Consider the following 115343-nt stretch of genomic DNA (forward strand, 5'->3'; position numbering starts at 1 on the left):
GCTGCGTAATCAAAATCTCCCAAGTTTAGTTATACGGATTTGACAGCAGGGGTCATACAACTTCATGGTATGACGGCCCTTCGAAGCCTCGAAACATATTCATGAATGAATTCCCTCCCATATCCCTTATTTCTTTTGCAATTAAATCTGCATATTTTGAATGATTAGGGGAATTCTCTTTATAGACTGCATCTACTACTAGATCACAAGAAAATTTCTTACTGAGATATTCAACTAATGGATCGAGATCTTCGTTAGATGCTTTATCCAAAACAGTATTAAGGTTACTGTCATAAATATCAGTATTTTTCATAATTAGGTTCCAAGTCTACATAGACCTTCATAAAGTATGCTCAGAGCAGTTAAGCAGCGATTAAAATATATTTAGTTAAAAGTTACGTTTTAAGAACTATACATTAAAAAGATAACGACTATAACTGCTATTAAACAAAGGCAGTTTAAAGTAATTAAAATTTTATTTGATAAGGATATTTTATCCAGTTTATTCTGTGTAATGTCATAATTACTATTTGACTTAACAAGTGCTTCATCCGTGGTAGACTTTAGGTTAAAGGTTAGTTGTTCATATTTAGCTTCAATAGTCTTGTTAATTGAAGTGGTTTTTTCATCTATTATTTGACTGTTTTTATCTATTTGATGTAGTAAAGAGTCGTATTTACTATAAACCAATTTATTGATAATAGAAATTTCTTCTGACAACTTACTAAAATTATGACTATTTTTTTCAGAAAATAATTTTTCTAAATTAGAGGAGTGTTCTAGTAATATTTCTTTCTCTCTCTGGAAAACCTCTATAAATTTCTGATATGTATCATCAGTAAACTGACGGTTATCCTCTATATTACTCAATAAAGTATTAAGATTATTGTTTAGTAACTGGCTAACATCAGAAATCGCCTGCATTGTTTCTTCAGCTAAATTCTTATGGCTCAGATCTGAAGACTGTAGTAAGCTAGTTAATAGTTCATCACTCTTAATTAATTCTTGATTATATTTTTTTAGGGTTTCAGCAATATTATTAGTATTTTCATTATTACTGGCTTTTAATGATGACTTTAAGTCTGATAAATTATTTTTTGTATCAACACTATACTCGTCGATAGATTTTAACAAGTCCTGAGACTTATTATCAATTTTTTTTATCCTTTTTGCTACATCTTCTAACTCAATATCATTTTTGATAAAATCTTCAAGTCTACATATTTCCCCACTTAATTTACTACTATTTTTTGAGATCTCTTGTTTAGTATAGTTTATTTGAAGTTCGATGTCGTAAAGCATTTCCTCTTTTTGGTTAGAGTTTTTTTCTTCTATCATCTTGCCAAATATATCTTCTACTAATATATCAAAAGACTCTTCGTAATCAATTTTTTCCTTCATTTTTTCCCTCTACAACTTTAAAGTCAATATTTAATTGTCTAATTAACATTATCCAATATAGTTTTCTCATATTATCTGATTCTTCTTTAGCGAGATTTGAAAAATCAGATATGGCTAGTTTAAATTCATTCTGGACAAACCCAGAGAAGTTATTACTATTTTCTATTTCTAAATCACGGTCAGAGTTAAACCTGATTAAGCTTTCTTCTAAGTTCGACTTTTCTTTGTATAAAAGGTATCTTTTTTTGACTAAATCTCTTTCTCTATTTCTTAGCTTTAAAATAATATTTTCAGATTTTTTTATTTTTTTCTTACTTTCTAATTCTATATATCCTAGATACTTCAAATAAGAATTTTTTAGCGAATAGTTTATAACTACTAACTGTTTATCTATAATAGATTTTATTTTATTTAAATCACTATTATAATTTTCTTGAAAGAAATAGATTTCAAAGGCATAGTTGTTTAGATGAGCTTGCATATCATCTATATCACTTAAGTGAGGAAAATCACTCAAATTAATACTACCTATACTTTCTTGTTTTATTAATTCCCACTCATCCTGGATATTTGAAATATTCTTTCGTAAATAGTCATCTAGCATATTAGTATTTTTTTGTTTAGGCTCTTTTATGATTTTCTCTAAATTTTCGAGTCTTACATGCGAAAGTTTGTTTTTACAGTCATTATAGAAATTACTGATATATACTATGTGGTTATTTAAATCTTCTTTCTCGCCATTAATAGATATTTGATGCTTATTGATATTAATATTACTATCTTTTATTTCATTATCGATATCTTTGATCTCTTTTTCTATCCTAGACAGATCAATATTAGTTTCTTGGTTTTTTTCTGATTTAAAATTCTTAGAAATCTTACCGATTTGATATCCGTGACAAAGCCTGATAATAGGATTGCTAGCAGAGTAGATAACATCGTTTAGCTCATCAAAGAAATCCTTTCTAATACTTTTTAGAGGTTGGAGCTTTTCACTAGGGTCTGTTGCAAGCTTATACCAACTATCTCCCACCTCTAATGCGTAGAGTTGGCTTTTTACATCCCACTTCCAGTCATTATCTAAAGTATATATTTGCTCTTGAATATGAGTGCGAATATCGTCTTTATTTATAGAACCTTCTTGCTCATGAAGTTGGTTACAGAGCCTTAGACTTGAGTCGTCTGAATAAAACTTAGTAAAGACAATCTTAAATCTTTGTGGGTTAACCCTCCATTTTTGCAACTCATCTAATTCTAAGTTTTCAGGCTGTACTACCAAACCTATGTTATCGATAGTAGTGACTAATAGCACCAAATCAGCTTTTTCAATCTTATCTTTAATCGCCTTAGTAACAAATTCGCGCTCATTATTGTTTTCTGCTTTAACTCCTGGTAAATCACGAATGACAATATCTTTATATCGATCACTTTTTTTACTCAAATATTCTTCAGGAATACTGATGTCAATTTCTTCGATATTATATTGACCTCCCATAACTTCCATATCGGAACGAATTTTTGCTAGAACCTTTTTAGCTTGGTTGTTATTTAAATTTATCTTATCGTTGCTACTTTCGCTAACATCATGTATATGCCAGTAGTTGTCATTAGACGCGCGATAGCGAACTACTGTTGCTGTAGCAGATCTTCCATAGTCTCTATCTGCTCTAAGAACATTCTGAACCGTACTATAGTGTTCTGGAAGTACGCCTATTAGCTCAAGGATTAAAGATGTTTTGCCTACTTGTGAAGCGCCATAAACAGCAACAAATATTTGATCTTTGATTTCACGTGTTGAATATAGGTCGTTGTCAAACTTTAGCATAAACTTTGAATGAGCAGATTTAGCCCACTCAAATCTATGTTGATAAACTTCAGGCCATGTTAAGTTGTTCATTGTTCAATACTCTCCGTACGTCTTTACGAGCATTTTTTAAATATTTGAGTGCAACCATCAGATGATGTTGAGTATCAGTTGAACCTATACCATACATTTGCTCTAAATTTGAACGTAAATACTGTGATATTTTTTGCATATGCTCATCATACTCACTAATTACCATCGCATCGTTTTTGCGTCCTAAATCTTGTGCATATGCCTCAATAAATGTTTTGTTTGATTTATCTGTTAGATTAACGGAGTTAGACATTTGATATGCAGTGAATGCTACAGCACCAACTGCAACCGCTAAACCTGCTACTCTAGTAGCTAGTAACGCAGCTGTTTGTAATCCATCATTGCTGTTCGATGGATTATCTGAAAAATCAATCTGCCCATCAAGTTTACCATCCATCATGTCCAAGCCTGTTAGTGACCCAACTATGCCCATAACTGTCTTGACACCTTCAGCCGTTGTATCAGTATCTCTAACGACATTTGCCATCAATCCTTGTAGATCTGTTGTGTCAAGGTTGCTATTTTCGATCTTGTTTTTTAAAGCAATGGTATCTCCATCTGAATGTAAATAAGCAATTTGGACAATGCGAGAATACTCCATTGCTACAGCAGGCAGTACCTCAATGGCTTTTTCAATTATTTCGTTATGGTTTTTCTTGCTGCTACCACTTTCAGATAACTCTTCTTTTCTTAATAATATTCTAAGTCCTGCATTAACTGACTCATGATAGTCTGCTGGAGAGTCTTCGTAATTGTCCATTTTTGTATCTGAATAACCTAATAAGTTGTTAGGTGTATGATTACTTAGCTTTAAGTTTAACTGATTTTGAGCAGTTTCATTAATAGCCGCTAAGTTCGAAGTCATAACGGCTGTAGGAGTAAAATTACCTTTAACTCTTTCTTTACGTTTATCATCAATTTTTGAGCCATTAAGTGTGAAGCGCTGAAAGCCTATTTTAGTATTATTTATAAGACCTAATTCTTCATTATCATATTGTTTTTGGGCCTGCTCGATTGCTTCTTTTACCAATTTAGTAGTTTTTTTACTAAGCTCCTTTGATAAGTCTTGCTTGTATTTATTAGCAGAGTTATCAAACTTCTTTATAAGCTTATCTACTAAGCTGTTTTGATTACTATCTCTAACCTCAGCATTTAGGGCTAATCCTTCAAGATCGTTTATGACTTCTGATAAATCATTATCAATGACCTCTAGCAAAGTATGAATTTTATTATTTTCTACAGCAGAGTTTTTATCTAATAGAGGTATTACAGCTTTTTCGAAATTATCTTTCCAGTTATTCAGATCTGTTCCTGTAAAAATGACTTTATCCTCTGAAACTTTAAAGACTTCTTTTGCTCGTTTAGTGAGCTGGCTTATCTTTTCTTCATTATCACGATAGTTTTCTGAACGAGAAATAGCAATAACGGGCTGACGCGATTTTAAGCTTTCTGCTAAGTCATCAGTAATATCAGTTTGCACATGTGCCAGTCTTTCTTCACTAGTTACAAGGATAACGCCTAGAGCATGAGTCATGACATAGCGCATAAGCTGCTGCCAAGCGTAGTTTTTATGTGTTTCCACCTCATACCCTGGTAGTAACACCCAACCAAATGGAATGTCGAATACTACAGGTACAAATAATTTGACGTAAACGACACGTTCATCATCTTTACCATCGCATTCCCATTGAGTAATAATCTTTTTAAACTCTTCTTTGGCACACTCAATCTCAGACTCTTCTTTTGTCTTTGTGTTAAAAACAGTCTTACTAGCCGTTATTTCTGTAATGCCTTGCTTTTCATAAACAAATACAGGAACTTGCTCCCCCCGACCACTATTAGAAGTAAGCCAATCATCAGCATTGTAGATGGTGCTTAGCAAAGTGGTTTTTCCTGCTCCTTGTGTACCTCCAATGGCTACGAAGTATTCGTTAGCTAATAGACGACTCAAGCGAATTTTTCGATAAGTTTCAACAATTTTTTTCAAAGTTTCTTTACTGCAACTATCAAGATCACAAGCAATGTTCATTACCTGTCTTAAGTTGCTTTCTAATAATTTTAAATATTCAGCATTCATTTTTTACTCTCCATCTTATAGTTCAAAAAATTGTTCTTACTCATTGAATGAATATACGTTTAAGCCTAAGAACAATAAAAATTTCAATTATATGTATTTAATTATGTATGTAAGTAATTCCTTAATACTCTTGTCATCTGCTCCTGAACTTCACTCGGACTAATGATACGGATATGTGGTATCCAATATTGGACGATAGGGACAACTTCTCTTGGGTGTATATCTTTGCATATCAGAAGTAAGTCTCCATTATCAAGCTTTCGTACCAGCTCCTGATTGGGTAGTAGGTCACGACGCTCAAAATATCCAGCAACTTTCGCATCGATTTGTAAGACAATTTCGCTGATTTGATTACTAAAAAACAAGCTGTCCGTACCAATGATTTTCTCTTTGATATCTTCAGAGTATACAAAGGTCTTATTATTGACTTGCAGGTTAGATATTTGGGTAAAGCAAAATGTCCGCGTTTGTCCATGGCAACAGCCAACTACATACCAAATACCGTTTTTATTGAGTAGGTGATAAGGTTCTAAATGATGGTGTTTGCTGCTACTGTTACTAACATTTCCACCGATTTTACAGTAATCGAATTCAATATATTGGCAGTCGGTAATGGCTTGATTGATGGCTTTAAATTCATTAGTACGCGCGCTAATGTCTTCATAAGCAAAACCTTTAACGAATATGCTTTGATTGAGTTGTTCTTGAAAGAATTGGCGGTCAATTTTTGGTAGGAGATCTTGGACGCTGGCAAAGTTAGCGAAGCGTTTAATATCAGTAATATCTAAATATCCAACTTTTTTTGCATTGAGACAATAAAACTGTGGACCTGCTTCACTAAAATCTAAGACAGTTAGACGATCTTGAAAGTCCCTTTTTAGGGTACGAATAGATACCTTATAGGTATCTGCTAGCTCAAAAATATCTAACCGTTCACCGTTGTTGAGTCTAACGATAATATCAGATAAGCGGTATGCAAGACGTTCATGCTTTTTTAATCCCATTACTTTTACTCGGTTCAAACTGTATAAAAAATTATAATAATATTACATGAACCATACAGAAATGTAATTATGCACTTTTATCTAGATTTCTCAACCAATATTTAATGCTCTTATGTCAATGTTTATCTAAGTTATTGATGTTTATGTTATTAACATGGCAAAGCTAATTCAAAGAAGTAACACAATATTAAAGTTGCCAATCATGATAATCCCTTTCATAAAAAACAATAGGAGCATGAATACGCGGTACCAGTACAAACCTAGAGCTCACATTAATTTGTTTAGCAATAGTACGTTGTCCACAATGTCGCAAAAACTGGTATAAACCTGTTGTGTCCTCAATAATTACATTGCTATTCAGATTAATGCGTTGGCCGGAATTAAATTCAAACCAAATAGGAATGTTTTGAGGCAGTTGCCGTGTTATAGAGAGATCGCTTAATAGTCTCTTGCCTCTACACTTTTCCCTAAGAACTTTTCTAGGTAGATCATTGCTAACACTCATAAATACAGGTCAAGTATTAGTGTAGCGTAGAGGTATGACAGGTTGTGTCAAGAATACGAAATTGGAAAATAATTTTGGAGGGTGTTTGGGAGTATCGATTCGTAAAGGAATGAATGAATAAAAATGCAGCTATATCCAGTCTAATGGATTATGCTGCGGCTTCTTAGATTATAGTAACAACATAGATATGAGTGGGGGCGAATAGACAAAACGACCAGTGTAATTAGAATAACTAAGCCCATTTATTGGGCATTTATATATTATGAATGCCCAATAATTACACTATAGTAGTGACCAAAATATATATTTTATCCTTATTGAGATATATTAAAGTACGCTAAACGTCCTACTAAAAAATCATCTATAGCTCTTTTGGTATAAAGCTTTGTAGGTTAATGTTACTTAATACCATTTAATGAAAAATGGTGTGTCTAGCCTGTCACGCCGGGGGTCGCGGGTTCGAGTCCCGTCCGCTGCGCCATATTTAGTAAAAAGCTAAAACGAATTTAAACTCAGGTTTAAGCAAGTTTCGCCTCAAGTATTAGTTTACTTGAGGTTTTTTTGTATCTATTAATTCTGCCTTACCTCTATTCACTTGCCTCTCATATCATTTGTCGTAAACCACCCTACCAGCTCTTTTCACTACTCTGAATCGTAATAATTGTTGCTAGCGGTTTAGCCTACCAGCTACTTCAACACATCTTCTTGTTTACAAAAATAATAAAGCTGACTATTTAGTCAGTTAATTTAATAAAATCATAAACTTAGCTAATATCAAATACTTAGAAGGCTTGATAGACCATTATTTTGAGCCAGCTTATGGTTGTCACTCATTATAAAACATGCTTAACTGTTTCAAAGTGTTAAGAATTATTGCGAATAATATAGCCAACAGAGCATTTGTATACTTTTGACAATACTTATATTGATAGCATTTATCTTCATTACTTTAGATTGCTACCGAAACCTGACCGCGCTTTATCCTTAGCAGTATTGACCCGTTTTGACAGGAAGTTAAAACGCGCTTCTGTCATATACCCAGCCTGCTAGGATGACCCACTCTATATAAAGGAATATTACTGTGCGTTATCACTTATTTGCAAACCTGCCACTGGCTAGCCAATTATGTAGAACCAATATTCAGAAAAAACTGTTTTTTAGTAGCTCATTAACCACCGCTTTAGCCGCGATCGTTGCCTTGGGTACGATGAGCAGCAGCCATGCAAAGGTGCTTTTCACCGATACCAGTCTTTCGGTACTGTATGGTAATGAATATGAGCTGGTAAAAGACGGAGAATTGACGACCATCACTCTGGAGCACGCATCTACCCATAGCTGGGGCGGCGTATTTTTCTTCGTCGATCGTCATCAAGGCGCAAATGATATTGAAAACAATAGATTTAAAGAAACCTATGGTGAGTTTGCGCCCAAGCTTAAGCTCACAACTTTCGATGATAGCTTTATCAAACAGCTCAATCTAGCGGGGCAATATGAGTTTGGCTCGAACAGCAAAGGCTTTAGCCAAGACAACTATATGATAGGACTAGGGGCAGATTTGAATGTTCCTATTTCAGGTATGAAGTATGCCTCTGCTTCCCTATATCATGTCTTCAATGATAATACTGATGATGACCAGCAAATCACCTTAACTTACGGTTGGGAGAAAAACAATTTTGTGGTCGATGGTTATGTAGACTACTCTTTTAACAACGATGACTTAAAAAACCAACTACATATCAATCCGCAAATAAAATACAACTTACAACCACTATTAGGCATTGATAATCGCTTAGAAGTCGGTATGGAATATAGCTATTGGAAGAATAAGTATGGCAGTGATACAACTCAAAATGTGCCTAGCGCTCTAGTGAAGCTTCATTTTTAACCGTCTAATTGGTTTGACGAATAGTTCTAAAACAGCTCTCAACTCTTTCTCAATAAAATAAATAGTTTGTTAATAAAACAAATAGTCCTCATGCAAAATTGACAGCTTGCATGAGGATTTTCATTTTATATTTGATAAATTAACCCTTAGAATTCCACTGATTTTCAAGCTGGATACGCATTCATACGTTTTATAAGGCTGTTACGACGTATAATTACTGGCTATTTATAGCCGCTAAACAATCATTTTTAATTGACTTTATCAATGGCTATGTTTCAAAATTATTCAGTATTTTTTTATTATAAAAGGGACAAAATATGGAATATAACCACATACCCAGACAATCATTGGGCTTCTTCCCCACTCCCTTGATAGCGCTCAGCAGATTGAGTAAAGTGCTTGATGGCCCTACTATTTTTATGAAATGAGATGACAACACGGGACTGGCATTGGGTGGCAATAAAACCCGTAAGCTTGAATTTATCATAGGTGATGCCCTTGCTCAAGGTGCTGATTGCGTGATTACGGCAGGTGCCGCACAATCAAACCATTGTCGCCAAACTGCTGCCGCGGCGACAAGCTTGGGACTTGAATGCCATTTAGTATTGGGTGGAGAAGAACCCGAACAAATAAGTGGCAATCTTTTATTAGACAAAATTTTTGGATCGCATATTCACTGGGCAGGCGCCAATCGCAAAGGAGAAGACATTCCTAAAATCGTTGAGCAATTAACAAAACAAGGCAAAAAACCATATGTCATACCCTATGGCGGCTCCAATGAGCTGGGTGCTTTAGCGTTTGTAGAAGCTTTTAAAGAGTTAGAATCGCAACGTGAAAGCATGGACCTATCATTTACTCATATCGTTTTTGCTTCTAGCTCTGGGGCAACACAAGCCGGTTTGATGCTTGGCAAAAAAATACTCAACTCGCCCGCCCAAATCGTAGGTATCAATATCGATAAAGGTGAAACAGACAAAGTGCCTTTTGATCAGTATAGCGTCGCGCTTGCCAATAGCACCGCTGCCCTTATCGGTGCCGATTATCAGTTTTCAGAAACCGATTTAATACTCAACTCTGATTATGTGGGCGAAGGCTATGGCGTGGTTGGTACATTAGAAAATGAAGCTATTGCGATGACAGCTCAAACAGAAGGCATACTTTTAGATCCTGTCTATACGGGTCGTGCGATGGGCGGACTCATAGATATGATTCGGTCTGGCAAAATCAAGAAAACCGATCGTGTCTTATTTTGGCATACGGGCGGTGCACCAGCTTTATTTGCCTACTCAAGTGACTTAGATATGATGAAAAGAAATGGATAAATAAATTTTGACGCATTAACTCAAGCTATAGGTATTAACTGCCATCTTATGAGCGTTGATTCAGCCGGCTCACACTAGCAATCAGCGCCACCATAACCACTCCCATAATGATGAGAATCCCAGACATCATGTGCGCTGCCTCGTAATTTAGCGCCTCTACTTGCTCGTATATCGCAATCGAGACCACTTTAGTCTCATCGGATATACTACCCCCTATCATCAAAACCACGCCAAACTCACCAATAGTATGGGCAAAACTTATTAAGCTGCCGAGCACAATACCGACACGCGCTTGTGGCAGAGCGACTCTGAGAAACCGTTTGAAACGGCTTGGCTCCAATAAATGTGCCACTTCCATCACGCTTTGTGGAATACGTAAAAATTGGGCGTAGACAGGCTGAATATAAAAAGGCAATGAGTAAATAATCGAACCAATGACAAGACCTTCAAAGGTAAATATCAAGGGGCTGATATGATGTTCGCTAAGCCATTTACCAATACCGACACTAGGGCTTAACAGTAATAAAAGATAAAAGCCAATGACGGTAGGCGGCAAAACCAATGGCATGGCAATGATGCCCATAAGCAAGACTTTAAGACGTGCCACAACTTGCCTACGGCTAGGCTTAGCGAGCCAATAAGCCACAGGCGTTGCAAACAGTAATAAACAAATGGTAGTGACACCAGCAAGCTTAATACTTACCCAAAACGGACTAAGCATATCGGACATAAGAGACTGGTCTATCATAATGTCACTGCTCGTTGCCATTCGTTATGAGGATAAAGGATTTATTGTATCTAATATTAAAAGATTGAACAGACAAATATAATGTCAGCTCTTATAGATAGCGCGTTGATAAACAAACAGTGTAGCCTTTATCAGTCACAGTATCAGTCTTCTTGTGTCCATATTATTTATTAAAACCTGATAAGATTAAAGTCTGTTGAAAAACAATCATAGCGTAAAATAAAAAAGCACCTTATTAGGGTACTTTTTTATTTTATTCACTAAGCTCATCGTATTTGATATTACCATCAAAAATGATGGTTAAAAAATTTCTTTTAACACGCTAATATTAGAATTAATACGAGTCAAAAAAAGTTCTATCAACCTGCTTCACCACGAAGCTAACGATGACGCACTACGCTGAGTAATAAAGCCGTCTGGAGTCTGACCATTGTCTGCTTGCCAGCGCTGGAACGCCAATCGAGTATTGGTACCAACGATACCGTCAGCGCCTTTGGTGTCATAGCCTGAGTTGGTCAAACGCTGCTGTAAATTTCGTACTTGAGCTGTGGATAATGGACGTTCATAACGCGGCCATGATTTCTGTAACCCGCCTTGTCCTGCAAGCGCTTTACCCAATAAGCTGACACCTAGCGCATAGCTCGATGAGTTATTATAAACCTTGATCACATCAAAGTTTGGACTGAGTAGCAGTACAGGACCATCCTTGCCAGCTGGTAGCCACAGCTCCATTTCAGTATTGGCATCCAAATAAACATCAGCTATCGTATCAACACCCATCGCTGCCCATCTCGCGGCAGGCTGCTTACTACCAACCATGGAATAATCGAATGAGGCAGGAATGGTCGCTTCGTAAAATGGCGCTAGACCTCTAACCCAACCTGAGTTGCTCAAATAATTAGCGGTGGACGCCAGTGCATCGCCCGTTGCCCACGGATTACGGTGACCATTACCATCACCATCCACTCCGTGCTTCAGCCAAGTATCAGGGATAAACTGCGTCTGTCCCATGCCGCCTGCCCAAGAACCATCGAGCTGCGACCAAGACACATCACCGCGCTGCAATAGCGTCGCTAATGACAACAACTGAGTTTCGGCAAACTCTTGGCGACGACCATCATAAGCCAGACTCGCAAGCGAGCTTGGTATGCTGCTATTACCCGTCACCACGCCGTATGACGACTCCATGCCCCAAATGGCAGCGATTATTTCTGCATTGACACCGTACTGCGATTCTAATTGCGATAAAAATGCCCGTTGCTCGGCGAACTTACGCTTACCAGTACTCACACGCCCATCAGATACGGCAGAATCGACATATTCCCATGGCATCTTAGAAAACTCTGGCTGTCCTGAGTCGAGCGAGATGACTTGCTGATTTAAATAAGCGGTATCAAGTAAACGGCGCACCGTCGCTGCATCATGGCCTGATGAAATCGCCCGCATAGAAAAATCCGACTTCCAATCAGAAAAACTGTTATAGCTTGGCTTTGCCACTGGCTGCGGCTTGATGACAGGCTTCGGTGCTGGCTTCACTTGAATGGTTTGAGTTTGGGTAATCTGAACGTTGCCTTGACGCACAGGCTTGCTAGGTTTTTGCATTGCCTGTTGGCTGGTACACCCAACCATCACTAACGCAGGAAACAGAGCAAGATATTGTTTTTTTAACATCATAAAATTCTCAAGTATGAATAAGTAAAGCGACTCAAATAAACCGATTTAGTTAAGGTGGCTTTATTCAAACACTCTGAAATTCAAGCGCTCTGAATAAAGCCACTAAACTTGCCAAATCAGTCAAAACTTGGCATCACGTTTAACGCCCTAGTACCGCACGTGGATCAATAGGATTGCCATTTAAGCGCACTTGGAACTCTAAGCCGACCTGATTGGTTTGGCCACTGTTACCCATGTTTGCAATGCGCTGACCGCGCTGTACAGCATCGCCTTCTTTGACCAGTAGCTGACTATTATGCGCATAAGCGGTGATGTAATTATCACTATGACGAATCATAATAAGATTGCCATACTCTGGCAAACCATCGCCCGAGTACAGTACCGTGCCAGATTGGCTAGCAAGTACTGGATCACCTATATTACCAGCAAACCACATACCCATCGTGCCCGCTGCCGCATCAAAGTTACGGGTCACTTGATTGCGACTTGGATATTCATAGCCTGACGTTGCGTTAGCCGTCACTTCGTATACAGGGTTTTGTGAGCTATTATTAGGCACGCTCGTTACAGGTGGTCTGTACGTTGGCTGTGTCGTTGTAGGCGCGTTATAACGATTGTTATCGGCTGGCGTACCTTGCCACAGCTTAAGCCATTGACCACTATAAATCGTATACTTGCTGTCCAAACCATTGAGCGAACCGATTTGACGGTAACTGAGACGATAGCGCTCAGCAATCTGGCTGACCGTATCGCCACGCTGTACGCGATGGTAGTTAGGAACGCCTTGTGCATTGGTAATAATCTTCGGTCCCGCTTGGTTGGCTGATTGGTAAGTAGGCTTGGTTGCACAGCCCACCATCGTTAACGTTGCTGCTGTTAAAGTACCTATCAATGCCACTGTTGCAAAGCGCGATCCAGCAATAAGCTTCTTCATACAAGATTTCCTATTCTTTATGTTACTCACAAACTCCTTGTGTTACTCACAAGCATTTTGCTAACTTTTATACCGTTTAGTATTTAGTATTTGGCAAATACCATTATCAATCATTCGATAGTAAACCATTTTTTAAGGCGTGTCCTCATTTTGAAAATGGTGATAAAAATGAGATAAATGGCAGCCAAATAACAAAAATAGCGCAGATAATATCAGGATATTGACCAGCTGTTTGACGCATTTTGGCAGCGTAAATTTATAGCATTAACGCCGACAGCGTTTTAAGCGTGTCTGCTGGCGTATGATGCAGGCGCACTGGCGATAGACTAATATAACCCGCCGCTACCGCTTGATCATCCGTCAGATCTGTTGTGGAGGACTGCAAACCTTCAGTTTCTAATGGCAACTCATGTGGGCATTTACGTAGCGACAACCAATAAGCATCACGCCCACGTGGATCGACCACATGATGTACAGGACGCGCAATCTGACGGTGCCCTAACGCCGTTATTTTCCGACCTTTGATCTCATCAGCACTATCCACATCAGGAATATTAACGTTTAATACATGATAGGGCAAATTTTTGCAAGCATCTAATATCGGTGTTTCTATCAATAATTTAACAATTTCAGCTGCCGCCATTTGATAATGACTGGTCTGCTCTTGCCCTTCTCCATTGACGCCGCCGCCCACTAGGGAGGTCGCAATGGCAGGTATTCCAAAGAGCTGTGCGGTTAATGCAGCACCAAAGGTACCCGAAAATAAAACGTCTTGACCAAGATTGGCGCCAGAATTGATACCAGTAATCACACAATCAAAACGCGTATCAGGATATAACTCATGTAATGCCAAATGTACACAGTCCGCGGGCGAACCATTTACCGCTATAAAACCAGAATCCAATTGATGAATATATAATGGCATCGATAGGCTCAAAGCACTCGCGCAGCCACTTTGCTCACTATTTGGCGCAACCACTACCACCTCTGCAATAGCAGACAGGGCTTGATATAATGCCAATAAACCTGGTGCATAAACCCCATCATCATTACTAATTAAAAATTTCATTCTCACTCAATATACTCATTAATGACCGCCTGTCCACTTATGAACTTTAGCCGCATAAAATTGCTATAATCAGACCCGAAAATGGTGGTTAGATTGTGTGATTATACTGTTGATGCTGACATCTACATTGACTTTTTCTGCATAAATAGTATTTATACACAGCATTTAGCGAGCGTCAAATGGTAGCTGAACTTACTATCAAAGTTAAAAAGCCATACCGCGATCAAATAAAATAATACTGTGTTTATATCGCAGCATGGATATGAAAAAATTGATAATTGATATAGCAAAACGCGGATGCCACCATAATTTTGGGCGATTATACCCTAATAATACGCTGACACGAACCCAGTCTTTGCGCAGAATCTATCCAATTTATAATTTTATCACGATGATATCTGCATCAATAACAGCAAAAAACTTGGCTTGACGTTACAATAGGCAACACCTTACAACAATACAAACTTATATTTTTATGCTGACGTAACTTATGCGTCTATGCTGCTGATATGTTGCTCAAAAAGAGCTTTGGCTCACAAGATATCTACACATAAATCAATATTTTATGTGACTTTTGTTTTTTTACCCATTAACATATCACCATTAATTAAAGATAAGCGAGTGTAATACTGCATGAAAAATCAATCGATATTATCTATAGCTTCTGTGATAGCAAAGACGGCGTCCAAAATTAGTCTTGCAGGACTGGTAACGTCTGTTGCCATGTTGTCTCAAGCATCCTTTGCGGCGAATAATTCTGCTACAACCATACCTCTAGATATGTCTGGCATCAATGTTACTAAACATGAAATTGCGGTCATGCAAGTGCTATCAGAGATATGTCCACCGATGCTCAATGGCAAACAAAAACAGCGCTTTTATAAATCTTATAACGTGCAGCTTCACGAGTTGATGCCGTCTTTAGAAGATCCAAAAGCTGCGATTCAATATCTATCCACTCAGCAAGATTATCGCCAGATATTACAAGGCATTCGTAGCTGGACAATGGGCTTCTCTAAACAAGACAACAAAGCTTTATGCGAAGATTTGGCGAATGCTGAATACCAGTAGTGGAATATCATAATTAAGCTCAACAATTACAACATTATAATTGACTTACTTATCATACATCCTATCGTCTTCCCTACAATAGCTATGCCCCAGCATTGATTCTAAATTGATAAAGTCAGCTATAATTAATGACAATAAATCATGGCATTATCTGTCTTGGAACGCTGATTATGGGCTATTTAGCGACACCTTATAAGCTTGTTCATCAGGCTTATAAGTAACAAAAAAGCTTACGTTAATTCTGTTTATACCAACAGGATGACCGTAAGCTTTTTTATGACAGTCGAATTATTTCTATTCGAGACACTGTGGCGTTCCTAGTCTGAGCAAACGTTTACTTCTTACCACTCTTTCTTTTTAATCGGGTCTTTTTTTACATTTATCGATTCCCCATCGGTTGGCATTTTGCTAAGATAAGGCGTTAATTTTATGTCTGTCGCTCAGCCATCACCACTCTTATTAATACATTGTTTTTAAACAGAATGTTTAAGACAGGCTACTTAAAATGATGCTTAAGATTTAGTGCAAGGTATAAGCGGTAGATACATTTGGTTTCATGATGCGGTGTAACGATATATGACAGTAAAGCGTGTAAAAAATCAGCTGGTGCAGCTGGTAGTCGGTGTGAGTATCTCTATGAGTGCAGTGATGGCAAACGCAGCCATCCAGCCGCCTGAGATGGATAATACCGCCTATGTATTGATGGATTATAATACTGGTGAGATTTTGGCACAAAAGAACGCCAATGAGTCGCTACCGCCAGCGTCTTTGACAAAAATGATGACCAGCTACATTATTGAGCAGCGCTTAGCATCAGGCGACCTCAAAGAAGATGACCAAGTCATAATGAGTCCAAATGCTTGGTGTCGTGGTAGTAACAGCCAGTCTTGCATGTATGTGCCGGTAAATAAATCTGCGAGCGTTATCGACATGCTACGCGGTATTATTATCCAATCAGGTAACGATGCCTCAAAAGCTATGGCTGAGCATATCGCTGGTAGCGAAGCCTCATTTGCTATCTTGATGAATGAGCAAGCAGAAAAACTTGGTATGAAAAATACTCATTTCGTCAACTCTACTGGTATGCCTGACGAAGGGCATGAGGCATCAGCACTAGATTTGGCCAAATTGTCACGTGCTATTATCAAGAATAGCGGCGACTATTATGGTATTTATGCAGAAAAAGAGTTCACCTATAACGGTATTACTCAAGGTAACCGTAATGCTCTGCTTGCAACTGACCCTACCGTTGATGGTTTGAAAACTGGTCACACTGATGCCGCAGGCTATTGCTTAGCGGCTTCAAGCAATCGTGATGGCATGCGCTTGATTTCTGTGATTATGGGAACAGAGAGCCAGCAAGCACGTGCCGATCAATCACGTGAGCTGCTCAACTGGGGCTTTGGCCACTTCACTACTGTCACCAAAGCACCTGCCGGACAATTCGTCAGCAAAGTTCCGGTCTGGTTCGGTGAAGCTGATGAAGTCGAGCTAATCACTGCGGATAATTTGCAAATTCTAACCAGCAAAACGCAAAAAAATAAAATCACGACTGTGGTAGATATTCCTGAGAGCCTAGAAGCACCCATCAAAAAAGGTCAAGAAATTGGCAAAATGATGGCCGTTATTGATGGTAAAGCGGTGGCTTCAGTGCCTATTATAGCGACCAGTGATATCGAGCAGTCAGGCTTTATGAGCCGCACTTGGCAGCGTGTCGTACGTTGGGCACAAAATCTGTTTTAGAGAATATTAGTAGAAGCTATTTCTCAAGAACATTACTGACAAAAAAGACGCCTCAAAACTGGGCGTCTTTTTTATGTCCTCATTCACCGCACAGATTTTATTATTGCTATTAAGTAGTGTCATCATCAAACTATGATAAACACTGATTTACTAGACTCAGCAAGCTTGCCCTCATTCATCATATTTTTCAAATTAAAAGCAAGCACCCTTGTCGAAAATACGATGTTCGAAACTATTTACAGTAAATGAGTAAATGAAAGGCAACGGATTACATTAAACGAGGTTAGTACGGTAAGCGTGACAAATATTTTGACCTTATTACGTCCATACCAACCAGCGCTTAAGCAAGTCGCTTAATGCTTTATCTTTATAAGTGGCGCTATAACAGTAATCGACACCAGCTGTTTTCAAACCATGCTCAAAGCTATCTAACTGCTTCGCTCGATGTGGTGGATACCAATATACCAATAAAGCCCGATGTTCACTTTCAAATTGACGAATACGCTTGGCTAACGACTCAGCTTTACTTGGAAAAATATCTTCCGCAAACATCACCATATTCACCTGTCTTACATTCATCTCCTCTATAACCAGTGTTTCATGCTGACGATAAATGACAGTCGCACCTAAACGCTCTAGCTCCTTCGCTAAAAACCCAACTTCATGATAATAATAGTAAATAATAGTCAGTCCAGCCAACAAATGCTGCTGCCGAGACTGCTGTTTATTGGTCATCGATATGGTCAGCATGAATTGGGTGCCTGACCCTAACGTGCTATCTACTTCTATAGTAGCGCCCATCAGCTGAGCCATTTGCTTGACGACTGGCAAACCAACACCTGAGCCTTCATATTGACGAGTTTGTGATGAATCCACTTGGAAAAACGGATTAAAAATATCATCGATATGAGTGCTATCGATACCAATACCTGTATCTTTAACACTAATTTGCCAGCGATTGCTTTTATCAAAATGGGTCAATTGCGACGTAATAGTCACCTGCCCCACTGGAGTAAACTTAATCGCATTGCTCAGTAATATCGATAATATTTGTTTTATTTTTTCCGCATCCCCTTCCAGACCATAGTCTATATGATGAATACGGCTAATCAACTCTAGCCTTTTTTGCCGAGCAATAGGCTCATATTCTGCCAACAGATCAGCGATTAACTGCAATGGATTGAACGCAATACAATTAATACTCATCTGACCTTTCTGTATTTGATTCAATTGAATAATATGATCAAGCGACGACACCAATTTATCACTACCGTCACTGATAATTTCAACCGCATCTTTTTGTTCTCTATTGAGGGTATCGTAATCTAACAGCTGTAAACCGCCTACGATAGCATTTAGCGAAGTTTTCAGCTCATGGGTGATCATGCTTTGAAAGTTATGCAGCTGCACATCGAGGGATACGTCTTTGTTGTGTAATTGCTGCTCAAAAATAGCAAGCGCCTCATAATCTTGTTGGACTTTCTGTAAACGATCAAACAATACAGCCAAAGTTTGCTTGATTTGCACCAGTTCCTGAAATTCAAAAAGCTGTGGAATCACTGGTAACTGCTCAAGCTCTGGGTTTTTTACAACGATGTGACAGACTTCTTTCAAAGCTTCAATATCTCTGATTGGCCATTTGAGTTTGCGCAGAATGTACAATACCCAAAGTACCGTCAATATCGTGGTGATAAGCCATAGCAATATATTGCTTCGAAACCAATGTGAACGCAGGGTGTTCACATCTAAAGTGAGATTAATATATCCAACTAACGCGCTATTTTTATTGGCCTCACTAGACGCTGACGATTCTTGCTCACCATTTGATAAAGTCGTGGACGATTGCTGACTGCTGTTTAACGTATCTAGCGCGCTATCATCACCGATATCGTCACTGGTAACGGGATAATTGAAGCTGACAGTATCTGCAAATAAGGCATTCTTCCAATCATCTCTGGATTGATTAACTTCATCAATAGGTTTGGGTGTTGAGTAAAATAAAATACTTCTAATGCTGGGTTCACTTTCTAACAAGAATCTCACTTGCTCAGCCACGATATCAGCACCATCGGCTGTCGATGCACTGGTGGTCAACATGGTAGCCAATTGCTGGATATGCTGACGCTTCTCTTTATAGTGGTATAACAAACCATAAACGATAGACATCAAGAAACCTGCCAACACAGCCAAAATAATGGCTTGTACGACAGAACGCCAAATAAGCGTAGAGATGTTTTGAGAGGGACGGTTGTTCATATTACTTAACTGAGTTAAGAAAACTTTTGATTATAGTACAGGTATTTTGTAGGAGTAGTGAGGGAAATATCACATGTTAATAAAACTTAACAACGTATTAATATATCATGATGACCGATATAATCATCATGATATAGCACATTACGGAGAAGCATGAATAATAGAATAAAACAGTTTTTATTTACTACAACAATATAAAGACCATCATCATTTTGCTAAATTAACGCTTTTTATCTTTATTGGTGAATTTCTGCTTATCTTTGGTAGTAAATTTCTGTGCCCGATTACGCTCGCGTTGGCGCAACTGTTGCGTCTTCGCTTTGGTTGGTGTATCGCTCTTGTTGGCATATGGGTTGTCATTTTGTTTAAGAACAACGTTGAGCGGTGTGCCTTCGAGCTTAAATACTTGACGGAATTGGTTCTCCAGATAGCGCTGATAGCTCTTAGGTAGCGCACTGGTTTGGTTACCATGAATGACAATGACAGGCGGATTGTGACCACCGATGTGAGCGAAGCGCAGTTTAATACGGCGACCAGCAACCGTTGGTGGTGGATTGGCTGTCACCGCATCTTGCAGAATCTGAGTCAAACGATTGGTTGATACTTCAAACATCGAAGATTTATAAGCACGCAAGATAGACGGGTATAGATTACCCACACCCGTACCATGTAGTGCTGAGATTAGATGCACTTTTACATAAGGGATAAAGTTAAAGCGGCGATCCATCTCAATCTTGATATAATTTTTCTGATCAGCAGTCAGACCATCCCACTTATTAATCGCAACAACTAAAGCACGACCCGCATCAAGCGCATAGCCAATCATATGCAAGTCTTGATCAACGATACCTTCATGCGCATCAATAACAATAACAGTTACGTTAGAATCCTCGATTGCTTGCAGGGTTTTAATGACCGAGAACTTCTCTACTTTTTCATCAATTCTGCCGCGGCGGCGTACACCAGCAGTATCGATTAAGACGTAGTCCTTACCCTCACGTGTATAAGGAATATAAATACTGTCACGTGTGGTACCGGGCATATCAAAAACCACTACTCGGTCTTCACCCAATAGACGATTGACTAGCGTCGATTTACCAACGTTTGGACGACCTATGATCGCTAGCTTCAAACCTTTTGGCTCTACAACATTCTCTTGCTCAGGCATATCAGCCGTCAATATTTCAAGCAAATTACCGACACCGCGACCATGACTTGCCGCCATCGGATATGGCTCACCCAATCCTAATGCATAAAATTCGGCAGGTGCAGCGTCGTGAGCACCATCGACTTTATTGGCAACCACATAGACTGGTTTGCCAAGGGTGTGTAAAAACTTACCAATCTCAGCATCTGCGCCGATCATACCAGCACGAGCATCCACCACAAATACGATGATGTCCGCTTCATGAATTGCCGTATGCGACTGCTCAGACATATAATCATCAATGTTGCCGCTACCGTCATCCGCCTCACCAATACCACCAGTGTCTACAACGATAAAAGATTTGTCTTCATAGGTCGCATCACCGTACTGACGGTCACGAGTCAGTCCTGACAAATCAGCAACCAATGCCTGCCGACTTTTTGTGAACTGATTAAATAAGGTGGATTTACCGACGTTTGGACGACCAATTAAGGCGACCACAGGCTTGATACTCATGGGTTACTCTCAGTGAAAGGCACAATGGCGGGCAGTACAGTTATTCTTATAACCAGTGATATAACAGTAGTCGTGAATAAGCTGCTCTTGACCGCAAATTAAAATGAATGATAAAACAATAGCAAAAATAATAGTCAGCTATTTTACAATTAGCAAGTGGTACATAGGATGACTAAATGATAAATAAATAATATATATGGATAACACCTACGGCGCATCGGTCGCATAGAGTACGCGAAAGCCTGTATTTAAACAAGCAATTTACACAAGGCACTAAACGCTGACGAAGCAGCGTTTGTGTTCTCTAAAATTGCAATCCATAAGTTGGCTTAACGATAATATCAAACATACTATCTAAGTAAGCATTAACCGATAAAAAGCTTAGCGAGCTAATTGCCAAATAGCAACCTGTCCTGATGTGCTCTGTGTCATTAAACGGCTGCCTTGTACTTGCAAGCTGCTCAAAGCACCCTTAGTTTGTACACGGCTAACGATTTTACCGCTAGCTGGATCGAATAAGTGTACCATGCCGTCAAAATCACCCACGGCAATATAATTGCCAATCATTACAGGATTGGTTAAATGACGATAAGCCAGCTCTTCACTTTCCCAAAGAACCTCACCATTACTGCGATTATAGGCAACCACTTTGCCCTCTAAGCTGGTACCAATCACTTGCTGGTTATTTACAGCAAGTGACTTTAAGCTGGCAAGCTCGTTGACAAACATGACTTGACGCGAAGCCAAATCAATACCTAATAACTGACCACTATAACTGATGGCAAATAGCTGGTTTTTATCGACGATCGGCGTACCATCGACATCACTCATGCGCTCAACTTCACTACTACCAGTGCCAACGCCAACACGTCTTGACCACTGCGGTAAACCACTATCAGTCGTCACCGCATGTAAACGACCATCAGCAGTCGCCAATAATGCCGTTTTGCTATCTAATAACGTTGGCGCCGCACTACCGCGCACACTGATGGCTGGCACTTGCGTCGCAAACTGCCAGACAGACTGACCTGTCTGTAGTGACAAGCCATGTAAAAAGCCATCGTTTGCTGATAGAATGACACGGTTATTGGTAATTAAAGCGGGTGTCAATACTGATCCTGATAACTGCTTCTGCCAGCGTTTTGCGCCAGTCACACTATCAAATGCCATCACTTGACCGCCGCGTGTGCTAATAATCGCTGTTTGGCTCAAAGCATCTAAAGCAACGCCGCCCGTGATTTGCTCGCCAACGTTGATCGACCATAAACGTTCGCCTGCACTGTTAAAGCCGGTCAAGTCCCCACCGCGCGATGCAGTGACGATTTGTCCATTGACATAACCTACTTGCAAGTCTAATGGATCTTTCTTACTGGCTTTTTTATTGCCAATATCTGTGCTAAAAACCGGTTGCAACACACTGATAGGCTCAGCAATCTGTACCAGCTTGACTGGATCATTGACGACGGGTTTAATACCGCGATTACACCCAATCAATGCAGTGCCCATCACTGCCAATACTGCCACATGCATCACCGTCGATTTGATGGTTTTAACTTTTGATATCTTGCTAGAGCGAATAGATTGAGTCATTATGAGTTCTCACTACAAATAAATTATTATTAATTAGTAAATTGGTTATCAGTAAATGTAAGATCGGCGATTAGTATTCATCAAGCACATTCAATGAGTGCTGGTGGTCTGTCCGATGCTGTTTTACTGCACCACTTAGCTTGTAGAACGGTTATAGATACGCGCTATTGACTAGCAATTATCAGGCATTAGGTAGAACGCAAACGCTATTATTGGTTAACAGCGCTTGTCACTGTACAATTATTGCGCAACCTCGGCAGCAGCATTTTCTTCCACTAAGGGCTGTGCAGGACTACTTGACTCTTGAATCAGACTGACTGGTTCGTCGATAGGCTCAGGTACGATGCCCAGACTCTCCATCTTTAATGCCAATACTGCACGCGTCTCTTGACGGTTGCGTAACAACTCCCAAGCATTATTATAAGACTTGATCGCTGAGTCTTTATTGTCTTGTGCCAAATAAATATCCCCTAACAACTCTTGTTGGCTGGCTTCAAATGAGCTTGGCATATCATTGTTGGCTTCTGCTAATGCAGCATCCGTATCGCCCGCCGCCAGTAACGTTGTCGCATAGCGCAAACGAGTAATTGCCTGTAAACCTGCATCACCTAAGTCAATAGCCAATGCTTTTTTGAGGGTTTCACTTGCCTCGGCAAATTCATTATTATCTACTTGCTGACGCGCTTTAATCATCAGTGCCTGCCAAGCGTAAACCGACTCACCATGCTTGCTAACTAGCGCATCAATATCTTTATTTAGCTGGATGCGACTTTGGGCAAGTGCTGCTTGTGCCTCTGCTTCCAAATCAGGGTTTTGTGAGGCCAAACTGACTTCTTCATTCAACCGCTGAATGTCTGCATAATGATCTGCTGCAACGGTGTCTACGCGCGCATGGTTGTCCTGCCAATATGTCCAACCGAAATAAGCGGCCAGTGCCAACAAAATCGCAGTGACAATATAGCTGCCATACTGCTTTAACGCTTGCATTGAATTGTCTGCATTCGGCGAATTGGGTGTCAGAGCCATATGTGTTTACCTGATAAAAGTGTTATTAAATTGCTAATGCTAAAACCGCAATCGATTACTGACGGATAAAATTTTCTTTACTCGACAGCCAATCTGTCGCAACCGTCTGTTGTTCACCCGTCTGCATGTCTTTAACGCTGAGGGTATTATCATCCAGCTCTTGCTGTGCAATAATAACGGTCAATGCAGCACCTGACTTATCGGCTTTCTTCATTTGCGCTTTTAGGCTCGTCGCACTCGCCATTTTCACCCGAATATCTGGGCGACTATAGCGTAGGCGTTGAGCATAGCCAATACCAGCACTATAAACTTCTGGATGCGCAACCACAAAAACATCACAGGCGGGAACATCAGCAATCGGCGCAACTGCTTCCATTAACAGTAATAAACGCTCAAGCCCCATGGCAAATCCAACAGCAGGCTCAGATTTTACTGGCTTATTGCCATCAGTACCAATGGATTTTAGTTGCCCGATCAAACCATCATAACGACCGCCTGCACAAACGGTCGCTTGGCTACCAAGCTTGTCGGTCACCCACTCAAAAACCGTTTTGTTATAATAATCAAGACCGCGTACTAAGTGTGGATTGATCTCAAAATTAATACCCAGCTCTGTTAAATAGGCTTGTACTTGCTCAAAATGCGCCACGCTTTCTTCACCTAAAAAGTCAGCAAGCTTAGGCGCGTCTACCAATAGAGCTTGGGTACTTGCTTCTTTGCTATCTAAAATACGTAGCGGATTGGTGGTCAAGCGGCGCTTGCTGTCTTCATCCAGCTGATCTTTTTTATCGGTTAAATAAGCAACCAATGCTTCGCGATAAGCATGACGCTCATCAATTTCGCCCAGACTGTTTAGCTCTAAACGCATCTCATCTTTTAGACCCAGCTCTTGCCACATCAAACGGGTCATGGCGATCAGCTCAGCGTCAGCGTCTGGTAAGGCACTACCAAAGCTTTCAACACCTATTTGATGAAACTGACGATAACGACCTTTTTGTGGACGCTCATAGCGAAACATTGGACCGATATACCATAATTTAGGCGTATCACCGCGCAGCAAGTTGTGCTCAATCACAGCACGTACTGCACCTGCTGTACCTTCGGGGCGTAGAGCCAACGGCGTTGGTGGATCAGATTTATCGTTAAAGCTATACATCTCTTTTTCGACAATATCAGTCGCACCGCCAATAGCACGCGCAAACAAATCGGTTTGCTCAACGATTGGCAAGCGAATATGCTCAAAGCCGTATCTGCCCAGTACTTCAGCCAATATCGCTTCTAAATGCAGCCATTTTGCGGACTGATCAGGCAAAATATCATTAAACCCTTTGATAGCTTTAATCATGGTACGGTCGTATCCTTAAAAATTTTAACAAGTGTCTCTTTTATTTTTTGCTCATAATAGTGTTTTATTTTACGCGGATAATCTCATTCTCGCGTTTTTTAGCCAAATCTTCGGCATGTGCGCGTACCATACCTTCTATTTCATCGACCAAATTGTCGGTATCGATAAGATGGCTTTTTTCACCCATACGATATACCAAGGATCTTGGTGCGGCACCAACAATGCCAATATCGGCCTCTTTCGCTTCACCAGGACCATTTACTTTACAGCCGATCACAGACAGATTCATTGGTTCACGAATGTCTTCTAAGCGCGACTCTAAAGCCGTCATAACTCGAATCACATCAAACTCTTGGCGCGAGCAGCTTGGGCACGCAATAAAGTTGACACCATTAGAACGTATATTGAGCGATTTTAAAATATCAAAGCCGATTTTAATTTCTTCTTCAGGCTCTGCCGCCAGTGAGATACGGATGGTATCACCGATGCCATCTAATAATAAACCGCCAAGTGCAATCGCGGATTTAACTGCGCCCGTACGATAAACGCCTGCCTCGGTGACGCCTAAATGCAGCGGATTATCAATTTCGGCAGAAATCAGGCGATACGCATCCAAGGTCAAAAACACATTACTGGCTTTAACCGATACTTTATATTGATCAAAATTTAGACGATCTAATATATCAATATGGCGCATGGCTGATTCAAGCATCGCCTCGCCAGTTGGCTCGGTATATTTGCGCTGAATGTCTTTTTCGAGCGAGCCTGCATTGACACCGATACGAATAGGGATGTTGTAATATTTGGCACAGGCGACCACTTCACGTACTTTGGCATCGCTACCGATGTTACCTGGATTAATACGCAGACAGTCAGCCCCTGCTTCAGCAACTGCTAACGCAATCTTGTGGTCGAAATGCACATCTGCAATCAAAGGCACACTGACCAGCTTACGAATTTCGCCAAAAGCTTTGACCGTATCCATCGTTGGCGTCGACACCCGCATCAAATCCGCACCAGCTTCAACGCAGCGTTCGATTTGAGCGACAGTTGCTGCCACATCGCAAGTATCTGTATTGGTCATACTCTGCACACTAATCGGCGCATCACCACCAATCGCGACATCACCGACATATATTTTTTTGGTAAGGCGACGGTTAATAGGCGCTGACGTTGACATAGACAAACCCTTCAGTTAAAGCGAAAAAACGCAGAAAAAATATACTTATAATAGCTTGGAGATAGCAAATTTTAAAAATAAATCTTGTACAGCAGTCGATAAGACTAGCATTCAAAATTAGCCGCTCAAAAAGTTAAGGCGCTAACTCAAAATTGGCTTGCTTATCCGTTGCATAAGTATTTAGAGCAACCGCTTCTTGGTTAAGCATTATGCTGACATTATCGACATTATCAATTTGTACATTAAACGGCGGCGTACCTGACAGTTTATAATCCCCAGATGTCTGCGAGCCACTCATTAGACTACTACCAGAAGCATCAGTAATACTCACGACGGCGGTATCCGTCAGTTTGACATCTAAAGACGCTGGACTTGCATCGCCGCCCAAGTTTAGAGCAGAGCCAGAGGCACCAACGCCCATCTCATCAGTATTGATTGCCGCACCTTGCGCTTGCTCTATCGCTGAGACGTCTTCGACCGTCGATACTGGCTGCTCGGTATTCTCTTTACTTGCATTACTCACCATGCGAAATAAGAAAATCGCTAAAATAATGACACCAATAACGGCGATGATCAGTAGTGGGTTAAAACGAATACGATTGTGCCTATCACGTTGCAACGTGCCCATTGGACGCAGTGGCGTATCCGTGTTATTCACTGACTTTGCTTTCAGCTCCGTAGGATAAGCGGCATCAAAGCTGGTTGCTATTTTTACAGGATCCAAACCCAAAAACTTAGCATAATTGATGGCAAACCCACGGGCAAAAGCAGCTTGCGGCATCTCCGAAAAATTTTCATTTTCAAGCGCTTGCAAATGACGCTTTAAAATAAATAACTCGGCAGCTACCTCGTCTAAGCTGATTTGCTTATTTTTACGGGCTTGCTGCAACACGGCACCAAATGATCCCTGAGCGTTAGATTGAGTGTTTAATGATGGGGTGGTCATTTCCATGGTGCCTCTGGATTGTTAAGCCAAGTCTTAAGTTGTTTTGCTTCATCACTTAAAGGATAAGCAGATAAAAGCTGCTGTGCCAATTGCTGGCGCGTCGTTATGTTATTTTGTGCAGCGGCCAATTTGATACCTTGTAATAGCAAGCGCGGGCTAATGCCCTGCCCTTGTACCAGTATCAAGGTTTCATCATAAAGCCTTTGAGCCTGTGGAACACGTTGCTGCTCAAGCAATAAGTCGACCAACTCGATATGGGCAATAATACTATTACGATTGCCATCAAGTGCCCGTAAAAATGCTTTAGCAGCCGCACTGCGATCCCCTAGCTGTAAGTAAGTGCGCCCTAGATTCTCTAGCGCACCAATACGACCTTCGTAACCTAATGCTGAACCCGCAATCTCAAACTGCTCTGCCGCCTCACGATAGCGCTTCATTTGTGACAAATAAACGCCATAGTTATTGTGGGCTTGCTCAAAATCTTTATCAAGCGTGATCGCTTTTTTAAAATACTGATCGGCTTTTTCGAGATTGAGTCGACTGCCCTCTTGCTGCAGCAAAACGCCCATCATATCATAGGCTGGCGCGTAACGGCTATCGGCAGCAAAGGCTTTTTCGAGTTGGCGTTGAGCGGTATCAAGCTCATTTTTGCGGATATATTGCGCGGCAAGTGAAGTGCGCACGCGAGCAATTTCTTGTTGATCTAAGTTACGATTGTCATTGGGTCGCGTAGACGTCTGATAAGCCGCGATGTTTGTCAAATCATTGGTCGGCGTGCTTTGACAACCAGTGAGCAGCAACCCTACCAATGCTGTCACTAATACCGTACGCTTCGACATCGCTATTGGGTCAATAGCCACTTGTCCATTCGCTGTACTCAATCGCTTATAAGCCTGAGAAAATATTTTCTGATAATTGAACTGACAAGAATTTCTAGAAGTCATCATAGCCGCCATCATAAAACTGTGATTCAATGCGTTCGATCCTCGATGCATCAGTTTAATAGATTTAGCCCGCATAAGTACAATTTAGTTGTCATTAATTGCTGTGCACATCCAAACTAATCGTTATTGCTACATTTTTATTACCATTGCGACAGATAAAAGACAAATACGATGCTACATCGAAAATGTCTATTCACCATTTATATGACCATCATACTAAACACTTTCACGATCCTTGATGCTTTGCTGCCATGCGGCTGAACGACGCGTTCTATCAGCAACTTGCCCAACCAATTGACCACATGCCGCATCAATATCATCACCGCGTGTTTGACGTATGGTACAAACAAAACCTGCTTCACTTAATATATTACTAAAGGCATGAATTCGATTATTACTCGACTTATCATAATTTGCATGAGGGAACGGGTTAAACGGTATCAGGTTAATCTTACTTGGTAAATCGCCCAATAATGCGACCAATTGCTCAGCATGCTCATTACTATCATTGACACCATCTAGCATCACATATTCAATAGTCACGTGTTTTTTATGGCGCGGATTTACTTCAAAAACGTAATTTCTCGCTGCCGCCATGAGCTGCTCTAATGGATATTTTTTATTGATCGGCACTAATTCATTACGCAGCTCGTCGTTTGGTGCGTGCAATGAAATCGCTAAAGCCACGTCAAGCTCCTGTGCCAACTCGTACATTTTTGGCACCACACCTGAAGTCGACAAAGTAACGCGGCGCTTTGATAAACCATAAGCATGGTCACTGAGCATCAATTCCATCGAGCTGACAACGGGACGATAGTTTAATAACGGCTCGCCCATGCCCATCATGACAACGTTGGTGACATTGTTTTCCCATAAACTATGGTCAACATTTTCTAAACTGTCATTTTCATCGGTCATATAAGAGGCATTTGCCACCCATAACTGTCCAAGAATCTCAGCCGCCGTCAAATCGCGCTCAAAGCCCTGCTTACCCGTACTACAAAAGCTACAGTCGAGCGCACAGCCCACTTGCGAAGAGACACACAAGGTTTTACGACCGTTCAATTTACTATCATCTGCAGGAATCAATACGGTCTCGACCAACGAGCCACCCGTGACTTCAAATACCCATTTACGCGTACCATCATCGCTGTATTGACGATGAATCACTTTTGGCGGAATGACGCAGGCATTGGCTGATAATTTATCACGCAAAGATATACTTAGATTGGTCATTTGCTCAAAATCAGTGACACCCTGCTGATATATCCATTTGATGACTTGCGTCGAGCGAAACGGCTTTTCACCAATACTCTTAAAGTATTCCGCCAGCTGCGCTTGGGTCATACCTAGTAGATTGGTTTTCGCCTGCGCCTCGTCTACTAATTTTATACTCTTAGTAGTCTTAGCAGGTACGTGTTGGACGTCAGTTTGAATAGGGATTTGAGCAGTTGACATAATAAATAACCTTTTTGCATCTACTGGTATGAGCGATACAATTGTTGAGATGGGTGTTGCTAGACGTACTCAATATATGAGTGCATGAGCAATCCGTTATGAGCGCATTTTTTACCAAAAACTGAAAGTAATATGCTGATAAAGGATTGATAACGCTATATAAAACTAATAATGAGGGAGAAAAGTTAAAACTTCAATGCATAGTCAGACTATTATAATAGGTAAAACGGCTTATACCAAAAGATATAAGCCGTTTTACCACACTAATTATTAATCAGCACTATTATTCATAACAGTGGCTGCTAATAAAAACTGCTATTAACGCGTACGTGCACACACTTCATCTTCATTGAAGAAGTAGCTGATTTCACGTGCTGCTGATTCAGCTGAATCTGAACCATGAACCGCGTTTTCGTCGATGCTGCTAGCGAAGTCAGCACGAATAGTGCCTTCAGCGGCGTCTTTTGGGTTAGTAGCGCCCATGATATCACGATGCTTAGCGATTGCATTTTCGCCTTCTAATACAGATACCAATACTGGACCTGAAGTCATAAATGATACTAGATCGTTGTAGAATGGACGCTCAGCGTGCTCAGCGTAAAAACCGCCCGCTTTTTTATCATCAAGTTGCATCATTTTAGCGGCAACAATTTTTAGACCTGATTTTTCAAAGCGATCGTAGATAGCGCCGATGTTGTTGCCAGCTACTGCGTCAGGTTTGATGATAGATAAAGTACGTTCGTTAGCCATGAAAAGCTCCTAATAAATAATGAATTCGATAAAAATGAGATGGTAAATACTTTGTTTTATCTTTGGCCGCAATGTTGACTTAGGCAGATTTAAATAACTCATGGTCTATCAATGCGATAATATGAGCACCAACACAGGATTGCTGCCTATTATAATGATTAGCGCTATAAATGATAGGGTTAATTTATGACCGCACCTTGCATAAAAGTAAATTTATGACCACAGCTTATCTTAAGACAAAGTGAGCATTCATCAATAGCAGATTCTTACCCTACGTATCTCATCGCTAACTATCTTTGTCATTGATGGGCTAGAACCAACTTGGCGAAAACTCTATGTAAGTGTTACCAAAAAAAATCCCTCAGCATATAATGCTAAGGGATTTTGTTAATACGCAGCTATGAAGGTCACTGCTTTCAAGCAATACTAAAAAGCAACTACTCGCCTAAGCGGCTGTCGCGGCAACTGCCAGCGCTACATTCACGCACACGATCATTTAAGAAGTTCACTCGCTCAGTTGTCACCCGAGTCGCACAGCCCATATTGACAAAAAATCCTTCATCATTATTATAACTACATTGGTCATTACGCTCGCGTATCCACGCCAGTTGTCCGCGCTTTAATTTGGATTTTTGCTGGCTATTTAACTGCTTAGCCAATTTTGCATAAGAACTATTCAGCTCTTTATCCGCTTCTAAATATACTTTCGTTAAGCAATACAAATCATCGAAATCATTGTTGGGTTTATCACAGTTTTGCGCGCCCCATGACAGCATAGGAAACATAAAAGCCGCAGACGTTAGCAGCGCTAAAGCTGCTTTGCCTATAGAGTGCTTGATAATAGTCGCTTTCATCACGTTTTCCTTTTTATATATTGATAAATTTACATTCATTTATAACATAATATACCAATTAAACCAGAATAATGTTAGCAATTCTCTCCTTTATACTATTTTTTCTTATCTCAATTTATTCAATGACTAGATATCTTGATTTTTTATCGTTAGAGATTAATAGTGATTAACACTTTTTATCACTTGGCATTAATAATAGTTAGCATAATAAAAAATGATGAGAATTTACTTATAAGACATTACTCACAAGGTAATACTCATAAAAAAATCCCAATGCTCAGCACTGGGATTTTTTATGAACGCTTAAACTAATTAAGTTTTATGATAAGAAACTAAGCATCATACGGGTCGCGCAATACAATCGTCTCTTCGCGGTCTGGACCGGTTGAGATAATATCAACTGGGCAACCAATCAACGCTTCGATACGTTTGATATATTTTTTCGCATTTTCTGGAAGTTCATCATAGTTAGTGATACCAACGGTTGACTCACTCCACCCTTGCATCGTCTCATACTTAGGCGTGACTGACTCATAGAATTCAGCATCGTGTGCACCTGCACATTCAGTCTCAGGCAAGTTATAACCCACACCGATTAGTAACTCTTCAAGACCATCTAATACGTCAAGCTTAGTTAAGCAGATACCTGACATAGAGTTCAGTACCACTGCACGACGTAACGCTTCAGCATCGAACCAACCACAGCGACGCGCACGACCAGTAGTCGCACCAAATTCATGACCGACTTTAGCCAAATGCGCACCAACATCATCAAATAGCTCAGTTGGGAATGGACCACTACCGACACGGGTAGTATAAGCTTTAGTGATACCAAGTACGTAATCTAAGTACAATGGACCGATACCTGTACCAGTCGATACGCCACCAGCGGTTACGCTTGAGCTGGTCACAAACGGATATGTACCATGATCGATATCAAGCAATGTACCTTGCGCGCCTTCAAACATCAGGTTCTTACCAGCCAAACGCAATTGATTAAGGTCTTCGGTCACATCAGTAACCATGCCTTTAATCTCTTCTTTCCACTCTTGGCAAAGCTTAAGTGTCTCATCAAAATCAATCGCTTCAACTTTATAATATTGAGTCAATTGGAAGTTATGATATTCGATTAAGTTGCGGAGTTTTTCTTCTAAATCATCACGGAACAAGTCAGCAAGCTTGATGGCACGGCGGGCTACTTTGTCTTCATAAGCAGGTCCAATACCGCGACCTGTCGTACCGATTTTGCCAGTACCGCGTTTAGCTTCGCGTGCTTGGTCAAGTGCCACATGATACGGCATGATAAGTGGGCAGTTTGGAGAGATACGCAGACGCTCACGTACTGGTACGTTGTTGTCTTCTAGCTCTTTCATCTCTTTTAATAAGGCGTCTGGTGCTAACACCACGCCGTTACCGATGAAGCAGGTAACGCCTTCACGTAAAATACCTGATGGGATTAAATGTAGGATGGTGGTTTTGCCATCGACAACTAACGTGTGACCAGCGTTATGTCCGCCTTGAAAGCGTGCAACTGCTGAAGCTTTTTCGGTTAGTAAATCGACGATTTTACCTTTACCTTCATCGCCCCATTGGCTACCCAAAACTACGACATTCTTACCCATGATCAATCCTTACCTTTATGTATTGAGGTGTGTGCAATAACGGTTTAAAGCCTGTGATAACTTTCGTTATCTTGATTTTAAAGACGTTAAAAAATGGTAATACTACTAATATTAAAAATTAATGCTTAAATATTCTGTAACTGCCAATGATTATCTCTAAAGCTCAAACGATGCGTCATATCAGAGGGACGATCTTCTGCATTTAATGGCATGGTGACGCGATAGCCTTGCTCACGTAAACTCTCAACCTGCTGTAGCAGTATCTGTCTCTGTTCTTGGTTCGCACTGCTCAAGGCTTCATAGTCGACCAATACGATGATTGGTGCCTCAAGCTGCGTGTGTGCAAGCAAACGACTGACATCCATACTAAAACCAGTGGCTTCACGTGGCTGATTGATTGCTAACTGGTTGCCGCTTTGCATACCATCGAAACGACCGCCACGTACCAGAGGTTGCGTCTCACTATTGATATAGCCGTTGAACACAATACCCGTGTGGTAATGATAGCCTGATAATTCCGTCACATCGATACTCACAGGGCATTGCCACTGGTCTTGTAGATGTGTTTTTAAGCGTTGTAATTCATTGATAGCAGTCGCGACTTGCGTGTCCTGCTGTGCAGTCTCTGACAATCTCGCCAATAGATTGGTAATATCATGACCAAAACGTGCCAAAGCATAAAAATCATCACCCATTGACAACAACTGGCAGACACGCTTTAGCTCTGGTAGATTTTTATTGGCATATAAATGCATGAGTTGCTCAGCGTCATTATCAGACAACGCTGCCAACTCAGCCAAGCGTTTGAATATCGCCACATGCCCCAAGTCTATATGCAGCGTCGCACTCATATTTAGCTTATTTATCATGCCAAACAAAACATCTATCAGCTCAATATCTGCAGCAAGCGAGGCACAGCCAAATATTTCAGCACCGAGCTGCAAAGGCGTACGTGAACCAAAAAGCCCTGATGGCAAGGTATGAATCACATCACCTGCATAGCAATAACGTGCAATACCTGTGCCGCCCCAATGCGCATCAATACGCAAAATCTGCGGGGTAATATCCGCACGCAGACCCATCAAGCGACCCGTTAGCTGATCGATAATCTTGAAAGTTTGACGCTTTAAATCTTCTGAGGCGCCACTCAACAATGACTCTGTAAATTCAATCATTGGTGGATTGACCAACTGATAACCATGACCAATAAGCTGCTGAGTCAGCCGATACCTAAGCACTTCTTGCTTACGCGCATCTTCGAACAGCACATCCACCACCCCATCAGGCAGCAACCAGCTATTAGCAACGTCGCTGGCAAAGTTGTTTAAATATGGCATGCTAGTAGAGGTAGCAGTGTTTTCAGCAGGCTGAGCCGCCGCTTCATTAGTCGTATTTAACTGGGCAGGTTTTGCAGAATCAGAACTGACAGACACAATAAATCCTTGTTTGGCGTATCGCTTACCAAAAACGCGGTACTGATGCGGTACTTAAAGGTTATATTTACAATTGCATTGACGCCATGCATTTTTATTTTTAACGCGCAACATCATTGACCCAATTATTTATAAACAAACTAGGTAGCCGCAAAAGGGTGAGTAATAAGTATAATTTAGAATGATAAGACGAGTATCTTTATGCGCTAATAAACGGCGTTAAATAATCAAGGCACTTTATGCTTTAGTTTAGCATAGCAGCCAAGGTTCGCCTAGTGACAATTAGCCACAATTACTATCTAATTACGTCTTATTAGCACTTAATCTATGAAGGTTATCTGTAGACTATATAAGTAATCGTTGACTCAAAAATGGTTACCATCATTTTATATCATAAAGAAAATAATGAGCAAAGTGAGAACAACGCCTTCGATACCGACTCATGGTACACTAAGCCATATTTTTATCTCGGAAGCCTTATGTCATCTGATTACCACCCAAACCCTGCCAACAATCAAGCCAATGTCTTAGGTACGGCACTTGCCAGCTGCTGCTTTGACCCTATTACCGGTTATTACCGCAATGGCTTTTGTCATACTGGTAACCATGACGTCGGTCAACACACCGTATGCGCCAAGATGACCAGCGAGTTTTTGAACTTTTCTGCCAGTCGCGGCAATGATTTGATTACGCCGCTACCTGAGTATGGATTTTCTGGCCTCAAGCCTGGCGATTATTGGTGCATTTGCGCGTTACGCTGGGTTGAAGCTTTGGATTTTGATATTGCCCCGCAAATCAAACTAGAAGCTTGCCACGAAAGCTTATTGAGCTTGGTCGATATTGATACTTTGAAAAGTTACGCCCTTTAATAACGATCATTATTAACAACAATCATTATAAGTTCTGATTGTGACACGTTTTTTACTTTATAAAGGGAGGGTGTATGGAAAACAATAACGACCAGTTGATCAAAAAAACCGCGCGTATTGCACCTAACTCTAATATCAATCGTATTTACGCCGATATGAATGATGAACATCTCTATCTAGACAATGACGACAGCTATATCTATGGCGATGCTGATACCACCACTGAGGACACCATCGAGACCATGACGGTCTACGATCCTGACTCTGAACGCTATGAAGATATTGACTTGTCGAGTGCCGATGAAGTCGTCAATTGCTATGCTTACTCACGTAAGACGGGTGAAAATCTCGATAAAGTGGCGCTAAACGATGTTAGTCGTGCCTTAAATAATAATGGTCAGTTTATTTGGCTTGGTCTCTATGATCCGAGCCTAGAAACCATGGTCAAAGTCAAAGAAGCCTTTGGGCTACATGAGTTGGCAATCGAAGATGCTTTCGCCGATCACCAGCGTGCCAAAGTCGAGAACTATGACAATGACATGGTGTTTGTGGTATTGCGTACCGCTAAGCTTGAGGACAATGTCATTCGCTATGGCACCACCGCGATATTTATGGGCAAAAACTACTTGATTACCATCCGTAATGGTCCATCAAACTCCTATGCGCCTGTCCGTGAGCATTGTCATCGTCGCCCTGAAAAGCTGCGTATGGGACCGATATTTGTACTGCATGCTATTCTCGATTTTATCGTGGATAATTATATGCCGATTACCGATCGTTTAGGTCGCTATTTGCGTGAGCAAGAACGTTACGTGTTTACCTATGAGTTTGATAAAGGTACATTAAAAAACCTTTATGAGCTCAAATCGCAACTCGTACACATGCGGGCGATTATTTTACCGGTACAGGATATCTGTAGTTTTTTTATTAATCATAAAAAAAGCGAGATGGTCTCTGGGTTTTCTCAGGCCGCTAAGCCCTACTTTCGCGACGTCAATGACCATTTGTTACACTCATTAGACGCCATTAATGGTCTGAATGAGATGCTGAGTGTGGTCATGAATACCTATATGGCCATGGTTAATATGGGACAGAACGAGGTGGTGCGTAAGCTTGCTGCTTGGGCAGGTATTTTAGCTGTACCGACGGCCATTGCGGGTATCTATGGGATGAACTTTGATTTCATGCCCGAGCTGCATTGGCAATATTCCTACTTTGTCATCATGCTCATCATTGGATCATTATGTGGCTATTTATATTACAATTTTAAAAGACTTAAATGGTTATAACCAAAATTTATAGTTGATGTTTCATTTGTAGTTAGCGTTCAGCTTTTAAAAACAGCATCCTTGGTGGTGCTGTTTTTCCACTTTATTATTGATAATAATTCTTATTTGTAATACTATTCACATTTATTATTGCTAAACTCTTGCCGCCATTTCTATTATTCCAACGCCATCATATACGATTGACTCAGTCAATAGCACAAACCCTACAACCGTCGGATTTGTATGGGACGGTTTTGTTATTTTACGGCTGGCGTACTGACATATTGTCAATTTGCATCTATCGAGGTTTTTATGCGTTTATCCCGTCTTACTCAAGCTGTCGCGGTCGTTACCGCAGCCTTGATTCTTACTGCTTGTGGCAGTGATTCCGACACAGCCACTGCTATCATAGATGGGACACCGCCACTACTAACCACTGATAGCAACTTTACTGATGGCTATAGCGCGGTTGCCGCGGTATTTGTCTCAGGACAAGTACAAGATAGCAGCGGCGTTAAATCATTGACCTATATGCATAATAACGAATCAGCTCAAGCGCTAACGCTAGATGCTGACGGTTATTTTGATGATCGTATTTTATTAACGCTAGGTAGCAATACCATTGTCTTAGAAGCCACAGACAATGCTGGTAATATCATGCGCTCAACCAAAACCATCTACGTAGGCGATACCATAGCGGCAGGTGGTTCGCATACCGCTGCCCTGCGTGATGGTCAGCTATATGGTTGGGGTCGCAACAACTATGGTCAGACAGGACTCGGTCTGACCACAAAAATCAGCGATATTATGGGACATCCAGACACGCCGATGCTGATGAACAGCGCACCAAAAGATTTGTTATCTATTGGCTTTAATCAAAATCATTCACTCGCTATTGCTCAAAATGGTCAAGTTTATAGTTGGGGCGAAGACAAATACGGGCAGCTGGGTCGCGGTGATGGGGGTCGTAATGACTGTAGCAAGACTGCAGACTGTCGTTTGGATATCAGCGCGATCGAAGGTATCGAAAATGCCGTCATGGTCGCACCCGGCTATAGCCATAACTTGGTATTGACCGAAGAGGGTACGGTTTGGGCCTTTGGTGCCAATGGACACGGTCAACTTGGTAATAATACAAGCACCGATAGCAGCACACCTGTCAAAGTTGACTTTTCAGCAGCCACAGAGGCAGGACATATCGTGCAGGTGGTTGTCAGTGGCAATAGCTCTTATGCCTTAGATGACAAAGGTCAGGTTTGGGGTTGGGGCAGCGATGCTTACGCCAACCTTGGCAAAGGTAAAGTCTGTAACACTACAACCAACTGTATCAACGTCAATGCAACCCCTGTACGTATTCATGTCATTAATGAAACGATTAATAACGCCATTACTGCTAAGACAGATGACGCCACTCAAAAAGCTGACGACCAACCCGCTATAGATGTAGAAAAAGTGACCCAATTGACGGCTGGCAAAGACCATATCTTAGCATTGACCAATAAAGACGCAGTGTATGGTTGGGGGTTAAATGCCACTAGTCAATTGGGCTACAATGGTGAGACATTTAATGGCAGCGAAAAGGCATGGGCAGATGTCATTACCTCACCGACCAAACTGCCTTGGTTTACAGATAAAGAAGTTCGCCGCGTCTATGCCAATGGCAATGCCAGCTATGCGTTACTGGACAATGTCGCCACTAATAATGGCTCATCAACAACGGATGGTATTCTCTATGCATGGGGCATGTTTGGGGAGACAAATGGCGCAGGCAAGACCATTTACAACGACCTAGATGAACCAACCAATAAGCTGCCGAATCTCAAGAATATCGATAATATGGCCATGGGTGCCATGCATCTGATTGCTCATGAAAAATCGTTTGACCAAGATAATAATGCGCTGAAAACTGGTCATTTATTTACGTGGGGCTGGAGTTTTGAAGGCTCACTCGGCAACAAAGACACCACTCATATTTGGATGTATAACAACCCTATCCCAGTTGCTTTACCTAGTCAGCTATAAGTGTTTTAAGTATGACGAAGCGAACAGTGCATAGTTGGTTGAATTTCCTATCATAAAATTCTCAAACAAGCAGCCTCGTTTATGCTGCTTGTTTGAGTCAATACGCCTAACTAATGCTCGGTAGCTTATCGCACAATCCTCAGGATATCCTCAATTAAATCGACAGCCCTCTAAATAGGCTGACGATGAAGATATACTCTAACCCCTTATATTCTAGCCATTTCAGGTCAGTCCATGTTTTTACGATCAAACTCGTCAACCATATCAAATTCTTCACTGTATACATCACTTCCCATCATACGTAACACACTACTCAGTGTAAGTATCGCGCTGCTGCTCACTGCTTGTGGTGGCTCAGATGATTCAAATAATTCCAGTAATGATGGCAATACTAACGCACCCAACCCACCCACTACTCCTGACACTCCAGAAATCGATACCAACTGGCAGCCAGCAGGTGGCAGTGCTACGATTGCCGCCAATGGATCACAGCCTTTTTTGCAAATCATGCCCAATCTACCGAGCAGCGCTTTAGGCGGGGTATCACCTGGACGTGAGTTATTTATCACCGAGTGGACACCAGCAAATGAGGGTCGCGTACTGTTCGATGGTGTAGGGCCACTGTTAAATGCCAATGCCTGTACCCAATGCCATAGCGCTGAAGGTCGCAAACCCATTTATGCAGCCAATGGTCAGCTGAGTGATGCGATTTTATTCCGATTGGGTAATAAGCAAGGCCTGCCACATGCTTATTACGGTGAACAAATGCAGCATCAAAGTATTGCCACAAGTATCAATCCCGAAGGGAGCATGCGCTACGCAGCAATGCCCAGTCAAAATGATAAACCTGCTGGCATACAGTTTAGCTTTACTCCAACTGACCCTAATCAACCCTTAGGAAATACAGCGATTAGCGGACGTATCTCACCGCAGCTGGTCGGCATGGGCTTGCTCGACCTGATTCCTGAAGCGCATATCATTGCGGCAGCTGACCCTGATGATAACAATCAAGACGGTATCAGTGGACGCGTACATTGGGTACAAGATGGCAAACAGCAGCGCATTGGCCGCTTTGGATGGAAAGCCATTAATACCAATCTACGTACCCAAAACGCCAATGCCATGTCGCAAGATATGGGTTTGACCACCTCGGTATTTATGGATCCTAACTGTACGGTAAATCAGCCTATTTGTTGGACAGCAGCGAATGGCGGCTCTCCAGAAGTCTCAGACAGCAGTCTAGACGCCGTGACCGATTTTATGACCGCCCTTGCCGTACCTGAAAGGCGAATAGACGATTTATCAGATTTTAATAAAGGAGCGCAATTGTTTGCGCAAGTCGGCTGTGCTGGCTGTCACACACCCAAGCAAAAAACAGGCAATAGTGATCGCTTCCCGCTCCTATCACAGCAAAACATTTATCCTTATACTGATTTATTACTGCATGATATGGGCGCTGGACTAGATGATAGCGTGAAAGAGAAAAATGCAGAAAGCTTTGAGTGGCGTACACCGCCATTGTGGGGAATTGGCATTGTGGCACGTGATCCAGAAGCGCGGTTTTTGCATGATGGTCGTGCCAGCAGCTTGACTGAAGCGATACTCTGGCATGGTGGTGAAGCAGAAAGTACAAAGACGCGCTTTACACAGTTATCCGCCACGCAAAAACAAACATTAATGACCTTCTTAAAGGGCATTTAACGCTCAAACAATGAAATGTGAGAGTTAAGAAGGCAAAAAAGGGCTACCAGTGGTAACCCTTTTTTATGCTGCTATTTAATAGTTATTCACGGCGATGCTTGGTATGACTATCAGGCGCTTGAGCATTATCAGGTAACAGCGCTTTAATCGTTAAGTTTGCATGCTGTTTATCTAGATTGTCCTCTGGACGGCCAAACGTTTTTGCTGTCCAAGTTAATACTACGATAGAACCGCTCAATAGCATAATGGCCACAGAAATTGTCGCCAGCAGCCATAAATGGAAATAGTCTGAGACCGCCTGTACATCAACCACCAAATGTCGTGATAAAGCAGTAATCGCGATAAATATCAAAAACTGTACCGGCAGACGATGGGTTTTAAAATAAATACCTATCATGGCCAGCAGCTCAAGATAAATAAACAACATCAATATGTCTTTTAAATCCGCTGAGCCTTTTTGAACAATACCAACGAACTCTTTACCGGCGGTCCAAACGACAACCACACTGATTAGAAATAAAATAACGTAATGACAGACATCGACAAACTCTCTACCGATGCCTTGTAGTCGCTCATGAACACCTACGTTTTTTTTAGCCATGTTTAGGTCCTATCAACTGAGATGTGGTTGATTTAGCCTGAGTATATATTACCTCAGGCCCCTTATTTATCGGCAATCAGTATTCGTATGACTCTCTTTTTAGCCGATATTCAAACCGGCAGATTTTTCAGCAGCATCAACCGTTTGGCGAATGAGGGTATTAATGGTCATTGGACCCACGCCGCCCGGTACAGGCGTATAAGCACTGGCGATGTTTTCAACACCTTGCAACTCGATATCACCGACGCCGCCATTATCCGTTGGATGAAAGCCTGCATCGATAACCACAGCGCCCGCTTTGATCCACTCTGCTTTAATCAGTTCAGGCACGCCCACTGCCCCAACCACGATATCCGCACGCTTGATATGCGACTCTAAATCTTGCGTTCTTGAGTGGCAAATCGTTACGGTGCAGTTGGCATTCAATAGCATCATCGCCATTGGTTTACCCAAAATGGCACTGCGACCTACAACTACGGCCTCCTTACCAGCAAGCTCGATATTATGATGCTCTAATAAGTGCATGATGCCTTGCGGGGTACATGAACCATAAGCGCTCTGCTGCATCGCCATACGACCAAAGCCAAGGCAGGTCACACCATCGACGTCTTTTGCCAAGTCAATCTGCTCAAAGCAAGCACGCTCATCAATATGCGCAGGCACTGGATGTTGTAGCAAGATACCATGGACGTCTGGATTGCTATTAAGTTCATCTATTTTCGTCATCAGCTCTTCAGTGGTCGTCGCACTTGGCATCTCAACGCGTATAGAATCCATGCCGACACGTTTACAAGCATTACCTTTCATACGTACATAAGTCGCAGAAGCGGGATCGTCGCCGACCAATATCGTCGCTAAGCTTGGGGTGCGTCCTGTTTTATTCTTGATAGCGTCTACACGCGTACTCAGTTGCTGTTCTATTTGTTTAGCAAGTGCTTTACCGTCCAAAACGGTAGCAGATCCTTGGGCAGTTGACATAGTAACTCCAATAGAGGGTGCGATAAAAAAAGAAAGACAGCGCCCGCAACTATTTGCATGCCTGTCTTATGCTTGATCAATGTATGATTAAGACTGATATTGTACCTGTCTGAGCTAAAAAATCCTAGCGTGAGATAAGACTTGAATACTTATAAATTTCTATCACTCGCCAATCTAGCAATATCATGTCATTGCCAATGCAGCCTTTACCGTTTAATAAGAAAGTCCAATCACAAATAAAAGTTAATAGCCGCAACACCTTATAAATACTCAACACGTCTTAATAAGCGATATTCTCACATTACTGAATCATTGAAGCAAACACGCGATCGATTGCATCTACCGTTTGCGCGATTTCGGCAGTGGTTAAGGTAGGATGAACTAAAAACATTAAGCTGGTCTCTCCCAATTGTTTTGCTATTGGCAGTCTGTTTTCTGGACGCAAGCCTGTATCATCGAATGCTTTTTCTAAATATACCTCTGAGGCAGACCCTGAATAGCAAGGCACGCCTGACGCATTTATTTCTTCAATGATGCGATCACGTGTCCAGCCCTCAGCTAGGTTATGTGGTTGCACATAAACATACAATTTATAATAGGCATGGGTAGAGTTTGGAAACTGAGAGGCCTGATCTAATGTCGGCACCGATAGATAGCCTTTTTCTTCCCATTTAGCACATGACTCTAATATCACTTTAGCATTAGCACTGCGCTTCGCTATCCAGTCACTCATATGTGCCAATTGAATACGCCCAATCACGCCTTGAATCTCGGTCATGCGCCAGTTGGTACCAAAGCTCTCATGTAGCCAATTATAGCCGGGCAGCTGCTCAGTCTCATAGACCGCCGCATAGCTTTTGCCATGGTCTTTATACGCCCACATTTTTCGCCATAGCTGCTCGTCATCGGTGGTGACCATGCCGCCCTCGCCGCCTGTGGTCATGATCTTATCTTGGCAAAAACTCCACGCGCCAATATGACCGATACTGCCAACGCTACGACCTTTGTAGCGTGCACCATGCGCTTGTGCGCAGTCTTCAATGACATATAAATGATGCTGATCTGCCAGTGCCATGATGCCATCCATATCACAGGGCCAACCTGCCAAATGCACACAGACGATGCCTTTGGTTTTGTCCGTCAATACCGCCGCTATCGACTCTGGCGTGATGTTCCCTGTCGCCTCATCAACATCCGCAAAAATGGGCGTCGCGCCTGCATTAACCACTGAGGAGATACTGGCAATAAAAGTGCGCGGCGTCACGATAACTTCATCACCCACACCTATACCAAGTGCCTGCAATGCCGCGTCCAATGCCAAAGTTCCGTTGCCCAATGCAATCGCGTATTTGCTACCCGCCCAGTCAGCGAATTCCTCTTCAAACTGACGGCATTCTTGCCCTGTCCAATAATTGACCTTGTTGGATAACAATACTTGACTGACCGCATCCGCTTCTTGCTGAGTAAAACTAGGCCAAGGTGAAAAAGGAGTATTTAGCATGCGTTCCTCATCAAAGCGTGTTTTTATCGACGCTATTACCTGTGAATTTACTCATGGTCGCTTCACCATCAGCACTAATGCCATCTTTGATAATGACTTTTTTTACTGTTTTAACCAAGATCATAATGTCTAACCATAATGACTGATGATCGACATACCATGTATCGAGCGTAAATTTTTCATGCCAACCAATCGTATTGCGACCATTAACTTGTGCGTATCCCGTAATACCCGGACGTACACGGTGGCGACGCGCTTGCTCATCATTATATAGCGGCAGATATTCCATCAATAATGGTCGCGGCCCCACCAAACTCATATCGCCTTTAATCACATTCCATAGTTCAGGCAGCTCATCGAGACTGCTATTACGCAAGGTCTTACCAAATGCCGTCAAACGCTCATCATCCTCTAAAGGATTACCCTCTGTATCGATAGCATCTTTCATCGAGCGAAACTTAATCATCTCAAACGGCTTTCCGTTTAGACCAGGACGAGTTTGTTTAAATATCACTGGTGATCCTAAGTTTTTTTTGACCTTATAAGCCGTAATAGCATAAACAGGAGATAATATTACCAAGGCCGCCGTGGCCGCCGTAATGTCAAATAGTCGCTTTATCATTTTTCAGCCCGCCTTTTGTCGTTTACGCGGTCATCCCTATTACGTAAATAAAAACTTAAATAACTTTGCCACAATTGCTTGCGTTCAAAATTTGCAATGGCCCAGTCTCTTGCATCAGGATATCTCTTTTCAAATTCCTTACCAGTAGCAGCAGCACTGATCGCTTCGGCGACAGACGACATATCCTTAAAATTGAATTTTCGACCACTGATACCTTCTTTGACACTATCCTTTACACCAACGACATCATAGGCAAAGGTTGGAACGGCGCAACTTGCTGCTTCAATAGCGACACTGCCAAACCCTTCACGATAGCTCAAAAATAAATGTAAATCAGCACACTGAAAAACCTCGTGTACATTTGGATTGGCTGGTATATACACACCTCTATTATCTTTGACAACTTTCTCAACGACTACTTTTCCTACGTCGTCTTCACAGTCTCCTATGAACATAAAGTAGACGTTTTCTGCTCTTAGTTTTTCGGATATATACTCAATATCTTTGAAGCCTTTATCATCACAAACTCGTCCTACCACGCAAATCACAAAGGTATTGTCAGGTATCTTGTACTTCTTTCTTAATGCCTCTTTTTCTAGCTGAGCCATAGGTTGCAGCAAATCAGTATCGATGCCGTTAAATGAGCCATTATCAATGACAGTTGCCTTGCTTTTTTTGAGGATATTTTCTGCTAAGCATACGCTGAGCAAAGACTCAGAAACAAATAAAACCTCGTGAGATAAGCCAAAACTTAATATATCCAGACCCTGAAACACCCTCTTTTTTAAACCTGAAAAATTCTCATAGGCTCTACCCACGCTAAAAGCAATTCGTCTCTTTTGCAATGTAACAGCACTTGCGATACTCCCTAACAACAAGGCTTTAGGCGTTAAATAAACCACCACATCAAAACGATTCGATAGCATATAACGGGTTAAAAGCGCGAGTGACTGAGCATCTTTAAACAAAGAAGGCTTACGCTGAAAATTTAAATTAATCACCTTGCCTATTTTGCGCTCACGTAAAATATCTAGCTGCTGTTTATCGCCACCGCAGATTAAGGTGATCTCAACATCCGCGTGATCTCTAATGTATTCAAGCTGATCACGATATAGCACATTAAATGACACCGCATCTGTCATTAGAAAGCATATCTTTAATGTCATTTCAGCACCTCAATATTTTTTATATATTGTTTTATTAGTGACGTTTTATAAATAATATCATTTAGCACAAATACCATTTACCACTGACTGATGATGATTTCTTAGCGTGTCAGATATTGTTAATTTATTTCTTTTGTTGGCTATCTTTTGTAATAATCCTATCGAATCTAAAAAATTGACTGTTGTCAGTTTTGCTGACAACTTCAAAGAACCTAAATAGCTGTTTCCCTTATATTCACCATACGTTTTAAAACTGTCTTTATATGATCTGGTTATTTTAGATAATGATAAATTTCCTTCTTCTCTATAATAGTATAGTAAATCGGGCAATACCGCTAAATTTAAATCTTGATTTGAGATAGCTCTACACCACAAATCATAATCTTCAGACCTTGGATAATTTTCATTATATTTATTTCTTTCATACCAACTCTTTTTTGCCAAAACAGCAGCATGTACAATAGGATAAGCAGCGGCTATTTCTTTAAATTCTGTATAAATTTGATCGACATGACGACAACCATAAACTTTATTAAAATTATCAATAGACACGACACCTGTAGAAACCAAATCATAATTTGGATTTTTTTCTAAAAAACTTAATTGAATTGCCAGTCTATCTGGATGAATGAGATCATCGGCATCCATGCGCGCTATATAATCATAACTAGCTTCTTCAATAAGCTGATTTAATCGAGCAGGCAGTTTTTTATTTATACCATCAGCAATGACCTTTATTCTATGATCAGACTCTTCAAAACGCTTGGCGATGGCCAATGACGCATCAGTAGAGCCATCGTCGATCAATATAAGCTCCCATAACTCATGCGTTTGAGCCAATATGGATTTGATAGCATCTTCCAAGTACGCTTCAGCATTATAAATGGGAATACCAATAGATATATATGTCTGATTTTTCATTAGAAAACCTCAAATATCGGATTGATAATATACGGACTCAAGTTACTAAATCTCGATGTCGTCAAGACAAAATACATGAGAAAAATAATGATACTCGCTATATATAAATAAATATTATTCATTATTTTTAAAATCATAGGCAGTATCAAAACTAATGTCCATGTAAAATACGCAAGCAGCCTTTGAGGACCTGAAGGACTGGTGCCCAACATCGCTAACGGTATGATAAAAACCACGCCTGACGCATAAAATGTTATTAATTTTTGAAACTCTTTGTCTTTGATTTTATATAGATAACTGACCAAGATAATTAAAATCATGATAGCCGTGTAAAAACCAAGCGTTAAAAATCCGCCTGCTTCATCGGATGCTTTCGCATAACCCTCGTATCTATCGTTAGTAGAAGAAATATAAGCGACCAAAATCCCACTCACTAATAGCGACCCTAAAAATGTTGCCAAAATCTTATATAAGGGCTTTACTCTTAAATTGACGATAAAATAAAATGGAATCATAAATAATGCGGTTACATGAAACAATGAAGCAATTGCACAAATCAGCAGGTATGCAATAAATCGTTTTTCTAACAGATAAGGAATGGCCAAGGTAAAGATCGCCATTGCCAATCCTTGACGCAGTCCATTAAAAGAAAAAGTATAAACGCCTAATGTAATAAATAAAAATACGGAAAACCAATAATTTACGCTGTATTTTTTAATCGCTCTAAGATAGCAATAGACAATAATTAAACTGGTAATAACAAGCAGCCAAAAATAATGAGTGGTCATACGTAACAACGCATACTCTAATAACTGATAACCGAACTCAATGTCTTCGTTGAACCTAAAGTACTCGGCATTCAATTGACTGTTGAAATTTCTCGTATAGTTTCCTGTATCCGTACCGACTCGGTAGCTACGAAGGCCTGCAAACACTGTCAATATAATTAGCGGCAGCCAAAAAGACGTACGATTGAGAGATTTTTTCTCCAGTACGATCCAAAAAATAACAAGGCTAAGAACCAGCAGGTATGGAAGCATTTAACCCTCTATAAAAGTAGATGTCGTCAATCTTATATAAATCGGATATGGTGGCAGGTTTACACCGTCTAGTATCTTTTGTACCGTCCAGTACTTATATAACTATAGCCTTCCTAGCCACCTCGCTTTTTTTCTAATTCCGTCCAAACTACCTTGAAACGACTATAAATAAGAAGCAACCACTCCGTCACATACTCAAGTACTTTTGCATTAGTATTTGCGCGTTGGTAGCAGCACTAAATCCATATAAATTCAGCGCTGCGGTTATGTCTTTTTCATTGGGCTTTGGCTGTTTAGACGCTAATAAGCAATCAACCCAATCCTTGGCTGAGTGAATTGGTAAAAACTGTACTAACCCAAGTCCTAAATCTACTTCAGGCGATACTTGGTCAGAAACCAATGCCTTTAACCCAGCTGTTTGGCTCTCGACCAAGACGACAGGGAAACCCTCATGCAACGAAGGCATGATCATATAGTCGGCGCTGGCCATTAATTCTGTGATATCCGTACGCATCCCCAAAAACTTGACCGTATCTAGGAGTGACTTATCTGCTACTTGTTGCCTGAGCCTCATATCCAATGAACCTTGTCCAACAATGTATAAGGTAAAAGCGATTTGACGTTTTTTTAACTGCTCAGCGACCTCTAAAGAAAACTGATGGTTTTTAACCTCATTTAGACGACCGACTTGGATGATTTTTAGCCCCTCATCGCCAAATTCTTGATCGATATACTGTCTTGATTGGCTAGCGACTGTCATCATCTGCTGTATGTCAACAGCATTGGGCAATAACCACACATCTTTTATGCTGCCAAATAGATATTTTGCCGCTTGTTCACCGCAACTCATTTTATCCGTGGCCAATTTACAATTGGTAATGAACGCCCACTGTTCATATACTTTTTTAACAATATTGGTTTTACCATTACTGGTGCTATGAGAATGTGAAATGCGATGCGGCACGCCAGCACCTTTAGCAGCCAGCAGATGAAAAGCATTGTTTAATAGCATGTGAGCATGAACGATTTGATAGTCAGGGTGTTGTTTAAGGAAGTTTTTAAGCTTCCACATACGCGCTAATGAATGATCCGCTAAAATCGGTATAATCCTACCGCCCAGCGCTATTATTTCAGCATCATAGTCACCGACCTCGTCGGTAAAAGTGATAAAATCAAACTGAATCTGGCTATGATCTATATGACGATATAGATTCATGAGCATGGTCTCTGCCCCAGCCCGATCCATTTTTCCCACGATGTGTAGCACTCTCTGAATAGTCATCTCTTTACCTATTAAGAAGCCATAAAACCAAACGTATTTTTCAAAACTATTCTGAATCTGTTTTCTCTTGACCTTTAACCCTTGCTCTTTTGTCTAGCGCTTGACGAAGCACCTGTAACATAAGCAAGGCAACTTGCGTCGGCATACGTACGATATTACTAATCATCATATTTCTTACGGTCAAATCGCTCTTATAACCCTTTAGTCGTAACGTTTTATCTGCTTTTTTAGCTTGTGCTACTGCAGCTGCTAAATAGTCATTATCTATACGAGTAAGGATACTCCAATGACTTTGTTTAATTTTATTGGCGAGCGTTTTTTTAACCTCATCCGCTTGATAGTCCTCTACTAAACTGATGACTTCTGCGTGGATAACGAAAAGGTCTAATAGTTTTTTATCTGTTGACCCTGTGATCGACGTGCCGCGCTGTCTGTATAGATAAAAATCAATGGGCAGGTGATACTTAATATTAGTAGCTAAGCCAAGATGCCAATGAAAAGGCCAGTCTTCGTAGTACAGACCCACTGGGAACTGTAACGGGGCAGACCACACTGCGCTAGATTTAATAAATTTGAGCCATGCAAAATGCGGTAAGCTAAAATATGAGCCGTCTATTTTGGTTGCCTCAAATGCTAAATTTCTAGCTGGATACTGCGGATCTGTCTCTGTGATGCCATCTTTGAATGGCGTAAAGCCATACGTCACGACCTCTGCATTCGTGGTGAGTGCACAATCCACACACACTGCCACCAATCGAGAGTCTATAATGTCATCAGAATCAACGAACATCATGTATTCGCCTATCGCAGACTTGATACCAGTATTACGTGCCGCAGAAAGACCGCTGTTTTTGTGATGCTGAATGACTTTGATGCGTTCATCTATGAGATGTGACGCAAGTGCATGTTTTGAATCATCAGTGGAGCAATCTTCTACAACGATAATTTCAATATTCTGATAAGTCTGCTGCTTAATGGATGCCAAGCAAGCATCGATATATGACGCAACGTTGTACACCGGTACGATGACACTCACTAATGGCGTTTCGATAGTCTTCATATCGCTACTAGCGCTTTTTTTAGGTCATCATACTCAGCCATATCAACTGGAGACTCATCCATCATACCGTGAGGCAGGGACAGGAGGCTATCGATGAATGTTGCAATATCAGCAATCTCTTCCAATTCTAAAAACACCAGCCTTGGATGACCGCCTAACCAGTCCAACTGCGTCTGTCTTATCTTATGATTGGAGTTCGGGAGTACCAAGCACGGCGTACCCGATAGCAAACATAAAATCATGCCATGCAGACGGTCAGTCACGACCAATTTTGCAGCACGGAATTGACTAAGCTTGTCCGTCAGTAATTTTGTGCAATGTGCCTCATAGAGTTGCGAACCACCAGCATGTGTGTCGGTCTTTTCAATCTGATAGCCAGTATCTGCTAAGGCTTTGTCTATCATGGCGTATTGCTCAGCTGATAATGCGGCTTCTTTGTCATCTCGTAAGCAGCGCAAAATACCTGAAGGCGCTAAGCAATCTGTCGTACCCAGCACTGTTGCATTCGCGCTCATCACAATATCTGGTACGAGACCAATATGCACATTACTGTACTCAGCAAAAAGCTCGAAGAGTTTTTCCGATGTTATCGACTCTCTGGCAAAAACATGTATATCTGGATGCTTGGCGTAAACTTTCACAATACGCTGCAAGGCACGTTTAGATTGAATAGAATCATTCCAATCTAGTGTCTGAGGAAAACAAACGATACGATTGGCAGGAAATGACTTGATGACTAATTGGCGCAGCTCCTCAATATCAGGATACGTGCCACCCATATTACCGCCGCCGATGATAGTGACGATATCCGTCTCTTTGATTTGCTTTTTAATGGAATCGAGCACAAATCTGGTTTGACTGATAGCAACACTAACAACGTCATAATCCGTCAGCACACGTTGCAAATACTGCTTTTGCGCGTGAGAAATAGCAATATCACCAATATTGCCATAGTCAGCGGCAAGAAAAATAAAGCACCGTTTACCAGTTGGTAACGGTAAACCTCTAGCCCCCATATAAGCGGCTAAGTGTTTTTTTAATCTGAGCGGAATGAGCTTTTTTATAGCAGCAATATTCATTTTTAATGCTCCCTTATCCGTTTCTCATTAACAGCTTCTTCACCCACATACGACGCCTTGAGCCAACAGGAAACAATCTATTCAAGTTAGGAGGCGGTTTACGTTTGAGTGCTTTTTCAATGTATGGCAGCCATTCAAGACCTCTACCCGTTTTAATCATCTCATGACGAATTAACTTCCAATCTATGCTGACAGCCCTGCCCTTTAGAGCCATTGATTTAAAAAGTGATGAGTCCATGGGCTCGCTAAAACATTGAGGGTTATCTATACCTGCAACCAAAAAATTGAGACGCGTCCTAACACATTTCTCACAGCGACCGCAGTTACTATCATGCTTATCTCCAACCCAACAGACACGTAAATTCTCTATACCCAATGGCCATTCTGCAAGCGCTTGAAGCTTCTCTGACCGACTAAACCCTGCGCCATCATGAATGAGTCTAAAGTCGCCAGAACTTAGCAGCGGGTCAGTGATGGGGTGTGAGCCCCAAGGACTAATTAATACATCATAAGAATCACCACTACCAATGAGCCCAATTCCTGCATATCGTTTCAATCCGCATAATACTGAGGCAATAGCAGCAGCATGATAGTCTTCCCAGTTGATAGACCAAAGCGTGCGAATATTTGTTTTCACAATGACCAAATCAATATTGATATCTGCAAGTACTTTTGCCGCTATTTTTGCTGCACTGGCAAAGCCTTTTGTATCCTCTAAAGGTATATCAAAGCCATGCACAAAAACCCCTGCTTTAATATTTCGTGTGGCGTATCCTGCTCTGCCTGTCGCATGACGATAAGCGGTAAACTGAGCATCAACGCCACCAGAAAATGCAGCAATAGCACCACCTACATGCCAGTCTTGTTCTCGCATACGATCCACTTGTATATCAATCAAAAAATAACGGTCTGGTAACCACTTATTCCAAACATACTGTAGCTCTGTTAGGTTGGCTAATAGCTCATGCGACACGCTACCATGCACATGAATGGCTGCTCGCATCTGCATCGCGGGCAACAATGTGGCCAGTAAATAAGCATCACAATCATCGTCTTCTGGCATTGGCAAGTTCGCTGGATATACAAACCACAATGCCTTCTCAGTCATTTGCCCGTTAGCTGTTGTCTGTTGCAGCAAACAACAGCGCTTTTGGCCTTTTTCATCACTGCGTAAAGGCTGAGGCAACAAATCAATATTAAGCATATTTTTTCACCTTTGCTTTAGACCAAGACAGTTGAAGAAAAACCAGCGTCATAACATACCAACGCCGTGAAAAACATAAAATCAATACACGAATGCCGCGTGCTGGATGCCGTTGATAATAATGCGGCAAACAGTTCTGATAAACGAAAGACTGGCGGATTTTAACTAGCTCTGCACGACGCTTTGTTATATCGACATGCGCCAAATTATTAAGTAAATATGGCAGCATATGCTCGACATAACTACGAGCAAAGTCCGATAATAGCACTTGCTTCTCAGTAGCACTGATCGACCAATCATGTATCCTGACTCTGGCTGTATAGTCCGCTTCAATGGACTCCAAAAGCCCTGATTTATATTGTGAGCTTGTTATTGAGGTCGCATTTTCATAATAGTTGTATGGACAGTCTGGCAGCACCGATAAACGATTCGCTTTGCTTAGACATGCGATATTAAAAATACCATCCTCACCAAATTTGACGTCACTATCAAAACGCAGCTCTGCGATTAAATTTTTGTTATACACCTTGGTGCAGGCGTACCAATATATATGTCTATTCTCTGTCACTCTCAGTTGTAGCGTTTCGATATCTTGCCGTGAGTATTCTGCCGCACTATTAGGACGCTCAATAACAGAGCCATCCAGCATCATGCGTTTATGACCAAATGCCAACATCTCGACATCTCGATCTACAGCTTGTTCAAAGACAAAATCAAAATACCAATCATCAATGGTGTCATCCGCGTCTATAAAAACGATGTAATTGCCGGTTGCGATATCGAGCCCAGTATTACGAGCCTCTGCCACGCCACCATTTTTTTGAGATTTCACCGTAATCCATGACCTAGCACTCGCCCAGCTATACAATAGACGAGCCGTTTCATCTTTAGAACCATCGTCAATGACTATCAGCTCAATGTCGTGATTCTTTTTCGCAACGTCAATACTGTTGATGCAACGATCAATAGTAGCAGCGGCATTAAATGCAGCGATAATAACCGAAATCATAGTGAGCCTCTCAAGTTGAGACTTCTCATACATATCCTTTGTGACATTTAAAGCAGTCAAAAAACGTACCTACTGCTCCACTTCATCGATATGAACAAGACGCCGAAAAGCGACATAAATGATAGATAAACTGAGCAAAACCCCAACAAATGAGAAAAGGGCAATGGCTATCATATCTGACTCAAAAACGTAAAAACCTACATACAGCGCTGCAGCACGAAATACCACTGCAAACACTTCTCTAATCAAAAGGAATCGCTGTAAACGCAATGCTGGCAATGCCGCAGTACTCGCACCAGACACTAAACTGGTCAAAAGCCAAATAGACAGCCACTGCGAATAACTACCTGCTAATGCCCACTCTGCACCGAACACTAAAGAAAAAAGATAATCACCAAAAACGAACACCGTACCGAATGGCACAATACCAACCACCAATAAAATCAACGTCACTTTTAATAAAAATTGATAAGCCTCAGGTGAATTTGCTGTGATGGCACGCGTAATTTTAGGATAGAAAACCTCTCCAATCGCCTGACCTAACAGCATCGCGGGTGCACCAAGCACAAGGACAGCTAATGAATACTGCCCTGCAGAAGAGGCATTAAATAATGACGCTAACAAGATAGTTGGCAACCCCACTGAAGCCGCATTCAGGATACTTTGTGGCATACGATATATCGCAAAATCACGCTGCGATATGGCGGCATGTCGAATACCCTTAGTGCCAAACCAATGGCGGACATTTAATACACCTACTCTAGGTACACGAAGCATCTGCATGATAAAGTTTGTGAGCTGCCCTGCTATCGTCAATAAAATAAGTAACATCCCTGAAGGTGCTAACATACCGCCTATCAGCTTACTACTATCTGTTACAAGCTTGCTTTCCACATAAGCCCGAGCTTTCGCTTTAAATAAGCCCACTCTAATAGCAGACTGATCAGCGACAGAAAGAAAGGCACCGACTAATAGCGTTAATGGTATGAGATATAGCATGTTTGGCGTACTTTCCATACCCATCCAACTTGCCAAATGAAACTTGCCGACATAGACAACAATGAATGAGAGGACAGCTATAACCACACTAAGCAATATAGACAATCGGGCAATTGCCGCAGCATCCTCGTCACTGTCTGGCATCACGATTGCATTTGCATAGCCCATAGTGGCAATCGGAGTAATAATACTGACGATAGCAGTAAAGGCAGCAGCGATACCGAAATCCTCAGGTCTGTACAGTCTTGTGAGAAATGGCATAAAAATCATGGCGATGGCCTGTCCAGCAGCAATCCCGCCACCGACCATGACCACATCTCGCACAAAGTGACTGGTTTTCAACCTGTTTATTGTGCTCTGTATCGATGAAAATACTCCAGAGCTCATGACATATTGTCCAATTTAGTGACTCACAGAACTTGTAAGGAATTTATGACAGCGCGCCTCTCTCTATTAACCCATTTCATCTGTCAGTGTGGTATCTACTTTCTCTACCTCGCCATCTTTATCAGATCCTTCTCGGTAACCTTCGACAAAAAACTTAAACTGTGTTTTCAGCCAGACCACATCCTGCTGCTTTGCTTTTTCTGCAAATTCAAATAAAATATTTTCGATATCTTGCAAAGGAAAGCTGTGCTCCATTGCTTGCATAATCAATGGATGAAAAGTAGGTTCGATATTGTCTTCACCAATGATTAACTCCTCGTAGAGCTTTTCTCCCGGTCTCAAGCCAGTAAATACGATTTCGATATCGCCATTGGGATTGTTATCATCTTTTAGCTCACAACCTGTCAAACGAATCATACGTTTTGCCAGATCAACAATTTTGACGGGCGCGCCCATATCAAGCACAAACACTTCACCACCGAATGCCATCGCACCTGCCTGAATAACCAAACTGGCCGCTTCTGGAATCGTCATAAAATAGCGCGTGATGTCTGGATGGGTAATGGTGATCGGACCGCCTTGCTCAATCTGTTTGGTAAATAACGGCACCACAGAGCCTGATGACCCTAAAACATTGCCAAAACGCACCATGCTAAAACAAGTCTGACTATTACTTTGGCTCAATCCTTGGCAGACCAGCTCAGCCAAGCGTTTGGACGCCCCCATGACATTGGTAGGTCGCACAGCTTTGTCAGTAGAAATCAGCACAAAAGTCTCAACGCGAGCCTGTATCGCAGCACGGGCACAATGGTAGGTGCCTTTGGTATTATTGATGGTGCCCTCAAAGGGATTAGACTCAACAATAGGCACATGCTTATAGGCTGCAGCGTGATAAATCGTTTTTATATGGTTTTTTTCGAATATATTGATTAATTTTTTTTCGTTACTGACACTGCCGATGATGCTAATAATCTCAATATTTTGATAATCAGCATCTGCTGTTTTTAAATTACCAAGTTCTTGATCTATAGTGTATAAAGCATACTCAGACTGTTCATATAGCACTAAGCATTTAGGTTTATTTTTGATGATTTGCCGACACAGCTCACTACCTATTGAACCACCTGCCCCTGTAACGAGAACGTTTTTGCCCGTGATGTTTTTTTGTAGCAACTCCGCAACAGGTTCCACCGTTTCTCGTTCGAGCACATCTAGTATGTCAACGGGTCGTATATGACTGACAGTTACTATCTCATCAGCAAGCTCACGTAAGCTTGGCAAGTCTTTTATCTTAACGGAGATACCTGACAGACTGTCCATAATCTGTTTTTTACGACCACGGCTCATAGAGGGCATGGCCAAAATCACCTGCGCCACATTGAGTTTTTCTATCAACCACGGAAGCGCATGAGCTGCATATATTTGTTTGCCATGTAAATAAGCCCCAGTAAGCTGCGGGTCATCATCGATATACGCCACCACATTGTACTGATAAGAATGCCTCAAACTTTCTAGCAACTCTCTACCAGCTTCTCCTGCACCATAGATAATCACGTTGTCACAACAGGCATCTGGACGACGGCTTTGACCTGCACCCTGTAGACGTTTCAGTAACGCACGGATCATGAGCCTACTATTCCACAGCCAAATAAAAAATAGAAATAAAAATATGACGGGAGCTGAGCGCGGTATCGTCGCTGATGGACTCAAATAAATGATAACTTGATAAACAATAATAAGTAAAAAAAACAGTTGCAGCACACGACCCATCACTGCATCAAAAAACCCTCGAGAGGCGCTGCGATAAAAACCAATAAGATATAAGCTAGCAACCGGCACGAATGCATAAAAAGCCAATGCTGCAAGACTGATATGAGAAGCCACATAGCCTTGTCGTAGCATCAATGCCAATAATAGGCAAAAGATCGACATGGCAAAATCTATACTAAATAAGAGGGTGCTTTTCGTCAGGCGTGGTAATGACAATAAATACAGAGCCACACGCTTCGACCATTGATTAAAACCACTGGACGATTGATAAGCATTGTTTGACTCTGTTTTTATCAACATAATATCCACCCAATTAAGTTGGTTTGCTTATGAGCGACAACCACGCAAACTAGCGGTTATCTCCATAGGCATAATGATAATGGTAGCTATATTTATCCATAAGACCCTGCTGTACATCATTGAGAATAATGCCATCTACTTGGACATTGGCTTTATTCATTTGCTTGATCGCATAAACCAGTTGCCCTTCTATTGAATGATTAAACTTCGTAACGATGAGTACTTTGTCTGCATGTTGCGCAAGTACCATAGCATCTGACGCCGCCAATATCGGGGGTGAGTCGATGACAATATAATCGTATTGATTTTTTAATTCTGCCATCAAATGATTGAATTTTTCGCCCATCAATAAGGAGGTGGGATTATGCGGCTGCCGTCCGCGCGGTATGAAATCAATCAACTCCATACCAGTGGGATGAATAAAGCTTTCGACCCCTAAGCTAGAAACCTCACTGTCTGATCGAGTACCATCAATCGGAGAAAAATGCTTTTTATCCTGCAACAAATAATCGGCAAGACCATCATGTTGGCTCATATTAAACATTTTATGCAGCTCACCTAAGCGCATGTCCCCATCGATGACCAAGACTTTTTTGTTGAGCTGGGCAAATACCTCTGATAAATTAGCAGCGATAAACGACTTGCCCACACCAGGGCTCTCCCCAGTAATCAATATGACTTGCGCGGGCTGCCCGACCGCTGTCCCCATTGGCATACCAAACATCAAATTGGTTCTTAAGCTTTTGATCGCCTCATAACTCAAACTACTGTGATCAACATGAGCGAGCATGCGAGGGGTGGTATTCTTCTTTTTACTCAACCTCGACAGTAAGGGTGAGCGTGGAATCGTTGCAATGACAGGGATGCCCGTAGTGGTCTCTAAATGCTCTGGATCTTTTACGACATTGCTAATAATATTCTTCAAGAGCACCAGCATCACCCCAAACATCATGCCTATCAATGTGGTCAGCATCAGGATTTGTAGTTTATTTGGTGCAATGGCATTAAAGGTACTGGTCGGTGAATCGATAATACGGGCATAGCCGATTTGACCAGCCTTGACGATTTTAAGTTGCTCATAATTTTTGAGCAGCGTCAGATAGATTTCTCGATTGATTGCCGTATCTTCTGATAGCTTTAGAAACTCTCGCTGTATTTCAGGTAGACCTGCAATGGTATTATCTATCTCTCTTGTTCTATTATTGAGCACTTTGAGCTGTTCATTAATTTGAATGACCAGTGGATGCTCTTCGGTATAATAAGTGGTTAGGTCTGCTTTTTTGAGTTTAAGCTCATTGAGCTGCTCATCGATGCGGGACTTCTCATTCAATAACAACTCGGCTTCTTTACCCACATCAATCGTGCCATATTTTTTACGAAAGTCATTAAACAGTGCTTCAGAAGTCTCTAATTTTTCTTTTAATAGAGGGATCTGCGTTTCCATAAAGGCAAGTGTTTTGGTCGTTTCTTCAGAACCGCGAGATTGGTTTTGATCGACGTAAGATCGGACGATCTGATTGAGTATAGTCGTGATTTGCTCTTGGTTAGGACCCGTCATCGACAGCTGAATAATACCCGTTTTTTGACCTTTTTCTTCAACGGATAAGGCGCTGTTGATAGCGTCAGTCGCAGCCTTGATCGTCTGCTTACTAATATTAATTGGGTAACCATCAGCAGGTAACTCTGTGACAGTGATATTAATCTGACCGTCCAACCCTTTGAACTGATGCGCCTGACCAAGCTGACCTTTGAATTCATCAAACCCATTGCTCAAAACAAACCCTGTAGCAGATTTTGTAAGTGTAAAAGGTTGGTTCAAGTACGCTGGTGATACATCAAATTGGCGGACTTTTACTATGCCATTTTCGGTATCAAGTGACACATCATCTGGTGTATTTAATTGCGTGTAAGTACGATTGCTTTTTATTCTATCAAGATGACCAATATTGGGATCTGTTAGCTTAATGCGCAGGTGCAATAGCTCAACCACTGGCTCCAATATCATACGTGATCGTATCAGCTCTGCTTCTGTCTCCGCTTTGCTGACTTCTGCACCCACCAGCTCTGAGATACTCTCACCAAGCGCCTCTATTCCTTGAGTATTTTCTTCAATCTGTATCAGCGCATCTGATTTATAGATGGGATTCACATAGCGGGTATACAAAAGCCCTAGTAAAAGCCCCAATATCGCCATGAGAGCAATGATTTTCCAACCACGTAACAATACTAAAACCAGCGCCATTAAATCGATGTCATCATTGTTTTTTTCGCCCGTAGACGTTGATAGGTCTTTTGAATCCATATTATTCATAACCATATACTCATCGCTCAATGTTGATCGTTTAATAGCATTCGCTGAACTTCAACGCTCTAATCGATGTCGCGTCGCTAATCTTGTCAGTCCATTGTTCAAGACTAGCGATAATATCTTGTCTACTCTTGTCAAATGCTGAGTCATCCTGCTGATAAGGGTCAGCAATATCTTTATCAAGCCAATGCCCTATTCGAAAGGTTTTTCCGCGACAGTGCGGCCACTGACTTTCAATCCATTTGGTTTGGCTGGTTGTCATCGTCAAAATTAAATCTGACTGACTGACTAATACTTCATCAATTTGCTTGGCGATATGAGCACTGATGTCTATATTATGAGTGGCCATCAATGCAACCGCTTTGGCATCAGCTGCGTGACCTACAAGCGCTGACAGACCAGCAGAGTCGATGTGCTTTTCTGGATAATATGCCGTTAATATGGCAGCGGCCATCGGGCTGCGGCATATATTGCCAACACAAACAACCAAGATCTGATCAAACGCTCCCATGACTGACTCCTATATCCCTGAAATCACATTGATTGCTGATGTTGAAGGCAGTATGGCGCTAATAATACGATTCCAGCGCGCCAAGCCAGTTGGATCAACATAAAGGATGTCATTGGCTTGCATGTCAAAACGACTGGCCAAGGCAAAACTGGTAATGCTTTGCATGTCGACATAATAAATATTGGTGTATTGATACTTTGGATTATCCCGAACGATATATACTTTGGCCGCATTGGCTGTATTAGAATTCAACCCATTTGACTCACCCAGTACATGCGCTAGGCTCAGCCCTTGCTCAGGAATAGCAACGGGCTCAATTTTGCCAAACTCTCCTAATACATAGACCTTATTGCGGCTTTGGCTATTTACATGAATAGCATCACCGTCTTGTAAGTATATTTGATTGGCAGACAGCCCCATTTGATTTAATGATTGGATACCGAGCTTGTAACTTTTGCCTTGGCGGTTTAATACGATATGGTTTGAATCACCCGTATCAGTCGTACCACCCGCCATAGAAATAGCGCCATATACTGAGATGGGCACATCTGCGATAACAAACTCACCAGACTGCTTGACCTCACCATCCACGAAAAATTTACTACCACGGTAGTTGATGATTTTGACCTGAGGATCTGAGTATTTGAGATAGCGTTGAAGCTTGCTTTGCAAAGTGGCAGTGAACTGCGGCACACTGAGACCGCTGGCTTTGACTCTCCCTATTAAGGGGAATTGTATAAACCCTTGCTGGTCAACGGTCAGACTAGACGTTGAGGCATTAATATCTGGATAATTGGTCAGGATAATATTGAGAACATCCCCTTTAGCAATGCCATAGCTGACACGCCCAGATGTTTTTACTAAATGATATAAATCTCGATCAAGGATGACGGCTTCTTTAGCTGGTAGATTAGCCAAACTCAAAGGTTGAATATAGAATTGTAAACCGTTTTCTGCAGTAAATGTCCCTGACTCGGGTAATTTTCCAGACTGAAGTCCTGAATTTATTGTGCAACTGCTGAGCAATACTGTCAGCAATAAGCAAGATGCACTCGCTATTAAGGAGCGCTTTTGTACAGAAATGAAATATTTATAAACCATAACAGTTACTCATATTTATATTCGTGAATCAAAAATAAGTGCCTTGCTGCTATCAATATATTCATAAAAAAGGATGTATTTATTGAATATACACCTAAACTATACATAACGCAATATTTATAAACATTGATGTAAGAACAATTTTCTTAGTTAATTTATTTTAGGTAAACCCTTTTCAAAAAAGGCGTATAGCGCATATCGATAAAAACAAAAAGACAGAAAAATCTAAATAGGAAGACATATTCAAACGCGTTAGCAGTATTTTTTAGGGTCTATGCTGCCGAAAATAGAAATTTAGTATTGGTTATGTTGCTTAACTAATCTTAATAACATTCAAAGAAACCACTGTTTTATTAAAAATATAAATATAAGCATTTGTGTGCAAATACCTTACTTTTATCACAACTTAATCAACTTTTATTTTAGAAATATCTTTTAATTTAGCAAACTTTCTTTTATTAATATAAAACGATAAATTGATACCGTTTGTAGATACTGGTTTGCGTGCTAAAGTCATCAAAATAGCGTAGAATAGTCAATCCAATTTTTTACATTGAGAAATGTAAACCCACCGACTCAAGGACATGATTATGAAAGATGAAAAATTACAGAAAGCCCTCGCCCGTATGGGTCTTGGCTCACGTCGTCAAATGGAAGAAGTCATAAAATCAGGGCGTGTTACTGTTAATAACGGACCTGCGACCATTGGTGATCGCGTCGAACAAGGCGATGAGATTCGCGTTGACGGTCGTCAGATTAAATACACCTCTGAAAACGAAAAGCGTCGCCGTGTTATCGCTTACTACAAACCTGAAGGCGAAGTCTGCTCTGCTAAAGATCCAGAAGGCCGTCCAACCGTTTTTGAGCGTTTGCCAAAATTGACTCATGATCGCTGGGTGATGGTTGGTCGCTTGGACATCAATTCAACTGGGCTATTATTGTTTACCAATGATGGTGAGATGGCGCATCGCTTGATGCATCCCTCTGGCGAAGTCACTCGTGAATATGCGGTACGTGTATTGGGTGAAGTCACGCCTGAGATCGCTCGTGCGCTAACGGCTGGCGTTATGCTAGAAGATGGTCTTGCAAAGTTCGAAGATATCAAAGAAGGCGGTGGTGAAGGCGTCAACAAGTGGTATCACGTCCAACTAAAAGAAGGTCGTAATCGCGAAGTACGTCGCTTATTTGAATCACAAGGCCTGAAAGTAAGCCGTCTACTACGCACGCGCTATGGTACGATTGCCCTACCAAAAGAGCTACGTACTGGTCGTTTCTTAGAACTCGACAGAAAAGACATCAATACGTTGACCGATCTAGTGAGCTTGCGTCCTCGTTATGGTACGGGTCTGCATGGCGCAGCGAAAGAGAAACAAGAGCGTATCAGAAGCAAGCCGCTTAAAGCGCGTCGCGCTACTGACAGTCGTAGCGATAGCCGCAGTGGTAGCGACAATCGCAACAGCAGCGCGAAGCCTAAAAGTAGTGCTAGCCCTGCCAGCCGTGGTACGCGCAATACTCGTGACCGCAACGACAAGCGTTAATCGCCTGAATGTAAAATGTAGTGTGACTTTGAATCTTCAATAGTTTTAAAGTAGACCACAAAAAAGCTGCCAATGATTATTTATCATTGGCAGCTTTTTTTATAGAAATAATATAAAAAGTAGCTGTCAACCTGACGACTTATATTTAGCTATCGTGGCTATTAATATAATTCTTCATTACTCGTAGCTCTTGCAACTGCTGACTTTCCATTTGTTCTAATAATCTATCTAGACGCTGCTCAATATTATTAAATACCTGCTGTAATAACTGATTGGCTTCCGCCTTTTTTTCATTATCTGCATTGTCAGCGCTTATATTGACATTCGCTAGATGATGATGACTGGCAAGCATTTCAGGCAGCCTAGTGTGCAACATCTTATTCAATACAAACTGCTGCTCGGTTACGGCAGGCGTTTTATGCTGAGCTTGTAGTGATTTTTGATACGCTTGATAGCGGGTTACTTTTTCATCGATACGTTTTAATTGGCGCAGCTGTGGCTCTGACAAATCTTTCAGGTATTTTTTATTTAAATTTAGTTGCTGCCAACTGAGTTTGGACAATGACAACGGTGTATCATAATCCTGATAAGTGAGTACACCTGGCGAAATACCGACCGCTTTGTGTAGCGCATGCCAGCCTTTTTTACCCAAATAAAAGGTGGTGACGGTCGTTACAATGCCAATGCCTATTAAGATGCTCATATACCCTTACTCTTCATCGTTTAATCACACCACTTTGCCTTTACAGTTTAATATTCTCAGCACTCACATTCTTACCAGTTGCGCCAGTTGGATTTTCAATCGCTTTAATTTCTATATCGGTATTAGCATTAGCACTACTAACATTGCTATCGAGCTTTTGCATATCTGTCGTAGTAGCAGGATTATTAAAGCGTTTTTGTAGATAGCGGTTGGTCGCCAGCAGCTTTTGACCATCTTGATGATAAGAGGCATTCAGTAAATCATCAAACTGAGTATTAATGGTACGTAATACATCTAATAGCGCTTCTTTTCCAGTCACATTAGAGTGCTTAATTTTGGTCGTGTCAGCGCGCGCGCCATCCCCCACATCTAAGTCGTGCAAGCGGCGATAGTCAGTCACAGCAAGTGGCACATGCCTGTCCATTAAATTTTGAATTATGATATAGGTTTCATTGACCGTGTCTTTATCGTCTATCTTGCCATCATTATTGGTATCGCCATAAATGACCCGCAGCTTCTCCCCTTTTTCATTGATTTGGTCAAGTGCTGTTTTGACTTCAACAGGCAAGCTTTTTTCTGGGATATAACCCAATTGCGGCATCTCTTTGTACTCAAGCATTTTAGGCGCAGTCATTTTTTTGACACCACGATACCCCAGATATAGCCCAGCGACTGGTAACACTCCATATAAAATGAACATGACAAACATCGCAGTAACTTGAGTCATTAGAGTATCCTAATTTTTGAATAAAATGGCTTGGTAAACTTCTTGTTATTTTAAATTTCTTATTATTCTAAATAAGATAGATAGTTATTATTAAACAAAAAAATAAGGCTCTATTAAAGCCCTATATTGTTATGCATTGCGTCGCTTGTGTGAAAACCATGTTAGGACGTGTCCCCAATTTAATTACAGCTCTAAATTATGTTAATTTTATAATGCCAATTAACAGCCATTATCTATTAGTAATTAACTTTTTGTCCGGCTTTTGACATAACGGTGCGTTGAAGCCAAACGATTCATCACCGTTTGATGCAGCTCATCTAACAATTCATCAAGCTCATAATCAATCTCTAAAAACAAATCCATCAGCATGTCACCTGCCGTCATCTTGCCTTGCACCATATTGTTTTTGGTACGGTGCGGACTAAAACGCTGTAATTGCTCATAATGATGGAGGGCTTCTGGAATGCTCTCTGAAACCAGCTTATCGATGACAAATTGGCGTTCATTATGCTGCTGTTGTTGCTGCTCATTGAGCTCACTGCTCCACTCACGATAGCGTTTTAACTTACCATTGATACGGTCTAGTATCGCAACCGCCTCGATGGGCATGGCGTTTAGGGTGGCTTCATCGACCACATCAACAAGCTCAGTCATAATCGGGCAGCGTCCATGTTTGAGATACCATAAAGTATCGGGGTCAAAAGGTGGTCTATTGGTCGGGCGCATCTGAGCGCGATTGGACAGGTAGCGATCAGTCAATGGTGTCGGCGTTCTGATATCACTCACTTGCGCCAAAGCATCACAAATACGTTCGCTGCGCTCAGGCGGCGTCAGTACAGAACGCTGACTGACAGCTTGATCGTTTTTATCATTATTTGTACTATTATTATCAGTCACCTCTATATCTTGACTGATAGCCATCTCCTGAGCATTTTTGGCTGCTAGCGTTGGCAGGTCATCTTGAGCTTGCCCAAATGACTTTAGCATTCTTGTCAGACTTACCACCATGACCTACCTTGCCCCTCGTCCCGTGCACGCTTATTGCGCTCGTATTGCATAGATTTATCCAATAGCGTATCTTAACAGCTTTTTACCGCTCTGCCAGTAAGCAAAATGTCAACACCTCTCATCCGCCCCCTGCTAAGCACACTATTATGAATGCGACCGACTACACCTCTGGATTCTTACTTGGGCTATCGCTCATCATCGCGATTGGCTCACAAAACGCCTTTGTACTCAAACAAGGACTCAAACGCGAGCACATATTTTTTGTCTGCTTATTTTGCGCGGTCAGTGATGCGCTGTTAATCTCTGCTGGCGTTGGCGGTTTTGGCGCGGTTACGGCGCAATATCCGCAAGTGGTCAATATCGCAAAATTCGCTGGCGTCGTATTCTTGCTAGGCTATGGATTGCAGAGCTTATATGCCAGTGTGCGCGTCACACATGCACTCACCGTCGAGGGACAAGTCGTCACCAGCTTAAAAAAAGCCCTGCTATTATGTTTTGGCTTTACTTGGCTCAACCCACACGTTTACTTAGATACATTGGTACTCGTTGGCATGGTTTCAACGGGTGCTAGTAGTAAGCTGGCATTTGCAGTCGGTGCAGTCAGCGCCTCATTCTTTTTCTTTTTTGCGTTAGGTTATGGGGCTCGATTACTCAAACCATTATTTGCCAAACCAAAAGCGTGGAATATACTCGATGCTTTGGTAGGGATACTCATGTTGTATTTGGCGTGGCACCTTTACCGAAGTTAAAAACAACGATAAAGGCAAAAATAGGTGATAGGCTAAACCATTAACACAGCTCCTAAATATGAATATAAGAATAAAAAAAGCCAAACACATTGTATAAATGCGTTTGGCTTTTTGGAATCTGACACTTTTACTATTTACGATACTTTTTTACGCTTTTTAGGCTTAACGAAGGTTAAGTTCAAAAAATGCTCAAGCGAGTCATCAAGGACGTCCAACCAAGGCTCGGGCAACTCAGGCGATAGCGTGCCTGTTAACGTAGAGCGATACGCCTTTTCTCTAAAGGTCATGATATTATCGGCTTTGTCTTTTTGCCATTCTTTTAAGATTTCACCCTGTTTTTCAACTGCAAATTCTGGATAATCGGTCGCGTTGGTTAAATCACGAATATAAGCGGCTTGAAAGTCGATTGAATCGCTGACCGTCACGCACTTCGCGTAAGTTGCCAACCACTTTTTCTCATCTGCTTCACGGTGTACCAATTCAGGTAACTCGATATCGCCCATCATCACATCACGTGCATACCATGCTTGAGCGTCAAACATATTAAAGGTGAAATACTGATCCTGCATACCTAAATAAATGAGCTTTGGGTTTGGCTGCCAGAAAATCCCTTTGTACAAGTTGGCTGGATATAAGCAGTTATGCGTTTGCAGACGTAACTCATCGGGCATAAAGGGGAAATGAAACAGATAACCGGTACACATAATAATGGCATCAAATTTTTGGCTGCTACCATCGGCAAAATGCGCCACATCTTCTTCAAAATGGGTGACCAAAGGCACTTCTTTGATGCCCTCTGGCCAATCATAGCCGAGTGCTTGCGTACGATAGCTGATAGTGACTGATTTGGTGCCATACTTATAGCACTGCGTGCCAATGTCTTCGGCTGAATAACTACTGCCGATGAGCAAAATATCTTCGTCTTTGAACTCTAAGGCGTCACGAAAATCATGCGCGTGCAGAATGCGACCGGGGAAAGCTTCTAACCCTTCAAAGTAAGGCATGTTTGGCGTGGAAAAATGACCCGTCGCTACCACGACATAATCAAATTCTTCCACTTCTTGCTCATTGGTTTTATGATTCATCACCGTCACGGTGAATTTTTGCGTCTCATCATCGAATGACACCCAACGTACTGGGCATTCAAAGCGGATGTATTTTTGGATATCTTGTTTATCGATACGCCCCATAATGTAATCTTTTAGGACTTCACGCGGTGGGTACGAGGGGATCGCTTCACCAAAATGCTCATCAAACGAATAATCAGCAAATTCTAAGCACTCTTTGGGACCATTGGACCACAAATAACGGTACATACTACCGTGAACAGGCTCACCATTTCTGTCTAATCCTGTGCGCCAGCTATAGTTCCACATACCACCAATAGCGTTTTGCTTTTCATAACAAACTATCTCAGGTAAGTCTGTTGCACCAGCCAATCGAGCCGCTTCGAAAGCGCGTAATTGTGCTAAACCACTTGGACCTGCACCTAAAATAGCAATTCTTTTATTACTCAAGACTAACTCCTATGATAATAGTTGTCTGTCCACTGTAACATATTTTTATGAATGGTGTTTTTTTCGAATACTTTTGGTGATTAATTGGCCATAGCTTAAGACATGACTATTCTCAAAAAAGGACTTCTAACCGAATTTTTGATTTTTAAATTTGATATGGGTTAGCACGTACTTTTCTTTCATTAGGACGTATTAAACATTCATAAATCAGCACTGTCAGTGCTAGGGTTGAATACTCAACACGCTCATTGAGGAGTAAATCAAAAAATTGACGGACAAACATAACGTAGCAGCGTCATTACACTAAATCAGGAAATAAAGTGCGTAAGCCATTAACGATAATTTCGATAGAAACTGCCGCCAATAACATCCCCATAATTCGGCTCATGATGTTCAATCCAGTATCACCCAGCAAGCGACTGATACGACCTGCCGCCATCAGTGCTAGATAACAAAACAGACTGATAAATAAACCAGCAATCAATATGGCAGATACTTGCAAAATACCAGAGACTTGTGAAGAATAAATAATCACCGTCGAGATACCACCTGGTCCAATCATCATTGGAATAGCGATAGGCACAACCGCTGCTGCCATGGTGGGCGGCGCGTCTTGTACATGGTCAACATCGAAGTTTTCTTGATCGGGCTTCACGGGATTACCGTCGCCATTCATCATATTAAGAGCAATCAAAAACACCAAGATACCACCTGCCAGCTGAAACGAGCCGATAGAAATACCAAGTGCCTTTAGCAATGTCTCGCCTGCTACCGTAAAGAAACTAATAGTGATAAAAATCGTCAAACAAGCAACACGCGCCACTTTGCGTCGATTACTCATCGAATAACCACGGGTCAAATCCAAAAATAACGTCAAAGCGCTAAAGGGATTAATCAGTACCATAAAGGCTAAGATTATCTTGATGATTTCAGTATTCACTGAGCGCTCGCTTGTCTATTAGTCAAATCGGGCAAAAAGATAAGGTCATCGTGCGAGTGCAACGATGACCCAATAGATGGTTAACAATAACTTTGTAGCTTATATTGTATCATAGGCAGATAAGCTAATTAAATCATTAACTTTGCTTACCTTTCTGGCAGCAGACTATCAACGAAAATAGAGGCTCAACATTGACCTATCAGCCACCATTTGGCGGGTAAATAATCTCATAAAGCTTAATCGCTAAAACAGGTATGTGAAGACAGGCAGGTAAAGACAGCCATATTGAAAATTATGCGCTAAAATCAAGACCGATATCTAATGCCGTGGTACTGTGCGTCAAATAACCCATGGCAATAAAATCAACACCCGTTTTTGCTGCTGCTTGCACCGTTTCAGGAGTAATACCACCTGAAGCTTCTGTTCTAGCGCGACCTTTACACATCGTTACTGCCTGCACTAGTATTTCAGGGGACATATTATCTAATAGCACCAAGCTCACGCCAGCGTCTAATGCCTGCGCTAATTGCGCTAAAGTATCGACTTCTACTTCGATGGGAATTAAATGCCCAGCAAAATCTTGGGCTTGTTTAATCGCAGTCTTTATATCACCAGCAATGGCAATATGATTGTCTTTGATTAAAATAGCATCATCCAGTCCCAAACGATGGTTGCGCCCGCCACCGCAGCGTACCGCGTACTTTTGTACAATGCGCAAGCCTGGAATGGTCTTACGTGTACAAGTAATTTGCGCAGGATACTCTGCCACACTATCTACAATTTTTCTGGTATCTGTCGCAATGCCACTCAAGTGGGTCATAAAGTTGAGCGCGGTACGTTCTGCTGTCAGTAAATGGCGCGCATTACCACACACACTAGCCAAGACTGTACCCGCGTCAACCCATTTACCATCAGCAACTTGAGCCACAAACTCAATCTGAGGATCAACCATCGCAAACGATAAACGTGCCAAATCCATACCACATATCACGCCTGCTTGCCGCGCTTTAATCTCTAACTTCGCTTGCATATCGGCTGGAATGGTGGCTTGTGATGTGACATCTCCGCGTCTGCCCAAATCCTCAGTTAGCGCAGCTTCAACCAAAGGTCTAAGCAATACGTCATCCAATGCTGGTTCTTTTTTAACTGTCATCTTTAACCCTTAAATAAACGTGGCGTTCATATATGCTAATGCAATTAAACTCAAAATGAGCATAAATATAGCGTAAAGCTAACAGCCTCGCAAGGAACCGTCATCATTTTGTGCAGCCTACAGGTTTTTATAATCATCAAAATAAAGATGGCAAGGTAGTATATTGACTCCTATTTACGCTTAGGCAACTTACTATCCATCAATAAGCTTTGTAGTTCAATATCATGACGAAATCGATAAAGCTTGGCAGGGCGACCACGTTGGGCACTACTACTCTGCCCTGTCTCCATCACAAGTTTTTGTGAATCTAGCAAACGACGGAAATTTTGCTTGTGCAAGCGCATTCCTGAGAGCGCTTCTACGCTTTGTTGTAATTGTGACAAGGTAAATACATCTGGCATCAAGCCAAAAATAAGCGGTCGGTACTCAATTTTGGCACGCAGCCGTGAAATAGCCGTTGCAATCACTCGGCGATGATCATAATACATTGGCACCCCAATGAGCTGTGACCAGTTTTCAGGTAGCTTATTTTGATGGCTCGGTTGGTGAGCACTTTGATGAACGCTTTGATGATTCATTGAATAGCTGGGTGGATAGTTTGGTGCTTCCGGTATCAGTCCCGCTTCATACAGCATCTCATAGCGCAGTAACACATGCTCAGCGACCCACTCTCTATTTTCATAATGATCGTATGCTGTGTATTCATTATCCGCATTTTCACTTGTGGGCATATCACCCACTAAGAGCGCTTCACTTACACCCCAACATAAACCAATACGCTGACGGCGGCGCTGCTGAATGCCTGAATCTTTAGCGCTATCTGCCCAGCTCAATAATGCTGGCACAATATTATTCATAATGATGCTAGGTATGCCATCCAAATGATTTTCCCAAGGAAAGTAATCATACCAATCACGCCACAATGCTTGGCTTTGTAGCTGCGGCGTTTGTGTCTCTTGCACCAGTCCCAAATAGCTCACGTAGACCAATGCGTGACCATCAACATTGCGCCTATTGGTATCGACAAAGGTATAGAGCTGCTCCAAATAACCAAGTGGTTGCTGTGTTTGCTCCTCAACCCATTGGCGCACACCCGCTTGCAATGAGCGATGCAACGGCATCAATGGACCATTGGGTAACAGCTTTCCTTGATCAACGGTTAAGACCCGAGCGGTATGCTCAGTAATGGCGACTAGCACGGCCACGACTTCTGTGGTGCCACTACCTTGCTGATGCGCGTGTGAATAAGACAACGTCATGACTTTAGTGATTACCTTTTATTTTAATTATTAAATAAAGCTCAACTTCTAAGCTGTTGACCATTTGCTCAGTATAGCTTGAATCAACGATTATCATAGCTTGTGGTTGTAATTATATAAAATGAGTCTGTATAAATCATAAATATATAAAAAGTACTTGTATTTATGCTCAAAATGAGCATAATTAAAACATCTGACTAGCCAGCGATATTAATTGACTTATTTTTAGCGGCATATTGCTTGTCGTTACTGCCTAAAAGGTTTGCATCTATGAAAACTTATCCTTACGACGCGCCCATCATGAGTAATGACAATCGCATTGCAATACAAATGAATATTGAATATGCCAAAGCTAAAATGCCAGCAGACTTGCCGCGTACTGAACGTCTCATGGTCGAGGAAAACATCAAACGGCTATTAAAAGCGCATGATGCGGTATTGGTCGCCCATTATTATGTTGACCCCTTTATTCAGGATTTGGCATTAGCAACGGGTGGTTGTGTGGGTGATTCGCTGGAGATGGCACGCTTTGGGCAAGCGCATAGCGCCCAGACATTAGTGGTCGCTGGCGTCCGCTTTATGGGTGAGTCGGCGAAAATTTTAAGTATGGAAAAAACAGTACTGATGCCAGACTTGGAAGCGGAATGCTCGCTTGATTTGGGCTGCCCTACTGACGATTTTTCCGCATTTTGTGATGCTCACCCTGAGCGTACGGTTGTCGTTTATGCCAATACTAGCGCCGCCGTCAAAGCCCGTGCCGATTGGGTAGTGACCTCATCGGTTGGCATAGACATCATTCGCCATTTGCATGCTAATGGTGAAAAAATTATTTGGGGGCCTGATCGCCATTTAGGTAAATATATTGCTGCTGAGACTGGCGCAGATATGCTGCTTTGGCAAGGCTCGTGCCTCGTACATAACGAGTTTAAAGCGACCGAGCTAATGCAATTAAAAGAGGATCATCCAAACGCCAAAGTGTTGGTACATCCTGAATCCCCTGATAGCGTGGTAGCGCTCGCCGATGTGGTCGGCTCGACCAGTAAGCTGCTGCAATCGACTTATGAGATGGATGCTGATACCTTTATCGTCGCTACCGATTTGGGCATCTTGCATGAGATGCAAAAGCGCTCACCACATAAGCGTTTCTTAGCTGCACCTACTGCAGGTGAAAGCGCCAGTTGTAAGAGCTGTGCCTTTTGCCCATGGATGGCAATGAATGGTCTAAAAGGTATTAAACAGTGCTTAACGCAGCGCAGCGGTGAAGTTTTGATGACACCTGAGCTGGCAGTCGCGGCTAGAAAACCCTTGCAACGCATGCTTGATTTTGCCGAATCACAAAAACAGCGTGTAGCAGCGAGCGGCGATATTGTCAAAGACCGTGAGTTATTTGCCAATGTCGGAGCTGCCTAATATGAGCGCGGCATTGACAGCGGAATCATTAGGTCTCGATAGCCCTGCTGCTATGGTACAAAATGACGTACTTATCATTGGCGCGGGATTAGCAGGCTTAAGCACGGCTCTAGCATTACCAAAATCGCTAAACATTACTGTATTGAGCAAAGCCGCCTTGGAAGTCTGTTCCAGTCATTATGCCCAAGGTGGTATCGCGGCAAGCTTGGATAAAGAGGACTCTGTCGCTGACCATATCGCCGATACCCTAATCGCTGGCGCAGGGTTATGCGAAGCTGACAATACCAGCAGCATTTTAAGTGCCGGGCAACAGGCCGTCCAATGGCTATGTGAGCAAGGCGTGCCTTTTACCCAAATAACGCAAGAAGATAATGCAAAACCTGTCACCAAACTACAGACTGAACTACAAACTGCTGACTTACATTTAACCAAAGAAGGCGGTCATGGCTGTCGGCGAGTTGCACATGCCGATGATGCCACTGGTCGGCATATTATGGAAGCCTTGACTATAAAGGCGCAAAACGCTGCCAATATCACTATTTTGCCTTATCATGAAGCGCTGAGCCTTTTAACAGACAGTGCCAATCCAAATAAGCAATGCCAAGGGGCGCAAGTTTTTGATCATAATAATCAACGACAACTGACTTTTTATAGTCGCACAGTCGTACTGGCTAGTGGTGGCATGGGTCAATTATTTAAGCGTGCCAGTGCACCCAACGTCTGTGTCGGCGATGGTGTGATGATGGCATGGCAAGCAGGCTGCCGCTTAGCAAATTTAGAATTTATCCAATTTCATCCGACGGGCTTAGCAGTAGCAGACAGTAGTTTTTTAATATCGGAAGCACTACGCGGTGAAGGTGGGCGGCTGACCTGTCCGCAAACCGGTGCGCGCTTTATGTTGGAAATTGATGAGCGGGCAGAATTGGCACCACGCGATATCGTCGCTCGCGCCATCGCTGAGCAGATCAGTAATAATGGTCTTGGCTACGTACATTTAGATGTTAGTCATTTGCCAGAGCAATTTTTACGAGAGCATTTTCCACAGATTTATCAAACATTATTCAACCTCGGCATTGATATGACTAGGGAACCTATCCCCGTTGCCCCGACTGCGCATTATAGTTGCGGTGGCGTGGTTACTGACGCCAATGGTGTAACCGATGTGACAGGGCTTTATGCAGCTGGCGAAGTTGCCTATACAGGTTTGCATGGTGCGAATCGCTTGGCGAGTAATTCGCTTTTGGAATGCGTGGTGGTTGGGCGCAATATCGCTGCTGACTTACCGCGATATTTAAAAGCATTGGACAATCTAGATACCGTTGACGTTTATGATAATTTACATTTATCAGCAACTGCCATCTGGACAGCACCAACGCTCAAAGACATTCAAGCTATTAAGCTTCCTTCTTCTCCTACCATTCTATTTAATTTATCTCATTGTGATGACACTGATATCGTTACCCACGATTATGCTGGCAAAATAGTCACAGAATTAAAAGTTTTAATGACCTCCTATATGGGTATCACTCGCAATGCCGAATCATTAGAGCAAATACTGATACAGATACAGCAATGGCAACAGTGGCTTGAAAAAACTAGGTTAAATCAGTCCAGTATCAGTACTTTAGATGGCACTATCACTGCTGATGAGCTGACACTATTTCAATTAGCACGACAATTACAATTAGCCACGTTGGTTATTCAGTCAGCTTATCAGCGTTATGAGAGTCGCGGTGGTCACTATCGTCAAGACTATCCGCATTTGGCATCCACACCTCAAACCAGTGTGATTGCGCCCTTATCGAAGCTAAAAGATGATGACAAAACAAGCAGCAAAGAGGGTGGCATTGATTGGCTGCTTCAGCCTATAATCGATGACACAGAGGCTAGAGTAGTAAATACAATTGCTAACATCTAACAGCAATTGGAGGCTGCCACTTTAGCCATGACAAAATGGTAATTCACCGTTTTCTATTGAACTCAAAGTGCTAAAAACATGGCTGCTGATACGCTATTTGTGATCGGACTTATGATGGTCGTCAGTGTGACGTGGGGCATGCTTGCCCTACCTCGCTTACGTCAGCACTTACCGAAAATTTATTTGATCGCCCGATCATGGTGGCTCATGTTAGCGACGCTTTGCCTTTGTTATGTTATCGCTAAGGTAACGGATAATAGCCAACCCTCACAACCTCCTACCTACCCCTACCAATGGCTGCTCATCGCTTTTTTCATCTTGATTGGTCTGCGTGGCTGCTACGAGATTAAACGCTTATGGTGTCTGCGCAACAAAGCTGTGCTGATTGAGAAACTGCAAGCGCGCGGTTTACAACCCAAAATAGTGCCTTTTAGCCAAACCTCTTCCCATTCTACTCAAGCTTATACACGTCTAAATCTGTTAGACCTAATCTTTAGCTCTGCTTTTATCACACTGATTGTCAGCCTCATTGCCTTACAACAATTAATCTGGCAGCGCGAGCAGTATGGCGTTTTATTTTTTGTGTTATTCGCCAGTCAATTTAATGATATTGCCCAGTATTTATGCGGAAGATTGCTTGGTCACAAACTGTTTAAGCGTGGTCTTGCCCCAACTATTAGCCCCAATAAGAGTATCGAAGGCGCTCTTTTCGGCAGTATGCTAGCGGCGATATTGGCAACGCTATTAGGCATTTGGCTCACGCCTTTTAACTGGTGGATTTGCTTATTAGCCGCTTACGGCTTAGCGGTCAGTGGTATCGCTGGAGATTTATTAGAATCCGCCTTTAAACGTCAGCATGGGGTAAAAGACACCGGTACGATGCTCGCCGGACATGGCGGCGTATTAGACAGAGTAGATAGCTTACTCATTGGCGTGCCGCTATTTACCTTGTTTTATTGGCTGCTTGGGTAAGCTGTTATCAAGTCGTTTTATCCAATTTACTGCGTAATATCCAGTTAAGCACAGGCTTAGGCAAATGATTGAGCGCCCGAGTAATATAGCGCATGGAGCATGGAAATATGGCCAGCTCAATATTTTTATCAATGGCTTGCATAACATGCTTCACCGCCGTTTGCGTATTCATTATGAATGGCTTATGACTGGCATCGCCGTCATTCAAATCGCGTAATGCTTGAGTATCGATATAACCTGAGGCGATGCAGTTGACTTGAATATGATACGGCGCAAGTGCCGCTCGATAAGCGCTGGCAGTCGCAATCATGGCACGTTTGCTTTTGGCGTAAAGGCTGGCATAAGGATAATCCATAGTACCGGCGATAGACGCGATACAAATCAAGCTTAGTCTGTTATTTTCGTTGAAATCTGATGAATATCTTTGTTGCTTTAACTGCTCGCTTGCCCACCTAAAAACCTGCTCAAAGGCTTGAAAATTAATCGCGAGCATTTTATCGCTGTCCGCTTGATTGAGACGATGGACACGCTCGTTAGTGTAACTACCAGCGCTATAAATCAATCTTTGAAAATTGATATCAGACCAACTCTCTAACAACGTTTGTGTTTGCGCCCTATCGGTTAAATCACAGCAGTGAGTAACAATGTCAGGATGCTGACTATTAATATGGGCTATCTTCTCTACGCTATGACCAACCACGCTCACTTGCCAGCCAAGCGCTTGATGATGCAGCGCCAACGCCAAGCCAAGTCCACTCGTACCGCCAAAAACGATAAGATGCGATGGCTTATGCACTGAAGTAGACTGTGTGATATTTTTCATTTGCAGGTTCATAGACCATGCTGCTGTATATAGTCAGTCGTACGCTGATAGCCATATTGCCATTGCGCCTGCATTTGCTGCACAAAGCCATCATAGTCACTGTGAATAAGTTCAACGGTCATTTGTCTGATATTAAAACGCTTTTGTACATGCTGTCCTGCCAACTGCTGACCATTATCTGCAAAGGGCAACCAATGGAGCTGATTCACTCGATGCTTGATTGCAGTAGAATCAGCGAGCGACAGTATTTCTGCTGACTCATAACCATGCACTTGTGCCAAACGCTCATTGGGGTCAAAACCAAAAACGCGCTGAATCGCTGGTGCCGCCAGCCATGAATCATAACCTGCCTTGGTCTCTGCAAATACCGTTTGTCCCAGTTGACACGCCAGCTCAATCGGTGTCAGATTAATCACTCCGCCCAAGCACCAACCAAGCGTTTCAATATGCGTTGGCGGTAGATAATACATATCTGCCATAGAAGCACGAACCGCTGAATCAAACGCCCACTGCTTTACAACATTTACTGACTGATGGATACGCCCATCAGCAAACGTATGTGCAGGTGAGTTAAGCATTTGCTCAAAGTGCTCTGATGCGGCCAAACGCGGTGGTGCAAATAACAACTCTTGCAGCTTAAACTCATCATAAACAGAACTATCAGCAGTAGGCATTTGATTAAGCGTTTGATTGGGTGCTTGATAGATTCGGCTAGCGATAATGGCTATCTCTGGCGCGGTAGGGTTATATAGATTATTGTGATTAGGAGAAAAATGGGACAACTCTTCAAGCCATTGTCCTTCGTTATCGACTCGAAACATCGCTAACTGCTGCAACTCATCTAATAGTCGCTCATAGTTATCTGCTTCTTGCTGTTTTTGGCGGTTAGAAACCTGCCGTGATAACCGCCAACGTTTAAGTGCCTGCATCATATAACGTATCTTTAATCGCCTATTGGCTTCGGCTGGCGCAACATGTCTGATTGCCGTAATGACACGATACAACTCACGACTGCACATGAGCTCCTGCAAATCCTTGGGGTCAGGCGCTAGATTGACCAAATAAGCCGACAGACTGCCACCGCAAGTGCCGACGATGATATCTGGCTTCAAATCATGGGCAACCAATGCCGCATAACTGCCCAAATAATAGCCAAAACGTGAACCGCCCCCTGAAAAAAGTTGCACACGCTCATAGGGCTTGGCATGCGTATTATTCATGATTGGTTGAGGTGATTTTAATTGCCAATGACACGGTAAAGATACCAAAACGATCGATACGCATAGCGACTTTCTTAAAGCCAGCATTTTCAACCAATTGATCCATTTCCGCTTGCGAGCGACAGCGCATCACCCAACTGCTACCGCGATGATTGTTTAAGGTTTTACTAATGAATTCCTGCTCAGGATGCCAAGGCTGATTGGTATAAAGTACATAACCACCAGATTTTAAACTTGCATAAATGCCTGCCAATGCCGTCGTTGGTAGCGTATTGTCAGAAAACAATTCAAACACGCCAGAGGCGATAGCAATATCGAATTTTTTATCATCAAGACTTTTAGCATTGGCATTTCTCTTCTGCATATTAGGATAACTGGCAGGGTCAAACGCATCTTTTTGACAAGTCATCACACGATCAGCAATCTCTAATTGCTCCGCCTTTGCCTGTAACGCTTGGATATTATGCTGCTCATAATCGCGTAGCTCAGCGTGCAATTTGATAAACTCTTTCAATAAATCAAAGGCGTAAAAGCCATGTCCACTAGCGATATCGAGTAGTTTTGGTTGGTATGGTTTAGTACTGCTCTGGTTTTTGTCTTCAATATATGCCAGAGCCTCGCATGCGAGTTCTAATATATGCTCGCGGCGAATACGAATTCCTTGCCAACCAATATTGCTCAAGTAAAACTTATCAACCGCCTGACCAAATTTATTCTGCCCACTCGGTTGATTATAATAAACGTGATCGAGCGAATGCCCCGAATCAAAGCCATGCTCCAGTCCTGTGGCAATCGCGTCGCTGACATGACCAAATTTTTGCATGGCAAATCGAGTAATGGCAAAGCTTGGGTTAAAGGGTTTAATCGCTAAACGGTCAACCTTATCTTTACTGGCACTATTCATATGCGCCAAGCTCAAATCAGGCGCTTCAGTGTCCTTACTGAATACTTGCTCAGCGAAATTAATACAATCGGCGAAGACATCCGCTTTATTGGTCTCATGAAAGATTGCATGATAGCTGTCTGGATATAATTGCCAGCGTTTATCAGTCGTATTAATTGCCTCATAAAAATCGCGCTCTGCCTGCTTGTCGACCACGTAATCTTTACCTGCACATAATACAAACGTCGGTACAGTAATAGCGCTAGCATCATCGAGCAAGCGTTGACCGGTTGCATGAGTATCGATAAGCAGATCAGTTGAAATGCTATTAGAAATCAGTGGATCGGCATTGTAAGCTTGCTGCGCGTCTTTATCATGAGTCAATACTTGCGCTTTGACGTAACTGCTCACGCGTGACATCAGTCCAAGCGCGCGAGCCACCTTTAGCGACGGTATCGCAAATGGCATGTACAAGCGAATACTCAATGCAGGCGTACCCAATATCATGCCACGAATATTTGGGGCGTAATCATGTACCCATGCTGCGGCGAGTACCGCACCGATACTACTGGCGACGATTAAGGTATCCTCGATAGCAATGCCCGTTTGCCCGATAACCAATTGTACAAAACCGTCTAAATCGCGCTCAAGCTCGGTGACACTTTCGGCATGATCCTTGATACCACCTGAGCGCCCATTACCACGCGCATCCCAAGCAAATACTTGATAACCTGCCATAGCAAACTGCTCTCCAAGTTCTGCTAGTCGTCCCGAATGCTCGTGACCACGATGTAACAGAATGACTTGACGCAAAGGCTGACTGGCTTGTTTGATACCCTCTAAAGGCATCGTTAGCCAATAGCGGTAATAAATCGCCGTGCCATCGTAAGCGTTATAGCAACTTTCACCGCTTATCAATTTGGAAGACGATAAATTGAGCGTATCGCTAACCTGCTCCACTTTTTCATGACTATCGAGAGGGGTGGTTGGCATTGTCTTAGGCTCCAAAAAGGAAGTTTTAATAGCAGAATTTGATAAAGGGACATTTAATGAAGAAAAATTTGATAGAGGATAGCTTAATAAAGAATAATTTGATGAAACAGCATCGAAAAATAGCGTATTGGGTTGACCAACATTCTCTTGGCAACCAAGAAGAAAAACTGATTGATACGATGCGTCTGGTATTGACTCAAGAGTTTCTGAGTAATTTGAGCGAAGCGCGGGTGGTTTACGCATCACGTATAAATCTGCCATATAACGCAGGCGATTCAAGCAGGTTTTTAGTAGCAGCGCCTCTGTCAGTATCAATAGCGGACCCACTTTGATATGCGATAGCGCGGTCGGCGCTTTAGTCGCCATAAAAGTGCCAAGCAAACCCAGTAAAAAAGCACGATCGCTTTTGCCTAGAGGTCCTTGGTTTGCTCTAATGTCTAACATCGTATTACTGGTGATACCTAGTAACTCAGTGCTTATACTAAGCGCAATCAGACCGACAATATGACGCTGATGGATTGATATACGGTTTGGTAAATTGACTGCCGACGCTTGTAAGTTGCCATTAGCAACATGCGGATCTAAACTTGCGATAAGCGCCGTATCAGCCACGATATCACCCACTTCATTAAGCACTGCACCAAGCCTTGAGGCTTGCCCATGCTCACGCGCCATCATGCCATCGATAGCATTGAGCGCCATACGCACAAACAGTGATGAAGGTAACAGCAACCATAATGCCTGCTGCTCAGTTGCGGGTTTGGCAATCATATAGGCCGTACCAAGGCTCAATAATACAGCTGACACCGTCACTTGATTTGCTGTCACCTTTTGCTCGACCAACGCATCACTTATTGGGCGCAGCTGATCTTGAAACTGAGACTTGAGCTGATATAGCGACATGAGGCAAGCCAAATATAGTAAGTCTATTAATGTAGCAACAAAAGTTGGTCAGGTAAATACTTAAGCGTTGTTAGCAGTCAAATTATCATGAATGAAATCCTGACTTACGGCTTAGTGATTCACGATTTTATCTTAACGCTCAATAGTTGGTCGTTAAACAGTCAGCTTTTACAAGGAATCTTAGCCGCTCATGTCAGCATTGATCGTTTCATGTGATACAATTTCCAGCTTCTTAAAAACGCCTTTGAAAATGCCGCGAGCCAATCACCATGCAAAGCCTAGTTACCCTTGTTCTGGTATTAATGCCAATGTTTATTGGCTTTGCCATTCCTTCTCATCCAACCATGACAAAGCTTGCAGATAAAGGCTTATCTTATCTGGTATTTATCATCTTAGCGCTGATTGGTATTGAGCTGTCACAAGTTGAAGGACTTGGCAGTCAGATAGGCGAAATTGCGCTGTATGTGACCATACTATCGATTTTGACAATTGGCAGTGGTTTATTTGCCCTGATGTTATTTGACCGACTGCGTCCATGGCATGCCAAAAAACCCAGCGTAAAATCTAAAGAACATCGCGTAAGTATCCGTGGTAGCCTCGCTCAAGTCGTTTGTGTGGTCATTGGTATGGTGATTGGTTATTTCTTACCAGACAATTATATGCCGCCTGAAAATACCATGACGGTGATGCTGATGATATTAATTTTGTTGGTCGGCATTGGCTTAAAAGGCTCAGGTATTACGCTAAAAGAAGTGCTGCTGAATAAGCGCGGCGTTGAGATGAGTGTCATCTTTACACTAGCTGTATTGGTTGGTGGCTTGATATTTGCGCTGATGTTCAGTGAGGTATCGTGGACCAAAGGCTTGGCACTGGCGTCAGGGTTTGGTTGGTATTCGTTATCAGCGATTGTGATGACCGATGCTTATGGCGCGGTTTGGGGCAGTGTCGCGCTATTTAATGACTTGGTACGTGAGTTTTTTGCGCTGATATTTATTCCCGTGTTTATGCGTAAATATCCATCAGCAGCAGTTGGACTTGGCGGCGCGACGAGCTTGGATTTTACCCTGCCAATTATTCAGCAATCAGGTGGTCTAAAGGTCGTGCCATTGGCGATTAGTTTTGGCTTTATTATCAATATCGTCTCACCAGTGCTGATGGTGGTGTTTTCGGCGTTGGGGTAAGAATAATTTTTAACGGTTGAAGAAAATCAGTCGTTATTATTCGAACAGTTCACAGTGCTTGGCATATTCACCATATTTTTGCATATCAGAATCATATTCAAGATTCATCAAATCATGAAATTCACTACTCGCCATTAAAGTTGCGCGGCGTTGTTTTGCCTCAATATTTTTAAGATTGAGCTTTTCAAAACTTGGATCTATAAACGCTGTATCTGTAACTATAATCTTATTTGAGCACTCATAAGTACGGATACGCTCAGCATCGATATTATATTACAACACTAAATTATTCTTAATAATTAGCGCGCGATTGCGTGATAAAGAATCGAAACCAAAAGTCGCTAAAGCATCTTTATCTATTTCACTTGTCGCTGCATGACCGAAAATAAAAACATTGGCTTTTGAGTGATCATTAAGACTTTCTGCTATTTTCACAAATACTGCATCATAGATATCAGATAGCTGACTGCTCATTTGCGAGAAAAACCCATTGAACTCCATTTCAAGTGCCTCGCCTCCCTCAATTATTATTTCACAGCCTTTAGCATCAATTACTACATTGGGTCGCGTTTCAGGGCATTCGTCTATAGCATCAAGCACACCATCACCATCTGAATCAGGAATATCTACTTGCATCGTCCTGATATTTTCATATTGCGGTATAGTTTTGGGCGGTATAATTTCAGTAGTTTGGCAACCAACTAGCGTTATAAATGTGGTTAATAATAAAATACGATAGCGTTTCATTATGATTCTTCCTTGAAAACAATACTTCTATGAGATGACCCAAAGCTCATTTACCTGTCAAGTAAAAGTAAAGTAAAATCTGAATTAAGCCATCGGCAGCGCTTTATCCACCTGACAAGCACGGTCATGCCATTGTACAAAATCATCAATACTGGCTTGTACTTTGCTGTTATTAGCAGCTTCTTTACCAGCCATACTCTCAACATAATGGCACGCTCGATAGTTTTTGGCATACTTATCATAGTCAGCCAGCCACTGTTTACGCGCTTTTAACGCGTCTTGACGTTGCTCAATGCTGCGTTCTACCTCTGTGTCCTCAAAATCAAACCAAAAGTCTTTCGCAGGGATATCTTTAGCCAACTTATTATTCTCAACCTCACTCATACGCCACGGCTTGGCAGTAATCCGTGCTCGAAAGCACTGCTGCACCTGACACAGACGAACATAATTGGTATCCGCATGGAAATACGCAAACCAATCTTCTACCACGTTATCACTTGGCGATACAACATCGTGAGTCGCAATAATACGAAAGCCTGCAGGTGTTTGATATAAACGAAAGCATTCGGTAGGATGATTAACAATACGTTTTTTGATCAAATCCGTCATATAGGGCAGTAACGAGGCGGCGTCATCGGCATATTTTTGCGCTCGGGTCTTGTCTCTGGCACTGGCTTGTTGCCACAAATAAGCAGTGGCAACAAACATAACTACTAACAGCCATAACCATGACAACCCCAACCAAGCGATAACACTGGCGATGAGTATAAAAACAACAACAAAAAACCAAATTTTAATTTTGCTGGCGGGATTGCTTCGATTAACGAGAAAGGCAGGCATAAAGCCATGATGGTCATAATCATCAGGATAGATATGACGCAATAAATCATCATTATCGACATCGATAATGGCAATATTATCGACGTTAGCCACTTGGGCACCGTAGCTGTTGCGCGTGACAATGAGCTTCATTACTGCTGCACTATTATTAGATAATTCATTTTCTGGAAAATCATGCTCATAAATAATCTTTTCACGAATAGGAATGCTATTGCCTTCGTTATACTCTTCCCTGCGCTCACAACGTAAGATATCTTCACCTGCCAGCCAGCGATTATGCGCCTCATTGACTCGTGATTTAGCATGAGTTAACGCTGCACTTTGACTGACGTCCGACCAACCATAACGTTTGATAGTAGCTTGCTTGGAAGGTTTACTAGACGTTTCTAGCGATTCAAAGCGCTGTTTGTGTTGCGCCCAGTATTTAGGGATAAGCATGAGGTTTGCCTTTGGAGTATTTGGATTGAACGAATGGTCAATAGTTGATAAAAATTTGATTTAAAATTTAACGCAGATGCCGTTTTTTAAATTGACAGGATACTCATTATCAGGTTCAGTTAATAAACCATAGACCCGACGATTAAAAGACCTCCCCTCATCCATATCATTGGGTGCGATAGGCGCTCTAGCCTCACAATTTAAGGCCATTAATCGACTAGAGGCTATGCCATGCTTTAATAAAAGATAGTTTTTGATCATCAGCGCTCTATTTTTAGGTAATGAGCTTAATTCTTTATTGATTTCATCCTCTGAAGCATGCGCTTCTATTTTAAAGATAGCGGTATCATACTCTTTCATTCTTGCCGCTACTTTATCCAGTTCAACTTTATATTTAGGTATTAGTTCACTACTACCTTTAGCAAAAAAGGCGCGATATTCCATTTTTAAATTCATATCGGGTCCCATAATGAGGTGACAGCCCCTGTCATCCACTACTACATTACCTTTCATTTTTGTATTTGGACATTGATCTAACTCATCAGGCACGCCGTCGCTATCTAAACTAACCGTTATATTTGGCATCTTAATAGTTTGGCTTGTTTGCTTAGACAAGTCAGCGGTTTGACATGCGGATAGCGTTAAGACGCTGATTAAAACAACAAGCATACTTCTCAATAGCGTATTCATAAATTATTTCTTCTAGAGCTGCTGACAGACTTCTTTATAATGCTTCAAAGAATGCTGCTCATCAGGGTAATTCCTAGAATATGCTTTATCAGCTTCTATTACCGCCCCAAAAACTCTTTGATTCAACAATGACATTTCAGCAGCATGCTTTTCAGTTTCAATATTAGCACCTTCATTATTAACACCAAGCTGAATTTTATCCCTGCAATCAAACGCCAAAATTTTATCAGCAACAATCCCTTGCTCTACTAAATAATCTTTGACTAATTTCACGCGATTACTCGCTAAGTGCCTATTATTAGGCGTGGCGTTAGTGGCTTGACGGTTTTCAGCTTCAGCTTTGGAGATATGACCTGATAAAATGGTAACTAAATTAGTGTTATTACGCGTTTTTTCAGCGACCTTTTGTACTTCAGTTAAATAAGCTTCGTTGGTTAGGGTAAGGCTATCTGAGGTGAAATAGACTCGAATATCCATTACTAGTGACCCAATCAAATTGACCGCCACTGGACAACCATAGGGATCAACCTTGACCTCTTCAGCAGTGTTAGGACAGTTATCAAGTTCATCGGGCACGCCGTCATTGTCTGTATCTGCAAGTGGCTCTATCAATACTTTAGGTGTGTTGTCTGCCTTTTTATCTATTGTATTATTTTTAAGTGTAGATTGGCAGGAGGCTAAAATAAAACTAGCTATTACGATGGCTATCGCCATCCATGACTGAGTCTTCATACGCCATCCTTAGTTTAGTTAAAAAGTTCAATTAATAATTTTAGTCAAAACCCTAAACCCCACTCGCCTGCTTAGCAAACAGTCTCATCAATGGCTTAATTTTGCTAACGCGGTACATACCTTCGCTACGGATTTGTTGAATAGGACGCATCTGTGCAAGTGACCCTGCAAATAGCCAATTAAGCGCGGAAAAGCTGTGCATCATTAGACTGTTATGCGGACGGCGCAAACGCTCGTAGCTACGCAACGTTTGATTGCTGCCCCAACTGGTTCTACCACTACGTTCAAAATCATGTGCCAATTGCTCGCTTAAAGTCTGTACATCGAGCATGCCCAGGTTCAACCCTTGACCCGCCAGTGGATGGACGCCATGCGCTGCATCACCGATCAAGACTAAATTGTCCGCGACGTAGCTTTTTGCTTGTTGCGCGGTCAGTGGAAAGCTAGCGATTGACTCAATCTGAGTGATAGCACCTAGCTCATAGTTACTGGCAGCCGCCAATTTATCAGCAATGACGCGCGCGTCCTCCTCTATCAACGCCAATGCTTGATTGCGCGGCAATGTCCATACGATCGACTGCCAATGTTGTGGGTTGGCTTTATCTGCATCAGTAATATCAGCGAGCGGCAATAACGCTAGCGTACCTGTGGGCAGCATTGCTTGGCGCGCAGTCGCTTGATGCGGTTTTTCGGTGTGAATCGCACAGCAAATAGCGGTTTGATTATAATCAAGTGTATCTAGCCCAATCGCCGCTTGCTGACGCACAAATGAGCCACGACCATCAGCACCAACCAGCAGCATCGCATCGATAGCAGTATGATTATCTAACGTCACACGGTAGCCTTGCTCTGCACCTAGCCAATCCATGTTTATGACTTTTTGCCCCGCGATAATGGTTAGATAGTCACTGACATCATCTTCATACAGGCATTGCCATAATGCATGCTCAATGATGGCAGGCTCGACCATGCTACCGAGCATTTGCGGTAAATGATTGTTGGGATGATTATCGCCGCTATCGCCAAATAATAGCTCACCCATACCGTTTAGTTGCCACACCTGCATTTGCGAGTAGTCCGCTTTACGCTCTGATGCTGCTATCTTTTGCCATGCGCCCACGTCTTTAAGTAAGTTAATACTGGCAAGACTCAAGGCATAAACGCGCGCATCCCGCTTGCCAAGCACCTGTTGCCATTCTGAGTCATCACGTGCAGGGCGAGCATCAATTAACGTCACGGGCATTTTTGCTTGCGCCAACTGTAAAGCAAGCGTTGCCCCAACAATACCGCTACCGATAATCAGCGTATGATTATTCTTCATAAGTTATTCCTACAGTTAAGTGCAATCGTATAGAACATTGGTCTAAACCGTTAATATACCGTGATATGGCAAACTAGGACTTTAATCCCATCGCGTAGTTAGCGACTAGTGGCTTAATATTTGGCAGTTTATCAAAGGCAACCAAGGCTACATTTCGCGCCAACTTAATAGCTGGGTTAGGATGGGTAAAACCATGTACCACGGCATCACAGAAGCGAATGACGCGTTTTTGATCGCTTAGACGTGCTTTCTCATAGCGTTTTAACAGTTGCGTATCGCCGATGTCTTCGCCTTTTAGCACTTGCGCGCTCATCATTTGTGCCAGCACATGGGCATCGCGCATACAGAGGTTAAAACCTTGTCCAGCGACAGGGTGCAAGGTATGGGCAGCATTGCCCATGATGACACAGCGACCCTCTACTTGCTTGTCTGCCAGCACGCGTGTCAGTGGATAAGCGCCGCGGCGACCAGCAGCGACAAACGTGCCCGCACGCTCACCAAAGGCTTGCTGCAATGTCGCTAAGAAATGCGCATCGTCTGCTAAGTATTTATTTTCTTCTCCTTTTGGACATACCCAAACTACTGAGCGTCTATAGCCTTTTTGATAGCCGTCATTGCCATCGCCGTCTGGATCGGTCAGTGGCAACACCGCCAATGGCCCTGCTGGACTAAAACGCTCAATCGCTACATGCGCGTGTGGCTTGTCCGTTTCTACCACACCGACGATAGCGGTTTGCTGATAATCATAAGTTGTCGTGCCAATATTTAATAATTGGCGTACCGTCGAATCGCGACCATCACAAGCGACCAAAACGCTGGCCTGCAATTGCTGCTCATGCTCTTCTTCATCATAATAGTTAAAGCTGAGCGTCACCCCATCCGCTTGTTGGGTCACGGCGCTGACACTGGCATTATCGATCAAAGTGATTAATGGCTCTTGCTGCGCGGCTAATAAAAGCTTACGTCCGAGCCACGCATTTTCCATCACTTGTCCAAATGACTCGACCCGCTCTTCAGCTTTGTTTAACTGGGCGCGTCCAAAGCTGCCTTGCTCACTAATCTGCACCGCATCGATACGACAAGCATGACTTTGCAACTCATCCCATAACCCAATCTCTTGATAAATCTGTACCGTACGACGTGACAGTGCTGTATTGCGGCTGTCTAAATAATGGCTGCGATTGCTGTCCTCATTTGGACTGATGGTTGGGTAGCTATTTTTTTCTAATAACGTGCTAGCAATACCGTGATGTGCTAGTAACAGTGCAAAGGACAATCCCACATGACCACCGCCAGCGATGAGGACTTGCTGCTCAGTAGCTGCCTTTTTATATTCAAACTTTTTTTTAGCATTCGATAAATTTACATCAGTATTTTGCATTATTATTCCTAATTTTCATGTCTATTTTACGCTGTTGGGCGCACGCACTATAAGCGATGAATAATCGCTAGAATTATTTTAATTTTTTAGGGCGTATTGAATATTCGCGCATCGGCATAGCCTTAGTCGAATGCGTAATACGCCCTAACCTTCGTCAGCTTTCATCAGCCTTTATATTTTAAACTCAGCAATAAAGCACTACGACATCATCCATAGATTACCACAGATCGCCTCCAACTCTGTGGCCTTAACAGTAGCCAAAACGTATAACTGAAACGCTTGATTTCGTCACGCTCTAAACGTTATTTGCAATACTGTAACCCGCTCAAAAATGGACATAAAAATATCAATGTCGAAAAGCGGTTGCAATCGTCGTACAAAAACAGTGGCATCTGTTCGACGTATGGCTTGAAATTTAAAATCTATCGACCATAATAAAGGCAAGACCGTTACTTATCACCACTCCTAAAACGAATAATAATTCTACCGTCATTTCTATCTCTATAACGTAAAGCCAAGACCATAACGACCGACTATTTTATCTCTTAAACCCGCAATGCCATCAAAACCAAATCATAGCATTGGGGTACATAATAAAAGGATAATCGCTTGACTGATTCCATGAGCCGCCGTATAAAGTTTGAATCATTGACACCATCACAGCTCAAAACCGTGCTTGGTGAATACAACAACCACATGAAATATATCCAACAACGCCTCGATATCAAAATCATGCAGCGTCAAGGTGACTTCTGTTTGAGTGGCGACATATCGAATGTCGAGCGCGGTGAACGTATTATTTATAAACTGGTAGATGAGGCACAGAATACCAAGGACATTAGTGCAGCGGAGCTACATCTTATTATCCAATCGAGCATTTCTCGTGATGAAGATATGGAAGCGGATGAGCAAGAAGCCAAGGATAATGCAGACGCTGAGGCGGACTTAGAATCAGCTCACGAGTTTACGCCAGTTAGCTTACGCACGCGTAAAGGTCGTATCATTCCTCGCGGTGGCAATCAGCAGACCTACGTCCAAAACGTACTGAACTCTGATGTCTCATTCGGTATTGGCCCTGCTGGTACGGGTAAGACCTATTTAGCCGTGGCTTGCGCCGTGGATATGCTTGAGCGTAATGAGATTGAGCGGATTTTATTGGTGCGTCCGGCGGTAGAAGCTGGTGAAAAACTGGGCTTTTTGCCCGGTGATTTGACCCAAAAAATCGATCCCTACTTGCGTCCATTATATGATGCGCTATATGAGATGATCGGCGTTGAAAAAGTGGGCAAGCTGATTGAAAAACAAGTCATCGAAATCGCACCCCTTGCCTATATGCGCGGTCGTACATTAAACAACTCGTTTGTCATCTTAGATGAAGCGCAAAACACCACGCCTGAACAGATGAAAATGTTTTTGACCCGTTTGGGTTTCGGTTCACGAGCAGTAATTACAGGTGATATTACACAGGTCGATTTGCCACGTGGTCATAAGTCAGGCTTAGCACAAGCAATGGAAATCTTAAGTGGTATTGAAGAAATTCATATCACCAAGTTTGATTCAAAAGATGTGGTACGTCATCAATTGGTACAGAAAATTGTAGAAGCCTACGATGTTTATGATGAAGAACAAGTAGCGTTAGAAGAAAAGCGTAAGTTTGAGCGCAGAAAAGAGCAAGAGCGTAAACAAGTTATTGCTAATGCTGCAGCCAAGCTATAAACGGTCTAGCCTGCTACTTAATGTTATAAAAATGCAAAGCCGGATTACTGTCAGTAATCCGGCTTTTTACGACGAGAGCTTTTTAGGTTTACTCATAAGTTATATCAGATGATAAAGCACACCATCTTACAATAAAGTAAAAGGATAATGGCATGAGCCAAGAGAAGGGTAACAACAGCTTTGACAACCATGATACAAATGAGCGTGCTGGCGATGATGCCAGTTTAGCAGCACTTGATATCAGTGCCACCAGTAGTATTGATGATGACATACTAGACACTTTTTATGATCGTAAGCACTTACAGTCTGTGATGATGGCAGCGTTGGATTATATCGATGGGCGCATTAAAGAAGGTCTAACGCTACCCTATTTTGTAGATATCGACCCTGAGCTATGGCAAGAGAAATCTAAAGTATTAGACATATACATTACCGATGAAATCGAGGGTCAGGCATTAAATCTGGAAGCACGCGGTAAGGATTATGCGACCAATATTTTATCTTATCCAAGTGATCTGCCAGCCGCAATTATTGAGCTGATGCCAACGCTACCTCTCGGTGAGCTGGTCATCTGTCATGGCGTCATAGTACGTGAAGCCGCAGAACAAGAAAAGACAACCGCACAGCACATTAGCCATTTACTGATACATGGTGTGCTGCACTTATTGGGTTTTGATCATGAGCTTGGACAAGCCGAGCAAGATGAGATGGAACGGTTTGAAATTGAGATTTTAGCAGGTCTCAGCCTTCCAAACCCTTATGCTTAGTTCGAATTTTTAGCGACTAGTCTTTGGTCATCGGTAGCTTTTGTGCTTGACTCATCTGATTAATCATCTGATCCAATCCTTTAACATGGACATTACGCTGCGGGAATGGAATGTCTATTTTTTCATCATCTAAGGCGTATTTGAATTGCTCCAACAAATCACACTGCATGGTCCACCAGTCAGCATTGGTTGTCCAAATATTTAGCGTCAAGTCTACTGAGTTATCACCCAAATTGGTGACACGTACGATAGGTTCAGGGTCAGTAAAGGCCAACGGATTATTTTTTGCCAAATTCAGCATCACGTTTTTGGCAGTTTTGATATCGGCATCATAGCCAATACCGACCGTGATATCGACACGGCGGTTGGGTAGCGCCGTATAGTTCGTCACGGCTGAAGTCGTAATATCACTATTTGGGATAATGATATCGTGATTGTTTATCGTCGTTAGGTGGGTATTGACCAAAGTGATTTCTGTTACAGTTCCTGTGTAGCTGCTGATTTGCACATAATCGCCGCGCACAAAGGGGCGAAACGTCACAATCATGATGCCAGCGGCAAAGTTAGACAACTGATCTTTTAGTGACAGACCAATGGCTACTGCAGCACCGCCCAATATAGCGACGACCGAGGTGGTCTGTACGCCAACCTTACTCAAAGCAGCTAACGCAACCACGACCAGTAGCACCCCATAGATTAAGCGACCTAAAAAGTTCGCAACGGTGTCATCTAAGCGACTACGCAACATCATTTTGTGAGCAACGGTGACTGCCTTTTTGGCAAGCCAGCGACCTACGACGAATATTAATATTGCTAACGCAACTTTAATGACCAAGCTTAATGCGTTACTGGTTAAGTTGGCAACATCTATTGTAAAACCTAAAAATTCCATACTGACTCTTTATTTTATAGCGGTGTGTGGTATTCGTTTGTTATAAATATTGGTATCTTATCTGTTTGCAGCGTAGCTAACGCTCATCATCTATATATTCAACACGCCCTAATAAGTAACATCCACTTTATCGCTGTAACGATAGGTACGTATCAAACGCAGCTCAACAATATCTTCCATGTCTTTGGTGAATTTACCAAAGGGCGCTGCTTGGCGTACTGATTGCTTTGCTGCTTCATCTAGTAATGTGGAGTTGGAGCTTTCAAGCAGACGTATGGCTTTAATATTACCATCACTACTAATGATGACCATAAGGCGCACTTCGCCCGTGATACCTTGTGCCCGTGCCTGCATGGGATAATGCAAATTCCCAATGCGTTCGACATGCTCACGGAAAGTATTAATATAATCAGCCGCGGCACCACGCGTCGTCGAGTTGCTATCGACCGTCACGACTTTTGATTTGGTTGCATAGACTTGCTGACGTTGAGACAGCTGTGTCTCTAAAGTAGCAATTTGTTTACGCAGACGCTCTTCTTGCGCCATCATATCATCTTGTGCTTGCTTGCTATCATTATCAGACTCCACACTCGCTTGACGCCAGCTTAAGGTGGTACGCAGATAGCTTTCTTGATAATGCTGCTGGCGTACTTGACGCTGCAGGCTAATCACATCTTGCGTCTCACTTATTTGCTCAGCAGACAATGGGCTGATTTGGTCGTTCTCTTGTCTTAATTGCTCCTCCACTGTGCCGCCACCTTCTTGGGAGGCATTAGCAATAAAGTGGGCGTCTTCATTTGGCTGCATATTGTCGGTTAGCGCTTTTGCCACATCTTGCATCATTGCCGCAGGATCTTTGCCCATCGAAAAGCCAATACCAAAAATAATAATGGCGTGTACGGCCACAGCGATAACGATGGCCACCGGTAAACTAACATCCCGCTTAGGTGCTTGCGCGGAAAAATGATAGCTTTGTGAATCTTTGATATAGGCCACAATGGGTCTCAGCTTATGAATATGAGCTTATAAATACAAGACAGCAAGTAATAAGCGTTATGATAATGGGCAGGATTTATACTGGCGCTATCATAACATGACATAGAATTCTGTCGCTAGCACAACCGTTGCCGACTCATTTTAATCCACTCACACAGTATTTATCTCCTTTGGTCAATTTATTGACAAGCTGAACCAGCAAAAATGATATAAAACCAATGCGGGTATGTCATCGCTAGGCCGTATTTTAAACATATAAGCATTGCCAATTAAATGATTTGCGACAAAACCCATGTGTCCATTTTGAAGACATCATATTTGTTATATACTGTTTTATAATTTTTGTGTCATTAGGGCGGGTTAAACAGGCGTAAATAGACAGGACAGATTATTGCTGATTTGGCAAAAACGCATGTAATGACCACTCGCCAGCTTTCATTAAAGAACAGTCTGTCTGTCATTTTTTAATCAGTCGCTCTTTATGCCATTGAGTCAGCTACCTCCCCTATAATTATAAGGATAATAAGTTTGAGTGATTTTGATAACAGGGATAATTCAGACAATTTTGATGAATTTTTTGAAAATATGGGCTATCGTTTCGACGAATCATTTAGTGATGGTTGGGAGCGCCTTACCCAATCAATCAAACAGATATATCATAGAACGACTGATAAATTCGAAGATGAGCTGTCGCTGCCAGTGGCACAGATTTATGTCAATGATGCGCTGCAGAAGTTCGTCACTGATAATGTAAAAGCCATCTTAGAGCTGCGTGTTGAGATGCATGATGGCTGGTTCCGCTTATACTGTACGGTCGATGCTGGTGGCATTTATGCAGAGGTGGCTAGTAATTTTAGTTTGATTCATGTACAGCTCGATCGTAACGTCCAGCGATTTGTCTTTGGTCAACAGACTTATACTGATGTGCTAAATCTACGTTGTGAGTCGTTTATTAAGCGCCAAGGTATCAAACTGTTTATTTGGTTTTATCACACTATTCTGAAAAAAGACCCTTTAGGCTTTATTCTCTCTTATATCAATATCGCCCGTGCAAAAGACGAGGTTATCTACCTTGATATCAATCGTTGGTTAAAAAAGAACAAAAAAATCATGAGCACTTTGCATAAAGTTCAAGTCAACTATGGCGAACTTGAAGAAGAGCAAATGATTTTGAAAACTCAAATCAATTATCGTGATTTATTGGCTGCCAGCAGTAACGAAGATATTATCGGCGATGATGATGAGCCTGAGCTGATGCAAGGCCCTATTAACCCAATAGATGATGCTACCGAACCGAGTCAGGTATAAATCCCCTAGTATAAAAATCATGATTTTCAATTCATAAAAAAGCGCTGACACTTAGAGACTATTTTTGTCTTTTAGCGTCAGCGCTTTTTTATCAAGCAAATTTTCAATGGCTTCTAAAGCGTGCCGTCATCAATCATGCAACTACCAGTAATTTTCTACTGCAATATTGCCCTCGCCGCGACGATTCATCACCAGACCTAAAGTCTTGAGCGCTTCTTTGGTATCTTCCACCATGTCTGGATTGCCACATAACATGACATGCGTACTATCAATATCTAAGGCAATCCCTGCTCGCGCTTGTAGCGTACCATCTAGCAGCAGCTTGGGCAGACGCTCTGTCAGGGCGCCTTCGACAGATTCACGGGTAACGATGGGAATAAAGATTAGTTTTGCAGGATTTTCAACCAAAGAACCAAAGTCTTCTTGCAAGCTTTCGATCTTTTCAACATAAGCAAGCTCTTCTATCGAGCGCGCGCTATAGGCCAAGATGATGTGCTCATAGTCTTCCCACGTCTGCAAATCTTGTAACATTGATAAAAATGGTGCCAAGCCCGTTCCAGTCGCGAGCAGCCATAAATCTTTTGGTAAAGGCTTTTGATAACGTGCTAACGTCAAAAAACCAAACGGCATAGTATTAAGCAGCAGCTCATCGCCCACTTCTAAATGCTGCAACTGCGACGTAAATGCGCCATCAGGAATTACTATAGAGAAGAACTCTAGCACCTCATCAAACGGCGAAGAAACGATGGAATAAGCCCGAAAGATGTCTTCGTTTAGTTTTTCATTCTGTTCTTCATTAGCAACGGCATTACCTGCTGCACGCTGCTGTTTATAATATTTTAATTGACTGGGATTGACGCCCAAACGCACAAATTGACCCGCAGTAAACTTAAAGCTATCAGGACGGCTGACAGTGAAGCTAAATAGATTTGGCGTCCACGTGGTCTTACTAAGCACGGTTACTGCCTGAATATTATCACTCATAAGAATTATCGACTCACTTTTTAGTAATCATTATTTTTATCAAGACTTTAAACGACACAAAATAAAAGATGCGCCAAGCTTATCATAAAGCTGGCGCATCTTGGGTTTCTGACCGTAATAACAGATAAGCAGCGGTATCAGTATACCCCTACTTACTCTTTTGCTATTTACCAAATACGTGCCAGACTTGCCCATTCAATCATGCTGTTTGGCAAGATACCAAAGAAGATAATCATCGCGGTCACCGCAATAACCATAATCCCGCCAGTACGCATCGCCCATTGGCTAGAAACGTCAAACTCAATGAACTGTTTAGGACGTTTAAAGAGGGTGAGCATCACACGTAAATAATAGAATAAGCCGATCGCACTGCCCAAGATAATCATCGCTGCCAAGAACCAGTTGGTTCCTTGTACCGCTGCCAATATCGCAAATAGCTTGGTAATAAAGCCTGCCGTCAACGGAATGCCTGCCAATGACAACATCATAATAGTCATAACTGCAGTCAATACGGGACGACGCCAAAACAGACCTTGATAGTGAGTCAACTCATCAGCCTCACCAGACAAGCGATAAGGGCTCGACATCAAGGTCACAACACCAAAGGCACCGATAGAGGTTAATGCATAAACAGCCATATACATACTAGAGATACTATCCGCTGCCGCGCCGATACTGACGATGACAATCAACACGTAACCCATATGGGCAATGGATGAATAACCCAATAGGCGTTTGAGGCTGGTTTGACGTACTGCTAATAAGTTACCGATCAAAATAGATAAAGTTGCCATGACCATTAACAGCATTTGCACCGATGGCAAGGCCAATAAAGACGTATCGATTAAGAAACGAACCGCTAAGCCCATCATAGCTACTTTTGATACCGATGCTAAAAAGGTAGCGATTGGTGCTGGAGCGCCTTCGTATACATCTGGTGTCCACATATGAAACGGCGCAGCAGAGAGTTTGAAGGCGATACCAAACATCATCATCGCCGCACCAAGTATCAGAAGTGGCGACTCAAAAACATCACCCAATACCATACTGATTGGCTTAAAGGCGAGCGAGCCTACTTCGGCATAGATAAATGCCATACCCATGAGCAATGTCGCTGATGCCGTCGCTGACAGCACCAAGTATTTCAGCCCTGACTCTAGTGAGCGGTTGCGCATATAGGTATATGACAGCATACCGTATAGCGGTATAGACAGCATCTCTAAGCTCATAAAGAATGACGCTAAATGCTGAGCACTGACCATCAGCAAAGCACCAATCGTCGATAGCAACATGAGCAAATATAGCTCTTCTTTATTATCCTTAAGATTGGCCAAATACGCATAAGATAACGTACAACAAGCCAATGCACAGATAAAAATAATCACCATATTAAACTGAGCAAAGTTATCGATAACGAATAACTGCTCAGCGTTTGGTACGAGAGTACCGCTATTCACCATACCTGTCATTTGCCCAATGAGGGTAAACAGACCAATATTTAAGCCGACGACCGTTATCGTACCAGTCACCATATGTGAGCGTTTAATTGCGATGGCAATCATGACCACCAATACCGTAATAACGACGGCAATGATTGGCGCATAAGGCAATAACCCCATCAAATCATTCATCGTAATATCATTCATGACTTAACGTGCCTCCATTGCATCAAGCAGTTGCGACGCATCTACTTGTGTGACTTGACTGTATATATAAGCATTATTGATCCACTGCATCGCATGACTTGAGGTATCAAGGAACGGCTGTGGATATAGACCAAGCCATACCAAGCCTGCAGCGAGCATCAATAACAATGACAGCTCACGCTTGCCCAAATCTTTTAATGGACGCGTAGGCAAACCATGTGACTTGGTTTCTTGCATGGCGACTGCTTCGATGTTGTTTTTGCCAAATAGTGCACGGTGAATCAAAATAAGCGAGTATAGCCCTGCTAGTACCAAACTGAATGTTGCAAAGACCACAAATACTGGATACTGAGCAAAGGCACCAAATAAAATCATGAACTCGCCAATGAAATTACCTGTCCCCGGAATACCGAGCAATGCCGCACAGAAGAACATCAGTATCGGTGCGTAGTAACGGAACTGACCCCACATACCACCCATCAAGGTTAGATCGCGCGTATGTAGACGCTCATATAACTGTCCTGCCATAATGAATAGCGCTGCTGAGCTTAAGCCATGCGCTAACATCTGAATCATCAGACCTTGCAAGCTGAGTAAGGTTCCAGCATAAATTGCTAATACCACAAAGCCCATGTGCGAAATACTGGTATAAGCGAGCAAACGCTTCATATCGGTCTGCATAAAGGCGAGCCATGCGCCGTAAAAGATACCAATGGTACCCAAGGTCATCGCAATCGGCGCAAAATCTTGTGATGCTGCTGGAAATAATGGCAACACGAAACGAATCAAACCATAAGCGGCGGTTTTAATCAAAACCCCTGCCAAATCCACCGAACCTGCCGTTGGTGCTTGCGCATGCGCATCTGGCAACCAGCCATGGAACGGAATAATCGGCAGCTTAACCGCAAAGCCAATAAAGAAGCACAGCATGATCGGATATTCCCAGCCGCCAAGTGACGTACCGAGCAAATCATTATAGTTAAAGCTGACCACCCCTTTTTGAGCGTAGCTGATAATGACCAATATCAAAATGCCGACCAGCATAATAAGCCCAGACGCTTGGGTATAAATAAAGAACTTAGTCGCTGCGTATTCCTTGGTTTTGCCAACCACATCATGACCCCAAATAGCGATCAAGAAGTAGATAGGAACCAGCATCATCTCCCAAAAGAAGAAGAATAAGAACAGGTCAATGGCTAAGAAAACACCAATGACGCCGCCCAAACTCCATAGCAAGTTCAGATGGAAAAAGCCGACTCGACGCTGAATCTCATTCCACGAACAAGCCACAGCAGCAATACCGAGCAATCCTGTTAACGCCACCATCATCAGTGATAAACCATCTAATGCCAAATGGAAGCTGATACCAAAAGTCGGTATCCATGGCACACTGAACTCCGCTACCCAAGGCACATTTGCATCTGGCGCAATGACTTGTTTACTCATGCCACTAAAGTCGCCGTATTGCCACATCACTAGCGACAATACAAAGGTCAACGTCATACCGATTAGAGCAATCCAGCGCGGCAGACGTTTATTAAAGCGCTCGACCAACCAACATAGCAATCCCGCAATAAAGGGAATTGCAATTAATGCTGGTAGCATCCACGTTTGTTGTAACTCAATCATCTTATACCACCGTCATCATTACCAGCACTAGTAATACAGCCATGCCCAAGCCAAAGCTTGCAGCGTAACCTCGAAGTGACCCAGTTTGCGTCGCAGACAATACCTTATTACCAGCTGATGCCAGCTTAGGTAACAGCAACCACGTTTTATCGATAGGGTCGGCTTTAAATAAGCGGCCGATGAACAAAAAGGGTTTTACAAAAATTACATCGTATAGCGCATCAAAACCTAGACCATGATAACACCAGTGATATAGCGCCCCACCAACACGTGAGCGCTTAAAGCGGGTGAGCATGCGACCTTTATCCACCACATATAATAGCGCCGCTATTATTAGACCAGCCAGCATCGCACCCATGGCGATAAACTCAGCCGTATGCTTACCATGCGCTTGACCAGCGACTTCCAATAAATGCCCAACACTCTCTGGCAAGACGCCTTGTAATGGCGGAGTGATAAATGCACCCACTGCCGTTGATAATACGAGCAACACACTAAGTGGCAGCCAATACGACACACCAGATAACTTATGCGCGTGCGTTTTCTCTTCACCAAAGAAGATAATCCAAATCATACGGAAAGTATAAAGTGCGGTTAAAAATGCGCCGAATACGCCCATATAGAATAAAACCATGTGACCGGTTGCATAACTTTCCCAAAGAATCGCTTCTTTAGAATAAAAGCCAACGGTAACCCAAGGTATCGCTGCCAATGCACCGCCACCGACGATATAACACCAGAATACCAACGGTATCTTTTTACGTAGACCGCCCATCTTAAAGATGTTTTGCTCATGGTGTACCGCAAGGATGACTGCACCTGATGATAAGAATAACAGGGCTTTAAAGAAAGCATGGGTCATCAAATGGAAGATAGCGCCTTGCCACGCACCAACGCCGAGTGCTAAGAACATATAGCCAATTTGGCTCATCGTTGAATAAGCAAGAATACGTTTGATGTCGGTTTGTGCCAGTGCACAGAATCCAGCAACGACCAACGTCAACGCCCCTACGCCGCCGACCCAATATAATAAAATACCAGGGGTCAGCTCAAACAATGGATGTAGACGGGCAATTAAATAAACACCTGCCGTGACCATCGTTGCCGCGTGAATAAGCGCTGATACTGGCGTCGGACCTGCCATCGCATCAGCCAGCCATGTATGTAATGGCAGCTGCGCTGATTTACCCATCGCGCCGCCAACTAACATCATGGTGGTCAACATCATCGTTGGATTGTTGATATCGAATACTTCTGGTGCACGCGTAATAATTTCTTGAATATTAAGCGTACCGAATTCGCGGAATAATAAAAACAGACCGAAGGCTAAGAATACATCACCTACGCGCGTCACCGTAAAGGCTTTCATCGCTGCAAGACCATTGGCGCGGTCATGGTAATAAAAACCGATCAGCAAGTACGAACAGATACCAACACCTTCCCAGCCAAGATAAAGCAAGAACAAGTTATCTGCCAAGACTAGCAATAACATGCTGGCGACGAACAAGTTCATATAGCTAAAGAAGCGGGCAAATCCAGTGTCGCCTTTCATATACCAAGCGGCAAAAAGATGGATTAAAAAGCCAATTCCAGTAATGACACCCGTCATCGTCAGTGCCAAACCATCAAAGCTCAGACCGAAACTTGGGGCAAAATCTCCGACTTGGAACCATGTCCAAAGCGGAATCTCTACAACCGTTCCTGCTGGATTATTGGTTAAAAAAGTATAACTAACGATTAGCGTGCATAGTGCTGATAACAGCATACTACCGACACCGACAATCGCTGCCACCTGCTCTGTTAGCTTGTCGCGCATAAAGGCTAAAATCAAAAAGCCAACGAGCGGGAATATAAAGGTTAATGGTAATAAACTCATGACATCATCCTTTCATCTCATTGGCGCTGTCGACATCGAGATGCCCACGCTGATGATAAAACCGCAATAATATTGCCAAACCAATGGCGGCCTCTGCTGCTGCCAAGGTCAAAATAAAGATAAACATAATCTGTCCATCTGGATCGACCCAACGACTACCTGCCACCACAAATGCCAATGCTGTTGCATTCATCATGATCTCAAGGCTCATTAGCATAAATAGGAAGTTACGTCGTACCATGACGCCGCACAGACCAATGGCAAATAAGATACCTGCCAAAATCAGTCCATGGCTCATGGGTATCATGCCCAGTACATTCTGCGCCTCAGCAACTGGCTGTACTAAGCCTGCTACCTCGTGGGCAAACGGCACGTTTGACACATCTTGTGCCACGCTCGCTGCTAGTACCATTAGTCTGACTCCTTGCGCGTGACTTTATTCACACCCAGCTGCGTACCTGCATTCATACTTACATAGTCATGCGGGTCAACATCTTTATATTCGTAAGGTTCTGCCATTTTCGCCGCGTCAGCATCTATCGGCATGCCGTGATCATCGTAGTGTTTGATACTTGCGACATTAGCATTAGATGCTTGACTATCATTACTGTGGTTTGCATTAACAGTAACCTCATCAGCGATAGACTCTTTACCCAAATGATACGCGGCGACCAAGGCTGCCAATAGTAGCAATGCAGCCACTTCTATCAACATCACATATTTAGTAAATAGCACCGTACCGACTGCTTTGGCAGATATTGTCGAGCCACCAATCATTGCCGCTTCGTCATGACCCATACCAATCATTGCATACAGCACAACCGCGATAATAATCGTTAACCCTGTCGGTAGCGCCCAAGTGCCCGCATCAAGCCAGCGCTCTTCACGCTCATCATTGCTCATGCCTAAATTAAGCATCATAATAACAAAGACAAATAGCACCATAATAGCACCGGCATAGACGACTATCTCTAACGCACCAGCAAATGGCGCGCCTAGTACAAAAAATATCCCTGCGATTGCCAGTAATGACACAATCATCGATAAGATAGCATGCACTGGATTGGCTTGAGTCACGACGCGCAGACTGGCAAATATGGCCACTGCTGCAAGCGAATAAAACCCAGCCAGTTCAGGATGGTTCAAAATATTCATCATGGTAGCAAGCTCCTTAGATCAATCGGTGCAGCTTCGTTTTGTGCTGCGCCTTTTGGTTTGTCCGCTACCGCCATACCCGTCACACGATAATAGTTATAATCAGGATATTTACCTGGCCCTGAAATGAGCAAATGCTCTTTTTCATAGACCAAGTCTTGGCGCTTATATTCACCCAACTCAAAGTCAGGCGTCATTTGAATGGCTGTCGTTGGACACGCCTCTTCACACAAGCCACAAAAAATACAGCGCGAAAAGTTAATTCGAAAAAACTCTGGATACCAACGACCGTCTTCACGTTCCGCTTTTTGTAAGGAGATACACCCTACCGGGCATGCCACCGCACACAAGTTACAAGCCACACAGCGCTCGTCTCCATCAGGGTCACGCGTTAGGACAATACGTCCACGAAAACGCGGCGGCACAGGTACCGGCACCTCAGGATAAAGGATGGTGTCACGCGGTCTGAGCGCATGACTATTGACCATCCACATGCTGCGGACAATGGTAAATAGTCCAATGACGGTCTTTTTTATGGTAGTAAACATGGGATTATTATCCTTATCAGCTTTACCCTAGTTCATCAATGATGGCTAGTGATGGCTACTAGTGATGATTACAACGTTGGAGAAAAGATCAAAATGACCGCAGCAGTAACCAACAGATTAATCAGCGTTACTGGCAGACAAACTTTCCAGCCAAAGTTCATCACTTGATCATAACGCGGACGCATGAGTGAGCCTCGAGCCAAAATAAACATGGTCATAAAGAACAGCGTTTTAATCATGAACCAAAAAGCTGGTGGAATAAATGGAATATCTAAGTTAAAAGGCGCAAGCCAACCACCAAAGAATAAGCACGTCATCAAGGCAGAAATCAGTACAACGTTGACATATTCGCCAATAAAGAACATACCGAATTTCATGCCAGAATATTCAACATGATAGCCTTCAGCCAGCTCTTGCTCTGCTTCTGGCTGATCAAATGGATGTCTATGGGTGACTGCAACGCCAGCAACAACAAAGGTCAAAAAGCCGAAAAACTGCGGAATGATATACCAGCCGTCGATTTGCGCCTCAACAATGGCGCGCAAGTTAAATGAGCCGGTTAATGCCACTACGCCCATCAGTGATAAGCCCAAGAATACTTCATAACTGATCGTCTGTGCAGCAGAGCGCAAACCACCAAGTAACGAGAATTTGTTAGCAGAGGCCCAGCCACCGAACATCACGGCATAGACAGCAATACCTGCCATCGCAAAGAAGAACAGAATACCGATATCCCAATCAGCCACGCCAAGCGTTGGCGAGATAGGAATAATGGCAAATGAGGCCAATGCGGTAAACATCGCGACCGCAGGTGCCAAGGTAAACATAAACTTATCGGTAAAGTTTGGCGTCCAATCTTCTTTAAAGAAGATTTTGAGCATATCAGCAACCAGCTGCAACGAACCAAAGGGTCCGACGCGGTTTGGACCATAACGGTCCTGCCATAAAGCTAGCATGCGGCGCTCATAGACAATCATCATAGCGGCAACCATAACCACGACCAAGAAGATGACCAGTGATTGCCCGACCATAAATAAAATTGACCAAGCATCAAAGCTCATGCTACCAGCCAAGAAGCTTGGCACATCAGGGATAATACGGGTAACTTGCATATTACACCTCCTGTGTGGTGGTCGGTGCTGTGCTCATTTGCGCAGCATCGTTATTGTTCATCATATCGTTAGCCATGCTACCCATCATCGTTACTGGTGCATCCACTTTGCGAACCGACGCTGGCATTGATGGATGAATAATACTCACCTGCCCAACTGGATAACCGATACAGCCTTCTGCTAAATAACCGACAATCTGTACTGGTAAGGTAATTTGTTGCTTATTGATTTCAATCGCTAAGTAATCACCATTAGCAATGTTCCAGTCCCTAGCATCATCCATCCCGATACGCCATGCAGCAACAGGCAGTTGCTCCGCAACCACTGGGCTACGTGACGCCATCATAGAGCTGGCATAAATATTATGGATAGGCACAAGCTTTGCTTGTCCTTGCTGCATATCCGTCGTCGTCGCAGACATAGCCTCTGGTGCAACATATTGGCGTGTGGCCAGACGGTCTAGCTGATCAAACATGCGCACACCTGGGTCGCCATTTTTTAGATGACCACCGACCTTGTCTTGGTATTTATTCCACGCTTGCGGTGAGTTCCAACCTGCCGCATTGGCAAAAGGAATCATCGAGCTTGGTGTTTCTTTACCACTATAACCTTCCATTGAGAAAGTCAAACCGGTGTCTAAATCTTTTGGCTGCATCGGCTCATGCACAGATATCGGCGCACGCATGGCGGTACGGCCTGAATAACGGCGCGGCTGACGAGCAATCTTCAGACCAGTCATACGGTAATCGGCATCAGGAGCAGCATTTTTAATACCAGCAAGCTTAGGATGGGTGGCGATCAAAGCATTGATAACGTCATCTAGCTGCGTCCAATCGACATCACGACCTTCTATGCTGCTATGCACGGCATGTAACCAGCGCCAGCCTTCTTTGATACTGCTCATTGGATGGTAGTATTCGTTGTCGTAAACTTGGAAGAAGCGCTGTGCACGACCTTCAGCCGATATCAGCGTACCATCCGCTTCAGCAAAGCTTGCTGCTGGCAATACGATATCGACATCTTTATGCCAATCAAGCAGCTGATGATCTAGCGCAATGACGGTTTTGTCGGCTAATAGTTGAGTCAACTTACTGGCATCAATGGCATCAGTCAGCTGATTTTCAGCAACGATAACCACATCAAAATCAGTCGCCAGTAGCTCTTCGACTGATTGACCGCCAAGCATGCAAACACCCATGCTATTGGCATCGGTAACCGTTAGGTAAATACCTGCTTGTGCCTGATATTTATTATTTACTTCTTTCAGTTCAAGTTTTTTAGCAGGAGCGCGTTCTACATTGTCTTGCGTTTCTGTATCAACACCAGTTTCAGGTTTGTTTGGTTTAGCGGATAGCTCTTTATCTTCTATTTGCGCTTGCTCATCACGAACTTGAGCATTATACGTGTCCACTTGCTGCTGTTCAGTCGCTTTGATAGCCGAGCGTTTTTGTGTCAATGCTTGCGTAATCTGCGCTGCTGCTTCTATCAATGCAGTAGATGATAAGCTGCTACCCGAAACAACTAACGGCTTATCAGCTTGAATCAAGTCATAAGCGATTTGCTGCGCCAATGCTTGCATACCGTCAGTTTCAGCACTTGCATCAGCTGCTTGTGGATCTGCTATGTCTGCTAAATCATCAGCGAAATTAGCAATTTCATCAGCGACTTTAAAGCCAAGCTTAGTGATGTCTTCAGGGGTCGCCACTACGCTCACTTTACTGATATCTTCTAGCTTAGTTTGCGTTACATCGATGACATAGACTGGGCTTAACGCATCTTGAGCGATACGCTTAACTGGTTCAGCAAGCCAAGGCTGTGTTTGCAGCGCCGCTGCCATTTTTAGGCCTTCATTTTTTGCCGCTTGACGTACTGACAGCGCGACACGTGATGAAGTTTGAGTGATGTCTTCACCTAATACGAGCACTGCATCATGCGTTTCGATATCAGTCATGCTAGGGTTATAAATGCCTTCCGTGCTAAGCACTTCGATGCATTTATTAACCATTGCTTGCTGCTGATGGTTCAAACCTGTTGAGAAGTTATCAAAGCCAACGAGATTTTTTAGCGCAAAGTTAGTCTCAAGGCTGGCGCGTGGTGAGCCAATACCGATGACTTTTCTATCTTTGATACGTTTGATGGTTTCATCGAGTGCGTAGTCAATATTGATTTTGACATGCTTATCATTGATACGTTCAAGCGCTTGCGTTGGACGATCATCACGATTGACATAGCCATAACCAAAACGACCACGGTCACATAAGAAATAGCGGTTTACTTCGCCGTTATAGCGGTTTTCGATACGGCGCAATTCACCATAACGCTCACCCGGTGAGATATTACAACCAGCTGAGCAACCATGACAGATGCTTGGCGCATACTGCATGTCCCATTTACGGTTATAGCGCTCAGAATGTGTTTTATCAGTGAAGACACCCGTTGGGCATACTTCCGTTAAATTGCCTGAAAACTCGCTTTCAAACTGACCATCTTTATCACGGCCAAAATACACGCGGTTGTTTGAGCCATAAACGCCTAAATCTTCGCCGCCTGCGTAGTCTTTATAAAAACGTACACAGCGATAGCAAGCGATACAACGGTTCATCTCATGCGCGATGAATGGGCCAAGCTCTTGGTTGTGATGCGTGCGTTTGGTAAAGCGATAGCGACGGCGGCTATGACCTGACATATAAGTCATGTCCTGTAAATGACAATGTCCGCCCTCTTCACAGGTTGGACAGTCATGCGGATGGTTGGTCATGAGTAGCTCAACCATCGACTTGCGGAATGCTTTGGCTTCATCGTCAGTGACCGAGATGTACATATCATCGCCAGGAGCGACCATACAAGACATCACAAGGCGACCGCGACCTGCTTCCATATCTTCTTTATTTTGGAATTGCTTGACCGCGCACTGACGGCACGAGCCTACTGAGCCAAGGGCTGGATGATAACAAAAATACGGCACATCAATGCCGAGTGATAAGCAGGCTTGTAGCAAGTTATCTGCGCTATCTACTTCGACAGTGGTTCCATCAATATGTATGACTGCCATGCCGCTCTCCTTATTTCACTACTGGCTGTTGGTTGGCTGCAGCATCAATAACATCGACACCAACCGCCTGCGCGATTTTTTGATCAAACTCTGGACGGAAATATTTAATCGCACTCATTAGTGGTTCCATCGCCCCTGGGGCATGCGCACAGAATGTTTTACCAATCCATAAGTCACGCGTCAGGCCTTCTAGTTTTTCTACATCGCCCACTTGCCCTTGACCATCATTGATAGCGGTAAGCAGTTTAACGCCCCACGGCAGACCATCACGGCATGGTGTACACCAACCGCATGACTCACGCTGAAAGAAAATCTCAAGGTTACGCAGTAATGGCACCATGTCTTGTGATTCATCGACGACCATAATGAGACCAGTACCCATACGGCTACCAGCATTTTGAATGGTGTCAAAATCTACTACCACATCCAAATGCTCTGCAGTCAAAAAGTCAGTCGATGCGCCGCCCGGCAGCCAAGCTTTCAGTGTTTTACCATCTTTCATACCACCTGCTAAATCTTCAATGATTTCGCGTGCCGTATAGCCAAACGGTAATTCCCAAAGGCCTGGGTCATTGACCAATCCTGAGCAGCCAAATAGTTTGGTGCCCGGCGTTTTACTTTTGCCTTTAATTTCAGATAACCACTGATACCACTCAACGCCGTGATTCAAAATCGCTGGCATATTACACAAAGTCTCAACGTTGTTGACAACAGTTGGACGACCCCATGCACCAGAAATTTGTGGAAACGGCGGCTTGGTACGTGGGTTAGCACGGCGGCCTTCTAGACAATTAATTAGCGCTGTTTCTTCACCGCAGATATAACGTCCAGCGCCCGTATGCACATGCAGGTTAAAACTAAAATCTGAGCCCAGAATGTTTTTGCCCATGAGATTGTTAGCCAAGCACTCTTCGATAGCAGCGACCAAACGCTCAGCGGCCAAGATATACTCACCACGGATAAAGATATAACCGTCAGTGGCGCCAATCGCATGAGCGGTAATTAGCATACCTTCGATCAGCTGAAACGGTAGACGCTCCATGAGCAGACGGTCTTTAAACGTGCCTGGCTCCATTTCATCCGCATTACAGATGAGGTAGCGCGGCAAACCATCCGGCGGCGACATAAATGACCATTTAAGACCAGCGTTAAAACCTGCACCGCCGCGACCTCGAACATTGGCCGCTTTAATCATATTGCCAACGTCTTTAGGCGACTTAGATAACGCTTCTTTTAGACCTGTAAAGCCTTTTAGAGATTCATAAGTAGCTAAATCAAGCACCGCATCATGATGGGCTAAACGCCAAGTCAAAGGCTTGGTTTCGCTAGTGGCTGTCGCTTTATCACCATAGATTGGAACACGCTGTGCATTTAGCTGGCTTGGCGCTTGACCTTGACCGCGACGAGCAATTTGCTCTGAAATCGTTAAACTCATGCGTATAGCTCCAATAATTGCGCGACCTCAGATGGCTGGACAGGGCCGTAAGTGTCTTCATCAATCAGTACCGCTGGTCCCTTATCACAGTTGCCCAAGCAGCAAATTGGCAATAGGGTAAAACGTCCATCAGCAGTAGTCTGACCATACTCAATACCCAGCTGTGATCTAATCTCAGCTGACAGCGCCTCATAACCTGTCAAATAACAAGCCACAGAGTCACATATGAGAATCACATGGCGACCGACAGGTTGGCGATAAATACGGTTAAAGAAAGTCGCAACGCCGTCCATATCTGACATCGGAATGTCTAGAATATTGGCAATGGCATTCACTTGTGCGTCATCGACCCAGCCGTTGCGCTTTTGCACAATTTTTAGCGCATCGAGCGAAGCAGCACGGGCTTGCGGGTAATGGTGCATAAACTCATGAATAGCCGCAATTTCCTCGCTAGTGAGGATGCTTGCCACATCTACTTTTGGCATTTTGTCGGAAACAATTTTCATAGTCTTCTATCTGTCCTCACTCATCATGCTTTATCAGCTAATAGCGACAGTCTTATGAGTGTCGCTACATGGCAAGATATCAGCATTTTGGTGTGCCATTTGGCAATGATATATTGATAAACGTATTTCTTTAATAACGATAATTTTCTGATCAAAGCATGAAAGATCAAAGTATTAGCGATCACAGTCGGCCATCACAATATCAATCGATGCCAGATACATGATGGCATCAGAGACGAGCGAACCATTAATCACGGACGGCATCTGCTGCAAATGCGCAAATGTCGGCGTACGGATACGGGTACGATAACTCATCGTCGCCTTATCTGAAGTGATGTAATAGCTGTTCAAACCTTTGGTCGCTTCTACAATCGTCGTACACTCACCCGCTGGCATCACAGGACCCCAAGATACTGAGATAAAGTGGTTAATCAGCGTCTCAATATCATTCAAGGTACGGTCTTTCGGCGGTGGTACCGCTAGTGGATGATCCGCTTTGTAAGGGCCTTGTGGCATGTTATCCATGCACTGGCGAATAATACGCAATGACTGACGCATCTCTTCGACTTTTACCATACAACGATCATAAGCATCACCGTTGTAGCCAACTGGCACTTCAAAATCGTAATTTTCATAGCCCATGTATGGACGTGCTTTACGCAAATCAAAGTCAACACCTGTCGCGCGCAGACCTGCACCAGTAACACCCCAAGCCAATGCTTGCTTGGCATTATACTGAGCAACCCCTTGGGTACGGCCTTTGAGCACGCTATTTTGCAATGCCGCTTTGACATATTCGTCCAAGCGTTTTGGCATCCAATCTAAGAACTCACGAACCAGACGCTGCCAGCCACGTGGTAGATCAGCAGCAGTACCGCCGATACGGAACCAAGCGGGATGCATACGATAGCCAGTCACGGCTTCGATGACGTCATAGGCTTTTTGGCGATCGGTAAACATATAGAATACCGGGGTCATGCCGCCCGCATCCTGAATAAACGTACCGACGAACAGTAAGTTATTGGTGATACGGAAAAACTCACTCATCATCACACGAATGGTTTCAGCGCGCGGTGGAATCTTAATTCCTGCAAGCTTTTCGACCGACATGATGTACGGTAGCTCATTCATCACACCGCCGAGATAATCGATACGGTCGGTATAAGGAATAAATGAGTGCCAAGTTTGACGCTCCGCCATCTTTTCTGCACCGCGATGGTGATAGCCGATATCAGGGATACAATCGACGACTTCTTCGCCATCAAGCTGTAAGACTAAACGGAATGCACCGTGAGCAGATGGATGGTTAGGACCGATGTTCAAGAACATAAAATCTTCATCACGGCCTGAACGCTTCATGCCCCACTCTTCTGGGACAAAACGCAGGTTTTCTTGCTCGTATTGCTGCTTGGCGGTGTTCAAGAAGTACGGAGTAAATTCAGTCGCACGCGCATGATACTCTTTACGCAGTGGATGACCTTCCCAATATTTTGGTAATAAGATACGGGTCAAATGCGGATGACCGGTAAAGACAATACCGAACATGTCCCATACTTCGCGCTCATACCAGTTGGCATTTGGCCAAATATTAGTGGCGCTCGGTACATTGACATCGTCTTCACTCAGCGCGACTTTAATACGCACATCACTATTACGCTCAAGCGACATTAGGTGATAAAACACTGTAAAGTCACTGTCAGGCAACCCTTGGCGATGCTGACGCAGACGCTCATCTATCGCTGACAAGTCAAATAGCATGACGTATGGCTGGGGTAATTTACGCAAGAATAAAAGAACGTCGAGCAAATCGGCACGTGCCACCCAAACCGTTGGAATCTCATCCACAGTGTGCTGCACGACAAACTTACCGGCATACTTCTGCTCCAGCTCGGTGATAACCGCTGGAATAGGCTTAATATTAGAATCTATGTTTTCAACTACCGTGACCATGAATGATGTATTCCTTCATTAATCATCATTGAGCTATGTTGAGCCTAACCGAGCTATGTTAATCATAATTGAACCATGTTAATCATAACTGAACTACGCTAAACATAAGCGAACTACGATGAATATATGCGTACTGAGCACTTTTACGGATTGTGTATGATTGAGCCAAACTAAAACATGATATAACCAAATAATTTATGCCTAATATGCTATTTATCAAATGCAGTTTGGCTACAGGCTCGCTGATTAAATACTGTCTGGACTACGCAAGTTTTTCACAGCGATACGATCTGCTTGCTTACGGTCACGCTCAGGCGTCATTTGTGGCTGATAGATACCCTGATCATTGACATGGATACCTAGCGGGCGACGCTCTTTAGTAATCGACTCTTGCAGCAACATCAAGCCTTGGATCAACGCTTCTGGACGCGGCGGACAACCGGGCACATAGACATCAACAGGGATAATTTTGTCCACGCCTTGCACGACCGAATAGATATCATACATACCACCCGAGTTAGCACAGGCACCCATCGAGATAACCCATTTTGGCTCAAGCATTTGCTCATAGAGGCGCTGAATAACCGGTGCCATTTTGACAAAACAAGTACCAGCAACGATCATCACATCCGCCTGACGGGGTGATGCGCGAATAACTTCGGCACCAAAACGTGACAAATCATGAACGGCGGTTAAGGTAGTGGCATATTCGACGTAACAGCAAGAGGTACCAAAGTTAAATGGCCAAAGTGAGTGCTTGCGCCCCCAGTTTGCTGTTGAATGGACAAGGTCTTCGAGACGACCCATAAAGACGTTTTTATTCACTTCGTCTTCGATTGGATCATTGACCGTTTGGCTGGTCTGTGCAGGATAGACATCTGCATCAGGGTTGGCTTTTGTTAATGTGTATTTCATAACATACAACCTTTATATTAGGCGAAGCGCAGCAATCATCTTGCTTCCGCTATCGCCTTAACTTCTATTATTAATAAGCGACCATTTTGCAGTAACGTGCCACAAGACCGTCAAAAGCGATTAGCGTTTGACTTTGTCTTGTTGCGCAGATGTAGCAAAATCCATGGAAGTCACATTACCAGTAGTATTAATATGATCGATATTTTGCAAGTGACGACGGTTGGTCTCGATATTGTTCGAGACATTAATCTGCCCTGAAGACTGGGCTGGTATCTTGCCAGTTGGATCGACCATCAGCTCATCGACGCCATCAAACTGCGTAATATCTGCCAAATTAAAACCTGCCGGAGCTGCATATAGACGTGGTTGCTTGCGGCGCTTGTCCGATGGTGCCCAATTCATCGCACCCAGACTGAGCTCGTATACCAAGCCTATGATCAAGATGGTAATGAATATCGCGGCTGCGGCAAAGCCCAGCCAGCCTGCTTCACGTACTGAAACGGCATAAGCGTATAAATATAGCGCTTCTAAATCAAAGATAACGAAGAAGATTGCCACCAAATAGAATTTGGCAGACAAACGAATACGGGCGTTGCCAGCTCCGACAACACCCGCTTCAAATACTTCTTCTTTTTGTGAGCCCTGAGAGCGACCGCCAAGCAAACGCGGCACAACCAGCATAAAGACCACTAGCCCAATGGCGGCTAAGATAAAAGCAATGGCTGACCAATTAAAAGCAGACATGATAATACGTGCTCCTCACCCAATCGAGTGTCAAGCTCAGCGCACATACTCACAAACTATAGAGTGGTAATAGCGACTGGCATAACGCAGACGAAAACACAAAGTAACTGCCATTGGGTCTTAATAACTCAATGGCTCATATAGATACTGTGCTGGTAATAACCAATTATCAAGCTTATTGACGACGATGTCAGACATGACCAACTATAGATACTCCGATGTATAACGGAGAAAGGCTGGTCGCCTAACGCATCTTCTAACAACGTAAGATCAACGTATTAAATCAATATCATATTCGATAGTTTATTTAATTGATTTAATAGCTCATTACACGTGGTCAACAATGACGAGACAACTGGCATAAATTATTTACGTACTATACGCATATCAGTGCCTAAAAGCTAGTTTTTAACTGTATTGAACGGTCACTTTATAGGTGAAAGAAACATGTTTTTTTTGCCATGAATTATGATATAGACGTTACCTTATATTAAGCCCAAATCCACATTTTTGAATGGACGCTAGTATATATAGTATAAGTCACGAAAAATTAACGCTTTTTTACTGGGTGCCGATCCTTGAACTCCTCCCCAATGTGACGGTTTTTGCTTTATAATAACCCGCCTAATTGCATGGTAGTATCAGCGGCTGTTTTAACGATGGCTCTCTTGATTAATTGTCACAAAATATTAATGGTCATGAGCGTGATTAGCGGATAGGTTGATTAACCTTATCGACGCCATGTTTTGATATCGAAATGATGCAACCAACTATAATGCTATGTTGCCATTTTGCGCTATCGATCTGCCTCATACGTGCCGTTTTTATCTCACTTAGCAACGCTTGATATCAACACTCGTCTTTTTTGCTTTCTTTTTGCTTTTGTCTTACAGGTCACCTTATGAGTCAACTTAATCCCAAACAACAAGAAGCGATGCTTTACGTATCCGGTCCATTGCTTGTGCTAGCAGGTGCCGGCTCCGGTAAGACATCGGTGATTACCCGCAAGATTGCGTATCTAATCGAAGAATGCAACATGCCAGCCGAGCGTATCACCGCGGTGACCTTTACCAATAAAGCGGCGCGCGAGATGAAAGCCCGTGTCAGTAAATTGCTGCCGAGTGAAAAAACTCGCGGGCTGACGGTGTCTACCTTTCACCAATTTGGGCTACAGTTTTTGCGCTATGAGCTGATTCATACCCCGCTCAAAGGTAACTTCTCCATCATGGACAGTGACGACAGTAAGCGTTTGCTGATGGAGCTGATGATGCGTGATAATTTAAGCGGCGCTGAAAGTCGTGAATTGGTCGGCAAAGCCATTAAAATGATTTCTGACTGGAAAAACGACCTAATTGAACCAGATAAGGCGATGGAAACCTTAGACGATCCAGAAGACATGATCTTCGCGACCCTCTATGCCTTATATGAGCGCAATTTGCGGGCTTATAACGCTGTTGATTTCGATGATTTGATTGTCCTGCCGACCAAGATATTACGTGAAAACAGAGAGCTGCGCGATAAATGGCAAAACCGTATTCGTTACTTGCTCGTCGATGAATATCAAGATACCAACACCGCCCAGTATGAGATGATTAAATACTTAGTCGGACCGCAAGGGCGTTTTACCGTCGTGGGCGATGATGATCAATCTATCTATGCGTGGCGCGGTGCTAAGCCTGAAAACATGGCACTGCTCAAAGAAGATTTTCCAAAATTAAAAATCGTCATGCTTGAGCAAAACTATCGCTCGACCACGCGTATTTTGACCTCTGCCAATGCCGTTATTACCAATAACGAGCATTTATTTGAAAAGAAACTCTGGTCAGATAAAGGTCAAGGCGAAAAAATTCGCATTATTAACTGTCGTAATGATGATGATGAGTCTGAGCGTGTGGCAAAAGAGATTGTTACTCATAAACTGCGTTTCGGTAATGAGTGGGAGCAATATGCCGTTCTATATCGCAGTAACTTTCAGGCGCGCATGCTAGAAGCGCAGTTGCGTCAATTGCAAGTGCCTTATAAATTATCGGGTGGTCAGTCGTTCTTTGCGCGTAGTGAAATTAAAGACATCATGGGCTATCTGCGTTTGATTCTGAACCCTGAAGATGACAGTGCGTTTTTACGTATTATCAATACGCCTAAGCGTGGAATGGGGCCAGCAACGCTAGAGAAGTTAGGCTTATTTTCACAAGAGCATAGCATCTCGCTACTCGCTTCTTGTACACACGCAGGGCTCGCGCATGTTTTACCGTCGAAGGCTTATGGTACGATAAAAGAGTTCGGTGAATTTATTGAACATTATACGCGTGAGCTCGATCAGCATCCTGACCCTGTACCTATCGTCCGCCAAATGATTGATGAAACAGGTTATATCGACTTTGTGCGTAGCGACGCCAAAACCCCGCAACAAGAAAAAAACCGTATCGATAATATTGATATGCTCTACACTAGTATTCAATCACTGATTAATCGCGCCGAAGAAGACGAAGATCGCACCATTGATACCATCATTCGTAAGCTGGTGTTGCTGGATATGCTCGAGCAACAGCAAGAAGAAGAAAACACCAACAAGGTTAACTTGATGACCTTGCATGCAGCAAAAGGTTTGGAATTTGATTTTGTGTATATCATGGGGCTTGAGGAAGAAATGCTACCGCACCGCAATTCTATCCTAAGCGAGACGGTCGAAGAAGAACGGCGTTTGATGTATGTGGGTATTACTCGTGCGCGTCGAGAGCTGACATTGACGCTCGCCACCCAGCGCCGCGCCGGTGGTCAGATGCGTGTCACTTCTGAGTCAAGATTTTTAGATGAGTTACCAGAAGAGCATATCGACTGGCCAGCCAAGGCAAAAAAGAAAAAAGCGACTAAAGACCCTGAAGCCGTTGCTGATGAATACTTGGCTAATATTCGCGCTTTATTGGGTAATCGTTAGCGTTAGGCTCAACGCTTGAGAGCATCACCAGTTAGCGACATGAGAAATTAGCACTTATTCGACATTCTAGTGTTTGTTATTATTTATACTTTCTAAAAACTTTGGAACCTTTATGCCTACCCCTATGCCTGATCAGGAACGACCATCTACGCTACAGGGAGATTATAATCCGGCAGAGTATAGCGGCGAATATAAACTTCTATACCTGCAAAGTTTGGTTGCTGACAAGGCATACGAGGCGATTACTGAGTTTTTAGAAAAGCAGTCCAAATATGAGATTGCGAGCCTATTAGAATCGTTCCCTAGCCAAAATCGCTTGTTGATTTGGGCACAAGTACCAGAAAACATCAAAGGCGAAGTACTTGCCGAGTTAGAGTTTGATACACGCCAGCCGCTGTTAGAAAACGTCTCATCGAAAGATATTTCCTTATTTACCCAAGACCTTGATGCGCAAGACATCTCTGAGATTTTAGACACCGTTACCGAAAGTGTGCGTACTTCGGTGATGGCAACCTTGGATGAAGACATCCGAGTGCAGGTCAATAAGCTCGATACCTATGCTGACTGGGAAGTCGGTCGTTATATGGATCCTGACCTCATTCAGATCAGGGATGATATCACCCTTGCAGAAGTACAGAACTGGCTACGAGAAAATGACGATTTGCTCGATGATGAAAGCCAAGAGCTGCTGGTCGTTGATCAAAGCCAACAATTACTTGGGCTGCTCAGTCTGGTCGATTTGATTAAACATGATCAAACTACCTTAGTCTCAGAATTGATTGATAACGCCATCACCATTAATGATCGCTTAGACATCCAAGATGCCGCAGCGATTTTTCGCTCAGAAGACATTCGTTTTGCCCCCGTTATTAACAGTCATGGCGAGTTGGTCGGTCAGTTAAATGGCGAGGACATCATGGAAATTATCCAAGATGATGTCGATAGCACCATGAAAAACCTCGCGGGTGTCAGCCAAGATGAAGAGCTGTTTGCGCCTATTTTAACCAGTGCCAAAAGCCGCAGTATTTGGTTAGGCATTAACTTGTGTACCGCCTTATTGGCTGCGGCTGTGATTGGTCAGTTCGAGGCGGTACTGGCAAAAGTGGTGGCGCTGGCGATACTCATGCCTGTGGTCGCGAGTATGGGCGGTATTGCTGGGTCACAAACTCTGACAGTGGTTATTCGTGGTATGGCGATGGGTCAAATCGGTGGTTCCAACCGTTTGTGGTTATTAAATAAAGAGCTGTGGGTCGGCGCGATAAACGGTATCATATGGGCGATAATCATGGCGATTATTGCCCAATTATGGTTTCATGACATTAAAATTAGCGCCGTCATTGGTTTTGCCATTGCCATTAATATGACTGCTGCTAACGTTTCGGGCATTAGTATTCCACTGCTCCTAAAACGCATGAATATTGACCCTGCCCTATCCGCCTCGGTTATTTTAACCACCGTGACAGATATCGTCGGCTTTATGTCATTCTTGGGTTTGGCGAGTGTGTTGATACTATAATCACATAGCCAACGTTCAAACTATATTATTTAGAAATCATATAGTTTAGAAATTATCTTATTTAGAAACAATATTATTTAGAAACTATCCAACCGTTAAGTGAGTGCGTTATGCAAGCTGTACAAGTTAAAGTATTAAACCCTAAAATTACTGAAGATAAAGCCTTCTCGTTACCGACACGCGCCACTGATGGCAGCGCTGGTATCGACTTGCGCGCTTGTATTGATGAGCCATTGACGATTAAAGCAGGTGCCACACATTTAATTGGTACTGGTTTGGCGGTTTATATCCAAGACCCTAACTTTGCAGGGATGATTTTACCGCGCTCAGGTCTTGGTCATAAGCACGGTATCGTCTTGGGTAATTTGGTTGGCTTGATTGATGCCGATTATCAAGGTGAGCTGATGGTCAGTATTTGGAATCGTAGTAATGAAGACTTTGTGTTGAATCCTGCGGAACGTATGGCACAATATGTAGTCGTACCCGTTGCCCGCCCTGAGTTTGAAGTGGTATCAGAATTTAGTGATACCAGTGCACGCGGTGCAGGCGGCTTTGGACATTCAGGCCGCCAATAATCAGTCATCATCACTGATTTGCCATTTTAATTGTATTTTAGTCATCACCAAATCACCATCACGTGAATCACGCCATAAGGAGAGTAAGCGATGCCGTCTTTTGCTGCGCAGCAATGCTTATTTCGTGCTTATGATATTCGTGGTTCACGCCAGCATTTTACCACTGACTTTATTCAAGCATTGGGCAAGGCATTTGCTCAGCTTTACAGTGCCGCAGATTGCGACTCAACCGCAGCTCCTGCCAAAGCTTGCCTGCCAAAACCAAGTATTGACCTTAAAAGAACCATCATTGTGCTTGGTTATGATGTGCGTCTCGGTAGTGATATTATCGCTCAGAGATTGGCTAATATACTGACTGAACATGGCTTACAAGTTATCCGACTGGGGTTAATCACTACCCCCATGATGGTTTTTTGGGCAGAGCAATACTCGGGTCATGGCATTATCGTCACCGCCAGTCATTCTGCTAAAGACATTTTAGGTATCAAATGGTTGGTCAACCATCAATCTCCGAGCCATGCAGAGATTCAGTTGCTTTGGCAAAAAACACGGGCTAACTATGCTTGCCACCTCAATCACTCTCAAGCACAGGTTGATGCTCAAAATACGCTGACAAATACAATTCCTAAGTCTATTTGCAATCAGCCCTTCAATTTATCTGATACACAAGTCGCGACGATTTATATTGAGGCTATCGCTCAAGTCTTTAAGCAAATCCATCCCTGTAATAAACCACTTCTCAAAGATAACCAACAACCATCTGGCATCCTTGATGTGGTGGTCGTCATAGACTGCATGCATGGGGCGACCAGCAATATCGCCCAGCGTTTATTTGAGCATTTTTGCCAGCAGGTCATCATGCTTAATGACCTCGCAGATGGGAGTTTTCCCTCTGGCAATCCTGATCCCACTGAACCACACCGTCTCGAACAATTACAGCGAAG

General features: G+C 42.7%; 92 protein-coding genes (1 of these 92 running past the window's edge). 21 read left to right on the forward strand and 71 right to left on the reverse strand.

What is annotated here, in order from left to right:
* Nucleotides 1-52: 52 nt before the first annotated feature.
* The 5 genes from JFC08_RS05870 to JFC08_RS05890 form a co-directional block, all read right to left on the reverse strand.
* Complete coding sequence (locus tag JFC08_RS05870; RefSeq protein ID WP_198330063.1) at nucleotides 53-313, reverse strand: hypothetical protein; 261 nt, start codon at nucleotides 311-313, stop codon at nucleotides 53-55.
* Nucleotides 314-402: 89 nt separating this feature from the next.
* The gene (locus JFC08_RS05875; protein ID WP_198330064.1) at nucleotides 403-1401 is read right to left on the reverse strand and encodes a hypothetical protein; all 999 of its coding nucleotides are present in this window, start codon (nucleotides 1399-1401) and stop codon (nucleotides 403-405) included.
* On the reverse strand, nucleotides 1385-3298 hold the full coding sequence (locus JFC08_RS05880) for a dynamin family protein (protein ID WP_198330065.1): 1914 nt from the start codon (nucleotides 3296-3298) through the stop codon (nucleotides 1385-1387). The genes JFC08_RS05875 and JFC08_RS05880 overlap by 17 nt, the downstream gene beginning before the upstream one ends.
* Nucleotides 3276-5375: a hypothetical protein gene (locus JFC08_RS05885; protein WP_198330066.1), complete on the reverse strand. Its 2100-nt coding sequence runs from the start codon at nucleotides 5373-5375 to the stop codon at nucleotides 3276-3278. Before JFC08_RS05885 ends, JFC08_RS05880 begins: the two co-directional genes overlap by 23 nt.
* A 101-nt stretch (nucleotides 5376-5476) precedes the next feature.
* Nucleotides 5477-6379: a helix-turn-helix transcriptional regulator gene (locus tag JFC08_RS05890; protein WP_198330067.1), complete on the reverse strand. Its 903-nt coding sequence runs from the start codon at nucleotides 6377-6379 to the stop codon at nucleotides 5477-5479.
* 1586 nt (nucleotides 6380-7965) lie between these two features.
* Between JFC08_RS05890 and JFC08_RS05895 the strand changes: the two genes are divergently transcribed.
* Both JFC08_RS05895 and JFC08_RS05900 read left to right on the forward strand, forming a co-directional pair.
* Entirely contained in the window at nucleotides 7966-8769 is an 804-nt protein-coding gene (locus tag JFC08_RS05895; protein ID WP_244656515.1) for a DUF5020 family protein, read from the forward strand.
* A gap of 449 nt (nucleotides 8770-9218) precedes the next feature.
* Nucleotides 9219-10091, forward strand: coding sequence for a D-cysteine desulfhydrase family protein (locus tag JFC08_RS05900; RefSeq protein WP_244656516.1), 873 nt, complete (start codon nucleotides 9219-9221; stop codon nucleotides 10089-10091).
* 46 nt (nucleotides 10092-10137) lie between these two features.
* Here JFC08_RS05900 and modB read toward each other — a convergent pair whose 3' ends face one another.
* The 4 genes from modB to surE all read right to left on the reverse strand — a co-directional run bounded on the left by modB (nucleotide 10138) and on the right by surE (nucleotide 14516).
* Nucleotides 10138-10839: a molybdate ABC transporter permease subunit gene (modB, locus tag JFC08_RS05905; protein ID WP_198330068.1), complete on the reverse strand. Its 702-nt coding sequence runs from the start codon at nucleotides 10837-10839 to the stop codon at nucleotides 10138-10140.
* A gap of 369 nt (nucleotides 10840-11208) precedes the next feature.
* A complete protein-coding gene (locus JFC08_RS05910; RefSeq protein WP_055124471.1) occupies nucleotides 11209-12513 on the reverse strand; it encodes a lytic murein transglycosylase in 1305 nt (434 codons plus the stop codon).
* A 139-nt stretch (nucleotides 12514-12652) separates the two neighbouring features.
* On the reverse strand, nucleotides 12653-13447 hold the full coding sequence (locus JFC08_RS05915) for a M23 family metallopeptidase (RefSeq protein ID WP_055124472.1): 795 nt from the start codon (nucleotides 13445-13447) through the stop codon (nucleotides 12653-12655).
* Between the two features lie 256 nt (nucleotides 13448-13703).
* Complete coding sequence (gene surE / locus JFC08_RS05920) at nucleotides 13704-14516, reverse strand: 5'/3'-nucleotidase SurE (RefSeq protein WP_198330069.1); 813 nt, start codon at nucleotides 14514-14516, stop codon at nucleotides 13704-13706.
* A gap of 633 nt (nucleotides 14517-15149) precedes the next feature.
* Here surE and JFC08_RS05925 point away from each other — a divergent pair.
* Nucleotides 15150-15587: an MCR_0457 family protein gene (locus tag JFC08_RS05925; protein ID WP_045444876.1), complete on the forward strand. Its 438-nt coding sequence runs from the start codon at nucleotides 15150-15152 to the stop codon at nucleotides 15585-15587.
* A 576-nt stretch (nucleotides 15588-16163) separates the two neighbouring features.
* Nucleotides 16164-17330: a D-alanyl-D-alanine carboxypeptidase family protein gene (locus JFC08_RS05930; RefSeq protein ID WP_198330070.1), complete on the forward strand. Its 1167-nt coding sequence runs from the start codon at nucleotides 16164-16166 to the stop codon at nucleotides 17328-17330.
* A 318-nt stretch (nucleotides 17331-17648) separates the two neighbouring features.
* Here JFC08_RS05930 and JFC08_RS05935 read toward each other — a convergent pair whose 3' ends face one another.
* From JFC08_RS05935 to JFC08_RS05995, 13 genes are all read right to left on the reverse strand, one after another.
* Complete coding sequence (locus tag JFC08_RS05935) at nucleotides 17649-19586, reverse strand: sensor histidine kinase (RefSeq protein WP_198330071.1); 1938 nt, start codon at nucleotides 19584-19586, stop codon at nucleotides 17649-17651.
* Between the two features lie 220 nt (nucleotides 19587-19806).
* On the reverse strand, nucleotides 19807-21249 hold the full coding sequence (der, locus tag JFC08_RS05940) for a ribosome biogenesis GTPase Der (RefSeq protein ID WP_055124475.1): 1443 nt from the start codon (nucleotides 21247-21249) through the stop codon (nucleotides 19807-19809).
* Between the two features lie 381 nt (nucleotides 21250-21630).
* Nucleotides 21631-22839 carry an outer membrane protein assembly factor BamB gene (gene bamB / locus JFC08_RS05945; RefSeq protein ID WP_198330072.1) on the reverse strand — a complete coding sequence of 403 codons (1209 nt, stop codon included), beginning with the start codon at nucleotides 22837-22839 and terminating at the stop codon, nucleotides 21631-21633.
* Between the two features lie 240 nt (nucleotides 22840-23079).
* Entirely contained in the window at nucleotides 23080-23865 is a 786-nt protein-coding gene (locus JFC08_RS05950; RefSeq protein WP_198330073.1) for a YfgM family protein, read from the reverse strand.
* A 55-nt stretch (nucleotides 23866-23920) separates the two neighbouring features.
* Nucleotides 23921-25210, reverse strand: a complete 1290-nt coding sequence (gene hisS, locus JFC08_RS05955) for a histidine--tRNA ligase (protein ID WP_198330074.1) — start codon at nucleotides 25208-25210, stop codon at nucleotides 23921-23923.
* A gap of 64 nt (nucleotides 25211-25274) precedes the next feature.
* Entirely contained in the window at nucleotides 25275-26390 is a 1116-nt protein-coding gene (gene ispG / locus JFC08_RS05960; protein ID WP_198330075.1) for a flavodoxin-dependent (E)-4-hydroxy-3-methylbut-2-enyl-diphosphate synthase, read from the reverse strand.
* A 133-nt stretch (nucleotides 26391-26523) separates the two neighbouring features.
* On the reverse strand, nucleotides 26524-27336 hold the full coding sequence (locus JFC08_RS05965; protein ID WP_198330076.1) for a helix-turn-helix domain-containing protein: 813 nt from the start codon (nucleotides 27334-27336) through the stop codon (nucleotides 26524-26526).
* Nucleotides 27333-28283, reverse strand: a complete 951-nt coding sequence (pilW, locus tag JFC08_RS05970) for a type IV pilus biogenesis/stability protein PilW (protein ID WP_227697672.1) — start codon at nucleotides 28281-28283, stop codon at nucleotides 27333-27335. The genes JFC08_RS05965 and pilW overlap by 4 nt, the downstream gene beginning before the upstream one ends.
* Nucleotides 28284-28496: 213 nt before the next feature.
* A complete protein-coding gene (gene rlmN / locus JFC08_RS05975) occupies nucleotides 28497-29738 on the reverse strand; it encodes a dual-specificity RNA methyltransferase RlmN (RefSeq protein ID WP_198330077.1) in 1242 nt (413 codons plus the stop codon).
* Nucleotides 29739-30056: 318 nt separating this feature from the next.
* Nucleotides 30057-30488, reverse strand: coding sequence for a nucleoside-diphosphate kinase (ndk, locus tag JFC08_RS05980; protein ID WP_193011877.1), 432 nt, complete (start codon nucleotides 30486-30488; stop codon nucleotides 30057-30059).
* 437 nt (nucleotides 30489-30925) lie between these two features.
* A complete protein-coding gene (locus tag JFC08_RS05985) occupies nucleotides 30926-31342 on the reverse strand; it encodes a lysozyme inhibitor LprI family protein (protein WP_198330078.1) in 417 nt (138 codons plus the stop codon).
* Nucleotides 31343-31674: 332 nt separating this feature from the next.
* The gene (locus JFC08_RS05990) at nucleotides 31675-32964 is read right to left on the reverse strand and encodes an adenylosuccinate synthase (protein WP_045444847.1); all 1290 of its coding nucleotides are present in this window, start codon (nucleotides 32962-32964) and stop codon (nucleotides 31675-31677) included.
* A 125-nt stretch (nucleotides 32965-33089) separates the two neighbouring features.
* A complete protein-coding gene (locus JFC08_RS05995) occupies nucleotides 33090-34397 on the reverse strand; it encodes an ATP phosphoribosyltransferase regulatory subunit (protein ID WP_198330079.1) in 1308 nt (435 codons plus the stop codon).
* 479 nt (nucleotides 34398-34876) lie between these two features.
* Here JFC08_RS05995 and JFC08_RS06000 point away from each other — a divergent pair, with 479 nt between their 5' ends.
* The 4 genes from JFC08_RS06000 (at nucleotide 34877) to JFC08_RS06015 (ending at nucleotide 40257) form a co-directional block, all read left to right on the forward strand.
* Nucleotides 34877-35266, forward strand: coding sequence for a DUF2237 family protein (locus JFC08_RS06000; RefSeq protein ID WP_045451983.1), 390 nt, complete (start codon nucleotides 34877-34879; stop codon nucleotides 35264-35266).
* Nucleotides 35267-35340: 74 nt separating this feature from the next.
* Nucleotides 35341-36555: a magnesium/cobalt transporter CorA gene (gene corA, locus JFC08_RS06005; RefSeq protein WP_198330080.1), complete on the forward strand. Its 1215-nt coding sequence runs from the start codon at nucleotides 35341-35343 to the stop codon at nucleotides 36553-36555.
* A gap of 291 nt (nucleotides 36556-36846) precedes the next feature.
* Nucleotides 36847-38556, forward strand: coding sequence for a chromosome condensation regulator RCC1 (locus JFC08_RS06010; RefSeq protein ID WP_198330081.1), 1710 nt, complete (start codon nucleotides 36847-36849; stop codon nucleotides 38554-38556).
* A 234-nt stretch (nucleotides 38557-38790) separates the two neighbouring features.
* Nucleotides 38791-40257 carry a di-heme oxidoredictase family protein gene (locus JFC08_RS06015; protein ID WP_198330082.1) on the forward strand — a complete coding sequence of 489 codons (1467 nt, stop codon included), beginning with the start codon at nucleotides 38791-38793 and terminating at the stop codon, nucleotides 40255-40257.
* An 82-nt stretch (nucleotides 40258-40339) separates the two neighbouring features.
* Here JFC08_RS06015 and JFC08_RS06020 read toward each other — a convergent pair whose 3' ends face one another.
* The 17 genes from JFC08_RS06020 to JFC08_RS06100 form a co-directional block, all read right to left on the reverse strand.
* Nucleotides 40340-40858, reverse strand: a complete 519-nt coding sequence (locus tag JFC08_RS06020; RefSeq protein WP_045451736.1) for a phosphate-starvation-inducible protein PsiE — start codon at nucleotides 40856-40858, stop codon at nucleotides 40340-40342.
* 99 nt (nucleotides 40859-40957) lie between these two features.
* A complete protein-coding gene (gene folD / locus JFC08_RS06025) occupies nucleotides 40958-41836 on the reverse strand; it encodes a bifunctional methylenetetrahydrofolate dehydrogenase/methenyltetrahydrofolate cyclohydrolase FolD (protein ID WP_198330083.1) in 879 nt (292 codons plus the stop codon).
* Between the two features lie 301 nt (nucleotides 41837-42137).
* Nucleotides 42138-43337: a DegT/DnrJ/EryC1/StrS family aminotransferase gene (locus JFC08_RS06030; protein WP_198330084.1), complete on the reverse strand. Its 1200-nt coding sequence runs from the start codon at nucleotides 43335-43337 to the stop codon at nucleotides 42138-42140.
* A gap of 10 nt (nucleotides 43338-43347) precedes the next feature.
* Complete coding sequence (locus JFC08_RS06035) at nucleotides 43348-43959, reverse strand: sugar transferase (protein WP_198330085.1); 612 nt, start codon at nucleotides 43957-43959, stop codon at nucleotides 43348-43350.
* Complete coding sequence (locus tag JFC08_RS06040) at nucleotides 43956-45125, reverse strand: glycosyltransferase (protein WP_198330086.1); 1170 nt, start codon at nucleotides 45123-45125, stop codon at nucleotides 43956-43958. The genes JFC08_RS06035 and JFC08_RS06040 overlap by 4 nt, the downstream gene beginning before the upstream one ends.
* Nucleotides 45126-45182: 57 nt before the next feature.
* Nucleotides 45183-46046, reverse strand: coding sequence for a glycosyltransferase family 2 protein (locus tag JFC08_RS06045; RefSeq protein WP_198330087.1), 864 nt, complete (start codon nucleotides 46044-46046; stop codon nucleotides 45183-45185).
* Nucleotides 46046-47086, reverse strand: a complete 1041-nt coding sequence (locus tag JFC08_RS06050; protein WP_198330088.1) for an EpsG family protein — start codon at nucleotides 47084-47086, stop codon at nucleotides 46046-46048. The genes JFC08_RS06045 and JFC08_RS06050 overlap by 1 nt, the downstream gene beginning before the upstream one ends.
* Before the next feature lie 187 nt (nucleotides 47087-47273).
* Nucleotides 47274-48368, reverse strand: a complete 1095-nt coding sequence (locus tag JFC08_RS06055; RefSeq protein ID WP_227697673.1) for a glycosyltransferase — start codon at nucleotides 48366-48368, stop codon at nucleotides 47274-47276.
* Between the two features lie 46 nt (nucleotides 48369-48414).
* Complete coding sequence (locus tag JFC08_RS06060; RefSeq protein ID WP_198330089.1) at nucleotides 48415-49428, reverse strand: glycosyltransferase family 2 protein; 1014 nt, start codon at nucleotides 49426-49428, stop codon at nucleotides 48415-48417.
* Nucleotides 49425-50507 (reverse strand): polysaccharide pyruvyl transferase family protein, encoded by a 1083-nt coding sequence (locus JFC08_RS06065; RefSeq protein ID WP_198330090.1) that lies wholly within the window; start codon nucleotides 50505-50507, stop codon nucleotides 49425-49427. The genes JFC08_RS06060 and JFC08_RS06065 overlap by 4 nt, the downstream gene beginning before the upstream one ends.
* A 13-nt stretch (nucleotides 50508-50520) precedes the next feature.
* On the reverse strand, nucleotides 50521-51711 hold the full coding sequence (locus JFC08_RS06070) for a hypothetical protein (RefSeq protein WP_198330091.1): 1191 nt from the start codon (nucleotides 51709-51711) through the stop codon (nucleotides 50521-50523).
* Entirely contained in the window at nucleotides 51704-52720 is a 1017-nt protein-coding gene (locus JFC08_RS06075) for a glycosyltransferase family 2 protein (protein ID WP_198330092.1), read from the reverse strand. The genes JFC08_RS06070 and JFC08_RS06075 overlap by 8 nt, the downstream gene beginning before the upstream one ends.
* A gap of 69 nt (nucleotides 52721-52789) precedes the next feature.
* The gene (locus JFC08_RS06080; protein WP_198330093.1) at nucleotides 52790-54061 is read right to left on the reverse strand and encodes an oligosaccharide flippase family protein; all 1272 of its coding nucleotides are present in this window, start codon (nucleotides 54059-54061) and stop codon (nucleotides 52790-52792) included.
* A gap of 111 nt (nucleotides 54062-54172) precedes the next feature.
* A complete protein-coding gene (locus JFC08_RS06085; protein ID WP_198330094.1) occupies nucleotides 54173-56176 on the reverse strand; it encodes a nucleoside-diphosphate sugar epimerase/dehydratase in 2004 nt (667 codons plus the stop codon).
* Nucleotides 56177-56225: 49 nt separating this feature from the next.
* The gene (locus JFC08_RS06090) at nucleotides 56226-58487 is read right to left on the reverse strand and encodes a polysaccharide biosynthesis tyrosine autokinase (RefSeq protein ID WP_227697674.1); all 2262 of its coding nucleotides are present in this window, start codon (nucleotides 58485-58487) and stop codon (nucleotides 56226-56228) included.
* A gap of 31 nt (nucleotides 58488-58518) precedes the next feature.
* Nucleotides 58519-58995: a low molecular weight protein-tyrosine-phosphatase gene (locus JFC08_RS06095; protein ID WP_198330096.1), complete on the reverse strand. Its 477-nt coding sequence runs from the start codon at nucleotides 58993-58995 to the stop codon at nucleotides 58519-58521.
* 9 nt (nucleotides 58996-59004) lie between these two features.
* Nucleotides 59005-60096, reverse strand: a complete 1092-nt coding sequence (locus JFC08_RS06100) for a polysaccharide biosynthesis/export family protein (RefSeq protein ID WP_198330097.1) — start codon at nucleotides 60094-60096, stop codon at nucleotides 59005-59007.
* A gap of 590 nt (nucleotides 60097-60686) precedes the next feature.
* On the opposite strand from JFC08_RS06100, the gene rluB reads away from it, so the two are divergent.
* Nucleotides 60687-61634: a 23S rRNA pseudouridine(2605) synthase RluB gene (gene rluB, locus JFC08_RS06105; RefSeq protein ID WP_045444804.1), complete on the forward strand. Its 948-nt coding sequence runs from the start codon at nucleotides 60687-60689 to the stop codon at nucleotides 61632-61634.
* A 145-nt stretch (nucleotides 61635-61779) separates the two neighbouring features.
* On the opposite strand, the gene JFC08_RS06110 is transcribed toward rluB, so the two are convergent.
* From JFC08_RS06110 to JFC08_RS06120, 3 genes are all read right to left on the reverse strand, one after another.
* On the reverse strand, nucleotides 61780-62337 hold the full coding sequence (locus JFC08_RS06110; RefSeq protein ID WP_198330098.1) for a hypothetical protein: 558 nt from the start codon (nucleotides 62335-62337) through the stop codon (nucleotides 61780-61782).
* A gap of 40 nt (nucleotides 62338-62377) precedes the next feature.
* On the reverse strand, nucleotides 62378-63064 hold the full coding sequence (locus JFC08_RS06115; protein ID WP_198330099.1) for a hypothetical protein: 687 nt from the start codon (nucleotides 63062-63064) through the stop codon (nucleotides 62378-62380).
* Between the two features lie 243 nt (nucleotides 63065-63307).
* The gene (locus tag JFC08_RS06120; RefSeq protein ID WP_198330100.1) at nucleotides 63308-64051 is read right to left on the reverse strand and encodes a hypothetical protein; all 744 of its coding nucleotides are present in this window, start codon (nucleotides 64049-64051) and stop codon (nucleotides 63308-63310) included.
* A gap of 167 nt (nucleotides 64052-64218) precedes the next feature.
* Here JFC08_RS06120 and JFC08_RS06125 point away from each other — a divergent pair, with 167 nt between their 5' ends.
* Nucleotides 64219-64821, forward strand: a complete 603-nt coding sequence (locus JFC08_RS06125) for a LysE/ArgO family amino acid transporter (protein ID WP_198330101.1) — start codon at nucleotides 64219-64221, stop codon at nucleotides 64819-64821.
* 134 nt (nucleotides 64822-64955) lie between these two features.
* On the opposite strand, the gene JFC08_RS06130 is transcribed toward JFC08_RS06125, so the two are convergent.
* The 4 genes from JFC08_RS06130 to JFC08_RS13765 form a co-directional block, all read right to left on the reverse strand.
* Nucleotides 64956-66338: an NAD(P)-binding domain-containing protein gene (locus JFC08_RS06130; protein ID WP_198330102.1), complete on the reverse strand. Its 1383-nt coding sequence runs from the start codon at nucleotides 66336-66338 to the stop codon at nucleotides 64956-64958.
* 298 nt (nucleotides 66339-66636) lie between these two features.
* Nucleotides 66637-67278 (reverse strand): MarC family protein, encoded by a 642-nt coding sequence (locus JFC08_RS06135; protein WP_198330103.1) that lies wholly within the window; start codon nucleotides 67276-67278, stop codon nucleotides 66637-66639.
* A 292-nt stretch (nucleotides 67279-67570) separates the two neighbouring features.
* Nucleotides 67571-68431, reverse strand: a complete 861-nt coding sequence (gene nadC, locus JFC08_RS06140; RefSeq protein ID WP_198330104.1) for a carboxylating nicotinate-nucleotide diphosphorylase — start codon at nucleotides 68429-68431, stop codon at nucleotides 67571-67573.
* 170 nt (nucleotides 68432-68601) lie between these two features.
* A complete protein-coding gene (locus JFC08_RS13765) occupies nucleotides 68602-69690 on the reverse strand; it encodes an NUDIX hydrolase (protein WP_227697675.1) in 1089 nt (362 codons plus the stop codon).
* A 270-nt stretch (nucleotides 69691-69960) separates the two neighbouring features.
* On the opposite strand from JFC08_RS13765, the gene nadA reads away from it, so the two are divergent.
* The 3 genes from nadA (at nucleotide 69961) to JFC08_RS06160 (ending at nucleotide 73990) form a co-directional block, all read left to right on the forward strand.
* Entirely contained in the window at nucleotides 69961-71100 is a 1140-nt protein-coding gene (gene nadA, locus JFC08_RS06150) for a quinolinate synthase NadA (RefSeq protein ID WP_198330105.1), read from the forward strand.
* Between the two features lies 1 nt (nucleotide 71101).
* Nucleotides 71102-73018 (forward strand): L-aspartate oxidase, encoded by a 1917-nt coding sequence (nadB, locus tag JFC08_RS06155; RefSeq protein WP_198330106.1) that lies wholly within the window; start codon nucleotides 71102-71104, stop codon nucleotides 73016-73018.
* A 78-nt stretch (nucleotides 73019-73096) separates the two neighbouring features.
* A complete protein-coding gene (locus JFC08_RS06160) occupies nucleotides 73097-73990 on the forward strand; it encodes a phosphatidate cytidylyltransferase (RefSeq protein ID WP_198330107.1) in 894 nt (297 codons plus the stop codon).
* A gap of 7 nt (nucleotides 73991-73997) precedes the next feature.
* Here the strand turns inward: JFC08_RS06160 and JFC08_RS06165 are convergent, their stop codons facing one another.
* Genes JFC08_RS06165 through JFC08_RS06175 form a run of 3 tightly spaced genes read right to left on the reverse strand, consistent with a single transcriptional unit; the run spans nucleotide 73998 to nucleotide 78812 of the window.
* Entirely contained in the window at nucleotides 73998-74813 is an 816-nt protein-coding gene (locus JFC08_RS06165; RefSeq protein ID WP_198330108.1) for an SDR family NAD(P)-dependent oxidoreductase, read from the reverse strand.
* Between the two features lie 8 nt (nucleotides 74814-74821).
* Complete coding sequence (locus tag JFC08_RS06170) at nucleotides 74822-76033, reverse strand: patatin-like phospholipase family protein (protein ID WP_198330109.1); 1212 nt, start codon at nucleotides 76031-76033, stop codon at nucleotides 74822-74824.
* Nucleotides 76026-78812 carry an alpha/beta fold hydrolase gene (locus tag JFC08_RS06175; RefSeq protein WP_198330110.1) on the reverse strand — a complete coding sequence of 929 codons (2787 nt, stop codon included), beginning with the start codon at nucleotides 78810-78812 and terminating at the stop codon, nucleotides 76026-76028. The genes JFC08_RS06170 and JFC08_RS06175 overlap by 8 nt, the downstream gene beginning before the upstream one ends.
* Before the next feature lie 269 nt (nucleotides 78813-79081).
* Here JFC08_RS06175 and JFC08_RS06180 point away from each other — a divergent pair, with 269 nt between their 5' ends.
* Nucleotides 79082-79993, forward strand: a complete 912-nt coding sequence (locus tag JFC08_RS06180; RefSeq protein ID WP_055124515.1) for a LysO family transporter — start codon at nucleotides 79082-79084, stop codon at nucleotides 79991-79993.
* Between the two features lie 273 nt (nucleotides 79994-80266).
* On the opposite strand, the gene JFC08_RS06185 is transcribed toward JFC08_RS06180, so the two are convergent.
* The 6 genes from JFC08_RS06185 to JFC08_RS06210 all read right to left on the reverse strand — a co-directional run bounded on the left by JFC08_RS06185 (nucleotide 80267) and on the right by JFC08_RS06210 (nucleotide 86142).
* The gene (locus JFC08_RS06185; RefSeq protein WP_198330111.1) at nucleotides 80267-80740 is read right to left on the reverse strand and encodes a hypothetical protein; all 474 of its coding nucleotides are present in this window, start codon (nucleotides 80738-80740) and stop codon (nucleotides 80267-80269) included.
* A gap of 84 nt (nucleotides 80741-80824) precedes the next feature.
* Nucleotides 80825-82018 carry a hypothetical protein gene (locus tag JFC08_RS06190; RefSeq protein ID WP_198330112.1) on the reverse strand — a complete coding sequence of 398 codons (1194 nt, stop codon included), beginning with the start codon at nucleotides 82016-82018 and terminating at the stop codon, nucleotides 80825-80827.
* 60 nt (nucleotides 82019-82078) lie between these two features.
* Nucleotides 82079-82708: an OmpA family protein gene (locus tag JFC08_RS06195; protein ID WP_198330113.1), complete on the reverse strand. Its 630-nt coding sequence runs from the start codon at nucleotides 82706-82708 to the stop codon at nucleotides 82079-82081.
* A 12-nt stretch (nucleotides 82709-82720) separates the two neighbouring features.
* Nucleotides 82721-83440, reverse strand: a complete 720-nt coding sequence (locus JFC08_RS06200) for a thrombospondin type 3 repeat-containing protein (RefSeq protein ID WP_198330114.1) — start codon at nucleotides 83438-83440, stop codon at nucleotides 82721-82723.
* A gap of 52 nt (nucleotides 83441-83492) precedes the next feature.
* Entirely contained in the window at nucleotides 83493-84761 is a 1269-nt protein-coding gene (locus JFC08_RS06205) for an FAD-dependent monooxygenase (protein ID WP_198330115.1), read from the reverse strand.
* A 73-nt stretch (nucleotides 84762-84834) separates the two neighbouring features.
* Complete coding sequence (locus tag JFC08_RS06210) at nucleotides 84835-86142, reverse strand: FAD-dependent monooxygenase (RefSeq protein WP_227697676.1); 1308 nt, start codon at nucleotides 86140-86142, stop codon at nucleotides 84835-84837.
* Nucleotides 86143-86763: 621 nt separating this feature from the next.
* Here JFC08_RS06210 and JFC08_RS06215 point away from each other — a divergent pair.
* Together JFC08_RS06215 and ybeY are read left to right on the forward strand one after the other, a co-directional pair.
* Nucleotides 86764-87858 (forward strand): PhoH family protein, encoded by a 1095-nt coding sequence (locus tag JFC08_RS06215; RefSeq protein WP_045445157.1) that lies wholly within the window; start codon nucleotides 86764-86766, stop codon nucleotides 87856-87858.
* Between the two features lie 152 nt (nucleotides 87859-88010).
* Nucleotides 88011-88625: an rRNA maturation RNase YbeY gene (gene ybeY, locus JFC08_RS06220; RefSeq protein WP_198330116.1), complete on the forward strand. Its 615-nt coding sequence runs from the start codon at nucleotides 88011-88013 to the stop codon at nucleotides 88623-88625.
* Between the two features lie 16 nt (nucleotides 88626-88641).
* On the opposite strand, the gene JFC08_RS06225 is transcribed toward ybeY, so the two are convergent.
* Nucleotides 88642-89517 carry a mechanosensitive ion channel family protein gene (locus JFC08_RS06225; protein ID WP_045451667.1) on the reverse strand — a complete coding sequence of 292 codons (876 nt, stop codon included), beginning with the start codon at nucleotides 89515-89517 and terminating at the stop codon, nucleotides 88642-88644.
* A 108-nt stretch (nucleotides 89518-89625) separates the two neighbouring features.
* Complete coding sequence (locus JFC08_RS06230; protein WP_060490580.1) at nucleotides 89626-90513, reverse strand: energy transducer TonB; 888 nt, start codon at nucleotides 90511-90513, stop codon at nucleotides 89626-89628.
* A gap of 528 nt (nucleotides 90514-91041) precedes the next feature.
* On the opposite strand from JFC08_RS06230, the gene JFC08_RS06235 reads away from it, so the two are divergent.
* Complete coding sequence (locus JFC08_RS06235) at nucleotides 91042-91821, forward strand: hypothetical protein (RefSeq protein WP_109592537.1); 780 nt, start codon at nucleotides 91042-91044, stop codon at nucleotides 91819-91821.
* A gap of 141 nt (nucleotides 91822-91962) precedes the next feature.
* Here the strand turns inward: JFC08_RS06235 and JFC08_RS06240 are convergent, their stop codons facing one another.
* The 14 genes from JFC08_RS06240 to ndhC all read right to left on the reverse strand — a co-directional run bounded on the left by JFC08_RS06240 (nucleotide 91963) and on the right by ndhC (nucleotide 109373).
* Entirely contained in the window at nucleotides 91963-92805 is an 843-nt protein-coding gene (locus tag JFC08_RS06240; protein ID WP_198330117.1) for a ferredoxin--NADP reductase, read from the reverse strand.
* 167 nt (nucleotides 92806-92972) lie between these two features.
* Nucleotides 92973-94451 (reverse strand): NADH-quinone oxidoreductase subunit NuoN, encoded by a 1479-nt coding sequence (gene nuoN / locus JFC08_RS06245; RefSeq protein ID WP_087815854.1) that lies wholly within the window; start codon nucleotides 94449-94451, stop codon nucleotides 92973-92975.
* A gap of 3 nt (nucleotides 94452-94454) precedes the next feature.
* Nucleotides 94455-96080, reverse strand: a complete 1626-nt coding sequence (gene nuoM / locus JFC08_RS06250) for an NADH-quinone oxidoreductase subunit M (protein ID WP_198330118.1) — start codon at nucleotides 96078-96080, stop codon at nucleotides 94455-94457.
* Nucleotide 96081: 1 nt separating this feature from the next.
* The gene (nuoL, locus tag JFC08_RS06255; RefSeq protein WP_198330119.1) at nucleotides 96082-97956 is read right to left on the reverse strand and encodes an NADH-quinone oxidoreductase subunit L; all 1875 of its coding nucleotides are present in this window, start codon (nucleotides 97954-97956) and stop codon (nucleotides 96082-96084) included.
* 4 nt (nucleotides 97957-97960) lie between these two features.
* A complete protein-coding gene (gene nuoK / locus JFC08_RS06260) occupies nucleotides 97961-98269 on the reverse strand; it encodes an NADH-quinone oxidoreductase subunit NuoK (RefSeq protein WP_045445153.1) in 309 nt (102 codons plus the stop codon).
* A gap of 98 nt (nucleotides 98270-98367) precedes the next feature.
* A complete protein-coding gene (nuoJ, locus tag JFC08_RS06265) occupies nucleotides 98368-99114 on the reverse strand; it encodes an NADH-quinone oxidoreductase subunit J (RefSeq protein WP_198330120.1) in 747 nt (248 codons plus the stop codon).
* Complete coding sequence (gene nuoI, locus JFC08_RS06270; protein WP_045444743.1) at nucleotides 99111-99659, reverse strand: NADH-quinone oxidoreductase subunit NuoI; 549 nt, start codon at nucleotides 99657-99659, stop codon at nucleotides 99111-99113. The genes nuoJ and nuoI overlap by 4 nt, the downstream gene beginning before the upstream one ends.
* A gap of 68 nt (nucleotides 99660-99727) precedes the next feature.
* The gene (nuoH, locus tag JFC08_RS06275) at nucleotides 99728-100720 is read right to left on the reverse strand and encodes an NADH-quinone oxidoreductase subunit NuoH (RefSeq protein WP_045445151.1); all 993 of its coding nucleotides are present in this window, start codon (nucleotides 100718-100720) and stop codon (nucleotides 99728-99730) included.
* A gap of 52 nt (nucleotides 100721-100772) precedes the next feature.
* Nucleotides 100773-103823 carry an NADH-quinone oxidoreductase subunit NuoG gene (gene nuoG / locus JFC08_RS06280; RefSeq protein ID WP_198330121.1) on the reverse strand — a complete coding sequence of 1017 codons (3051 nt, stop codon included), beginning with the start codon at nucleotides 103821-103823 and terminating at the stop codon, nucleotides 100773-100775.
* Nucleotides 103824-103833: 10 nt separating this feature from the next.
* Nucleotides 103834-105258 (reverse strand): NADH-quinone oxidoreductase subunit NuoF, encoded by a 1425-nt coding sequence (gene nuoF, locus JFC08_RS06285; protein WP_198330122.1) that lies wholly within the window; start codon nucleotides 105256-105258, stop codon nucleotides 103834-103836.
* Entirely contained in the window at nucleotides 105255-105764 is a 510-nt protein-coding gene (gene nuoE, locus JFC08_RS06290) for an NADH-quinone oxidoreductase subunit NuoE (RefSeq protein WP_010198898.1), read from the reverse strand. The genes nuoF and nuoE overlap by 4 nt, the downstream gene beginning before the upstream one ends.
* A 174-nt stretch (nucleotides 105765-105938) precedes the next feature.
* Nucleotides 105939-107714 (reverse strand): NADH-quinone oxidoreductase subunit C/D, encoded by a 1776-nt coding sequence (nuoC, locus tag JFC08_RS06295; RefSeq protein WP_198330123.1) that lies wholly within the window; start codon nucleotides 107712-107714, stop codon nucleotides 105939-105941.
* Between the two features lie 246 nt (nucleotides 107715-107960).
* Complete coding sequence (locus tag JFC08_RS06300) at nucleotides 107961-108629, reverse strand: NuoB/complex I 20 kDa subunit family protein (protein ID WP_025653094.1); 669 nt, start codon at nucleotides 108627-108629, stop codon at nucleotides 107961-107963.
* A 120-nt stretch (nucleotides 108630-108749) separates the two neighbouring features.
* Nucleotides 108750-109373, reverse strand: a complete 624-nt coding sequence (gene ndhC, locus JFC08_RS06305; protein WP_055124534.1) for an NADH-quinone oxidoreductase subunit A — start codon at nucleotides 109371-109373, stop codon at nucleotides 108750-108752.
* A gap of 901 nt (nucleotides 109374-110274) precedes the next feature.
* On the opposite strand from ndhC, the gene JFC08_RS06310 reads away from it, so the two are divergent.
* The 4 genes from JFC08_RS06310 to JFC08_RS06325 all read left to right on the forward strand — a co-directional run.
* On the forward strand, nucleotides 110275-112308 hold the full coding sequence (locus JFC08_RS06310; RefSeq protein ID WP_060490569.1) for a UvrD-helicase domain-containing protein: 2034 nt from the start codon (nucleotides 110275-110277) through the stop codon (nucleotides 112306-112308).
* A 112-nt stretch (nucleotides 112309-112420) separates the two neighbouring features.
* Entirely contained in the window at nucleotides 112421-113824 is a 1404-nt protein-coding gene (mgtE, locus tag JFC08_RS06315; RefSeq protein WP_083475673.1) for a magnesium transporter, read from the forward strand.
* A 110-nt stretch (nucleotides 113825-113934) separates the two neighbouring features.
* Nucleotides 113935-114399, forward strand: coding sequence for a dUTP diphosphatase (dut, locus tag JFC08_RS06320; protein ID WP_045444733.1), 465 nt, complete (start codon nucleotides 113935-113937; stop codon nucleotides 114397-114399).
* A 90-nt stretch (nucleotides 114400-114489) separates the two neighbouring features.
* On the forward strand, nucleotides 114490-115343 hold the start of the coding sequence (locus JFC08_RS06325) for a phosphomannomutase/phosphoglucomutase (RefSeq protein ID WP_198330124.1). 925 nt of this gene lie beyond the right edge of the window; 854 of the gene's 1779 nt are visible here — the first part of the coding sequence; its start codon is at nucleotides 114490-114492; its stop codon lies off the right edge, out of view.

This window comes from Psychrobacter cibarius, from assembly GCF_016107535.1.
GTDB lineage: Bacteria > Pseudomonadota > Gammaproteobacteria > Pseudomonadales > Moraxellaceae > Psychrobacter > Psychrobacter cibarius.

Bases quoted from the DNA above. Each gene is read 5' to 3' on its own strand.
- JFC08_RS06210 (WP_227697676.1), bottom strand. From the start codon at position 86,142: ATGCAAAATACTGATGTAAATTTATCGAATGCTAAAAAAAAGTTTGAA.
- nuoF (WP_198330122.1), bottom strand. From the start codon at position 105,258: ATGAGTTTAACGATTTCAGAGCAAATTGCTCGTCGCGGTCAAGGTCAA.
- JFC08_RS06015 (WP_198330082.1), top strand. From the start codon at position 38,791: ATGTTTTTACGATCAAACTCGTCAACCATATCAAATTCTTCACTGTAT.
- nuoM (WP_198330118.1), bottom strand. From the start codon at position 96,080: ATGATTGAGTTACAACAAACGTGGATGCTACCAGCATTAATTGCAATT.
- JFC08_RS05880 (WP_198330065.1), bottom strand. From the start codon at position 3,298: ATGAACAACTTAACATGGCCTGAAGTTTATCAACATAGATTTGAGTGG.
- pilW (WP_227697672.1), bottom strand. From the start codon at position 28,283: ATGATGACTTCTAGAAATTCTTGTCAGTTCAATTATCAGAAAATATTT.
- JFC08_RS06010 (WP_198330081.1), top strand. From the start codon at position 36,847: ATGCGTTTATCCCGTCTTACTCAAGCTGTCGCGGTCGTTACCGCAGCC.
- JFC08_RS06115 (WP_198330099.1), bottom strand. From the start codon at position 63,064: ATGACTCAAGTTACTGCGATGTTTGTCATGTTCATTTTATATGGAGTG.
- nuoJ (WP_198330120.1), bottom strand. From the start codon at position 99,114: ATGATGAATATTTTGAACCATCCTGAACTGGCTGGGTTTTATTCGCTT.
- nadB (WP_198330106.1), top strand. From the start codon at position 71,102: ATGAGCGCGGCATTGACAGCGGAATCATTAGGTCTCGATAGCCCTGCT.
- nuoH (WP_045445151.1), bottom strand. From the start codon at position 100,720: ATGAGCTTTGATGCTTGGTCAATTTTATTTATGGTCGGGCAATCACTG.
- JFC08_RS06120 (WP_198330100.1), bottom strand. From the start codon at position 64,051: ATGCTAAAGTCATTTGGGCAAGCTCAAGATGACCTGCCAACGCTAGCA.
- JFC08_RS06055 (WP_227697673.1), bottom strand. From the start codon at position 48,368: ATGACTATTCAGAGAGTGCTACACATCGTGGGAAAAATGGATCGGGCT.
- nuoG (WP_198330121.1), bottom strand. From the start codon at position 103,823: ATGGCAGTCATACATATTGATGGAACCACTGTCGAAGTAGATAGCGCA.
- JFC08_RS06300 (WP_025653094.1), bottom strand. From the start codon at position 108,629: ATGAAATACACATTAACAAAAGCCAACCCTGATGCAGATGTCTATCCT.
- mgtE (WP_083475673.1), top strand. From the start codon at position 112,421: ATGCCTACCCCTATGCCTGATCAGGAACGACCATCTACGCTACAGGGA.
- JFC08_RS06095 (WP_198330096.1), bottom strand. From the start codon at position 58,995: ATGGGAGCGTTTGATCAGATCTTGGTTGTTTGTGTTGGCAATATATGC.
- JFC08_RS06020 (WP_045451736.1), bottom strand. From the start codon at position 40,858: ATGGCTAAAAAAAACGTAGGTGTTCATGAGCGACTACAAGGCATCGGT.
- JFC08_RS06165 (WP_198330108.1), bottom strand. From the start codon at position 74,813: ATGAAAAATATCACACAGTCTACTTCAGTGCATAAGCCATCGCATCTT.
- rlmN (WP_198330077.1), bottom strand. From the start codon at position 29,738: ATGTCAACTGCTCAAATCCCTATTCAAACTGACGTCCAACACGTACCT.
- JFC08_RS05930 (WP_198330070.1), top strand. From the start codon at position 16,164: ATGACAGTAAAGCGTGTAAAAAATCAGCTGGTGCAGCTGGTAGTCGGT.
- JFC08_RS05925 (WP_045444876.1), top strand. From the start codon at position 15,150: ATGAAAAATCAATCGATATTATCTATAGCTTCTGTGATAGCAAAGACG.
- JFC08_RS05870 (WP_198330063.1), bottom strand. From the start codon at position 313: ATGAAAAATACTGATATTTATGACAGTAACCTTAATACTGTTTTGGAT.
- JFC08_RS05885 (WP_198330066.1), bottom strand. From the start codon at position 5,375: ATGAATGCTGAATATTTAAAATTATTAGAAAGCAACTTAAGACAGGTA.
- nadC (WP_198330104.1), bottom strand. From the start codon at position 68,431: ATGACAGTTAAAAAAGAACCAGCATTGGATGACGTATTGCTTAGACCT.
- JFC08_RS06000 (WP_045451983.1), top strand. From the start codon at position 34,877: ATGTCATCTGATTACCACCCAAACCCTGCCAACAATCAAGCCAATGTC.
- JFC08_RS06215 (WP_045445157.1), top strand. From the start codon at position 86,764: ATGAGCCGCCGTATAAAGTTTGAATCATTGACACCATCACAGCTCAAA.
- dut (WP_045444733.1), top strand. From the start codon at position 113,935: ATGCAAGCTGTACAAGTTAAAGTATTAAACCCTAAAATTACTGAAGAT.
- JFC08_RS05890 (WP_198330067.1), bottom strand. From the start codon at position 6,379: ATGGGATTAAAAAAGCATGAACGTCTTGCATACCGCTTATCTGATATT.
- JFC08_RS06190 (WP_198330112.1), bottom strand. From the start codon at position 82,018: ATGCTTATCCCTAAATACTGGGCGCAACACAAACAGCGCTTTGAATCG.
- JFC08_RS05950 (WP_198330073.1), bottom strand. From the start codon at position 23,865: ATGGCTCTGACACCCAATTCGCCGAATGCAGACAATTCAATGCAAGCG.
- JFC08_RS06125 (WP_198330101.1), top strand. From the start codon at position 64,219: ATGAATGCGACCGACTACACCTCTGGATTCTTACTTGGGCTATCGCTC.
- JFC08_RS06035 (WP_198330085.1), bottom strand. From the start codon at position 43,959: ATGATAAAGCGACTATTTGACATTACGGCGGCCACGGCGGCCTTGGTA.
- folD (WP_198330083.1), bottom strand. From the start codon at position 41,836: ATGTCAACTGCCCAAGGATCTGCTACCGTTTTGGACGGTAAAGCACTT.
- JFC08_RS06045 (WP_198330087.1), bottom strand. From the start codon at position 46,046: ATGAAAAATCAGACATATATATCTATTGGTATTCCCATTTATAATGCT.
- JFC08_RS06030 (WP_198330084.1), bottom strand. From the start codon at position 43,337: ATGCTAAATACTCCTTTTTCACCTTGGCCTAGTTTTACTCAGCAAGAA.
- JFC08_RS06195 (WP_198330113.1), bottom strand. From the start codon at position 82,708: ATGAATACGCTATTGAGAAGTATGCTTGTTGTTTTAATCAGCGTCTTA.
- JFC08_RS06060 (WP_198330089.1), bottom strand. From the start codon at position 49,428: ATGAAGACTATCGAAACGCCATTAGTGAGTGTCATCGTACCGGTGTAC.
- JFC08_RS06185 (WP_198330111.1), bottom strand. From the start codon at position 80,740: ATGAAACGCTATCGTATTTTATTATTAACCACATTTATAACGCTAGTT.
- JFC08_RS05915 (WP_055124472.1), bottom strand. From the start codon at position 13,447: ATGAAGAAGCTTATTGCTGGATCGCGCTTTGCAACAGTGGCATTGATA.
- nuoI (WP_045444743.1), bottom strand. From the start codon at position 99,659: ATGTTTACTACCATAAAAAAGACCGTCATTGGACTATTTACCATTGTC.
- ispG (WP_198330075.1), bottom strand. From the start codon at position 26,390: ATGTCAACGTCAGCGCCTATTAACCGTCGCCTTACCAAAAAAATATAT.
- nuoC (WP_198330123.1), bottom strand. From the start codon at position 107,714: ATGGTCACGGTAGTTGAAAACATAGATTCTAATATTAAGCCTATTCCA.
- JFC08_RS06065 (WP_198330090.1), bottom strand. From the start codon at position 50,507: ATGAATATTGCTGCTATAAAAAAGCTCATTCCGCTCAGATTAAAAAAA.
- JFC08_RS13765 (WP_227697675.1), bottom strand. From the start codon at position 69,690: ATGACGTTGTCTTATTCACACGCGCATCAGCAAGGTAGTGGCACCACA.
- ndk (WP_193011877.1), bottom strand. From the start codon at position 30,488: ATGGCTAACGAACGTACTTTATCTATCATCAAACCTGACGCAGTAGCT.
- JFC08_RS05990 (WP_045444847.1), bottom strand. From the start codon at position 32,964: ATGGGTAAGAATGTCGTAGTTTTGGGTAGCCAATGGGGCGATGAAGGT.
- JFC08_RS06180 (WP_055124515.1), top strand. From the start codon at position 79,082: ATGCAAAGCCTAGTTACCCTTGTTCTGGTATTAATGCCAATGTTTATT.
- JFC08_RS06090 (WP_227697674.1), bottom strand. From the start codon at position 58,487: ATGAATAATATGGATTCAAAAGACCTATCAACGTCTACGGGCGAAAAA.
- JFC08_RS06110 (WP_198330098.1), bottom strand. From the start codon at position 62,337: ATGAGCATCTTAATAGGCATTGGCATTGTAACGACCGTCACCACCTTT.
- JFC08_RS06040 (WP_198330086.1), bottom strand. From the start codon at position 45,125: ATGACATTAAAGATATGCTTTCTAATGACAGATGCGGTGTCATTTAAT.
- nuoN (WP_087815854.1), bottom strand. From the start codon at position 94,451: ATGAATGATATTACGATGAATGATTTGATGGGGTTATTGCCTTATGCG.
- JFC08_RS06200 (WP_198330114.1), bottom strand. From the start codon at position 83,440: ATGAAGACTCAGTCATGGATGGCGATAGCCATCGTAATAGCTAGTTTT.
- nuoL (WP_198330119.1), bottom strand. From the start codon at position 97,956: ATGAGTTTATTACCATTAACCTTTATATTCCCGCTCGTTGGCTTTTTG.
- JFC08_RS06170 (WP_198330109.1), bottom strand. From the start codon at position 76,033: ATGAATAATACGCATGCCAAGCCCTATGAGCGTGTGCAACTTTTTTCA.
- nadA (WP_198330105.1), top strand. From the start codon at position 69,961: ATGAAAACTTATCCTTACGACGCGCCCATCATGAGTAATGACAATCGC.
- hisS (WP_198330074.1), bottom strand. From the start codon at position 25,210: ATGATTAAAGCTATCAAAGGGTTTAATGATATTTTGCCTGATCAGTCC.
- JFC08_RS05910 (WP_055124471.1), bottom strand. From the start codon at position 12,513: ATGATGTTAAAAAAACAATATCTTGCTCTGTTTCCTGCGTTAGTGATG.
- JFC08_RS05875 (WP_198330064.1), bottom strand. From the start codon at position 1,401: ATGAAGGAAAAAATTGATTACGAAGAGTCTTTTGATATATTAGTAGAA.
- JFC08_RS06100 (WP_198330097.1), bottom strand. From the start codon at position 60,096: ATGGTTTATAAATATTTCATTTCTGTACAAAAGCGCTCCTTAATAGCG.
- bamB (WP_198330072.1), bottom strand. From the start codon at position 22,839: ATGACTCAATCTATTCGCTCTAGCAAGATATCAAAAGTTAAAACCATC.
- JFC08_RS06050 (WP_198330088.1), bottom strand. From the start codon at position 47,086: ATGCTTCCATACCTGCTGGTTCTTAGCCTTGTTATTTTTTGGATCGTA.
- JFC08_RS06310 (WP_060490569.1), top strand. From the start codon at position 110,275: ATGAGTCAACTTAATCCCAAACAACAAGAAGCGATGCTTTACGTATCC.
- surE (WP_198330069.1), bottom strand. From the start codon at position 14,516: ATGAAATTTTTAATTAGTAATGATGATGGGGTTTATGCACCAGGTTTA.
- JFC08_RS06085 (WP_198330094.1), bottom strand. From the start codon at position 56,176: ATGTTGATAAAAACAGAGTCAAACAATGCTTATCAATCGTCCAGTGGT.
- JFC08_RS06240 (WP_198330117.1), bottom strand. From the start codon at position 92,805: ATGAGTGATAATATTCAGGCAGTAACCGTGCTTAGTAAGACCACGTGG.
- JFC08_RS06075 (WP_198330092.1), bottom strand. From the start codon at position 52,720: ATGATTTCGGTTATTATCGCTGCATTTAATGCCGCTGCTACTATTGAT.
- JFC08_RS06205 (WP_198330115.1), bottom strand. From the start codon at position 84,761: ATGAAGAATAATCATACGCTGATTATCGGTAGCGGTATTGTTGGGGCA.
- der (WP_055124475.1), bottom strand. From the start codon at position 21,249: ATGAGTATCAAGCCTGTGGTCGCCTTAATTGGTCGTCCAAACGTCGGT.
- JFC08_RS06225 (WP_045451667.1), bottom strand. From the start codon at position 89,517: ATGGAATTTTTAGGTTTTACAATAGATGTTGCCAACTTAACCAGTAAC.
- JFC08_RS06070 (WP_198330091.1), bottom strand. From the start codon at position 51,711: ATGCTTAATATTGATTTGTTGCCTCAGCCTTTACGCAGTGATGAAAAA.
- modB (WP_198330068.1), bottom strand. From the start codon at position 10,839: ATGATAGACCAGTCTCTTATGTCCGATATGCTTAGTCCGTTTTGGGTA.
- JFC08_RS05935 (WP_198330071.1), bottom strand. From the start codon at position 19,586: ATGAACAACCGTCCCTCTCAAAACATCTCTACGCTTATTTGGCGTTCT.
- corA (WP_198330080.1), top strand. From the start codon at position 35,341: ATGGAAAACAATAACGACCAGTTGATCAAAAAAACCGCGCGTATTGCA.
- nuoE (WP_010198898.1), bottom strand. From the start codon at position 105,764: ATGAAAATTGTTTCCGACAAAATGCCAAAAGTAGATGTGGCAAGCATC.
- ybeY (WP_198330116.1), top strand. From the start codon at position 88,011: ATGAGCCAAGAGAAGGGTAACAACAGCTTTGACAACCATGATACAAAT.
- rluB (WP_045444804.1), top strand. From the start codon at position 60,687: ATGAAAGATGAAAAATTACAGAAAGCCCTCGCCCGTATGGGTCTTGGC.
- ndhC (WP_055124534.1), bottom strand. From the start codon at position 109,373: ATGTCTGCTTTTAATTGGTCAGCCATTGCTTTTATCTTAGCCGCCATT.
- JFC08_RS06175 (WP_198330110.1), bottom strand. From the start codon at position 78,812: ATGTCGCTATATCAGCTCAAGTCTCAGTTTCAAGATCAGCTGCGCCCA.
- JFC08_RS05985 (WP_198330078.1), bottom strand. From the start codon at position 31,342: ATGAAAGCGACTATTATCAAGCACTCTATAGGCAAAGCAGCTTTAGCG.
- JFC08_RS05965 (WP_198330076.1), bottom strand. From the start codon at position 27,336: ATGACCACCCCATCATTAAACACTCAATCTAACGCTCAGGGATCATTT.
- JFC08_RS06160 (WP_198330107.1), top strand. From the start codon at position 73,097: ATGGCTGCTGATACGCTATTTGTGATCGGACTTATGATGGTCGTCAGT.